We start from the raw sequence: 115,343 nt of genomic DNA, 5'->3' as shown, positions 1-115,343 counted from the left end.
ACGGCAAAGGCGAGCGCGGCGACCAGCTGCCATTCAGGGCTTTTTATGCCGGAGAAGAGGACGTGCATGCCCAGGAAATATAGCGCTATCGAAATGGCGATCATCACGAAAAGCGAGGTAATGCCGTTGCCAAGCGTGCGGGCCTCCTTCGGAAGGGCGGGCACGAGTGACGGTTTGAAGATAGAGATCGCAAAGATATATGCGCAATAGGCCGCCACGATCATAAGCGCGGGGTAAAGCGCGCCGACATACATATCGCCGACGGAGCGGCCGAGCTGGTCCGCCATGACGATCAGAACCAGAGAGGGCGGAACGATCTGCGCAAGAGTGCCCGAAGCGGCAATGGTGCCTGCGACGAGGGGGCGATTATAACCATAACGCATCATGATCGGCAGCGAAATGAGGCCCATGGCCATGACGGAAGCCGCTACGACGCCGGTGGTGGCGCCCAGCAGAGCGCCGACAAGAATGACCGCATAAGCGAGACCGCCACGAATAGGGCCGAAAAGCTGACCGATCGTATCGAGGAGATCTTCGGCCATGCGGGAGCGCTCGAGAATGATGCCCATGAATGTGAAGAACGGGATGGACAGCAGGGTGTCGTTGTACATGATCCCGTAGATGCGTTCGGGATGGGATTGCAATAGCGGCCAGAACAGTCGGATTTCCGGGGAAATCCACGATAGTTCCACGCCCAGTACGAAATAGATGAGGCCGCCGGCGGCGAGCGTAAAGGCGACGGGATAGCCCAGCAAGAGCATCAGCATCACGCTGCTGAACATGACCAGCGGCAGGTTATGCGCAATCAGATCTATCATGTCAGTTTCCTGCCGTTCCGTTGGTTTCTGCTTCGGATTCCGACAGTACCGTCTCACGGGGATCGGCAATATATCCAGCAATCACCGCATAACGCTTGATTATTTCCGAGAATGCCTGGACGAGAAGCAGGGCAAAGCCCAAAAGGACGACAAACTTGGCGGGCCAGATGATAAGGCCGCCGGCATTGGACGACATTTCTCCAGAATTGAAGGAATTCCAGAACCATGGCCAGGCGAGATAGGTCATCAGACCGGCGAAAGGAACGAGGAAAATGATATGGAGGACAAAGTCGACGATATCGCGCGTGCGCTTCGACCACGTGGACGACAGTATGTCGATCCTCACATGCTCGTTCTTGAGGAGCGCGTAAGCTGCCGCCAGCATGAAAACGGTGCCGTAAAGATACCATTGAACTTCGAGCCAAGCATTCGACGACATGTCGAACATCTTGCGCACCACCGCATTGGTGGCGCTGATCAGCACTGCGGCCAGCAATAACCAGGACACAGATTGGCCGATAACCGTGGTGACCGTGTCGACGGCCCGGCTTATTCCCAATAAAAACTTCACTTTCCCCTCCTCAGGACCAGATCCAAGGTCCGGACCGCGGCTTTTTTATCGGCGTTTTATTTGCCATTTCGACCGGCAAGTCCGATTTTTTCTTGTTTGCGGGTGCTTATTGAACAGCTTTTCGAAAAGCAACTCCGAACGGTCATTCTTCCTCCAAGAATTCTGTACGGCATGCACCCTGTAACGATTTATCGTGCACTGATTTTATCTGGCGCGCTACAGGATGCGCCCAATTTGCAGTGCATTAATTTTACTTTTCCAACGTTACGGAAGGCAATCGGGTGGCTGACGATCCATTGCGCTTCTGCATGACTTCATGTTACCTCTGCGGATGGAGAATCCGGCATAAGCCCGCCATTGTTTGCAGGATGATGGTCTTGCGCGGCGGGGCTGCGGATGGAGCATAAGGGGAAGCGAAATGAGCGAACACCATACGGGTCCGGTCGAAGTTGGCGCCGAGATGAATTACGGCGAGCACGAAAAGACCTATAACGCTTTTCTGGCCATGACGAAGTATGGCACGATGCTGGTATGCGTGCTGATGCTGGCCATGGTCGCGGGTTTCTTTACCTCAGCCGGTTTCCTTGGCGGCTTGATCGTCTTTGTCTTCCTTTCGGCCGCAGGCTTCGTGCTGCTGCGCTGAACCACCCCACATAGTGGAGCGGTGCCGGCCAACCCGAAAGGGAAAGCCATGAGACGCCTGTTATCCTGTCTGCTCTTGCTGGCGGCGATGTCGCATCATGCCTGGGCTCGCGATCTTCTGCCGTCCGAGCAGGACAAGCTCAAGACGCAGATCGAACGGTTCAGCGCGGCGCTGAATACGCAGGATTTCGAGACCGTCGGCAGGACTGTGCCGCCGAAAATCTTCGAGTTCATTGCAGGCGACGCGGGTATTTCCGTCGACCAATTGCGCAGCGCCTTGACGGCGCAGATGCAGATGGCGCTTGCGGCGGTGAAGATAACCGAATTCACCATGGATACACGGGCGATCAGCGTCGGGGAAACGCCCGACGGAACGCCTTATGCGCTCATTCCGACAAAAACGGTGATGGAAACCGGTGGCCAGACGATCGAGGCGAAATCCCACACGCTGGCGCTGATCGATGACGCAGACTGGTATTTGCTGCGTGTCAGCGACCAGCAGCAGGTGACTATCCTGCGCAAGGTCTATCCGGCCTTCGCTGACGTGAAGTTCCCTGAAGATTCAATGCAGCCTGTCAAATAAAGCAGTGTTTCCGTTTAAACCGGAAACACTCGAGCTGGCATTAGCCGGGATCCCCCACGCTCAGGAAAAACGCCCCGGACGGAAGGGATCAACCGAGATCGCGGTCTCTTCGCCACTTGCGAGTTGCGTCACGAGGCGGGCGGTGGCTGCCGATTGCGTCAGTCCCAGATGGCCGTGGCCGAAGGCGTAGATGACGGAGGGCGTGGCGCGCGCCGTACCTATGACGGGAAGACAGTCCGGCATTGACGGGCGAAAGCCCATCCATTGCCGGCCGCCTTCCACCTTGAGGCCCGGCAGGAAACGTCCCGCCTTCTTGAGCATGGCTTCGGAGCGTTTGAAATTCGGTTTCAACTCCAGCCCGCCAAGTTCGACAGCGCCGCCGACGCGGATGCCGGAGGAGAGCGGCGTCACGACGAAACCATGGTCGTTGAAATAAAGCTGCCGCGTAACGTTGAAGGCGTCGGCAGGCAGGGTGGTGTTATAACCGCGCTCGGTTTCCAGCGTCACGATGTTGCCAAGCGTGGCGGCAAGTTTCTTCGACCATGCGCCGCAGGCGATCACCACCTTGTCAGCGTCGATCTTGTCGCCGTTTTCCAGCGTCACGATCGTGCTTTCACCAACGGCATCGATGCGTTCGGCCTCGCCCTTGCGAAGGCTTGCCCCACGGGCGATCACCAGATCGAAAATGGCACGGGTGAAATCGTAAGGGTCGGAGACCTGCAGACCGTCCGGCGAGAACATGGCATGACGGAACTGCGGCGCAAGACCCGGCTGCAGCGTCTCGATTTCGGCGCGGCCGACGCGCTCAAAGGAGAAACCGGCCTGTTCCTTCTCATTCCAGTCCTTGAGGGCGGCATTAAAGCTTGTTTCGCTATCGTAGAGATCGAGCGTGCCGGTCTTCGACACGAAGGGCGAAAGCTCCGGCATGGCGGTGACATGGGCCATTTCCGTGGCCGCCAGCCGGTTGATGTCGCTGAGCGCCTTCAGGCCGTAGCGGAAATTTCGCTCGGCGCTGGCGCGCCAGAAACGCCACAGCCAAGGCGCGATCTTCGCCGCATAGGCAGGCGGCACGCTGAGAGGACCGAGCGGGTCGAACAGCCAGCGCGGCGCCTTTTTCATGATGCCGGGAGCGGGAATGGGAATGATTGCCGGAAAGGCCAGGATGCCGGCATTGCCGGAACTCGCACCGCGGGCGATTTCGCCGCGCTCCAGAAGAACGACCTCGCGCCCGGCATTTTGCAGGTAAAGCGCCGCCATGGAACCGATAATGCCGCTGCCGATCACCAGCACGTCGCATTTCAGGGTTTTGGTCATCGGCGCTCCTGCAACACAAATCTTTCAGGCCCGCCATAACAACGAATGCTGTCTGGATGAAAGGCCGCATTGTGCCGCGACTGCAGAAATATCAGCACTGTGGCAAATAAGCGGTGCCCATCCGGGAAAGATTCACAGGTAAAGGGCGCGTGTCTGAAGAATTTTTCGCTGGCAGATTCAGTCGTCGGATCAATAGTTATGGATCATTATTAATCGCTATTTAACGGTGTCGCGCTAGGTTGCGCGTGCAGGCAGACCGATCCGTTTTTTCATCTCTCCAGCATCGAGGGGAGAGGTCCGCATACTGGTCATTGTTGGGGGTTCAAAGGCATGTCTCAATTTTTCAAACTCGGTACGGATGCATCCGCGGTGCTTGATGCACTCAGCCGCTCTCAGGCCATCATCGAGTTCGATCTGACCGGCAAAATTTTGAAAGCAAATGACAATTTCTGCAAGGCGATCGGCTATCAGGAGGCTGAAATCGTCGGACGGAGCCACAGCATGTTCCTGTCTCCCGATGACGCCGCCTCAGCAGAATACAAGACCTTCTGGGCAAAGCTGTCGCGCGGAGAATATGATCAGGGCCAGTACCGGCGCCGCGCAAAGAACGGCGACGATATCTGGATCGAGGCCTCCTACAATCCGGTTTTCCGTTTCGGCAAGCCTTACAAGGTCGTCAAGATCGCAACCGACATCACATCGATCAAGCGCAAGAGCGCCGAGGATGATGGCAAGCTGGCGGCACTTTCCCGGGCGCAGGCCATGATCGAATTTACACCCGACGGAAAAATCCTCAGCGCCAATGAGAATTTCCTGGCCGCACTCGGTTACACGGCGGAAGAAATCGTCGGCAAACATCATTCGATGTTCTGCGAGCAGGCCTATGCCCAGTCCCAGGATTATCGCAGCTTCTGGGACGAACTCCGGACTGGCAGATTCTCGTCCGGACAGTTCATGCGGCTTGGCAAGGATGGTAAACGCGTCTTCATCCAGGCTTCCTATAATCCGATCCTCGATGACCGGGGCCATGTCTTCAAGGTCGTAAAATTTGCTTTCGACGTCACCGACCGGATGCACGCGGTTGAAGAACTGGGTGCTGCACTCGAGCGGCTTTCACAGTGCAATATCCGTGTCACGCTGGACAAACCATTCGTGGGCGAATTTGAAAGGCTGCGCCGGGATTTCAACAAATCCATCGCGGAATTCCAGAAGACGCTGGAGAATGTTCTCGGCCAGACCGACGATCTGACCAGAAGCAGCCAGGAAGTCAGCGAAGCCTCCGTCAATCTCGCCGAGCGCTCGCGCGAGCAGGCGGTAGCGCTCGAAGAAACCTCGGCAGCGCTTGAAGAGATCACCGCCACGGTTCGCTCATCGACCGAAAATACCAAAGAGACCCGAAAGCTCGTTCAGAGCGCCCGGACATCCACGGCTGCTTCAACCGAAGTCGTCGAACGGACCGTCAACGCCATGCAGCGCATCGAGACGGCATCGCGTGAAATTAGCCAGATCATTGGCGTAATCGATGAGATTGCCTTCCAGACGAACCTTCTGGCGTTGAATGCCGGCGTGGAAGCGGCGCGTGCGGGCGAAGCCGGCAAGGGCTTTGCCGTGGTGGCGCAGGAAGTGCGCGAACTTGCCCAGCGCTCCGCCAATGCCGCAAAGGAAATCAAGGCGCTCATCAACAATTCCGGCACCGAGGTTCTCGAGGGCGTCAGGCTGGTGGGCGAGACCGGCGAGGCATTGAAGCAGATCGACGCGCTGGTAAGGCATATCGACGGCAACGTCGACATGATTGCCAAGGCAGCCGACGAACAGGCCATCGGCATCGGCGAAATCAACAAGGCGGTTAACCGGCTCGACCGGATGACGCAGGAGAACGCCGCCATGAGCGCCCGTACCACCGTGATCAGCACCACGCTGGCGCAGGGGGCAGATGTGCTCGCACAGCTCGTCAGCCTGTTCAAACTGAACCGCCGCACCGTTCAGCGTGAAGACGGATCATCTATCCGGTCGGATTTTTCGAAGGGCGGCCGGAACGATCAGAGAGCGGATCGCGCTGCCGCATGAAGGGGCGGGCTTTAGCCCGACATAGGCCCTATTGACGATTTTGGTGATGCGGATGCCTTTGATCGGGCATCCGCATTCCGTCATCAGCGCAATGCCGGTCGTTCGATGCCAAGGTGATCGCGCAGCGTCGAACCTTCGTAGTCCCGGCGGAAAAGGCCGCGTTCCTGCAACAGCGGCACCACTTCGCGGTTGAATTCCTCCAGCCCGCCGGGGAAGAAGGGCGGCATGACGTTGAAGCCGTCGGCGGCGCCGTTTTCGAACCATTCCTGCATGCGGTCGGCCACGTCTTTTGCCGTGCCCATGACGATGTGGTGGCCACGACCTGCAGCAACGCGCAGCGCAAGTTCGCGGATCGTCAGCTTTTCGCGGCGCGCCAGCTCGGTCAGAAGTTCGGCGCGGCTGCGCAGCTGGTCGGAGATCGGCAGGTCCGGCAAGGGGCCGTCGAGATCGTATTCGGCAAGGCTGTGGCCGATGCGCTCTTCCAGCAGCGGCATGGCGCTCTTGATGTCGGTCCAGCGGTTCAGTTCCTTCAGCTTTTCGCCGGCCTCTTCGAAGCTCCTGCCGATGATCGGCATGAAACCCGGCATTACCGCGACGCTGGCCGGATCGCGGCCAAACTTCGCGACCCGCGCCTTGAGGCTGGTGTAGAAGGCCTGCGCTTCGGAAATAGCCTGCTGGGCGGTGAAGACGATATCGGCGGTGCGGGCGGCGAGGTCCTGTCCCGGGCCGGAGGAGCCGGCCTGAATGAGAACCGGGTGCCCCTGCGGCGAGCGCGGAATATTGAGCGGTCCCTTGACCGTGAAATATTTGCCTTCGTGGTTGAGAATATGGACCTTTTCCGGATCGACGTAACGACCTGCCTGCTTGTCCTTGACGAAAGCGTCGTCATCCCAGCTGTCCCACAGACCGCGCACCACATTCACATATTCTTCCGCCACCGCATAACGCTCGTCATGCTCGGGGTGGTCCTTGGAAAAGTTTGCCGCCGTGCGGGCATAGGAGGTGGTGACGATGTTCCACGCTGCGCGGCCGTGGCTCAGGTGATCGATGGAAGCGAAGGCGCGGGCGGTGTGGTAGGGCTCGCCATAGGTGGTGGAGGCGGTGGCGGCGAGACCGATCTTGTCGGTCACCATCGCAAGCGCTGCAAGCAGCGTCAGCGGCTCGAAGCGCGCGATCATCGAGGGATGGGCGTCGACGCCGCTGGTCAGGCCATCGGCGAGGAATACCATGTCGAACTTCGCCGCTTCGGCCATTTTCGTAACACGGGTGAGCAGATCGAAATTCTCGCTGCCGGCTTCCGCATCCGGGTGGCGCCAGCCGGAAACGTGGTGTCCGGCGCCCTGCAGGAAAAGGCCGAGATGCATCTGTCTTTTACGGGTCGTGGTGGTCATGGGGATCATGCCTTCATGTCGGTCGAGTTATATCTGTGTTGCCAGAAGCGTATCGAGCTTCCTGAGGTCGGCTGCGGTTTTCATGGACCGCACCAGTGCCGGAATTCCGGCGAATTTTTCACTGCCACCGGTGGCGTCGGCAAATTTTTCCGTCGGGTCATCGATGCCCGGAAGGCCGTCGATACGGCGCGATAGCACCGTGCCATCCTTCTTCGTCACGTCGATGACGACGAAACGGGTGGTCGGATCGGGCGAGAGGCGGCGGGCGGTTTCATCATGCTGGCGCGAGACTTTTGCCGAAAGGGCGAGCAGGTCGGCGCGGGCCGGGCGTTCGTCGAAATGGCCGATGCCGAGTGCGCCATCTGCCAGCGCTGCGGCAAAGACATATTCGGCGCTGAAGCGCGCATCGATGCCGGTGGCGGGCGAGGCTGAACCGACAAGGGCGGCATCGCCGCCGGGCGGAAAGGTTATGACGACGGTTTCGACTTCGTCCGGCGTCAGTTCATGCGCGTTGCGCAGGGCAATTGCGCCGACGGCGACCGGGTGGCTGGCGGTGCAGCAGGGAAAGGCCTTGAGCGTCAATCCGGGAGAGACGATCTGCCATGGTGCGCCCCATCCGGAGAGAACCCGCTTGGGCTGCTCCGCGCCGAAGGCGAAGGCGGAATAAAAGCCGATGGGATTTTCCAGAAAATCCGGTGCGCCCTGAAACCCTGATCGTGCCAGCCGCGCGGCCGTTAGGCCGGCGCGCGTGGCAAGCCCGGCATGCAGGGGCTTCGCATCAAACCCGAATTGCAGGCGCAGCCCGGCCGATTGCGTGGCGGCAAGCCCGAGCGCCACCGCCGTGGTTTGCGGGTCGAATTTCAGAAGATGGGCGATGGCTGCCGCAGCACCGATCGGACCAAGCGTGGCCGTGGCATGGAAGCCATTTTCATAATGTTTGGTGCCGAGTGAGAGGCCAAGCCGCGCCATTGTTTCGAGCCCGACGATATAAGCGGCGATGAAGGCGTCGGCAGTCGAACCTTCCTCGACCGCAACAGTAAGCAGGGCGGGAATGATGGCGACAGTCGGGTGCCCGCGCACGCTGCCATGCACATCGTCATAGTCAAGCACATGCCCGGCATGGCCATTGATGAGGGCTGCGGTAAAGGCATCCGTGCGCAGATCATGGCCGATAACGCCTGCGGTGCCTGATGTGCCCGGTGTAAAAGTGTCGATGAGGATTTTCGTGCTTCTGTCCGAAGCACCGCCCAGCACGCACGCGAAAAAGTCGATCAGCGCGGTGCGGGCGATTGTCACCGCTTCGTCGTCACGCAGCGGATCGGAGGCGGCGATGGCTTCGGCCAGATGAAGGGTGAGTTTTTCGTCGGCTGTCATGGCGTCAGATCCCTTCGCCATCAGTGACACGCGCCACCTGTCCCCCGAGACCCTTGACGAAGGCATTGATACGCGGATTGGTCGACTTGTAGAAGATATGCTCCGGCGTGCCCTGATCGACGATCAGGCCGTTTTCGGTGAAGACGATATTGTCGCTGATTTCCTCGGCAAAGCGCATTTCATGGGTGACGAGAATGCTGGTCATGCCGTCATTGACGAGATCGCGGATGACGGCGAGCACTTCACCCACGGTTTCCGGGTCGAGCGCGGAGGTGACCTCGTCGAACAGCACCAGTTCCGGCCGCATGGCAAGTGCGCGTGCAATCGCCACGCGCTGCTGCTGGCCGCCGGAAAGCTGGCCGGGATAGGCGTCGACCTTTTGGGAAAGACGGACTTTTTCCAGCAGTTCGCGGGCATGGCGTTCGGCTTCCGCCTTCGGCGTGCCGAGGATTTTGATCGGTGCGATGGTGATGTTTTCCATCACCGTCAGATGCGGGAAGAGGTTGAACTGCTGGAAGACGATGCCGATGCGCTTGCGCAGCGCGATACGCTCCGCCTCGGTCTTTAACAGGTCCACCCGGGTGCCGCCAACGGTGATCTTGCCGGATCGCGGGATCAGCAGGCCGTTGATGCAGCGCAGGATCGTGGATTTGCCGGAGCCGGATGGGCCGATGATGGAAACGGCGTCGCCCTTGTTCACCGTCAGATCAATACCCTTCAGGACCTGATTGTCGCCGAAGGACAGGTGTACGCCTTCAAGCTCAACCAGAGCTTTGGCGGCGGTTTGTGGTGCGGATGCGGACATGGCTTGTTCCAATCAGCGGGAAGCGAAGCGCCGCTCGAGGCGCTGCGTGAAACGGGATACGGGATAGCAGAACAGGAAGAATGCCATCAGAACGGTGAGATAGACCACGACGGTGAAATCATTGCGCTGCACGGCGGTGCTGGCGTCCGTCGCGGCATGAAGAAGTTCATGCACGCCGACCAGAGAGGCAAGCGCCGTGCCCATAGTGATCGATGCATAGAGATTCATCCATGGCGGCAGCGAGCGCTTCACGCATTGCGGCAGGATGATCCAGCGCAGTGTCTGGTTACGCGAAAAGCCGAGACCCTGCGCCGCTTCCCATTGCGCCGTCGGGATCGACTGGATGGCGCCGCGGGTGATTTCGGCGATATGGGCGCTAGCCGGAATGGCAAGGCCGACGACGGCCTTGATCCAGTCCGGGAAGGGAATGTAGTTGCCGAAGGCGACAATCTCGAAGGGGAAGATGTAGGTCGCGGCGAAAATCAGCACCAGATGCGGCGCGTTGCGGAAAACCTGCACATAGGTAAGCGCCGGCGCGCGCACCAGACGGTAGGGCGCAAGCTCCATGATGCCGAGCAGGACCCCGATGAAGGTGCCGATGGCGATCGCCAGAATGCTGATCAGCACATTCATCGCGAAACCCTTACCGAGATAGGGCAGCCATTGCAGCAGCACCTGACCGAGTGAAGGATCGAGGACCAGCCACAGCACGACGGCAACGAGCACGCCGCACAGGAGAATGGTGCCGAAGGGCAGCTTTTTTGCCGCCTGCTGCTGGGAAACTACCGCGCTCATTGACCGAACCCCGGAACCGCAAGACGACGCTCGAGCCAAAGGCCCACCCTTGCGACGATGAAATTGATGACGCTGAAGAAGAGGAGGATGACGAGCATCAGCTCGACGACATTGTCACGCTGCGTCCAGATCAGGATCGAGGCATAGGTGATTTCACCGACCGCAATCGCCGAGCCGACGGTGGTGAGCTTCACCAGATTGACGAGATTGTTGATGATGGAAGGGAGTGCTGTGCGGATCGCCAGCGGAAATTCCACGTAACGCAGCACCTCGAAGGAGCTGAAGCCGATCGCGCGCGCCGCCTCGATGGTGGTGGCCGGCACCGCCTCGATGCCGCCGCGCAACGCCTCCGCATGGAAGGCGGCAATATGCAGGCCGGTGATGGCGACGACCCAGAAGAACGGTGTCAGCGGGTTGTTCTGTGCCCCGCCGAGCACATTGGAAATCAGCATGTTGAGCACGAGGAAGCCGCACATCAGCTGCACCAGCGTCGGTGTATTGCGCGTCAGTTCCACATAAGCGCGCACGGGCCCGGCGAGCCAGACCTTGCCGGAGGTGAGCATGGCCGCGAAAATGAAACCGAAGACGAGGCTGAGCGGCAGGGTGACGGCCACGAGGATCAGCGTCATCTTCATGCCGTCGAGCCAGATCTGGACCTCGTAGCCACTGTTCAGAAAATCATAGTTGAGGCCGATATGCGCGGCCAGTTCTATGAAGCGCGCTATAAATGCATCCTGCATCGGAAATCCATGCTGTTATCGCGGTGCCGCCCGGCAGGCGGCGCCAGAATGGCCTGTCTTGCTATAAAGCAGAAAAGAACGGCGGGCGAAACCAGCCGTTCCTGATGGTCATGGGAAGTCACCCCGCCTGTTCGGCATCATCCTCACCCTGCGGTGGAGGAGAGGCAAGGAACGGAGAGACCCTGCGCCGGTCTTATTGCGCGGCCGAAAGCTTCGTCTTCTGCTCTTCCATATAGCCGATGCTCGGCAGGCGGTTGGCCTTGGCGAATTCGATCATCTTGCCGGATGCGTGCAGTTCCTTGACGATCTTGTCGAGGGCAGCCTGCGTGTCGGCCTCGCCCTTGCGCAGCCAGATGACGGAGTCCGAAGGGATAAGGTCGGTGGGGATGAGGATGCCGTAATCTTTCCACTCATCGGCGCGGTCCTGGAGCATCAGGCTCAGCGTGCCGTTGACGTGTACGGAAACATCGCAATTGCCGCCCTTCAGCGCCAGCAGCGATTCCGGCTGGCTCGGCAGCGCCTTTACCTGCGCGCCATATTGCTCGATCAGCGGCTGCGTGTAGTTCGAGCCTTGCGAAACGCAGGCGATCTTGCCCTTCAGATCCGGCCAGTCCTTGATGCCCGAATCCTTGCGGCCGATGGCGGCGCCACCCTGGCGGTCATAGGGTGTCGGCACATAGTCAAGCGTTTTGGCGCGCTCTTCCGTATACTGCATGTTGGCGATCAGAATATCGACCTTGCCCTGCTGCAGGAACTGCACGCGGTTGGGCGGGGTCACGGTTTCGGTCACCAGTTCCACACCGAGACCGGCGGCCAGCGCCTTGGCGACGTCAATGTTGAGGCCCTTCTGCTCCTGCGTCTTCGGATCGATGAAGCCGAAAGGCGCGCCGGAGAGGATGACGCCGACGGTGAGCTTGCCGCGACCCTTGATACGGTCGAGCGTCGCATCCGCGTGAGCGGCGGTGGCCAGCGAAGCGACCACGACGGTTCCGGCGATGAGTTTTGCGGCAAAACTGGAGAAAGAGAAGGCCATGGGTATTTCCTTTTGATTGTAGGAGGAAACTACATGAGGCACCCGCCAAGAGCGAGGATTGGCATTGCGTGAAAAATAGTATGAATAAAATCCGGTTCCAATAAATCTTTCAGGAAGAAAAATTATCCCAATAATTTGAAATCGTAGAATCCTGTTCTTTTCATCCGTTGTTTTACGTTTGGCCGTGAGGGCGGGAGGATAGTCCAGATGGTGTCTGCGGGCCAAACGGTCACAGGAAGGACGAGCGAATGCCGCTTGTTTCTTCTCCCCGGCGGGGAGAAGAAACGTGCCGCAAACGTTGTGCCCCGTCGTCAACGGCCGGCATTATAGGCCGCAATCGCCGCCATGTTGACGATATCGCTGTCCTTGGCACCCATCGAGGTGATCTGTACCGATTTGTCGAGGCCGACGAGGAGTGGGCCGATGACGGTCGCGCCGCCCAGTTCCTGCAGCATCTTGGTGGAGATGGAGGCGGAATGGATGGCGGGCATGACCAGCACATTGGCCGGGCCGGAAAGCCGGGCGAAGGGATACTGGCTCTGCATGCGGTGATGGTTCAGCGCCACATCGGCCGACATTTCGCCGTCGACCTCGAAATTGACGTTGCGCCTGTCGAGAATTTTCACCGCCTCGCGCACCTTGTCGGAACGTTCGCCGGTCGGCTGGCCGAAGGTGGAATAGGCCAGCATGGCAACGCGCGGTTCGTAACCGAAACGGCGGGCGAGGCCGGCTGCCTCTTCGGCGATATCGGCAAGATCTTCCGCGTTCGGCATGTCATGCACGGCGGTATCGGCAACGAAGACGGTGCGGTTGCGCGAGACCACCAGCGATACGCCGATGACGCGATGGCCGGGTTTGGTGTTGATGCAACGGCGGATATCCTCCAGCGCCGTGGAGTAGTTGCGGGTAACGCCGGTGACCACGGCGTCCGCATCGCCCATCGCCACCATGCAGGCGGCGAAGTGGTTACGGTCGTTGTGGACCAGACGCTGTACGTCGCGCAGCAGGAAACCGCCGCGTTGCAGACGCGCATAGAGATAATCGACATAGGCATCGACGCGGCTGGAAAGACGCGCATTGGTGATCTCGATGTTGGCGCGGTCGAGATCGATGCCGGCGCGTTCCGCATTGGCCTTGATGATATCGTCACGGCCGAGCAGGATGGCGGTGCCGAGGCCCTGCGCAGTGAAGGAAATCGCCGCACGCATGACCTGTTCTTCTTCGGCTTCCGCAAAGACAACCCGCTTCGGCGAGCGGCGCACGCGCTCGTAAAGGCGCTGCGTGGTGGAGGCCATGGGGTCACGGCGGGCGGAAAGTTCGCGGGCGTAAGCGTCGAGGTCTGGCAGTTCACGGCGGGCGACACCGGTTTCGATGGCGGCCTTGGCGACAGCCACCGGAATGGCCGAGATCAGACGCGGATCGAAGGGAACCGGGATGATGTATTGTGATCCGAAGCGCGGGCGATTGCCCTGATAGGCGGCTGCCACGTCATCCGGCACGTCTTCGCGGGCGAGATCGGCCAGCGCCTGCGCTGCGGCGATCTTCATCGCATCGTTGATCTGGCTGGCGCGAACATCGAGCGCGCCACGGAAGATATAGGGAAAGCCGAGGACGTTGTTGACCTGGTTCGGATAATCCGAGCGCCCGGTCGCCATGATGGCGTCGTCGCGGATGCGCGAGACTTCTTCAGGTGTGATTTCCGGATCGGGGTTCGCCATGGCGAAGATGATCGGCTTCGGCGCCATGGAGCGGATCATCTCTTCGGTGAAAGCGCCCTTCTGTGAGAGGCCGAATACGACATCCGCACCCTTCATGGCTTCAGTCAGCGTGCGGTTGTCCGTCTTCACCGCGTGCGCGGATTTCCATTGGTTCATGCCTTCGGTGCGGCCCTGATAGATCACGCCCTTGGTGTCGCAAAGCGTGATGTTTTCGGGGTTGAAACCCATGGCCTTGATGAGGTCCATGCAGGCGATTGCCGCGGCACCGGCGCCATTGCAGACGAGTTTCGTCGTCTTGAAGTCGCGGCCGGTCAGTTCGATGGCGTTGATAAGGCCGGCGGCGGCGATGATGGCGGTGCCGTGCTGGTCGTCATGGAAAACGGGAATGTCCATCAGCTCGCGCAGGCGGCTTTCGATGATGAAACATTCCGGCGCCTTGATGTCTTCCAGATTGATGCCGCCGAAGGAGGGGCCAAGGTAACGCACGCAATTGATGAATTCATCGGCGTCTTCGGTATCGACTTCAAGGTCGATGGAATCGACGTCGGCAAAGCGCTTGAACAGAACCGACTTGCCCTCCATGACGGGCTTGGAGGCGAGCGCGCCAAGATTGCCGAGACCTAGGATCGCCGTGCCGTTGGAGATGACCGCAACCATGTTGCCGCGCGTCGTATAGTCGTAAGCGGTTGCCGGATTTTCGGCGATCGCTTTCACCGGCACGGCCACGCCAGGCGAATAGGCGAGCGACAGATCCCGCTGCGTTGCCATCGGCTTGGTCGGGGTGATTTCCAGTTTCCCCGGTCTGCCCTGGGCGTGGAAATCCAGTGCTTCCTGATCCGTAACCGATGTTCTGGTGCTGGCGGGCTTTGTCGTGTCGGACATGGGCTGAGCGTGCTTTCCTGTCGATATTAATGTAAAAATATCCGCCGTTGTTATTGTATTTTTCGCGCCCCTGCCAAGCCTTGAATGTTGTTCAGTGCAGCAAATTTAGCCGTGATGAAATTTGCGGCCGATTCAATCGATTAAGTCCATGGGGTTGGTGTTAGAGAATGGATCGGTAAGCCTGTCGCGCCATATTTACGAAGGCTTCGACATGGAGCGCAAGCGCGCCGCGCCGGACAACCAGCACGCAATCGGACCAGGCGTCGGCGCTTTCCAGCGGGACGCCGGTGATGCCCCGTGTGGAGCGTACCGTGCTTTCCGGCAGGATGGAAATTCCCGCACCCGCTTCCACAAGCGCAAGGATGGTATTGACGTTGGCGATGCGCATGCCGATTTGCGGCTCGCAGCCCGCATCTTCAAAAAGCGAAAGTGCACTGCTGCTGAGGCCAAGGCCGATCTCGTCAACCGGCAGCAGCAGTTTTTCCTGTGCGATATCGCCAATCGAAACGCTCGCTCGGGTGCCGAGCGGATGCCGTTCCGGCAGGGCCACACACAGTTTTGACCTGTCGAAGGGCATGACCCGCAAGGTCTGTGGCAGCTGGGGGAGGGGCGCGCGGACGAAGGCGACGTCGGTCTTGCGCGTCGCCACCTGATCGATCAGCTGTTCCATCGTCATGCCGGGCAGAAGTTCCAGCGTAACCTCCCTGTGATCGCTGCCATAACGGGTAATCAGTGCCGGCAGTTTGCGTTCGGCCATCACGCTGGTGCCGTAACCGATGCGCAGCGTACCAAGCTGGCCGCGCCTTATCTGGTGCGCCTTCTCCAGCGCGCCACGGGTGCGTGCAAGGATTTCTTCCGCCTCTATCAGCATGGATTGCCCAGCCGGGGTGAGCTCCACGCCACGATTGATGCGGTGAAAGAGTTTGAACCCAAGATTTTCCTCCAGTTGCCGGATGCGCTGTGTCACGGCAGGCTGGGCAATGCCGAGCTGCAGGGCGGCGGCCCGGAAATTTCTGGCTCTTGCGGCTTCCACGAAGATCGTGAGTTGGCGAATATCCATCGGCGGACAGGTCTTTGTGTTGTCGGTTTGATATGGTATAAGCATAGCTTATCAAAATTGCCTGTCTTGCGCATTGTCATCTTGTCGCAGGCGACGTTATACCGCGCCCAAGGTTTTGATCGCCGCCCGTCCGCAAGCGGGCTTTGCGATCCGGGCCGGGGAGGATTTGTTCTGGCACCTTGTCCGCCGCCCATCGGGCCGGCGGTACCTGCAGTGAATGGGTCAAAAATGACAGTCACGACGGAAGTCTTCCCCACCATTGTTCCCCGTTCAGCCGCGCCGCCCTCATCGTATCCGCGCTCAGCCGCGCATGCGGCGGACTGTCCCGGCCTTTCCGGGCGCTGAACGATCATCGGGCGTCAGCCTTCAAGGCGGCTCTCCTAACCGGACATTCATTCCATGAGTAAACCAGCAACTTCAACGTCGCTTCCAGCCAGAGTATGGCTGTTTGTGCTCGGCGCGGTCATCGTCGCTGCGGGTCTGTTCTTCGCCATTCTCGGCAGCAAGCTCGCGGCACTTGGCGGCAGCCTCTACTTTATCACGGCGGGTATCGCGCTGATCGTTTCCGGCTTGCTGATCGTCTTGCGCAAACCGGTCGGCGCGCTTCTATTCGGTCTCGTCGTCATCTTCACCGGCGCCTGGTCGATCTGGGAAGCAGGATTGCACTTCTGGCCGCTCATCTCTCGCCTGCTGGCACTGGGCGTGGGGGCCACGGTCGTTGCCCTTTCTTATCCGCTGCTGCGTCGTGCAGCCGGCAAGACACCCGCTTATGGTGCTTCTTTTGCACTTGCTGCGGTTCTCGCCATCGCGTCCGGCGCGGGCATTGCCGGCATGTTCGTGCCGCATCCGACCGTTGCGTTTAATGGTGAAGTCGCTGCGCTGAAACCGGTGACGCCGGAAACGGAGCAGAAGAACTGGGAACATTATGGAAATACGGCGGGCGGCAGCCGCTTTGTCGCGCTTGACGAAATTACCCGTGACAATGTCCAGAACCTGAAGGTCGCATGGACTTATCGTACCGGCGACACCCCGATCAGCCCCGGCGCAAACGGCGCGGAAGATCAGGAAACGCCGCTGCAGGTTGGCGACACCGTATTCCTGTGCACGCCGCACAACAATGTCATCGCTCTCGATGCCGATACCGGCGCTGAAAAGTGGAAGACGGAAATCAATGCGAAATCGACCGTCTGGATGCGTTGCCGCGGCCTTGCCTATTTCGATGCCAAGGCGCCGCTGAAGCAGCCTACGGCGCCGGGCTCAACACCTGTCACACCGGCAATCGTTGCCGACGGCGCACTTTGCCAGCGCCGCATTCTGATGAACACCATCAATGCCGAACTGATCGCACTGGATGCCGACACTGGCGCGTTCTGCCCGGATTTCGGCACCAATGGCCGCGTCGATCTGAAGATCGGCCTCGGTGACGCGCCGGATCCGCAATATGTGCTGACATCGGCACCGACGCTCGCGGGCACCACCGTTGTCGTCGGCGGACGCATTGCCGACAATGTGCAGGTGGACATGCCTGGCGGCGTGATGCGCGGTTTCGACGTGGTGACGGGTGCGCTTCGCTGGGCTTTCGATCCCGGTAATCCCGAAATCACCGGATTGCCGCCTGCGGGCCAGACCTATACCCGCTCCACACCGAATGTCTGGGCGTCCATGTCCTATGATCCGGAGCTGAATACGGTCTTTATGCCCGTCGGCAGCCCCTCGGTCGATCTCTATGGCGCGACGCGCACGCCGCTCGACCATAAATACGGTGCTTCCATGCTGGCGCTCGATGCCACGACGGGACGCGAAAAGTGGGTGTACCAGACCGTTCATAACGACCTCTGGGATTTCGACGTGCCGATGCAGCCAAGCTTCATCGATTTCCCAAAGGCTGATGGTACGACCGTTCCGGCTCTGGTCTTCGGCACCAAGGCCGCCCAGATCTACGTGCTGGACCGGGCAACGGGCCAGCCGCTGACGAAGGTGGAGGAGGTGCCGGTCAAGGCGGCCAATATTCCGAACGAACCTTATTCGCCCACCCAGCCGCGTTCGGTCGGCATGCCCCAGATCGGTGCGCAGACGCTGACCGAGGCCGATATGTGGGGGGCGACGCCTTTCGACCAGCTTCTGTGCCGCGTCGCCTTCAAGGGCATGCGTTATGAAGGCCTCTACACCGCTCCCGGCACGGATGTGTCGCTGAGCTTTCCGGGTTCGCTCGGTGGCATGAATTGGGGCGGTCTTTCAACCGACCCGACCACCAACACCATCTTCGTCAACGACATGCGCCTCGGCCTGTGGATCCAGATGAAGGAGGCCGCTCCGACCAAGGCGACGGCGAGCGGTGGCGAAAGCGTCAATACGGGCATGGGTCTAGTACCAATGAAGGGCACACCCTATGCCGTCGACAAGAACCGCTTCCTCTCGGCTCTCGGCATTCCCTGCCAGGCTCCGCCCTATGGCACGATGACGGCGATCGACATGAAGACCCAGAAGATCAAGTGGCAGGTGCCGGTCGGCACTGTCGAGGATACGGGTCCGCTCGGCATCAAGATGGGCCTGCCGATCCCGATCGGCATGCCTACTCTCGGCGGCACGCTTGCAACCCAGGGCGGCCTGGTCTTCATCGCCGGCACGCAGGATTATTATCTGCGCGCCTTCGATACGGCGACCGGCAAGGAAGTCTGGAAGGCCCGCCTTCCGGTCGGCAGCCAGGGCGGCCCGATGAGCTACAAGTCTCCGAAGACCGGCAAGCAATATATCGTCATCTCGGCCGGCGGCGCCCGCCAGTCGCCCGACCGTGGCGACTATGTGATCGCTTATGCCCTGCCGAACTGATACTCACGGCTCATCATTATGAAAACGCAACCCCGGGCCGCTGGTCCGGGGTTTTTCTTTGCCGCGAGTGGATGTGACCGATCCCGGCAGGGAACCTCACCTTCTGCCTTGCGTTAGCAAAACGGTCCGTCGGCAAACACGGTCCGCTGTTCACCAAGCTTTCACAAGGCGGATTTATGAGCTTGCGCTTATCCGCCCGCGAACCGATGATGGCGGTATTGGCAAATATGTATATTGTCCGGCGCGCCGGGAATTTTTTAGTTGGAAAGGTTTTGTTGTGAACGCACATTCTCGAAAGATCACGCCGGTTCTTCTTGCAGGCGGGGCGGGATCGCGGCTTTGGCCGGTATCGCGCGATCAGTTGCCCAAGCAGTTCCAGCCGCTGGTCGGCAATCTTTCGACCTATCAGCAGACACTGACGCGGGTGGGTGACAAGACGCTTTATTCCGAGCCGCTGGTGATCACCAACGAGGATTTCCGCTTCTTCGCCCGCCGTCAGGCGGAAGAGATCGACCTGCCGGCAACGGTGGTTCTAGAACCCGCCCGTCGCGACAGCGCCGCCGCCATGGCCGCCGCCGCCGTGCTGGCTGAACGTCGTGAGCCCGGATGTCTGGTGCTGGCGCTTGCCGCCGACCATGTGGTTCTCGATGCCGACAAGTTCTCCGAGGCCGTGAAGCTTGGCGCGAAAGCCGCCGATCAGGGCAACATCGTCGTCTTCGGTCTGGTGCCGACCGAGCCGCGCACCTCCTACGGCTATATCAAGCCGGGTGAGGCGATCGATGGCGAAGAAGATTTGAGCACCGTCGATGCCTTCGTGGAAAAGCCGGATGTGAAGACGGCGATTTCCTATCTGGAAAAAGGTTATCTCTGGAACTCCGGCAACTTCCTGTTCCGCTCCGACGTGATGATCGCCGAACTCAAGGCCTTCGCGCCGGAGATTCTTGCGGCGGTGACCCAAGCCGTTGAGCAATATGAAAGCGACCTTGGCTTCGTGCGCCTGCATCAGGCAAGTTTCGAGGCCTCGCCGAAAAACTCCATCGACTATGCGGTGATCGAAAAGACCAAACGCATGGCAGTGGTGCACGGCCATTTCCGCTGGTCGGATATTGGCAGCTGGGATGCCATCTGGGAAATCGCCGAAAAGCACGACAATGACAATGCGCTCGAAGGCGATGGCGTCTTCATCGATTCCGAGGGTTGCCTGATCCATTCCACGCAATTGCTGACGACGGTGGTGGGCGCAAAGGATCTGGTGGTGGTGGCCACCAAGGATGCGGTTCTGGTGGTGCCGAAAAACCGGGTGCAGGATGTGAAAGGCCTGGTGGAGAGGCTGAAGGATGGCGAACATGCGCCGCGCACGCAATCTCACAAGCGGGTCTATCGTCCATGGGGTTACATCGAACACATGTATGTCGACGAGCGCTACCGCGTGGGCCACATCACGGTCGATCCTGGCCACCGCATCTCGTTCCAGAAACATTACCACCGCTCGGAACACTGGATCATCGTCAAGGGCACCGCGACGGTGACGATCGGCGAGGAAACCCGGCTGCTGACGGAAAACCAGTCGGTCTATATCCCCATTGGCCAGCCGCACCGGCTTGCCAATGAGGGGCAGATTCCGCTGGAACTGGTGGAAATCCAGACCGGCGCCTATATCGGCGAGGATGATGTCATCCGCATCGAGGATGATTATAAGAGACAGTAGGATCGTGCGTGCCGACGCCGCATCCTAGAGCCGAGACGGGCCGCAGCCCGTCTCGCCATTTCACCTGCTCAGGTGGCCAGCGCATTCACGCAATGGGCGAAGGCATGGGAGAGCATCGCCGCCTCCAGTCCCCGACGCCAGAAAAGCCACCCGAACAACACGCCCGGGATAAAATTGGCGATCAGGATTGCGACGATCAGCGAAGGTTGCGGATCGGTTGTAATGGCAAACAATAAGGGCAGGTGGCCCGTCGCGAAAAGGGCTGCCGCAACCAGGATGGCGGCCCACAGCATAGCAGGACGTAGCTGGCCCCTTCCCGCCATGCGCCAGAGCGCCCATGCGAAAAATGACATCAAGCCCCATCGGGTCAGAAGCTCTTCCGTTATTCCACCGTAGAGAATTCGCGTCGCCAGCGGAACGGGAAAAGCGGTCATCATCGCCTTGGTCGTAGCATCCGTAACTGCAGACAGAATTACTGTCGAATAGGCAATCATCAGCAGGCCGACGGCAAGACCCGCCGACAATGCGGGCAACGCCTGTCTCCGCAACACTGCGCGCAAGCTGCCTCCTTGCACCAAAGCATCAATCAGCGGCGTGCCAAGCCCGACTCTTCCCGCCAAGGCCTGACCGATCGCCACTGCCGCAATGGTCAGGATTGCCGGCTGGATGAGCATCAGCAGCCTTATCTGAAAGGATAGCTGCTGTCCCGGTGCAAGCTGCTCAAACGTTGCAAGCAAAAGCGATGCGACACCCGTCAATCCGGTGATCAAAAGAATGTGCCAACGTTTCATTGTCGCTTTCACCTGTTTGTCCCATGGGGTTGGCGGTTAAGGCCGGAGCCTGGTTCCGAAACCTTGTAAAACGCCTGCATTACCTGTGGGTTACGCTGTTGAATCCCGCCCGTTGCCCGGCCATTCGGTGTGGTCCGCGGTTGGTCTAAACACCTCCGAGAGCGCTTTTGAGATTCGTATCTAAGGCGGTTGCCTAATCAAAAATCTTCGCATACGTTCCAACTGCAACGTTTCAGTGAGGGAGGAGACTCATGCGAATGCGTGTTATTTCTGCGGCCTTTTTGGCCAGTGTAATGATTCCGGCGGGCATGGCGGGGGCCACGGATCTTGAGGTGACCCACTGGTGGACATCGGGCGGCGAAGCTGCCGCCGTCGCCGAACTTGCCAAGGCCTTCGATGCTACCGGCAATAAATGGGTGGATGGCGCCATCGCCGGTTCTGGCGGCACAGCCCGCCCGATCATGATCAGCCGCATCACCGGCGGCGACCCGATGGGCGCCACCCAGTTCAACCACGGCCGGCAGGCGGAAGAGCTGGTGCAGGCCGGCCTGATGCGCGACCTGAGCGACGTTGCCGAAAAGGGCAAGTGGAAAGACGTCATCAAGCCCGCAAGCCTGCTCGACAGCTGCACCATCGACGGCAAGATCTATTGCGCCCCGGTCAACATTCATTCCTGGCAATGGCTGTGGCTTTCCAACGAGGCCTTCAAGAAGGCGGGCGTCGAGGTTCCGAAGAACTGGACGGAGTTCGTTGCAGCCGCGCCGGCGCTGAAAAAAGCCGGTATCCAGCCGCTCGCGCTTGGCGGGCAGGCATGGCAGGCCAACGGCCTGTTCGACACGCTGACGCTCTCGATCGGCGGCAAGGACCTCTATCAGAAGGTCTATGGCGACAAGGATGCCGAAGCGGCGGCCGGTCCTGATATGGCGAAGATCTTCGCAGCGGCTGTCGAAGCACGCGAGATGGCCAAGGGGACCAATGTTCAGGACTGGAACCAGGCCACCAACATGGTCATAACGGGCAAGGCCGGCGGCCAGATCATGGGCGACTGGGCGCAGGGTGAATTCCAGCTTGCCAACCAGAAGGCCGGCACGGATTACACCTGCCTGCCGGGTCTCGGCCTCAGCGACTATATCACCACCGGCGGCGACGCCTTTTATTTCCCGTTGCTGAAAGACGAGGCGAAATCCAAGGCACAGGACGTTTTGGCTGAAACCATCGTCGATCCGAAAACCCAGGTCGCCTTCAACCTCAAGAAAGGTTCGCTGCCGATCCGCGGCGACGTCGACCTCAATGCCGCCAACGACTGCATGAAGAAGGGTCTGGAAATTCTGGCCAAGGGCAATGCTCTGACCAGCACCGACCAGCTGATTTCCGCCGATACGCAGAAACAGAAGGAAGACCTGATGGCGGAATTCTTCGCGGGCTCAATGTCGGCGGAAGATGGGCAGAAGCGCTTCGCAGGCATTATCGGTTCGGCTGACTGACCGTGATCTCCGGACGGGGAGCGGTTCGCCGTTCCCCGATCAATAACGACAGTACAGTACGCCGGTACAAGCGATCTTGATGTTCTGTACTGATCAACTGCAACGTTACAGGAGGGTCATGCATGGCGGGTAAAGCGCGCTCCGGCCGCCCCAACCAGCTTTTCCGCAATCTCAATTCGAAGATTGCCTCCATTCCGATGATATTGACCGCCGTGGTGATCTTTCTCGGCGGAACCGTCTGGACGGTGATCTATTCCTTCACCAATTCCAAGCTACTGCCGCGTGCGACCTTCATCGGTTTCGACCAGTATGAACGGCTCTGGGCAGCACCACGCTGGATCGTTTCCATCCAGAATCTGGCGATCTACGGCATTCTGTCGCTGATCTTCAGCCTCGTCATCGGCTTCGTGCTGGCGGCGCTGATGGATCAGAAAATCCGCTTTGAAAACACCTTCCGCACGATCTTCCTTTATCCCTTCGCACTGTCTTTCATTGTCACCGGCCTTGTCTGGCAATGGCTGCTCAACCCGGAATTCGGCATCCAGTCCGTGGTTCGTTCGCTCGGTTGGGAAAGCTTCACTTTCGATCCGCTCTATAATTCGCAGATCGTCATTTACGGCATCCTGATCGCCGCACTCTGGCAGGGCACAGGGCTCGTCATGTGCCTGATGCTGGCCGGTCTTCGTGGCATCGACGAGGACATCTGGAAGGCGACGCGTGTTGACGGCATTCCCATGTGGAGGACGTATATTCTCATCATCATTCCCATGATGCGGCCGGTCTTCATCACCACGCTGGTCATCATCGCGAGCGGCATCGTCAAGGTCTACGATCTGGTGGTGGCGCAGACGAGCGGCGGCCCGGGCATCGCATCCGAAGTACCGGCGAAATATGTCTATGACTACATGTTCCAGGCACAGAACCTGGGGCAGGGTTTCGCCGCCTCGACCATGATGCTTCTGACCGTCGCCATCATCGTCATTCCATGGGCCTACCTCGAATTCGGAGGCAAGAAGCGTGGCTAATATCAGCACATTGAACACAGTCGCCGCCGCCACCGATGCGGTCGCAAGCGACCTTTCCGGCCCGCGCGGCAGGAAGCCGAGAAAAACCTTTTCCCGCCGCAACATCATTCTTTACGGGACGCTGTTCGTGGCCGCCGCCTATTACCTGTTGCCGCTTTACGTCATGGTCGTCACCTCGCTAAAGGGCATGCCGGAAATCCGTCTCGGCAACATCTTCGCACCGCCGGTGGAAATCACCTTCGAGCCGTGGGTGAAGGCTTGGGCCAATGCCTGCACGGGCTTGAACTGCGACGGGCTTTCACGCGGCTTCTGGAATTCGGTGCGCATCCTCGTGCCTTCGGTGGTGATCTCAATCGTCGTCGCTTCCGTCAGCGGCTACGCCATGGCCAACTGGAAGTTCAAGGGATCGGAGCTGTTCTTCTCCATCCTCATCATCGGCGCTTTCATTCCCTATCAGGTGATGATCTACCCGATCGTCATCGTGCTGCGCGAAATGGGCGTTTATGGCACGCTGACCGGCCTCGTCATTGTTCACACCATCTTCGGCATGCCGATCCTGACGCTGCTGTTCCGGAATTATTTCGCCTCGCTGCCGGAGGAGCTGTTCAAGGCGGCGCGCATCGACGGCGCCAATTTCTGGCAGATTTATTTCCGCATCATGCTGCCCATGTCGTTGCCGATCTTCGTCGTGGCGATGATCCTGCAGGTTACCGGCATCTGGAACGACTTCCTGTTCGGCGTGGTGTTCACGCGGCCGGAATATTACCCGATGACGGTGCAGCTCAATAACATCGTCAACTCCGTGCAGGGGGTGAAGGAATACAACGTCAACATGGCCGCCACGCTTCTGACGGGTGCCGTGCCGCTGATCGTTTATTTCGTCTCCGGCAGGCTTTTCGTCCGCGGCATTGCTGCCGGCGCAGTAAAAGGTTGAGCTATATGAATAAAAGCGTTTCCATCCGCGATCTTTCCCTGTCCTTCGGTGCCGTTACCGTCCTGAAAGACCTCAATCTCGATATTTACGACGGTGAATTCCTCGTGTTGCTCGGCTCTTCCGGCTGTGGCAAGTCGACCCTTCTCAATTGCATCGCCGGCCTTCTGGAGCCGACCGATGGGCAAATCTTCATCAAGGACCGCAACGTTACCTGGGAAGAGCCGAAGGATCGCGGCATCGGCATGGTGTTTCAATCCTATGCGCTCTATCCGCAGATGACTGTCGAAAAGAACCTGTCCTTCGGCCTTCAGGTCGCCAAGGTACCGAAAGAGGAGATTGACCGCCGCGTCAAAAGGGCGGCCGGCATACTCCAGATCGAGCCGCTGCTGAAGCGCAAGCCTGCCGAGCTCTCCGGCGGCCAGCGCCAGCGCGTGGCGATCGGCCGGGCGCTGGTGCGCGACGTGGATGTGTTCCTGTTCGATGAGCCGCTCTCCAACCTCGACGCCAAGCTGCGCTCCGAACTGCGCGTCGAAATCAAGCGGCTTCACCAGGCGCTGAAGAACACCATGATCTATGTGACGCATGACCAGATCGAGGCGCTGACGCTGGCGGATCGTATCGCCATCATGAAAAGCGGTGTCATCCAGCAGCTGGCCGATCCCGTCACCATCTACAATAAGCCGAGAAACCTCTTCGTCGCCGGCTTTATCGGTTCGCCCTCGATGAATTTCCTGCGTGGCGAATTGATCGAGAAAGACGGCAAGGTGGTCTTCACCACCAACGGCGTCACCTTTTCGCTGGACGGTTATCAGCCGGAGACGCCGCTTGCCGCCGGCCGCGCGGTGGTTCTGGGCGTTCGCCCCGAACATGTGCGCGTCGATGCCGATATCGTCAGCGGCGAGGTGCATGAGGCAGTGGTCGATATCGAGGAACCGATGGGCGCCGACAATCTGATCTGGCTGAAACATGCCGGGCATACCATGTCCGTGCGCGTCGGCGGCCACAGGCGGTTTTCGCCGGGCACCAAGGTCCGCCTCGGCCTCGACCTGACGATGGCCTCGCTGTTCGACGCTGAGAGCGAGGAGCGGCTTTAGCGCTGCAACTTACCCCCCACACACTTTCCCAAGACCCAGCATCTCTATGGAGGAGACAATGACAGAACTCGGTTTTCAGCTTTACAGCGCCCGCAATTTCCAGCCTTTTTCCGGGATTTTGAAGAAACTTTCGGCCGCCGGTTACAAACAGGTTGAAGGTTATGGCGCCATGTACGCCGCACTGGATGATGCCGGGCTGAAGAGCCTGCGCGCCGAACTCGACGCCAACGGCCTTGCCATGCCGACAGGCCATTTCGGCCTCGACCTTCTTGAGGGCGATCCGAAAAAGGCCCTGAATATCGCCAAGGTTCTGGGCGTGGAGGCGATCTATTGCCCTTACCTGATGCCTGACCAGCGCCCTGCCGATGCGGCCGGATGGTTCGCCTTCGGCAAGCGCCTGCAGGAGGCGGGCAAGCCTTTCGTCGATGCCGGGCTGACCTTCGGCTGGCACAACCACGATTTCGAGTTCAAGGCGCTTGGCGACGGCTCCACCCCGCAGGAGCAGATCCTTGCCGGCGGGCCGGACCTGAAATGGGAGGCGGATATCGCCTGGATTATCAGAGGCAATGCAGATCCGCTCGCCTGGATCGAAAGCTACGGCAAGCGCATCACCGCCGTGCATGTGAAGGACATCGCGCCATCGGGCGAAAACACGGATGAGGATGGCTGGGCTGATCTCGGTCATGGTACAGTGGACTGGAAGGGTATTGTCGCCGTGCTCAAGGCAAAATCGGCCACGAAACATTTTGTGCTGGAGCACGACAATCCGAAGGATATCGACCGGCTGATCACCCGCTCGATCGCTTCCTTCAAAGCCTATTGAGTTTCAATTTTTCGGAGTTTCCATCATGGCCAGAGATCTTGGCGTCGGCATCATCGGATGCGGCAATATCTCGTCTGCTTATTTCTCGCTGGCACCGCTCTTCAAGGGCATCAAGGTGCTTGCCTGCGCCGACCTCAACCGCAATGCGGCGGAGCTGAGGGCGGAAGAATTCGGTGTTGTCGCGCAGTCCATCGAGGAACTGCTCGCCAACAAGGATATCGATGTGGTGGTGAACCTCACCATTCCCGCCGCGCATTTTCCGGTGTCGAAAGCCGCCCTTGAGGCGGGCAAGCACGTCTATTCGGAAAAGCCGCTGGTGCTTTCGCTGGAAGAAGGCGAGGAATTGCGGCGCATCGCCCGCGAGAAGAAGCTTTCCGTCGGCTGCGCGCCGGATACTTTCCTTGGCGGTGCGCATCAGCTTGCCCGGCAATATATCGATGAGGGCAAGGTCGGACGCATCACCTCCGGCACCTGCCATGTGATGAGCCCCGGCATGGAGATGTGGCACCCGAACCCGGGCTTCTTCTTCCTGAAGGGCGGTGGGCCGATCCTCGATCTCGGTCCTTATTATGTCGCCAATCTCATCAACCTCATCGGTCCGGTGAAGCGCGTCGGTGCGCTGACCAGTATGGCCAATCCCACCCGCACGGTGACCAGCCAGCCGCTGAACGGCGAGATTATTCCGGTCGAAACGCCGACCAACATCCATGCCCTGCTGGAATTCGTGAACGGCGCGACGATCACGCTTTCGGCCAGCTGGGACGTGTGGTCGCATCGTCACGCCAATATGGAGCTCTACGGCACGGAAGGCTCGATCTACGTGCCGGACCCCAACTTCTTCGGCGGTGTGGTGGAAGCGAGCGGGCGCGACAAGGATATCCAGCCGCTGGAAGACTGGGCGCATCCCTTCGGCATCGCCAATCAGGAAAGCCCGAACGGCCCGCGCGCCAATTATCGCACGGCCGGCCTTGCCGATATGGCAATCGCCATTCTGGAAGGCCGCGATGCCCGCTGCTCGCTGGATCGCTCCCTGCACGGCATCGATGTGATGACATCGATCCTGAAGTCCGGGGAGGAGGGCCGTTTCATCGAAATGAGAACGACCTGCACCCAGCCGGCAGCGCTTGGCATCGAGGAGGCGCAGGCGCTGCTGCGCTGAAGCGTTTGCTACTGAGACGCGGTTCGGGAGATATTGTTTGGAAGCGTTGATCAGCGGAGAGGCATCCCTGTCTGAACGGCTTGGCCAACATAACGCTACCAGACCGCCTCTTTTGTCGAATATGGTGCTGAAGTTTGTTGATTTATTTCGTAGTTATGCAGTATGTTTGCCAATAATACTTAATTTTAAGCGTAATATGCCTTTTATATTGTGAGTTGTTAAAATGAACAAAGACGAAAAAGATAATGTTCAATCTTATGAAATTTATCCAAGTGGCTCGTTGCCGCCGAAGCTAACGGGGAGACACATTGTCATCAGTGTTTTATTTTCCATCTTCTTACCCATCTGGGCTGTATTTTGCATCGTGAAGAAAGAAGTGAGCTTTAATTTTCGGGGAGACTACTATGAATTCAATCTGGCTGAAAACCCAACAGAGTTTTGGTTGGTAATTGCTGCGATGTTGTTCGCATCCGTCTTTTTCAGCGTAGGATTATGGAACTATCTTAGGAAGCGAGCGATGCTGGATGCTTCTCTCTAGCGATTGATATAATATCGCTACTGTAGGAATGTTGTTGAGGAAAATACATCAAATTCGAACTTCCGTCATACAAAGGTCATCGTTGACTTTAAGCGAGGTTGAGAGACCTGATCCCAATAAAGTTAATATTGAGATTTGTTGAGTTTTTTTTATCAACGATGCGGCGAACCCGACATAATCGCTTTGTTGTTTCAAGCAGCTTTCACAAAAATATCCCGCATGCGCGATTATTTCGTCTTGATCTGCGATCGCCAAAAAGTCCTTCACAACACCTTCGCTTTGCTTTAAAGGCGCCCCCTGTAATCCGGTCGCAGCCCACCCGGTCAAAACAAGGGATCCCAACTTATGAAAACCATCGTCATCTGCTCCGGCGGATTGGACTCCGTTTCGCTTGCGCATAAAATCGCGGCGGAACATGAACTTCTCGCTCTCGTCTCCTTCGATTATGGCCAGCGCCACAGGAAGGAACTGGATTTTGCCGCCGATTGCGCAAGGCGTCTTGGCGTGCCGCATCATGTCATCGATATCCGCCCCATCGGTGCGCATCTCACCGGTTCGGCGCTGACCGACGACATTGCGGTGCCGGACGGGCATTATGCGGAGGAGACCATGCGCTCCACCGTGGTGCCGAACCGTAACGCCATCATGCTCACCATCGCCTTCGGACTTGCCGCAGCACAACAGGCGGATGCCGTGGCGATCGCTGTGCATGGCGGCGATCACTTCATCTACCCCGATTGCCGGCCGGGCTTCATCGACAGCTTCAATGCCATGCAGGCGCATGCGCTGGAAGGTTATGCCAACGTCAAGCTTTTCGCGCCCTATGTCACCGTTTCCAAGGCGGCGATCGTCACCGATGGCGTGAAATACGGCACGCCCTTTGGCGAAACATGGTCCTGTTACAAGGGCGGTTCGCGCCATTGCGGCCGCTGCGGCACCTGTGTGGAACGGCGTGAGGCCTTTCATCTGGCCGGCGTCACCGATCCGACCGACTATGAAGACCCCGATTTCTGGGTGGCGGCCACCCATGCCTATGCGGCGCAGGAGGTGCGCTGATGTTCCGCATCACCAAGGAATTTCACTTTTCCGCCTCGCACCAGCTGAAAAGCCTGCCGTCGGATCATCAGTGTAATCGCCTGCACGGGCATAATTACATCGTCGAGGTCGAACTATCGGGTGAAGAGCTGAACGAGCACGGTTTCGTGCGCGATTATCACGAGCTTGCGCCGCTGAAGCGCTATATCGATGATCATTTCGACCATCGCCATCTGAACGACGTTCTCGGCCATGACCGGGTGACGGCGGAATGCCTGGCGAAGCATTTTTATGACTGGTGCAAGGATCGTCTGCCGGAAACCAGCGCCGTACGGGTCAGCGAAACCACCAAGACCTGGGCGGAATACCGGCCATGACGACGGCTGCACAGCAGGTTGTTGCGAAGGAAAGCACGATCCGCATCAGCGAAATCTTCGGCCCGACCATTCAGGGCGAGGGGTTGCTGATCGGCCTGCCCACCGTTTTCGTGCGCACCGGCGGCTGCGATTACCGCTGCTCCTGGTGCGATACGCTGCATGCGGTCGACAGCGATTACCGCGACACATGGAAGCCGATGCCGGTCGAGGCGATCTGGCAGGAGGTGCGGCGGCTTTCCGGCGGCGTGCCGCTGACGGTCTCCTTGTCAGGCGGCAATCCGGCCATCCAGCCACTCGGGGCCTTGATCGCGAAGGGGCAAAACGAGGGTTATCGTTTCGCGCTGGAAACGCAGGGCAGCATCGCGAAAGACTGGTTCGCCGATCTCGACCATCTGGTGCTGAGCCCCAAACCGCCATCGAGCGGTATGGAAACGGACTGGCAGGCATTCGAAAACTGTCTTGCCGCAGCCGGCGAGAGACCGCAGGTGGCGCTGAAGATCGTGGTTTTCGATGATGCGGATTATGCCTATGCCAGGGCGGCATCCGCACGTTTTCCGCATCTGCCCGTCTATCTCCAGCCCGGCAACCACACTCCGCCGCCGCCGGATGATGACGATGCGCGTGTGGATATCGAAGGGGTGATGGACCGGATGTTGTGGCTGGTGGAGAAGGTTAGCGAAGATCGCTGGTTTTCAGCCCGGGTGCTGCCGCAGCTGCACGTGCTGTTGTGGGGGAATAAGCGCGGGGTTTGAGGGAATTGTAAGTTCCCTCCGTCATGCCGGACTTGATCCGGCATCCAGCCACGGCGCGTCTGCGCCGTGAAAAGAGTCTTTTACGATCAAAGACTTGATCGCGCTGGACCCCGGATCAAGTCCGGGGTGACGGAGAGCGAGGAGCGCCCTTTGCAGCAATCCATGCGGCGGCTTGCGCCGCCGCACTTTCGCAAATCAAGCCGACACCGCCAGCTCGCGCCTCTCCCGATCCGCGATGATCGAAAGATCAAGCACCTTCTGCAGATTGGCGGCGTGGCGGAAGTCGGGGTCGGCCGGGCCGCCATCCATCACTGCCTTGGCGAATTTTTCGTAGTTCGTCGCCACCGGCTCAACATCGATGGTTTTCCAGACAGCCTTCTCCACGTCTTCGCCGATGCAGGCCCGCAGGCTGGAATAATCCGGCGTGTGGATGACTTCGAGCGCGCCCTTGTCGCCATGGATGCGCAGGCGGAGTTCGTTCAGATGACCCGTCGCCCAGCGGCTGGCGTGGATGACGCCCATGGCGCCGTTTTCCAGCTCGGCAGTCATGGTGAAGCTGTCATTGGCGTCGAGATCGTAGACGCCGATTTTGTTGCCCTCATATTTGTCGAAGGTCTTCAGCCGCGTGAAGATGCGCTCCACATCGCTGCCCGCGCCATAGGAAGCGAAGTCGAGAATGTGGATGCCGACATCGCCGAGAACACCGTTCGAGCCGTGCTTGGTGGAGAGCCGCCACAGCCACTTGCTCTCCGTCATCCAGTCGCCCCAGGCCTTGGAAACGAGCCAGCTCTGGAGATAGGAAGCTTCGAGATGGCGTACCTTGCCGATCTTGCCCGCCAGCACCATTTCGCGTGCCGCCTGCAAGGGGGCGACATTGCGATAGGTGAGGTTGACCATGGCGACGAGGCCGGCCTTTTCGGCCGCATCGGCCATTTCGGCTGCCTTGGCGTAGTTTTCCGCCAGCGGCTTTTCGCAGAAGACGTGTTTACCCGCCGCCAGCAGCTTCAGGCTGGTCGGATGGTGGATGGCATCCGGCGTGACGTTCGCCGCCGCGTCGAATTCACCCCAGGCAATTGCGTCATCCAGCGAGGTGAAGGAGAGCGGAATGTTGTGACGGAGCGCGAAGCCCCGCACCACCACATCGTCCACATCCACCGCAGCCACCAGTTCGACACCGGGGATTTGAGAGAAATAGGTGGCATGGTTGTTGGCCATGCCGCCGGTTCCGAGAATGAGAAGTCTCATGGCTTTTTACCTGTAACCTGCTTCGCCTGCCTTGTGCAGCTTGGGGCCGCGTTCCTCGATCGGCTCCAGCGCCTTGTCGACGGGAACATTGGGGGCAGCGTGGATGCTCGTCAGTGCGCCGGCCGGATTATAGGCCCATTTCACCGAATTGCTGATGACCTTTTGCACATTGGCGTCGTGATAGGTCGGATAGGTCTCGTGACCCGGGCGGAAATAGAAAATATTGCCCGCGCCGCGACGCCAGGTGAGGCCGGAACGGAAGACTTCACCGCCCTGGAACCAGGAGATGAAGACGGTTTCCAGCGGCTCCGGAACGGAGAACTGCTCGCCATACATTTCTTCGTTTTCCAGCTCGAAATGCTCGGGCAGGCCGGCTGCGATCGGGTGGCGCGGATTGATCGTCCACAGACGCTCGCGTTCACCGGCCTCGCGCCATTTCAGTGCGCAGGGCGTGCCCATCAGCCGCTTGAATGGCTTGGAGAAGTGGCCGGAATGCAGGACGATGAGGCCCATGCCTTCCCAGACGCGCTTGGCGACACGCTCGACGATCTCGTCCTGAACCGCGCCGTGGTCCTTGTGGCCCCACCAGACGAGAACGTCGGTCTTGTCCAGACGCTCCTGCGAAAGGCCGTGTTCCGGCTCCTGCAGCGTGGCGGTGGTGGCGTTGATCTCCGGGTTCTGGTTCAGCGCGTCGGCGATGGTGTTGTGCATGCCGTTTGGATAGATCGAACGCACCGTCTCATTGATGTGTTCGTGGATATTTTCGCCCCATACAACGGTGTTGATGGTCATTTTCATGCTCCTCGGTGAAAGCCGGTATCTTGGGTGATCCCCGGCGAAAAGTTGAATGTTCAGGCCGCACCCCGGGCGGGATTGCGGGCGAGTGCCTGGCCTTCGGCATCGAAACGGTGGATCTGTGCCGCATCCGGCACGATGGCGACGCGCTCGCCCGGCTTGCGGCCGGTCACGCCCTCCTCGCGAACGACGATGGGCTCGCCGGCACCAATCTCGACATAGATGTAGCTGTCAGATCCGAGCATTTCCGAATGCACGATCTCTCCGCCCCACCCGTTCTCGCCGGTGGTGATGGTGATGTGTTCGGGGCGGATGCCGATGGTTTTGGCACCTTCCGTCTCGGCATACTTGCCGGCAAGGAAGTTCATCTTCGGCGAGCCGATGAAGCCGGCAACGAAGGTGTTGACCGGGCTTTCGTAAAGCTCCAGCGGTGTGCCGATCTGTTCGACGCGGCCGTCGCGCAACACGCAGATGCGGTCGGCGAGCGTCATGGCCTCCACCTGGTCGTGGGTGACGTAGATCATCGTCGTATCATGCATCTCGCGGTGCAGCTTGGCGATCTCCAGCCGGGTTGCGACACGCAGCGCCGCATCGAGGTTGGAGAGCGGTTCGTCGAACAGGAACACCTTCGGGTCGCGCACGATGGCGCGGCCGATGGCGACACGCTGGCGCTGGCCGCCGGAAAGCTGCTTCGGCAGGCGTTCCAGATAGGGCGTGAGCTGCAGCATCTCGGCCGCCGCTTCCACGCGCTTGCGGCGCTGTTCCTTGTCGGCACCTGACAGCTTCATGCCGAAGGCCATGTTCTCGAACACGGTCATATGCGGATAAAGCGCATAGGACTGGAAGACCATGGCGACGCCGCGCTTGGCGGGCGGCAGGCGGTTGACCGTCTCGCTGTCGAAGGAAAGCGTGCCGCTGGAGATTTCCTCCAGCCCGCAGATGAGGCGCAGAAGCGTGGACTTGCCGCAACCGGAAGGACCGACGAAAACCATGAATTCGCCGGAGCGGATATCCATGTCGATGCCCCTGATGACATCGAAAGCGCCGAAGGATTTGCGAAGATCGCGCAGTTGAATGGTGGTCATTTGGTTTTCTCCTAGCCTTTGACGCCGCCGGCGGTGAGGCCGGAGATGATGCGTCGCTGGAAGATCAGAACGAGGACGACGAGGGGTGCGGTGACGATGACGGACGCTGCCATGATCGTTCCCCAGGGGATTTCGAACTGCGAGCCGCCCGACAGGAGCGCGATGGCGACCGGCACCGTGCGCTGCTCGTTCGATGATGTGAAGGTGAGCGCGAAGAGGAACTCGTTCCATGCCGCAATGAAGGCGAGAAGCCCTGTCGTGACGAGCGCCGGCCACATCAGCGGCATGAAGACCTGGGTTATTATGACCCATGGCGTCGCGCCATCGACGATCGCCGCTTCCTCGATCTCGATCGGCAGGTCTCGCATGAAGGTTGTCAGCACCCACACCGTGAAGGGCAGGGTGAAGATCATGTAAGAGAAAATCAGCGCCAGCGGGGTATTGAAGATTCCCGCCCAGCGGATCAGTTCGAACAGGCCGGCGAGAACCGCGATCTGCGGGAACATGGAAACCGACAGGATGGTGAGCAGAAGCAGCGAGCGGCCACGGAAGCGAACCCGAGCCAAGGCATATGACGCCGTCACCGCAAGGAACAGCGACAGTACGACGACTGAAGATGCAACGAACAGCGAATTCCCGAGATTGCGCAGGAACGTGCCGTTGCCGATGACGAAGTTGTAGTTGGTCAACGAGAATTCACGCGGCCAATAATTGACCTGGAACAGCGCCGAGCCGGATTTAAGACTCGTCAGGATCGCGTAATAGAACGGGAATACCGAAATCACCATGATGATGGCGACCAGCGCATAAAAGGCGGTGGTTTTCAGGATGCTTGGCAGGGTCATCGCGAAGCTCCATCGGTGTTGACGCGCCCGAGCCACATATAAATCACTGTGATCGAGGCGATGATGAGAAACAGCATGGTGGAGGCGGCGGCGCCATAAGCGAACTTGTCGAAATCAAACAGGTTCTCGCGCGCCAGCACCGACATGGTGCGGGTCTGGGCGTTATTCGGCGTCAGGATGTAGATGAGGTCGAAGACGCGCATCGCATCCAGCATGCGGAAGATGACCGCGACCATGAGCGCCGGGCGGATCATTGGCAAAGTGACACGGAAGAACACTTTTACGGGATGGATGCCATCCACCTTGGCCGCCTCATACATGTCCTTCGGCACCATCTGCAGGCCGGCGAGGATGAGCAGCGCCATGAATGGCGTCGTCTTCCAGATATCGACGATCAGGACGGCGACCATTGCGGTATCCGGATTGGCGGTCCATGCGATTTTGTGGGAGATCAGCCCGAGGCTGAGGAAGAGGTCGTTCAATATGCCGAACTGGTCATTCAGCATCCACGCCCACATCTGCGCCGAGACGATGGTGGGAATGGCCCATGGCACGAGGATGGCGGCGCGGACGAGGCCGCGCCCCTTGAACTCGGCATTCAGCACCAGCGCGACGATGAGGCCGAGCACCGTTTCGAGACTGACGGAAACGACGGTGAATTTCAGCGTGTTGAGAACCGCACCCCACCAAGCGGGATCGGCAAGCAGGCCGCGATAGATGGTGCGGCCGCTGCTGAGCGTGATCCAGGTGAGATAGTTCTTGAGGCCGACAAATTGCGCGCCCTCGAGATTGGTGAGCGACGCGTCGGTGAGGCTGAACCAGACGGTGCGCACAAGCGGCCAGCCGGCCACCATCGCAAGCACCAGAAATGTCGGGGCAAGAAACAGCCAGGCGGATTTCAGTCTTTCCGACTGCAGATCGGAGCCGGTGGCAGATGCCACGACCGGTCTTTGAAGGGCGGTGTCGTTCATGGGTATATCTCGCGGTTGGGGCGCGGGAAACGATCATGAATGACCATGTCCCGCGCGAGCCGGATTACCAGCCGTTGCCTTTGAGATCGGTCAGTTCAACCTCGAGAAGTTCGAGATTTTCCGCCGCCGTGCCGTTGCCGGAGAGCGTGTTGTGAACAGCGCCCCAGAACTTGGCGGAAACCTCGTTATATTTCACCTTGGCCGAGGCGGACGGGCGAGGAACGGCGGTCTCGAAGATCGGCTTCCATGTCGGCATGAAGGGCTGTGCCTCCGCAACATCCTTGTCGTCGTAAAGCGAAGCGATCGTCGGCATGTTGGAAAGCTGGATCGCACGCATTTTCTGGGTGTCTTTCGACGCCAGGAATTTCACGAGCTGGATGGCAGCTTCCTTGTCGTCGGAATATTTCGAAACGGCAAGGTTCCAGCCGCCGAGCGTCGAGGCGGGGGCCGCACCCTCTTCGCCGGCCGGCAGCGGGGTGACGCCGAACTTGCCCTTGATGGCGCTGTCGGCGCCATTTCCAAGTGCGTAGGCATAGGGCCAATTGCGCATGAAGACGGAATTGCCGGTTTGCCAGACGCCGCGCGCTTCCTCTTCCTTGTAGGCAAGCACGCCCTGCGGCGCGATGGTGCCGACCCAGCCCTTGGCCGCTTCAATCGCGGCTGCGGCTTTCTCGTTGTTGATGGAGATATCGCCATTGGTCTCGACGATATGGCCGCCGCCGGCGGATGCGATCCATTCCAGCGCGTTGCAGGTCAGGCCTTCATAGGCGCTGCCCTGGAAGACGAAGCCCCAGAGGTCCTTCTGTCCACCCTCGCGCTCCTTGTCCTGAATTTCCTTGGCGGTTTCGCTCAGTTCTTTCCAGGTTTTCGGCGGCTGCTTGCCATATTTTTCCAGAAGGTCCTTGCGGTAGAAGAGGGCGGGTGCGTCGGTAAACATCGGCATGGCGACGAGCTTGCCGTCCACGGTCTGCGATGCCACGATGGAAGGGAAATGATCGCCGATGACATCCTTTGTCGCTTCGGTCAGATCCACGAATTGCTCGGCCAGCTGCGGCGCCCAGATCACGTCTGTCTGGTAGACGTCAACATCCTTGTTGCCGGCCGCAAGCCACAGCCGGTACTGGCTGAATTGCTCGCTGGACGACGAAGGCATCGTGACGAGATTGACCTTGTGGCCGGTCTCTTTCTCAAAGGCGGCGATCCGCTCGCGGAAGAACGCGACGTTCTTGCCTGTGGAATTGGCGGCGATGGAAAGTTCGGCGGCTTGAGCGGAAACGGCTGCAGAAAGTACACTGCCGCACAGGAACAAAGTCTTCATGGAAATATTCATTGTCAAACTCCTCCGTTGACGCTTCCGATCATCCTCAAAATTGAAAGCGCTTTTGACTGACGCGAGGCTCGCAAAAGCCAGGCAGTCTGTCAATACTCTTTCTAATGGTGGGGAAATCGGGTGTTTTGGCGTGGGATTTTTAGGGGTTTGCCTTTCAGAATAGTGACCTGTAAGGTTTCAGGTAAAGAAAAATTGAAATCGTTTTCAATTTTTGTCGGCTTGAAAAATCCGCGGCGGCAACGCATGCAGTGGCAAATTGGCAAAAAACATGAAGCTCAAGGAATTCGCAGAAAAGGTCGGGCTGTCGCCCACCACCGTCAGCCGTGCGCTGGGCGGCTATCCCGAGGTGCGCGAGGAAACGCGCCGGCGGGTGATGGAGGCTGCGCTGAAGTATGGCTACCGGCCAAATGCCAATGCTGTCAGGCTGGCAACCGGCAGGGCGGGCGCCATCGGCGTCGTCATGGGCCGTTCGGGCGGCGGGCATTTCTTTTCGGAATTCATGGGCGGCATGGCGACCCGGCTCGAAGGCGAAGAGACCGATATTCTCGTCAGCGTGACCGTTGATAATAATATCGACGAAGAGCTGGCGATTTTCAGCAGGCTTGCCTCGAGCGGGCGTGTGGATGGCATCATTGTGCATTCACCGCGCCCGGAAGACGAACGTATTGAACTGCTCCACAGGCTTGGCATACCTTTCATCGTGCATGGCCGCTCGAAGACGCCTTTCGAGCATGCCTGGCTCGATATCGACAATCATGATGTGACCTATCGCCCGACGATCCATTTTCTGGAGCGCGGCCACCGTCGCATCGCACTGATCAACGGTCCGACCGGCCGTACTTTTGTGCAGGACCGCGAACAGGGTTTTCGTGATGCGCTGGCGACCCATGGCATCACGCCGGACCCGCGCTTGATGATGAGCGAGCATTTCAGTGAGGAAGCCGCTTTCCGCTTCGCCCGCTCGTTGCTGGAGCAGACGCCACGCCCGACCGCCTTTGTCGCGGGCGCGATGATGACGGCGCAGGGGGTCTATCGCGCCGCAAGCCAGCTGGGTCTGACGATCGGCAAGGACGTCTCCGTCATCGCCCATGACGACGTTTTTCCCTATCTGACGCCACAGAGCATGATGCCGCCGCTTTCCACCACGCGGTCGCCGATGCGCATGGCCGGTATGCGCGTGACGGACCTGCTTTTGCAGATCGTTGGCGGCCGCCCGGTCCGCGAGGTTCAGGAATTGTGGCCTGTCGAACTGATCTTGCGGGAGTCAGTCGGCCCAGCCTGAACTTCTCGCCATAGCTCACTGATTCCACTCCATTTTGTGAACGTCAGTTGATAGCGTTCGCCTTTCGTCATCTATACGCCGACGCCATCTCATGTATAATCGGGACTGTCATGTTCGTTATGGAACAGGACTTGGGCCGGCGCGTTGAGGGACGTGTCGAAGGAGGACGATGGATGTTTGAATTTCTAAAACCGCAACAGCAGCCTGTGATCGATGATGTGGAAGCAACCGGCACCTATGCCGATGCGCTTCTCAACGTTCCAAGCCCGGAACTTACCCGTTCAACGGCCCGTGAACATGGCCATGAGGCCCATTCTCGCGACTATTGCGAAAACCGCGATATTTCCCGCAGCGCGCTCGGTTTTGCCTGAGCCACTGTCAAAAGCTCTCCAAAAAAACGGAACGGACCGGCTTTCCCCGCGTTCTCCTTTCACGACCCACCGGGCGGCGCAACCGAACCGAAGGGACCTGACCGGCATTTGACCGATGGGCGAATTGGGTGTTGCGCCGCCTGAAATCGACGGCGCAATGCGTTGTCCCTAAAACGCAGTCCCGATCCATTCAGGACTAAGAGCGTTGACGCAAGGAGGCCGCAATGCCCGCCGTTCCAGTCGAGCCCTATCCCGAACCGCCGATGCCGGTGCCGCCGCAGCCCGATATTCCACCGGTGCAGGAACCGGAACCCGACCGGTTGCCAGATGAAGCGCCGACACCGAACCCCGACGAAAACGACCAGCCGCCAAAGGTGCTATAGTCGTCTAGTCCCGTTCGAACTTCTTGCTGACGAACGACGAACCTTCAAGCCCGAAGCGCCATGGATAGTCCTGCGCGCGGCTGATGCCGATGCGTCTGCCGCTTTTCACTGAGGCCGCTTCTTTCGGCAGGCGGATAAAAAATGGCGGTGCGTCCAGCGGAGCGCCGTCCATGTCTCCGGTAATGGCCAGGGCCTGACACAGCCTGCCGGGACCGGAACAGAGAAGTTTCAGCTTGTCAGTTCCCCGCCGCAGTTTCATCATGTCTATGCCGGTGAGGGGCTCGATGGCGCGCAGAAGCACGGCGGAGCCCGGCGCGCAGACGAAGTTGGCGCACCAGTGAATGCCATAGGACCGGTAGACATAAAGATGACCAGCCGGGCCGAACATCGCCCTGTTGCGTGGGGTTTGACCGTTGAAGCTGTGAGATGCCGGATCGTCCGGGTGATAGGCTTCGGTTTCCACGATGATGCCGCCGGTATTGCCAATGCGAAACTCCGTACCGATGAGGGCGCGGGCCACGTCCACCGCATCGCGCAGGAAGAACCTCTCCTGCAATTCCGGGCCAAAGGCCTGATCCATCTGGAACCCCTTCTGCTCTGCCATCGTTGTGAATTCAGGTTTCAGTGTGTTGTTGCATCGGATTACGCCGATGTTTTTTCAAACCGGAGGGCATGTCATGCAACTTTCTACGACCTATGTAAAACGGGATAACGGGGTGATCTCCGTGGAATTTGTCGGCAGCGACGGCGATCAGGTCTCGGTTCGCCTTGCCGACGGTCTGGAGGGTATCGGCGATGCGGAGGCCATCAAACGCGCAAGCGCGGTCATGGTTCAGCTGACAGCATTCGGAACGCGCCAGGGCGCGGATGCATCTTCGCAATTCTCCGCCCTCGGCACGGCGCAGGATGAAGCACCGCGTGGGCAGGCGAGTGCCCGCACATCGAAGGATCGCGACATTCTGGAGGAGGAGCTGGAAGAGGGGCTGGAAGACAGCTTTCCGGCGAGCGACCCCGTCTCGGCAACGGTCACCTCGATCGCGTCGAGAAAAGGAGGGCTGTGACATTGGCCAATGGTAAAGTCGCGCTCGTCACCGGTGCCGGCTCCGGCATCGGTCGGGCCGCTGCCCTTCATCTGGCTGCGGAAGGTTTTTCCGTCGGCCTTCTTGGACGTACCGAATCCGAATTGCAGGCAGTGGAAAATGAGATTTCCGCTGCAACGGGCGCATCGAAGGTCCTTGTCGCCGATGTGGCGGACGAAATGGCCATGCGACATGCAGTCGCAACGCTTGTGCAAGATTTTGGCCGTCTGGATGTCGTGGTGGCCAATGCCGGCGTCAACGGCGTCTGGGCGCCTATTGACGACCTGAAGCCTTCGGAGTGGGACGATACGATCCGCATCAACCTGCGCGGCACCTATCTCACCATCCATGCCAGCGTGCCGCATCTGAAGGCCGCAGGCGGCGGCTCCATCGTCATCGTTTCTTCCATCAATGGCACCCGTACTTTCACCTCGCCGGGCGCCACTGCCTATTCGGTGACGAAGGCCGGGCAGCTTGCCATGGCCCAGCAATTGGCGCTTGAGCTTGGGCGTCATCGCATCCGTGTCAACGCGGTGTGTCCGGGCGAAATTGAAACGGCAATTGACGAAAATACCGACATACGCGGGCGCGACAAGACCGAGGTGCCGGTGCGTTTTCCGGAGGGCGACATTCCGGTCACAGGCGGGGTTGCAGGGACGAGCGAGGATGTCGCTGCGCTGATCGGTTTTCTGGCATCCGACCGGTCTCGCCACATCACCGGCACGCCGATATGGATCGATGGCGGGCAGGGGCTCCTTCGGTAACAACAGTTCCATCACAGGCTTGTGTGCGTATGATTAACGAATGGGTAACGTCTGTTCACGAGACTTTGTCCATATGCGAGGTTGCCGCGTTGTGGCCACCTTCGCTAGTTAAGCGTCTGCCGGAAAGGCGGGCAAATCAGGCGGGTAGAACGATCCATGGGCATGAAGGCATTGCTGGATTTCGCGGTTGCGGGGTTGCGGCACAGGGCAAAGGCGGGTGTGAGAATGGCTGCGATCGTTGCGATCGGCGGCAGCCTTGCCGCATGCACTTCCATGGGTCTCGATAGTGTCAAGAAGGACCCGCCGAAGCTGTCGTCCAAGATGATGGCGCAGATGTCCGCCAAGAGCATGCGCCCGGAAAGCCCGGTCCTCGTTCGCATCTTCAAGCAGGAAAGCGAACTCGAGGTCTGGAAGATCGATAAGACCGGAAATTATGCACTGCTGAAGACTTATCCCATGTGCCGTTGGTCCGGGAAGCTCGGGCCCAAGATGAAAACCGGCGACAGGCAGGCGCCCGAAGGTTTTTATCATGTCTCGGCGGGCATGCTGAACCCGAATTCGCAATATTTCGTCTCCTTCAACCTCGGTTATCCCAACCGGCTGGAATCGGCGCTCGGTTACACCGGTGAAGCGCTGATGGTGCACGGCGCCTGTTCCTCTTCGGGCTGTTATGCCATGACCGATCAGCAGGTTGGCGAGATTTATGCGGTCGTCGCGCGCGCATTGCAGGGCGGTCAGGACCGTTTTCAGGTGCAGGCCTATCCGTTCCGCATGAGCGCCCGCAACATGGTGGCGCATCGGGATGATCCCAACATGCCCTTCTGGAAGACGCTGAAGGAAGGCTACGACTATTTCGAGGTGACGCGCCGGCAGCCAAAGGTATCCGTCTGCGGCAGGCGATATGTCTTCAATAGTGAATTTGCCGAAGGCGAACCTGCCGATCCGCTGGCCGCCTGCCCGCCTGCCACCAACCAGCAGGACCCGCTGGTCGCTTCGAAACTGGTCGAAGAACAACAAAAATTTGCCGCCGCTATGAACGAGGGAACCACAGCTCCCCTCAGTGCGTATGTAGACGGCGGCATGCATCCGAGCTTCCGTGCCATCCTGAAATCCAGTGGCGCCAAGGCCATGGCATCGCAGGTTTCCGGCACGAAGTACCCTATCAGCCGTCCCGAGGCGGCGCTGGCAGATCCCTTTGCCAGTGTGAGATGACGTAAATGAGGTTTTTCAATTGAACGACACGACAACGACCCGGCGGGGTTTCCTGCTTGGAGCAGGTGGACTGGCGCTTGCCGGCCTTGCGGGCTGTAACACCACGGCGCGCGAGGCCAGCCGGCCCGCCGCTCCGGCCGACGACCCGATGTATGCCCTGATGTACGGCCCCAAGCCGGACGAGCAATTTCCGCTGCCGGAAATTCCCTACAAGAGGATCCCGCGCCAGTTCCTGCGGCAGATGGTGGAAAATCCGACCGGTGAGCGCCCCGGCATCATCGTGGTCGATACCGCCAACCATTTCCTCTATCTCACCTATGAAAATAATCAGGCCATGCGTTACGGCGTCGGTCTTGGCCGCGCGGGCTTCGAATGGTCCGGCCGTGGCGTGATCCAGTACAAGCGGCAATGGCCACGCTGGACGCCGCCCGATGAGATGGTGGCCCGCCAGCCGGAACTCGAGCCCTATAGCAGCCGCAATGGCGGCATGGAGCCGGGGCTCAAGAACCCGCTCGGTGCGCGTGCGCTCTATATCTTCAAGGACGGCAAGGACACGATCTATCGTCTGCACGGCTCGCCCGAGTGGTGGACGATCGGCAAGTCCGTCTCCTCGGGCTGCGTTCGCCTACTGAACCAGGACATCGTCGATCTCTACAACCGTGTGCCGGATGGTACGCCGATTGTGGTTACGGCGCTTGGACCGGCACAGCAGGGCGTGCCGATCGGTCAGGCAGGCGTACCGGTCGCGCAATATGGCGGCGGCGTGGTTGGTGACGGCCTTTCGCAGCCGATGCAGACCTATTGATAAATGAAGGTTTCCAGCCGCCTGCGATGGCGGCTGGAAATGACGGATGATAAAGATGCATTCGATGCGCTTCTATCCCGATTTTGCCGGCTCGATCTGCGGCAGCAATCTCAGGCCACGCGACGGGTAACATCGTGACCACCGATGCTTTCCATCTCAAGACGGAAACGGGATACCAGCGCGCGCAACTTGGCCGTTTCGGCGGCGAGCATTGCCGAGGCGGCGGTTGATTGTTCCACCATGGCCGCATTTTGCTGGGTGGCCTGATCCATCGAATTCACCGCCGCGTTGATCTCGGCAAGACCGGTCGCCTGTTCGGCCGCCGATGTGGCGATGGCGTTCATGTGGCGATCGATGCCGGCGATGCGCTCGCCGATATCTTTGAGCGTCGTGCCGGTATCGAGCACCAGTTTGACGCCGCTCTCCACTTCGGTCGATGATTGCCGGATATGGCCGCGGATTTCGCTTGCGGCCTTTGCCGAGCGCTGCGCAAGATCACGCACTTCCTGCGCCACCACGGCAAAGCCTTTGCCGGCTTCGCCGGCACGGGCAGCCTCCACCCCGGCATTCAGCGCCAGAAGGTTGGTCTGGAAGGCGATTTCGTCGATGACGCCGATGATGCCGGTGATCTGCCGCGACGAGGCCTCGATGCGGCGCATGGCCTCTTCGGCATGGCCGACGACTTCGGCGGATTTCACTGCGCTTTGGTTGGCATCGGTGGCAGCAAGGCGGGCTTCGGCGGCACGCTTGTTGGCATTGGCGACATTGACGGTGATTTCTTCAAGGGCTGCGGCTGTCTCTTCGAGGGATGCGGCCTGATGTTCGGTGCGGCGAGAAAGATCGTCCGCGCCCGCCGCGATTTCGCGGGTGCTGCCATCGATGGTGGCGACGCCGTCGGAGATCGCGAGAAGCGTTTCAGCGAGCTGCTTGACCGAACTGTTGAAATCACGGCGCAGGGTTTCGAATTCCGGAGCAAAGGCGACATCGAGCTGGAAGGCGAGATCACCGGCTGCAAGCCGCTTCAACCCTGCGGCAAGCCCGGATGTCGCGATGCGCAGCCGTTCCGATGCATCCTCTTCCGCCTGGTGTCGTGCCGCCTGCTGATCAAGTTCAGCCTTTTCACGCGCAGCGGCGGCTTCCTGTTCCAATGCCCGATTGGCGATCGCTGCTTGCCGGAATATTTCGACTGCGCCGGACATGGAACCGATCTCGTCCTTGCGGTCGACACCCGAGGGCGGCTGAGACGTATCGCCACTCGCAAGGATTTCCATCGTCTCCGACAGGCGCAGGATAGGACCCGTTACCGTTTTGCGGGTAAGGATGAAGAGGCTGACGCAGAAGAGTGTCGCCAGAGCCAGCAGCCCTTTCAAAAGAAAGTCGATGACGGCCTTGGTCTCCTGGCTTTTTGCGACGGTGGCCTGCGACAGCGTGTCGATCTGCTCGCCGGCTTTCTCCATCGCCGTTTCAAGCGTGGTGAACTGCCGCATGAAATCCGGGATCATTTTTGTCGCTGCACCCGGATCGGACCCCACAAGGCCGACCACTGTCTTGGCTATTTCCAGATAGGAGTGAAGCGGTTTTTCCACGCTGCCGATAACGGCTTTGGCTTCGGTGCCTTCGGACAAAGCCGCGTTTTCCTTTATGGCCTCGAGGAATGTCGCTTCGTGTTCGGCAAGGTCGGCCTTTACCGCGTCGAAAGACAAACCCATCGTGTCATTGGTGGAAAGAATGGCTGCGAGCACATCCGAGCGCAACGCATCGTGCATCATGTCGGCGCGCATATGATTGTGAAGTATTTCGGCAGAGCGTGATACTTCCGCGCTATTGCGGTTGAGCGTCTCCGTCGCCCAAATGCCGATGCCAACGGCGCTTCCGGTGAGAGAGAATATTGCGATGCTTGCTAATATTATCTTTTTTTGAATCGACGCCATGGGGTCGTTCCCGCTCCGTTGGTTATACTGCGGGAAAATAATAGAACGTGCTTAAGAAATGATCTATTTTTATGATGGATTTGATAAAAAGCAAAAAAGGCCGCAATTTGTATTGCAGCCTTTTCTATATTAGAGATTTATACTTTTAATTCGCTCTTTTCAGCGCGTCGCCGAGGATCGAGACGATGTCGTCGAAATGGGATTTCTCCGCGATCAGCGGCGGCGAAAGGGCGATAATGTCACCGGTGACGCGGATGAGCAGCCCGCGCTCAAAGCAATCCGTGAAGACCTCATAGGCGCGCGCGCCGATGGCGCCGTCGCGCGGCTGCAACTCGATGCCGGCGATGAAGCCGATGGTGCGGATGTCGATGACGTTCGGCAGGCCCTTCAGGGAATGGATGGCGTCGTGCCACACGTCCTGCATTTCGGCTGCACGGGTGAAGAGCCCTTCGTCGCGATAGATGTCGAGTGTGGCAATGCCGGCGGCGCAGGCGACAGGATGGCCGGAATAGGTGTAGCCGTGGAAAAGCTCGATCTGGCTTTCCGGCCCGTGCATCAGCGCATCGTGAACCTTGCGGCTGGTGAAGACCGCGCCCATCGGGATTGCGCCATTGGTGAGGCCCTTTGCGGTGGTGACGATGTCAGGGGTCACACCGAAGTAATTGCTCGCAAAGGACGAACCCATGCGGCCGAAGCCGGTGATGACTTCATCGAAGATCAGCAGAATGCCGTGCTTGTCGCAAATCGCGCGCAGGCGTTCCAGGTAACCCTTCGGCGGCACCAGCACGCCGGTGGAGCCGGCGACTGGCTCAACGATGCAGGCGGCGATGGTTTCCGCGCCATGCAGGGCAACCAGCCGTTCCAGATCGTCGGCAAGCTCGGCACCATGCTCGGGCTGGCCCTTGACGAAGCTGTTCTTCGAAAGATCGTGGGTGTGACGCAGATGGTCTGCGGGGATTTGCGGGAAAACGCGGCGGTTGTTAACGAGGCCGCCGACGGAGATGCCGCCGAAACCGACACCGTGATAACCGCGCTCGCGGCCGATAAGTCGGCTGCGGGTGCCCTGGCCGATGGCGCGCTGGTAGGCAATGGCGATCTTCAGGGCCGTATCGACCGATTCCGAGCCGGAGCCGGTGTAAAATACGCGATCAAGTTTTGCACCTTCCGGACCCGGCGCAATTTCCGCCAGCCGCTCTGCAAATTCAAAGGCGACGGGGTGGCCCATCTGGAAGGAGGGCGCATAATCCATGGTGGAAAGCTGGTGTTTCACGGCGGATGCGATCTGCTGGCGGCCGTGGCCGACATTGACGCACCATAGCCCAGCCGTGCCGTCGAGAACCTGGCGGCCGTCATTGCTGGTGTAATACATGCCCTCTGCGCTCGTCAGCAGGCGTGGATTGGCCTTGAACTGCCGGTTGGCGGTAAATGGCATCCAATAGCTGTCGAGTGAGGTGGAATTGGATCTGCTGGGGTTATCCATAGTGGCTCTCCTGTTCGGTGCCGATGATTGAAAGCTATTTTCCGGACTGAACAAGCCCTTTTCTCGCTGTGGCCAAGCCATTGAAAATGTTATAGGCGGAGAGGAGAGTTTTCGATATTTCGAACAAGGGCAACGGGGGCTCCTGCATGTCGGTGGATATAGGCGGGCGTTTGCGCCATTTGCGGCTGCGTCACAATATTTCCCAGCGTGAATTGGCAAGGCGCGCCGGTGTCACCAATTCGACGATTTCCCTGATTGAATCCAATACCTCCAATCCGTCCGTCGGCGCGCTGAAGCGTATTCTCGACGGCATACCGATCGGTCTTGCCGAGTTCTTCGCCTTCGAGCCGGAGACGAGCCGCAAGGCATTTTACCGCGCGGACGAACTGGTCGAAATCGGTAAGGGGCCGATATCCTTCCGGCAGGTTGGCGATAATGTTTTCGGCCGCAGCCTGCAGATCCTCAAGGAATGTTACCAGCCGGGCGCCGATACCGGCAAGGTGCCGCTGGTGCATGATGGTGAGGAAGGGGGGATAATCCTCTCCGGGCGTCTGGAAGTGACGGTGGACGAGGAGAGGCGGGTGCTTGGGCCGGGCGACGCTTATTATTTTGAAAGCCGCAGGCCGCATCGCTTCCGTTGCGTCGGACCCGTGCCCTGCGAGGTCATCAGCGCCTGCACGCCACCCACCTTCTGATTCCCGGGTCTTTTACCCGATATGGCACCAGGCGGACGTCCGGCCTATCTTGGTAGAGACAGAATCTCTGCCGAAGCCGGAAGATTTTCGACGATTGGTCGGGGCTTTGACAGGAATTTTTGCCATTGTTTCGCCACTTTTGCGCCGCTCTTGCAATTTTTCCATCGCTTTTTCTTGGCAAACACAAAATGCCAGACAGAAAAATCCCGGCTAATATGTCAAATTTTATATGCATTGCCGCAATCTTGCTGCGCCGCAAAAAAATTTATTAGTCTGTTACACGCATGGCTGTTCTTGGCGTTCCTGTCTCATCTCACCAAGTCATAAGAAACATATAAGAAAAGACTATCCGGGGTCGAAAACCCTATACATGCGGGATGGACACCCATGCTCTGGGAACATGGCCATCTGCACATTTGTTTCTTTTTTATGCAACCGTTAATATTGCCCGGACGTTGATCGGGCGCTCACGCAAGAAATCGCATAGACGGTCATAGGCAATGTGCCTTACAAAAAATCCATTAGCATCAAATTCAGAACACAGACTTGTTATCTCCTTTAGACGGAAAGACGCGCCTCCGGGCACCGACCAATCGCAAAACATAAATGGAGTTCTCTCTATGAAGTCCGCGACCCAATCGGCTGAACAGACACTCAGCAGCTCCGAAGACTTCGATGTCAGTTTTCCTATCGGGGGCATCGCAAAACGTAGCTTCGATATGACATCGGCTGCACTTGCGCTGCTCATATTCAGCCCGCTTTTCCTGTTGATCGCCGCGCTGGTGAAATTTTCCGACCCTGGCCCGATCTTCTACGGCCACCGGCGTGTGGGACATAATGGCCGCTATTTCCATTGCCTGAAATTCAGGACGATGGCGATGAATGGCGACGAGATGTTGCGCCAATATCTTGCCGCCAATCCGGAAGCCGCCGAGGAATGGCGTGCTACCCGCAAGCTCAAGAACGATCCGCGTGTTACGGCCGTTGGCGCCGTGCTGCGCAAGCTCTCCCTTGATGAACTGCCGCAGCTCCTCAATATCATCCGCGGCGAAATGAGCGTGGTTGGCCCGCGCCCGGTCGTCGATGAAGAGCTGAGCTACTACGAAAGCGCTGCCGCTTATTATCTCAGCACCCGTCCGGGCCTGACCGGCCTGTGGCAGATCAGCGGCCGTAACGACGTCTCCTACAAGACCCGCGTGGCCTTCGACACGCAATATGTGCAGAACTGGTCGATGCGACAGGATGTCTTCATCATCGTCAAGACCATTCCAGCCGTGTGCCTGTCACGCGGAAGCTACTGACCAAAATTGAGTTCGGTTTTATCGACCTTCATTTCGACACGCACCCTGACCGGGATCCCAAGTCCGGTCTTCGGGTGCGTCATTGGTGCTAATCATACTGGCCGCTTTTGCGGCGCTGCGCAACCGGCACCGTCCGGTTGCTCTATCGCCTGATCGCCCGCGTGGCGATCCGCAAACAGGGAGTTTCCCGATGAACGGCCTTTTCGCCGCCTCCAATCGTCCGCTTGCCAAAAAGACGGCCGGACAGACCCTCACCGCACTTTTGCTTGCCGCAACCGTCGCTTTCGGCGCGCCGCTTTCCGCAATGGCTGCTGACGGTGGCCAGTACAAGCTCGGCACAGCCGACAAGCTGCGCATTCGCGTCGCCGAATGGCAACCGGCCGATGGCAGCATCCGCAACTGGGATGTCATCAATGGCGACTATTCCGTCGGTCCCTCGGGCTCCTTGTCTCTGCCCTTCATCGGCCAGCTGGAGGTGGCGGGGAAAACACCATCTGAAGTCAGCGAGGCGATCGGCGCCCAGCTTCAGAGCAAGTTTGCCCTTCGCAACCTGCCATCGGCCTCCGTCGAAATCGCCCAGTTCCGGCCGATCTTTTTGAGCGGCGACGTGCAGACGCCGGGCGAATATCCATACGCCGCCAATCTGACAGTGCTGAAGGCCGTCAGCCTCGCCGGCGGCTTAAGGCGCTCTGATGCAGGCCAGCGTTTCGCCCGTGACTTCATCAATGCGCGCGGCGATGCCGCGGTCTATGACAACCAGCGGGCAAGGCTGCTCGCCCGTCAGGCGCGTCTCGTTGCCGAGGTCAAGGGTGATACGACCATTGCCAAGACGCCGGAAATGGAAAAGATTACCGAGATCGATACGCTTCTCGCGAGCGAAAGCGCGCTGATGAAGTCCCGGACCGAGCGATATACGCTTCAGCTCAAGGCGTTGACGGATCTGCATGCGCTGTTGCAGAGCGAAGTCGAATCCCTGAACAAGAAATCGGAAACACAGAACCGCCAGCTCCAGCTTGCCAATGAGGACCGCGACCGCGTCAACCGGCTGAACGAGCAGGGGCTTGCCCTGTCGCAGCGGCGTATTTCTGCGGAAGAACGGGCGGCGGAGGTGGAATCCACCCTGCTCGATATCGATACGCAGTCGCTGCGCGCTAAGCAGGACATCAACAAGGCGACGCAGGACGAGATCAACCTGCGCAACGACTGGGTGGCGCAGCGCTCCAAGGAATTGCAGGATACGGAAGCGGAACTCGACAAGCTCAATCTGCAGCTGACCACCAGCCGCGAATTGATGTCGGAGGCGCTGGCGCAATCTGCCGAGGCGATCCGTTTCGACCCATCGGGAAAATCCGCGACCATCAGCTACGTCGTGGTGCGTGAGGAAAACGGCAAGCCGAAGGAAGTGAAGGTGGATGAAAATGCCATGCTTCAGCCAGGCGACGTCATCAAGGTCTCGTCCGAAATCCTGATGCAGTGAGGTTTCCATGCGGATCGCCAAATCGGCGCTGATCGATCCCGAACGCAATGAAGTCTACGGAATGGCGGCAATCACGCTGTCATTCTTCGTTTTCGCCTATTCGTCGCGTTTCGGGCAAATATCGGTTCTCGCCTATTATGGCATGTGGTTGCCGCTGGTGGTGGTCAACTACCGGCAGGTGCTCGGCAATTATCCGCGTTATCTGTGGATCTTCGCCTTCGGCATACTGACCGTGCTGTCCAGCTTCTGGTCTGAAGCGGCATCGGTGACCATGCGCGCCTCCATCCAGTACATGACGCATATCGTCTGCGCGCTCATTGCCATGCGGGTGATTTCCATCCGCACACTGACGCGTGGCGCGTTGATCGGCATCGCCGTGGTGCTGCTGTATTCGCTGCTGTTCGGCATCTATCTCTTCGATGCGCTTGATGGCACCTATAGTTTCGTCGGCGCGTTCTCATCGAAGAACCAGCTTGGCTTTTATGCCTCGCTCGGCGTCATTTTTGCTGCCTCTTCCGTCCTGGTCCTCAAACAAAGGGGCATCTGGCTGCCGATTGCGGGTGTCACCGGGCTTTTATCGGCCTATAGCCTCATCGCGTCGCAATCGGCCACATCCGCCATCACAACGGCCGCCGTGGTCGCCCTCATCATCGGCTTCATCCCAATCGGCATGCTTTCACCCGCCAACCGCAAGATGACCTTTTTCGCGCTTGGCGGTCTTGGCGCATTGCTGGTTGTTGCCTCCCTGCAATTCGGCCTACTCGATGCCATTCTCGGCATTTTCGGCAAGGATTCGACGCTGACCGGCCGTACCTATCTGTGGCAGCAGGGCATAGAAGCGGCGAAACAGACGCCCATTCTCGGTGTCGGCTATCAGGGTTTCTGGGTGGTGGGTTTTGCCGATGCCGAACGTTTGTGGAACGACTTCTTCATCACGGGCCGCAGCGGCTTCCACTTCCACAACACCTATATCGAAACGGTGGTGGAGAACGGCATCGTCGGCATGGTCCTGCTCGGCATGGTGCTTTATGGCACGCTGCTTGGCCATCTGCGCTCGGTCCTGATGCGAAAGAGCGATCCGCAGGGCGTCATTCTCTTCGCCATTTGCGCGCTCTTTGTCGTTCGCTCCTTCGTGGAGATCGATATCATTTTCCCGTATCAGATCGGCTCGTTCCTGCTCTATTTCGCGGCCGGAAAACTGTGCCTTCCGGCGAAAGCTGCGCGGGGCAGCGTGCACCTGACGGGCGTTCTTGGCGGTTTCTCTCATCGTCATTCCCGCCTTGAGGCTGAATCCAGCCAGCCCAAGTCGTCGGGCTGAAACAACTCGTCTTCGCCGCGCGGACGCGCGTCGGCTACATCCCGGCCCAAGGGCGCAATGACGGAGAAGAGGTGGTTCTAAAGATAGTCCGCCGAGACATGCGGGCTGGCGTGGATGAAGCTCCACATATCCTTGCTGACCTCGACAATATCCGCGATCGACTTTTCGAGGTGCTCGATTTCCTTCTCGTCCATGCGTTCGACCTTGCCGTAACGAACCTTGCTGTCGTCCTCCACCAGCCGCATCAGCTGGGTGCTGGCGATTTCGCCCTTTTCGTCGAAGGAATAGATGCAATGATTGTATTTGTTGCGCGTCTTCGCTTCTTTTTTCAGCCGCGCCATGATGGAGAGAATGGTCTTGCGGTCCTTCGCGTCCGTGGACGGAAGCTTCGCCAGGCGCTCAATGAGATCCATGCGCGCCCGCGTGGTGTTGAGCGTCAGAAACACCACGATGGCCGCTTCCTTCTCCACTTTCAGGAGATGGACGATCAGATAGATCATCAGGCTTTCGGTGTTGGTCCACACGTAATTCAGCCTGCCGACCAGCAGCAATACATCCGACATTGCCGCCATGCTGCTTCTCCCGCCCCAACGAAATACATTGAGCCATCATATGCTGATTGCTGCGGAAAAGACAGTCTAGGTTACTGATATTTATTCATCTTTCCTTGAAGGCGCGGGACATGCTGTCAGAGATCGGCTTGGTCAGATATTCGAAGAAGGTGCGTTCCGACGTCTGGATCAGAACGTCGGCCGGCATGCCGGGCACGGGGTGGAAATTATGAACCTTGGCGATCTCTTCGTCGGGAACCTGCACGCGCACGATATAGACGTCCTTCACCTGCAGGCCGGCATTTTCTTCGATACTGTCGGCGGAGACGTAGAAGACCTTGCCGTTCAGAACCGGTGTCGTGCGGCGGTTCAGCGCCGAGAGACGGATCGCGGCGGTCTGGCCTTCATGCAGCTGGTCGATCGAGGTTCTGAGAACCTGTGCCTCAAGGATCAGGGGAACATGAGCGGGCAGGATTTCCATGATCGGCTTGCCGGTGGTGATGACGCCGCCTGGCGTGTGATAATAGGCGCGCACAACGGTGCCGTTGACGGGGAGCGGATGACGGTGCGTTCCAGCACTTCGGCGGCACCGCGAACCTGCTCGCGCACGCTGTCGAGATCGGACTCAGCCGTTTCGAGCGCGTCGAGCGCGGCCTGCTTGTTGGCGTTGACGGCGATGACAGCTTCCTGCTTGAACTTGGCGATTTCCGCCTCGCTCTGGTTCATTTCGCCAGTCAGGCGGGCGATATCACCCATGGCATCGGCAATGGCGCGCTCCAGCGCCAGCATGTCGGTCTTGCGGATAACGCCGTCCTTGGCGAGCTTTTCCTTGGAGTCACGCTCTTGTGTCAGAAGCGCCAGCTGCCGGTCGAAGGACTGTTTTTGTCCATCATAGCCGGTATAGCGGAATTCCAGCGACCGGATGTTCTTGTCGATCAGGTTCAGCTGTTCCTCAAGTTTTATGAGCTTGCTGTGGAACACGATGTTCTGGCTCTGGATGATTGAGTTGATATCCGGATCGCCGGCTTCCTTCATGACGATGTCAGGCACCTTGAAGCTTTTTTCGCCCTGTGCCTCGGCGCGCAGGCGCACCACGATGGTTTCCAGGCGAAGCCGCCGCAGCTGCAACATGCGCTCATTGGCAAGTGCCGTTGTCTTGTCGAGCGTCAGGAGAACGTCACCTTCCTTGACGGTATCGCCCTCGCTCACCATCATTTCCTTGATGATGCCGCCTTCCAGATGCTGGACGACCTTGTTGTTACCGGTGGCGACGAAGCTGCCCTGGGCGATAATGGCGGAAGAGAGCGGGGCGGTGCCGGCCCAGAATCCGAAGCCGCCGAAGGAGGCGAGCAACACCGCAAGACCGATGGAACTATGCAGGCGGATGGAGCGTGGCACCTCGCTGTACCATTCAAGCTGGCCCTGGGGTTTGACTTCGACGATGGCGTTTTTCTTCTTGAACATGACGATCCTCAACCCTCGATCTGCGGGGACTGGCTGCTCGGGCGGCCATTGCCGGACAACGCTTTCAGCACATCCATTCTTTCGCCGAACATGGCGACCGATCCGTCTTTCAGCACCATGATCTTGTCGACGCATTGCAAAAGCGCCGGACGCTGGGTGATGGTGACGGTGGTGATGCCCTGTTTCTTTGCGTGCAGCAGCGCCTTGGCCAGTGCCTGTTCGCCCTGCGTGTCGAGATTTGAGTTGGGTTCGTCCAGCACCACGAATTTGGGATCACCGAAGAAGGCGCGGGCAAGTGCGATGCGCTGTTTCTGCCCACCGGAAAGCGGTGCGCCATCGGCGGCGACCACGGTTTCATAACCCTGTGGAAAGCCCGCGATCAGCTCGTGCACATCGGCCAGCACCGCTGCCTCATAGATCTGCCGGTCCTCGATATCGTCGCGCATGCGGCAGATATTGGCCTTGATGGTGCCCGGGAAAAGCTGCACGTCCTGTGGCAGATAACCGATGCTTTCACCGAATTGCCGCTGGTCCCAGTTGCGCAGGTCCATGAGGTCGAGGCGGACATTGCCTGACGTGGGGAGGATGGAGCCGACCAGCATCTTGCCAAGCGTCGTCTTGCCTGAGCCGGAATTACCGATGATGGCGAGCGATTCCCCCTTTTTCAGCGAAAAGGAAATGCCGTTCAGGATCACCTTCTTCTGCGGCGGCGGCACGAAGAGGATACGCTCCACATCCAGGCGTCCTTCCGGGTTGGGCAGGCGCAGGCGTGGGAAGTTTAGCGGCGAGCTGATGAGAAGCTGCTTGATGCGGCCATAGGAGGCTGCGGATTTGTTGAACTGGTGCCAGCCTTCGATCGCCCCTTCGATGGGCGCAAGGGCACGGCCGGAAATGATGGATGCTGCGATCACCATGCCGCCGGTCAGTTCGCCGGACAGCGACAGATGGGCACCCCAGCCCAGAAGCGCGACCTGGGTGATCATGCGGGCGGCCTTGGAGACGCCGGAGAACATGATGTTGCGATCCTGCGCCGCCACATGCGACTTCAGCGATCCGGCCGTTTCGCGGCCCCACATCTTCACCGCTTCGGGGATCATTGCCAGCGCATTGATGATCTGCGAGTTGCGCGACATGGAATCGAGATGGAAATTGGCGCGGCTCAGATAGCCGGAAGCTTCGGCAAATTGTCTCGCGGTAAAGCGCTGGTTCAGCCAGGCAATGATGAACAGCACCGCGCAGCAGACCATGATGATGATGCCGAGATGCGGATGGACGAGATAAACCACCACGATGAAGAGCGGCATCAGCGGCGCGTCGAGGAAGGCGATCAAGGTGCCGGAGGTGAGGAAGGAGCGCAGTTGCTGCAAATCCTGCAGGATCTGGTAGTCCTTGCCGCTGCCATGCAGGGAGGCGCGGGCGGCGGCCGAAAGGATGGGCGCACCAAGCTGGACTTCAAGCTCGACGGCGGTGCGCATCAGGATGAAGCGGCGAATGGCGTCCATGAAAGCCTGCAGCAGAACCGCGCCGAGCACGGCGACGGTCAGCATTATCAGCGTATCCATCGAGCGGCTGGTCAGCACCCGGTCCGATATCTGGAAAAGATAAAGCGGAATGGCGAGCAGCAGGATGTTGATGGCGATGGTAAACAGCATCACCACCACCATGTTGCGGCGTACGGCGGCAATACCCTTGGCGAGACTTGCGGCGAAATTGATCGGCTCGCTGCGCTTGTGGAACCCGCTCTGGCTTCCGCCGCCGCCGCCACCGCCGCCGCCATTATCCGTCGGCTCCTTGCCGTTGCCGCCACCACCCGTCACCGGCCGGCGCTCGTTTTCCCGGATAGGCCCGTCATTATTGTCGATGGTCTTGACGAAGGGCAGGTCGGTATTGTCGACTTTCGCTTGGGGTTCGAGCGGGGAGGCGGGCTGCGGATCCTGTTGCGGAGCCGGTCTTTCCGGCGGAACGTCGCGCAATTGCGCCGGTTGTTCCGTTCTCGCCAGCGGTTGGGAAAGAGTTCGTGGGGGAGCAGCCTCCTGGGAGGAGGGAGTGTTTTTCGCCTGTTCTGCGCCGGATAATTGGCGAAGGTTCTCAACGGCTTCGTTGATGGCCGAAATGCAGGCATCGGTTAGCTTGCTGTCTTCCGCATCCTGATCCAGCGGCAAATCCAGCGAGCGCCCGTCGGCAATGGTTTTTCTTGAAATATGATCCATTTTTTATCGGTCCCCTGGTGATCTTGCGGTAACTGCGGTTTCGGCGGGACGTGGGTTTCCCGTCCCGCTTGCCAAAACCTAGGCAGTGACCCCCTGCATGACGTCGGCCGAATGCGCGTTCGACCATGACAGGTCGTGACCGGCATTGATGACGCCATCGGATTCGTTCTGGATGGTGGCGGGATCATCGTGAAGAAAGGCGATGACCTCGTTCGCCAGTTGGCCGGGCTGAGCCGGATGCGACGTATCGTTTTCGATAATGCCGCCCTGAATGAGGATGGCATCGGAATAAAGGCCGCCGGCAACATAGGTGGTGGAGCCGAAGCTGTCGTAGTCGACGATCTGGGCGAGATTGACGACAGCGTTGCTGCCGGTGTCGATATGGACGGTCGCATCCTGGTTGTTTTCCAGAACCTTGGCCGCGGCCTGGGTCACATCGTCGGAATCACCCAGCACGCTCACCTGTTTGATGATGCTGACGTCGTAAAGATTGCCGGTGATGTAGAGAACATTCAGCCCCTGATAGCCGGCAAAGTTGGCGTCGTGGGCGAGCGCTTCCGGCATGTTCGGGTCACGCTGGTTGATCGCGTTCACCGTCTGGTTCATGTAGTCGGGCATGGCTTCGAAACGATCATTGCTGCCGACATTGTGGATGGAAGCATCGTTCCACAGAAGGTTATTGCCGGATTGGATCGTCGCGCCATCAGGCGCATCGGGATTGGCGCGGGCCCAGTCATTGTCGTAAAGCACGGCGATCTGGCTGATCAGGTTCATGTCCAGCACATTGCCGCCGACGATGATCAGATCATATTGCATGCCGATGCCGAGGAAATTGGCGATGTTCAGGGCAGCGTTGCCGCCTGTCAGCAGGCTGACGCTGGAGCCCGCCGTGGTGATTGTCATCGTGTCGTTGTCACTGATGAACTGATATTGCTCGATCCAGTGCACGAAGGATACGTCCCCCTCCAGCACGCTGACGCGCCAGGCGGTGGGGAATATCGGCGTTTCACCCGTATCATGGCTGTCGGCCGCGTTCTCTGCGCCGGGATAGACGGTGCGCTCGAAGCTGGCGATGTTGTACGCAGCCGTTGCCGCCTGATCTTCGGAATGGGTGAAGACGGACGAAATCTCGTCCCGATCGCTATAGATATAGGCCTGGGTGATCGCGTCGATCTGGTGATAGTCACCCATGACGGCGGTGACGGAGGTCATGACGCCGGTATTGACCAGCGTGGCGACATTGGCGACGATGTTGGCGCCTGCGGCCACATCGATGCTGTTGCCGGCGGGGCTGTCCTCATGCAGCGAAACGTTGCTCTTTTCCGGCTCTTCCGCTGGCTTGGCAATGCCGCGATCCGGCATGAAGTCGTCGAGCATCGGCTTGTCGTAGGAAACCGCGCCATTGATATAAAGGCCATTGATATCGTTGCCAGCCAGGACGAAATCCTGATCCGCCCCGGTGCCGAGCGAGGTGACGTCGTTTTCGCGGGCATGGTCGATGTAATCATGTGCGGATTTGGCGAGCGCCTGCAATGCATCGTAGCTGTCAGTGCGCTGGAAAGTGGAAAAGGGCGTGAAGACGGCCGCTTCATTGTAGAACTCGACGGTGCGCTCGGTCACGAAGGTCGTGTCGCGCGCCACATTGGGGCCGTCCGTCATGTTCACATAGTCATCGTCCTGAAGAATATTGACCTGCGTGACATGAGCGGCAACAGAGCCGGGGCCGGTGTGAACCACCAGTTCGCGTTCTCCCTCGAAGGAAACACGGCCGGGAAAGCGGAAATGCGCGCCGGAAATATCGACCGGTATGGCATTTGCAAGCTGCTGCATGTCGTATTCGACAGCGCGCGCGAAATGCGGCCGCATGTAATCGAAATCATAATGGCCGGAACGATATTTGACGCCGGGATCGTAATCTTCAAGCGGAACGTCGTAATTCTTGTCGAGCAGCCGTGCCGCTTCATCGTCGGGCAAGTGGTCCGGATTGGACTGGGCCGGGCCTTCGCTATAATTGGTTCTCAGACGCGCATCCTCGACCTCGGTATCGAACAGGCCGATGAAATGCGCAATCATGTCGGAAATCTTGTCGATATGCATTGGAGGTCCCTCCCTGATCATCGCGGCAGGGCCTGAGCGTTGCGGACGGCACCCGTCTCACAGGCGGTGCTTCGTTTTCGCGCAAACCGGTCCTTTAACCGCGAACTGCACCGGCGGATGCCGGTGCAGCTCTTTTCGTCAAGAGGTGGTTATCAGGAGTGATCCTCACCGACATCCGATACATGCGAGTTGCCGCCTGTGATCGTGACGTCAACGGCATTGGAGAGCATGTTGGCGCCCTGCACCAGTTCCAGATGGAAGCCGGAATTTGCAAGGATTGCCGATGCATCTGCAGTGCTGGTACCTGCGGCGTCGTCGCCGGCCTTGAGGTCCCATCCCTTGCCGTCCATGCCTTCGGCGCCGTAAGCGTCACCGGCATTGGCGTTCAGGTGGTTCTGGGCGCCACCGTTGTCCATCTTGATATCCCAGGCCTGATCCTGATCCGCCAGGTGGTTGGCCTGCACAAGGCTGAAGCCCGTGTCGTTACCGTCGCCGTTAAGCGAGCTGTTGAGGATATTGTCGACGTCGAGTGTGAAGGAGAAGTCGTCACCCAGGTTGAAGGTGAGGTCTCCGCCGGCGATGCCGAGATTGCCGACATCCTTGACGCCGGAGATGTTACCGAAGTCGTCATCCGACTTGTAGTAGCTGTCTGCGGAGTTGAAGCTGTCGGAGGTCGTCGTGGTCTTGGTGGAGGTGTCGTTGTCGGAATAGGAGAATGTTTTGGTGTCCGTATCCGTGACCGTCTTCACATTGGTATCATTGTCGCTGTACGACTTGCTTTCATAGCTCCAGTCGTAGTCGACCTTGATATCGGTGTTGGTTTCGGTGCTCGTCTTGGTGGTCGTGTCGTTGTCGCTATACGACTTGCTGTCGTAGCTCCAGTCATAGTCGTTGTCGCGATTGTCACCGTTGTTGGCGGCTACATCAATCTTGGCGTCAACATCCACATTGGTGCTGTGATCGCTGTTGTCGTTGTTGCGGTTTTCACCATTTGCGGTGCCGACGTTGCTGTCTTCCACCTTGGCGTCATTGGTCGAGGTGTTGGCGAAACCATCGGAAAGCGCGCCGATCTTGGTGATGTCGTCGTCGCTACCGCCGGATGACTTTGGATCATAACCCATTTTTATTTCCTCCGAAAAAGCTCGGAGCAGCTTTCGAAATCCCTCTCATCTTAAATGGGATTTTTTCGCGCTTGCTCCGTGTTGCACAAAGATTGATGTTTTGCAGATGTACTCGTTACGCATCACCTGCGGTTTGGCATTGGCCCGTGACCGGGCTCTTTTCGTTCAGCCCCTGTGCGCTACTCGGTAAAAAGGCGCACAAATCCGTTCCTCGCTCCAATGGGGAGCGCGGTGGCTTTCGTCTTTTCGTTTTCATGTTTCTTGAAAAGGAACCGGCGTCTGCAAACACACGTCAAAGGCCGGGGTTGTCTTTCCATCGATCGCCGTTTCAGCGACGGTCAGACTGTGCAGCAGAAAAATTGCCGTTCCTAGATATCAATTCGGGTTAAACATATCGGCGCTTTCACCCCGATTATATATGTCAGAGGGTGGGCAACGGGGTGCATTTCGCCGGCTTGGCCGGAAATAATGCGGCTTTGACAGCCGGCAGCGGCTTTTTCGAAAAACATGGTTTATTTCGGTGAGAAAAGTCCTGCATCCCGAAATGGCACATTCTCCAGCGTCGCTTGGCGGGGAGGTATGTAAAGGGATTTCAACTAAAAGTTATATTTTCCCGGATTGCAAAACCGCAGCGAAAGCTTTTTCGATGTGTTTGTTTTTCCAGCGTTTCCGGGATCAGTGATTCTGTCATTGCGTAACCTATTTTGTACGTCAATTGTAAAAAATAACCCGTTTGGGCCATTTATTTACACAGCTTTTCGTATTAGCCTCCTTAATTAACGGGTAATTAATGATAGTTGACATGGCTTGAGGCGGGGATTGCCCCATAAGTTTTCAGGGGCCGCTTCAGCAAACAGCAGACGACACAACCAAAAGACCGTAATGCGTAAGCGCTTTAGGGAGGCGTCAATGTTCATGGGAACTTCAGATTATGCGGCAAAACCAAGTGGTGCCGTTGCTCCTATAAATGGAACTTTATTAATCATAGCGGATCCGGACCTGTTTTCCGAGTGCCTCGTAGAGGCGTTGGGCAAAAAGTTCCCCACATTCGCCGTGGTGAGCGTCACGTCGTCGGCAACGATTGACGATGATTACGGCGCGAATGTCCGGTTGGTCCTGCCATACCGCATATCGTCGGAGCGGCTTCATGGCGTTCTTTCAGCCGTCCGCGAAAAACATCCGGACGCGCCGATCGCACTCGTCGTTGAAACCATCGAGAAGTTCGAAGAGTCGCTGAAGCAGCTGGTGGGGACGCGCATTATAGATGGCGTGCTGCCGCTCAATCTGCGGCTCGACGTCTTCATGGCGGCCGTTGACCTGCTCATGAAGGGCGGAGAGCATTTTCCGGCAGCTCTTCTCGGCAAGCTCACACCTTATTCCCAGGCCGTTCATGGCAAAAGCGTTCAAAGCAGCGCCGTGATCGCCAATCGTGCCGACGCCCTCTCTGCCAGCAGAAGCGAGATATCCGCGCTGACGACGCGCGAGGTTCAAATTCTCGACCTGCTGTGCAAGGGAACGCAAAACAAAATCATCGCGGACCGGCTTCATCTGTCGGAAAACACTGTGAAAGTACACGTCCGCAACATCTACAAGAAGATGCACGTCCGTAACCGCACGGAGGCGGCGTCACGGTTCTTTAATAAGGACGAAGACGCGGCCTTTTCCGGCTGGAGAAACTGAACGTCAGGCAGCGAAGGTTACCGGGCGCCAGTTTCAATCAGGTTTTCTTGCCGAGGCTCAGGGCCTCAGGAAACAACGGGACTTCTGACCAAATCCGCTCGGTGAGCAGATATAGGGAGAGGAACCGGAATAGGACGGCCGCGATATGGAGGGCGTCCCGGACGACGCGTCGGCAACAAGCGTCACTGCTGCATTGCCTGTCTTGTCGTAACCGTAGGAGGTCCTGGCCGGAGCAACCCGCGTCTTCATCGTGGCCGTATTCGCAGATGCGGTCTTGATGAGAACGGCGTCTTCGACCACGGAGCATGAAGCAGTGGCGAAGGTGAAAGCCGCAAGTGCTGTGGCAACAAGTGCGAAGTGACGGCGGCGAGCTGCTTTGCCGCTATGGGAATAAGGCATTTCATTCATCGTGTATGTCCCCTGAAACCGACTGTCTGTCGCATCTCGCCGGGCGGTTTTGTCCCGGTGGACCGAGCCTTACAAAACCAGGATAGTCCCGACTGGTTGAGCGAAGCTTGCGCTAATGCTCAATAAGAAAGGCATAATGGAGGCATAGTTAAAAAGTATTAAATCAAGGGCTGATTTGAGTAGTGAAGGGTAATCAATTGTAATATTTCGACAAAATGAAGTTGACCTGTTTTTCGCCGCGCCTATCATAAAAGTTGAAATCTATCGAATCGAAATATTAAACCTCCAGAAGAAATAAAAACCGGAGGCTGATATTCAAGATACCGAACAATCGGGAGTTTGATCCAGTTCAAGTTGAATCAGCCGGGCTGATTCCTCATGGGGAGGAGTGTGTAATGCGTAATTTCGTTCCCAACGAGCATGACAACGGCGTCACAATCTATGACGAGTGGAGGCCAGGCCAGCGCGTTCTCGTTAATGGCGGTGCCGGTTTCCTTGGCTCCCACCTTTGCGAGCGTCTGCTGGGCTGCGGCCACGAAGTGGTCTGCCTCGACGATCTTTCGACCGGACGAACCGCAAATATCGAACATTTGCGCGACAATAAGCGCTTTCTGCTGGTTGAGCACGATGTGCGCAAACCCTATGACATCGATGTCTCGCTGATCTTCAACTTCGCCTCTCCGGCCTCGCCGCCGGATTATCAGCGCGATCCCGTCGGCACCCTGCTCACCAATGTGCTTGGCGCGGTCAACGTGCTGGAAGTTGCCCGCAGATGCGGTGCAACCGTGGTGCAATCTTCGACATCGGAAGTCTATGGCGACCCGCTCGTCAATCCGCAGCCGGAAACCTATTTCGGTAATGTAAATACAATCGGGCCGCGAGCTTGCTACGATGAAGGGAAACGCAGCGCTGAGACGCTGTTTTTCGATTATCACCGCTGCCACGGTGTCGATATCAAGGTGGGACGCATCTTCAACACCTATGGGCCGCGCATGCGCCCGGATGACGGACGCGTTGTTTCCAACTTCATCGTGCAGGCACTGAAGGGTGCCGACATCACCATTTATGGCGATGGCAGCCAGACGCGCTCCTTCTGCTATGTCGACGATCTCATTGACGGTTTCCTGCGATTTTCGGCCAAGCCGAAGGACTGCATCGGGCCGATCAATCTCGGCAATCCGAGTGAAATTCCGGTGCGGCAGCTCGCCGATATCGTCATCCGCATGACGAATTCCCGCTCGCGCATTGTCCATCTGCCTGCAGCGATCGACGATCCGCAGCAGCGCCGCCCCGATATTTCGCGGGCCAAGGAGCAGCTCCGGTGGCAACCCCGTGTACCGCTCGAAATGGGACTTGAAAGAACCATCGTCTATTTCGATGCGCTCCTCGCAGGCAGGAAAATGGCGGAGGCCGTATGAGATGCCCCGCACAATCCTCGTCACGGGCGGGGCCGGATTCATAGGCAGCCACATCTGCAAGGCGCTGGCTCAATCCGGCTTCAAGCCGATCGCATACGACAATCTCTCAACGGGTCACGCGGATTCGGTTCGCTGGGGACCCTTCATCGAGGGTGACATTCTCGACCGCAGTCTGCTGAAGGCTACGCTCAAGGAGTTTGCGCCGGCCTTCGTCATCCATTGTGCGGCCAACGCCTATGTTGGCGAATCGGTCGAAGATCCGCGTAAATATTACCGCAACAATGTCGGCGGCAGCCTGGCGCTTCTGGATGCCTGTCTCGATCAGAATATTGGCGGGCTGGTGTTTTCCTCCAGCTGCGCCACCTATGGCGTGCCGCCGCACTTGCCGATCCGCGAGGAAACGGCGCAGATGCCCGTCAATCCTTACGGGCGCACGAAGCTGATCTTCGAAATGGCGCTCGATGATTACGCCGCCGCCTACGGTATGCGTTTCGTCGCATTGCGCTATTTCAACGCGGCAGGTGCCGACCCGGATGGTGAGCTCTGTGAACGCCACGAGCCCGAAACCCATCTGATCCCGCGGGCGCTGATGGCCGCCGCTGCGCGACTGCCGCAGCTCGATGTCTTCGGCGCGGATTACGATACCAGCGACGGCACCTGCATTCGCGACTATATCCATGTCAGCGATCTGGCTGATGCGCATGTCGCCGCCGTCAACTATCTGGCGGATGGCGGTGAGACGCTGCGCGTCAATCTCGGCTCCGGCCATGGCACGTCGGTTGGCGATATCATAAGGGCGATCCACCGGGTGACGGGCCAGGAAGTGCCGGTGCATTTCGGTGCAAGGCGCGCCGGCGATCCGCCAGCTCTCTTCGCGGATATAAAGCGGGCGGAAGAAACGCTCGGCTTTACCCCGAAACGCTCGGATATCGACACCATCATCCGCACGGCCGGTCCGGGCTTCGGGCTGGAGGTGCTGACATGAAGACGCGCTCCACTCCTTCTGTCACATCGTCGCGCGTCGCCACAGGCGAATTGCGGATGCTGCCGGTCTTTACCGGATGGAACCGCACAGCCTATCTTCTCGGTATCGGCGGTTGGCTGGTCACACTTGCCTATTTCTGGATCTGGTGGCTGGACCGGGACCGGGTCATCGACTGGCCCTATTACACCATCGTCACGATGACATTGGCGTGGATCACGCTGTTGCCGTCCTATTTCATCTTCATCTTCCTGAATGCAAGAGTCGTCGATCGGCGCTCTCCTCTGCCCAGGGGCCGAGTGGCGATGGTCGTCACCAAGGCGCCATCGGAACCTTTCGCCGTGGTGCGCAAGACGCTGCTGGCCATGCTGGAGCAGAAGGGGCTGGAATTCGACGTGTGGCTTGCGGATGAGGATCCGGATGCGCAAACGCTGAAATGGTGCGGCGCGCATGGTGTTTTCGTTTCGACCCGCAAAGGCATCGCCGACTATCATCGCAAGACCTGGCCACGTCGCACCCGTTGCAAGGAAGGCAATCTCGCTTATTTCTATGATCATTACGGTTACGAACGTTATGATTTCGTCGCCCAGTTCGATGCCGACCACGTGCCGGAGCCGGCTTATCTGAGCGAGATCATCCGTCCCTTCGCCGATCCGGCGGTGGGATATGTCTCCGCGCCGAGCATCTGCGATGCCAATGCCGGTGAGAGCTGGGCCGCGCGCGGCAGGCTTTATGCGGAGGCGAGCCTGCACGGCGCGCTGCAGCTGGGTTACAACAACAGCTGGGCGCCGCTTTGCATCGGTTCGCATTATGCCGTGCGCACCAAAGCGCTGCGCGAGGTGGGCGGTCTGGGCCCCGAGCTTGCGGAGGACCATTCCACCACGCTTCTGATGAATGCCGGTGGCTGGCGCGGGGTCCACGCCGTCAACGCCATTGCGCATGGCGACGGGCCTTCGACCTTTGCCGACCTCATTGTGCAGGAATTCCAGTGGTCGCGCAGCCTGATGACCATCCTGCTGCAATATTCACGGCATTACGTGCCGAAACTGCCCCTGCGGCTGAAGTTCCAGTTCCTGTTTTCGCAGCTTTGGTATCCGCTGTTTTCCGGCTTCATGGCGCTGATGTTCGTGCTTCCGGCCGTCGCGCTCCTGAGCGGGCATGTCCTCGTCAATGCATCCTATCCGGTGTTTCTGGCACATTTTATGCCGATTTCGCTCATCATGATCGTGTTCGCGTTTTTCTGGCGGGCCACAGGGGCTTTCCGCCCGCATGATGCAAAACTCTTCAGCTGGGAAGCCATGGTGTTTCTGTTCCTGCGCTGGCCCTGGTCTTTGATGGGTGTGCTGGCAGCGATCCGGGATACGATCCGTGGCGACTTCGTCGACTTCCGCATCACGCCGAAGGGCACGCAGGCAAAACCCCCGCTGCCGCTCCGGGTAATCGTGCCTTACATGGCTCTGGCCGCGTTGAGCCTTTTGGCGATGGTTTTGGCGCCGCGCGAAAGCGGAGCGGAAGGCTTCTTCGTCTTCGCCGCGATCAATGTGGCGATCTATGCGGGCCTCTCGGTGTTTCTGCTTATCCGCCACGCGATGGAAAACGGTTTGCCGAGGCTGCCGGCATTGCGCGGTGCGGCGACTGCCGCTGCCTGTTCGTTAATGCTTGTGGGCGGCAGTGCCGCGGAACTCAGCTCCCATGCAATTGGCGGGCTGGAAGCCCTGTCGCACGGGCAACCCTATGTCAGCTTCACAGAAACGCGGTTCACCGTGGCCGGCGCTGGCGTGGAAGGAGCAAGATCGGTGCGTCTGAAATTGCGCATCGTACTGCCGGGAATGCCAGGAAATAGAAACATGCAGGCGGAACCCATGATGCCGCCACCGGCGATGACAACCGGAGAAATCATGCTGGCCGACAATAGGGTCGGACAATAGAAGGAGGAGGCTGTGATGAGAACAACAATAAGCAACTGCGGATTCTCCGCTTTCGTACTCTGCCTTGCGGTGATCGCACCAAGTGCCGTCCACGCCGCAGGCGGCACGAAGACGCCGAAACCGCTCCGGACCAGCGAAGTCGTTGACATGTATTACGACAAGACCTGGAAATGGGATACGGGCGGCGGGCGCTTCATCGCCGATGGACGCAAGTTCGTTGCCGCCACGGAAGAGAAAGGCGTCAAGTCGGTCGGCGATGGCCGTTGGACGGTGGATGCCAATGGCACGCTGTGCATGCGCGCCACCTGGAAAAGTATGGCGGGAAGCGGCAAGGCCGATACCTGCTTCGACCATGGCCGCATCGGCAAGGTGCTCTACCAGCGCAAGCAGGGCGGCCCTTGGTACGTCTTCCGGCATAACCCGCCACGGCCCGGAGATGAATTCCTGAAACTTGTCCGCAAGGACGATGTCACCCCGCAAGTCGCCGCCTATGGCAAGGCGACGATGGCGACGAGGTAGGAGGAAGTGTCATGCAAATAACAAGAAGAAAACTGCTTTTCGCCAGTGGGGCGGCTGTCGCTGCGTCAGCCAGCATGTACCCCATGTTCAAACTGGACGCCCAGGGGGTCGCGCCCATGGGCTCCACCGGCATGAAGACACTTGCCGACAAACGCCCGACATTGCATGCGGACGGTATCCGCTTCGGCGCTTACGATCCGCACGGCGATTTCACCGGCCAGACCGGGGTGGCAACGGAACATCTGTTCCTGCCCTGGGAGGACGTGGATCTCGACAGTCTGGCGCTTGCGGACGCCTATGCCATGGAGCGCAAGCGCAATGTTCTGATCACGGTCGAGCCCTGGTCTTGGGACGTCAACTGGCGTCTCACCTCCGACGAGTTGCGCCGCAGGGTGCTGGGAGGCGACTACGACAAGAACATGCAGGCGATCGCCGCTCGCATGTCGGCAATGAAAAGCCCGCTCATCCTTCGCTGGGGCAGGAAATGGAAGACACGTCCGGCCGCTTCTCATGGTCGGGATGGAACCCGCAGGACTATATCACGGCCTATAAGCGTATGGTGGACATGACCCGCAAGGCGGTCCCCGGCGTCAAGGTGATATGGTCACCGAAGGGGCTCGATGGTCTTCGCGCCTATTATCCCGGTGACAGCTACGCCGATCTGGTCGGGCTATCGGTCTTCGGTCTCGAGGACTACGACAAGATCGAATATGGCGGACCGCGGAAGTTCTCCGATCTGCTGCGCAAAGGCTATAGGCTTGTCGAAACCTTCAACAAGCCGGTCTGGGTCGCCGAACTCGGCTATGAAGGCGGCGATTCCTACGTCCGTCCATGGATGAACGACGTGACATTGAAACAGGCGGATTTTCCGAGGCTGGAAGAGGTCGTCTATTTCAATGACAAGGACGTGCATCCCTGGCCGCACAATCTCGGTAAGCCCGACTGGCGCGTCGTGCGCCCGGCCAAGGCTTGAACGAGGCCGGAGCGAGCTGAGCGGACGCCCGGCCCGCTCGCTCGCCCGGATATTTATTTGCTGGCTGCCAGCACCGCCTCGGCCTCATAGATGGCGCAGACGATGTGATAGAACGTGCTCGCCGGTGCCGGCTCGTCGAGCATCGGCTTGTCGGCCGGCCATTTGTCGAACCACAGCCCTTTGACCGGCGTGTCGAGGAAGGGCTGCAGCGCGCCGATGGCTCTGAGGCCAGAGGCGAGGTAACGCTGCCTCTCCTCGCCGGACGTGACACTGGCAAGACGCACCGCCGCCTTCAACCATTCCGTCTGCGGCCATAGCCGCGCCAGCCCGTCATGCACCGAAAAATCATCATAGAGGCTCATGACCGCCACCTTGCGGCGCGGGCAGATGCCGTGCTCCTCGCCGATCTCGAACAGGCGCCTGGCCTTGGTGATCGCCGCCTCATTGTTGCGCAGGCTGCCCCAGCGCACCAGAAGCCATGCCCATTCGAACTGATGGCCCGGCTCCATGATGCGGCCTTTGTCGCCCTCATAGGGTGCCCAGTCATGGCCGAAGAATTCCCGCAGGCCTCCATTGCCGCTATCGATGAAGCGGTTCAGCGCAAGATCGGCGATCTCATCGGCCAGAGCCGACCAGGGACCTTCCGGGTCCTGTACTTCCCAGGCAAGCATCGCCTCGAAAAGATGCATGTGCGGATTGGAGCAGAGCGGCGTGCGCGGTGGGTTTTCCTCCTCGAAGCCGGCGACGGGATGTTTGTAGTCGCGCTTGAGGATAGCGAGAATATCGAGCGCCCGGCCGCGCATCTCGTCCTTGCGATCGGGAAGGGCGGCCGCCGTCTGTGCGGCGGCGAACAGCGCAAAAGCCTGATTGTAGAGATCGAAGGAGGGGTCGATCAGCCTGCCGGTCTGGTCGGCGAGGTTGCCGTAAAGACCATTGTCGAGGCGATAGACCTTTTCGAACCAGCTCAAACCATGCAGCAGCGCGTCTTTCCAGGGTCCCTGCCAGCCGTGCTGGCCGGCTGCGGCGAAACAATAGGCCTGGCGCGGCTGGACACGGGCGCGGCGGTCATCGGAAAAAATCGGTTTCGCATCCTGGCCGAGGCGCTCGTAAAAACCGCCGTCCGGCCGGGCTGAACCCGCCTCCCACCACAAGGGCAGGGCGTCCTCATCCAGCCATTTCCGTAATGTTCCGATTTCTTCGGCAAGCGCCTGCGCGATACTCGGAAATTGCACAGTCATGCGTCAACTCTCTGTTTTTACAGTTGAATGAAAAATTAGACCAATAAGAATACGTAATTATAGAGGCAAGTAGACCATGGGACATATTGCGCTGCAACCGTAAAAATTATCGACCTAACGGTGAGCCAACCCGCGCGGGCGCGATTTGTTCCGCGCTCCTTTGTGGCAGATCACGGATCAGAAGTGATTCGAAACTCATAAAGTCTCAGAAATTACAACGTAAATTTGAGATTGCTTATTCGTAGTCCTCACGTATTTCGTAACAATGGTCTGGTCACGTTTGATTCGGTCTCTTTTTAACCTGGGTGGGATGGGGGACATAAAGGGGCACAAGGCAGTGAAATTTTCTGCCTATTCTTCATTGCTGTTCTCTGTTGCGGTTCTTGCGGGCTGCAATACTCCTTCGGGCGTTCGGTCGTTCGGGGGCGCGCAGATGCTGTCTCCGTCCGAGGCGCTGGTTTTCCCGCCGCCCGGTGGCCCGGAAATCGTGACCGTCATCAACCGTACCTATTCGAACGCCGTGGCGCAGCAGGTCATATTGCGCTCCGATGCCGCAACGCCCGGCCAGAACTATATCAAGGCGGAGTTTTTCGGTCCGCAGCAGGCTGGCGACACCGATCGTGACGCTTTGACGTTTACCGGTTTCAGGGCCGCATCGGTCGCACGCGAAATCCGTTCGGAGTTTCCGGCTGAAAACGTCACCATGTCGGCCAATTACCTGCAAAACGGCTACGGCGCCTTTTCCTATGCGGCCGGCAGCGGCAGGGGTGGCGACACCTGCCTTTATGGCTGGCAGGATATTCGCTCGCCGGAAAGCATGCGGCAGGATTTCCGCAACCTTGGACGCATCAAGGTCAGGTTGCGGCTTTGCCAGTCGGGGGCGAGCGTCGAGCGGCTTCTGGCGGTCATGTATAATTACACCATCACCGGCACCTATGCTTCGCAAAGCTGGAACCCCTATGGCACGCCGCAGGCGGTGGATCAAAATCTCGGCCGGCCCGGCCATCCCGTCTATCCTGTCAGGTCGGATGACGTGCCGATGCGGCCGGGTGGCGAAGTGACTGCGAGCGTGCCGAGGCAGCCTGCGCGCCGTGCCGCCGCAGCCATTACGCCTGTTCAGCCGGAGGCGCAGCCGCTGCCACCGGTGGCGGCAGTCAGCATTCCGTCGCCCGTCTCGGCCAGTGCGCCCGCCCAGCCCGCAAGGGCCGCTGTGGCCGGCACTCGCGCGGAGAACGTCGGGGTGGGGAGCCAGCTGCCGTCGCAGGTGCCGCAGGTATCCATTCCCTCGCCAGCATGCGTGTCCGGTTCGGGGCGGCTCAAGGATGCAGATGATCGCGGGACGAAGAGCGGAAGAGGGCGTTGCAGAAAATCCCGGTGAGACGTCCGGGTGGGGAAGAGAACGGAAAGTTTCTGGATGAACAAGGCCATCACGATCATTGTCTGGTTGCTTGTCTCGCTTTGCGTTCTGGCCATCATTACGATGCCGGTCAGCCTGCAGACGCATCTGGTCGCCACGGCGATTTCGCTCGTCCTCCTTGCAACGATCAAGAGTTTCAACGGGCAGGGGGCCTGGCGTCTGGTGGCGCTTGGTTTCGGCACGGCCATCGTGTTGCGTTATGTCTACTGGCGCACCACCAGCACATTGCCGCCCGTCAATCAGCTTGAGAACTTCATTCCGGGCTTTCTGCTCTACCTTGCGGAAATGTACAGCGTCGTGATGCTGGGACTCAGCCTCGTCATCGTCTCGATGCCGCTGCCTTCGCGCAAGACCCGGCCCGGTTCGCCCGATTACCGGCCGACGGTCGATGTCTTCGTGCCGAGCTACAACGAGGATGCGGAGCTTCTCGCCAATACGCTGGCGGCCGCCAAGAACATGGATTATCCGGCCGACAGGTTCACTGTCTGGCTGCTGGACGATGGCGGTTCGGTGCAGAAGCGTAATGCCAGCAATATTGTCGAGGCACAGGCGGCGCAGCGCCGCCACGAGGAGCTGAAGAAGCTCTGCGAGGATCTTGACGTGCGTTATCTGACGCGCGAGCGCAACGTCCATGCCAAGGCCGGAAATCTCAATAACGGCCTTGCCCATTCGACCGGCGAACTGGTCACGGTGTTCGACGCCGACCATGCACCCGCCCGCGACTTCCTTCTGGAAACGGTGGGTTATTTCGAGGAAGATCCCCGGCTCTTCCTGGTGCAGACGCCGCATTTCTTCGTCAATCCCGATCCCATCGAGCGCAATCTGCGCACCTTCGAGACGATGCCCAGCGAAAACGAGATGTTCTACGGCATCATCCAGCGCGGCCTCGACAAATGGAACGGCGCGTTCTTCTGCGGCTCCGCCGCCGTGCTGCGGCGCGAGGCGCTGCAGGATACGGAAGGGTTCAGCGGCGTCAGCATCACCGAGGATTGCGAAACGGCGCTGGCGCTGCATTCGCGCGGCTGGAACAGCATCTATGTCGACAAGCCGTTGATCGCCGGGTTGCAGCCGGCCACCTTCGCCAGCTTCATCGGCCAGCGCAGCCGCTGGGCGCAGGGCATGATGCAGATCCTGATCTTCCGCCAGCCCCTGTTCCGGCGCGGCCTCTCCTTCACGCAGCGTCTTTGCTACATGTCATCGACGCTGTTCTGGCTGTTCCCGTTTCCGCGCACGATCTTCCTGTTTGCGCCGCTGTTCTATCTGTTCTTCGATCTTCAGATTTTCGTTGCCTCGGGTGGCGAGTTCCTGGCCTATACCGCGGCCTATATGCTCGTGAATCTGATGATGCAGAACTATCTCTATGGCAGCTTCCGCTGGCCATGGATTTCGGAACTCTACGAATATGTGCAGACGGTTCACCTTCTGCCCGCCGTCGTTTCGGTGATCTTCAATCCGGGCAAGCCGACCTTCAAGGTGACGGCAAAGGACGAATCCATCGCCGAGGCGCGGCTTTCGGAAATCAGCCGGCCTTTCTTCGTCATTTTTGCGCTTCTGGTCGTAGCCATGGCCTTTGCCATCTGGCGCATCTACAGCGAGCCCTACAAGGCCGATGTCACGCTCGTCGTCGGCGGCTGGAACCTGCTCAACCTCATCTTTGCGGGCTGCGCGCTCGGCGTCGTCTCAGAGCGCGGCGACAAATCGGCATCGCGCCGCATCACCGTCAAACGACGGTGCGAGGTCAAGCTTGAGGGCAGCGATGCATGGGTGCCGGCCTCCATCGAGAACGTCTCGGTGCATGGCCTGCTGATCAATCTGTTCGACAACGCCACGGCGATCGAGAAGAACACGACGGCGATCGTGAAGGTCAAACCCCATAGCGAGGGCGTGCCGGAAACCATGCCCATCAACGTCGTCCGCACGGTTCGCGGCGAAGGGTTTGTGTCCATCGGCTGCACGTTCTCGCCGCAGCGTGCCATCGATCATCGTCTGATCGCCGACCTCATCTTCGCCAATTCCGAACAATGGAGCGAATTCCAGCGCGTGCGCCGCAAGAACCCCGGCCTCATTCGTGGTACGGCGATCTTCCTGGCGATTTCGCTGTTCCAGACGCAGCGTGGCCTCTTTTATCTGGTCAAGGCGCTCCGTCCTGCCGCCAAAACCGTCAAACCTGCCGGAGCCGTGAAATGACCGGCCGCAAAACGATCAGAAGTTCACTGACAGTTTTGATGTGGGGTGCCGTTGCAACCGGTGCGATGGCGCAGTCCTCGCCCTTCGACATGTCGCCTGAAAGGCCGGCGCAGACGGCACCGGCACCCGTGCCGCCACCTGCCATTCCTCCTGCAGCGCCTCGCCAGCAGCCTCCGGCTCAAAGCCCAACCCAGCCGCCGCAGGTTCAGCCGCCCTTTGCGGTCCAGCCTTCACCCGCGCCGCAACCGCCACAGCGTCCTGCTGCCGTTCCGCCTTTACCATTGCCGCCCGTCGCCGTTCCGCCGCGGCAGGAGGGCGCACGGCCAGCATCTGCCCAGACACAGTCACTCGCCGCCGACAGCCGCCGCCGTTATATATTGCCCTATGAAAAGCTCAGCCTTTCCGGCGAGATAGACAGGCGGCAATGGAGCATCTACCTGACGCCTGAGCAGGTGAATGCCGCCGTCGCGCTGAATATCGGTTATCAGAACGCCATTGTCGTCGCGCCGGAAAGCTCGAACTTCCAGGTCAGCCTGAACAATGTTCCTCTCGATGCGGCGCGTATCGAAGCGCCGGATAGCGAAGGCAATATTTCGCTGAAAATTCCGCCTGGTGTCTTGCAGGTGGGGGCGAATGTCGTGACGCTTGGTGTGCAGCAGCGCCACAGAACCGATTGCACGATCCAGTCCACCTATGATCTTTGGACCGAGATTGACCCGGCAAGCACCTATATCGCCTTCAACGCCGATGTTGCCGGCAACTTCGCCAATATAGACGACATTCAGGCAACCGGGCCGGATGGCAAAGCGGCGACGTCGATCGAGATCGTCGCGCCCGGGCTCGGCAATCCGGCATTCGCGGATTCGCTCCTGCGGCTTTCGCAGGCTCTGGCGCTCAGAACCCAGATGCCGAACCAGACGATCCGTTTCGTTTCCACCCCGTCTGCCGAACCCAGGGCCGGAACGCTGGTGGTTCTCGTCGGCACCGCGCGTGAGATTGCGGGCCTTTCCGCTGCACTGCCGCCCGAAGCATCGGCGGGCGCCTTTGCCGGTTTCGGCAATGCCGCGCCGGGCGGTCTTTCTCCGCTCTTCGTCAGCGGCCCCACCACGCAGGCGGTGCAGGCGGCGATAGAAACGCTGTTTTCGTCGATTTCGCGCACCCCCGGCGCGCAGAGAACGACCTTTTCGACCCGCAGCTGGCATGCGCCGGATGTACCGCTCATCATGTCGGACCGTCGCATCGCGCTTTCCGAGCTGGGCATTGAAAGCGCCGAATTTGGCGGGCGGCGTTTCCGCAACGAATTTTATATCGGCATGCCCGCCGATTTTTACGCATCGGCCTATGGCGAAGCGTCCCTCCTGCTTGATGCCGCCTATTCGTCGCAGGTGTTGCCCGGCAGCCATATCGACATCTACGTCAATGACGAGATCGCTTCGACCGTACCGATTTCCAACAATGGCGGCGGCATTTTCCGACATTTGCCCATCAAGGTGACGATGCGGCATTTCAAGCCGGGTCCGAACAAGGTGACGATCGAGGCCGTATTGATGACGGCGCAGGATCAGGCCTGTGCCCCCGGAGCACCGGCCAGCGCGACCCCGCGTTTTGCGCTGTTTGACACCTCGGAAATCCAGGTGCCGGACTTTGCGCGGATCGGCCGCAAGCCGGATCTGGCGGCGATGGCGGGCGCCGGGCAGCCCTACAGGGCCGCTGGAAGCCCGGTTGCGCTTTCGCTTGACCGTTTCGACACTGATACGATGTCGGCGGCTGCGACGCTCGTCAGCCGGCTGGCGAGTGTGTCTGGCCATCCGATCAATGTCGAGACCGTGGCCTCGCCGCTGGTGATCGGCGATCGAGACGCCCTTTTCGTCGGAACGATTTCGCAAATCCCGCAGGCGCTGATCAGCCAGTTCAATCTCGTGCCCTCAAGTCAGATATCCTGGAAGATCGGGACCGGCGTTCAGCCTCCCGCGCAAAACAGCGATACCCTCTTCAACGACTGGCGGGAGCGGGTGGATGGCGGCATCTGGGAGGGGCAGGTCTCCTCCCTTGAGGAATGGATGAAGCGGAATTTCGACCTCAGCTCGGACACGCTGCGCTTCCTGCCGGCACCCGAGCAGCCCTATGCGCCGACCGGAAATGTCTCCTTCATGATGGCGCAGGGTCTCAGCCCTTCCGGAGAAGGCGTCTGGACACTGGCCACTGCACCGACTTCGGCGGAGCTTCGTGACGGCATGACGGCAATGGTGCGCGAAAACCATTGGCGCGACGTCACGGGACGGGTCGCCGCTTATGATGCGGCAGCCGAAAAAATCGAGACAGTGGAAGTGGAGAGGCCCTATTTTTATACGACACGGGATTTTTCCCTCTCGAACTGGAGGCTGATTGCGGCCAACTGGCTGTCTTCCAACGTGCTCTCCTATTCGCTGGCATTCATCGGGTTTGTATCGCTTCTGGGCCTCGCCACCTTTGTGATGCTGCGTTTGATGGGGCGACATCGATGAAGTTTGGGATCTCTCGACTTGTCGGCATTTTTTGTCTTTCGCTGATGGCATTGATTGCCAACATCCCGGCAAGCCGCGCCGCATCGGTTTCGCCGGAGGCATGGGCGGCCTATAAAAGCGCATTCCTCGATCCCGGCGGTCGCATCATCGATACCGGCAACGGCAATATCAGCCACAGTGAAGGGCAGGGCTATGGCATGTGGCTTGCCGTTCTTTCCGACAATCTTGCCGATTTCGAACTGATCTGGAGCTTCACGCGCACCGAACTGCTCGTGCGCGATGACGGCCTTTCCGCCTGGAAATGGGATCCGCGCACCAGACCGCATGTGACTGACATCAACAACGCCACGGACGGCGATATTCTGATCGCTTACGCGCTGGCGCTCGCAGCCGGGCAATGGAACCGGCAGGACTATGCCGAGGCCTCGGCAGCCATAGCATCGGCCATCCTCAAGAAGACCGTCGTGCAGCGCAGCGGGCGAACGCTGCTTTTGCCGGCCGCCAGCGGGTTTGGTGAAAATGACCGGGACGACGGGCCTGTGGTCAATCCCTCCTATCTGATCTTCGAGGCCTTTCCGGTCCTCAATCTCGTCGCGCCATCACCGCTCTGGAAAGCCCTTTCCGATGATGGGGCGGCGCAGATCGGCGCATTCGCCTTCAGCGACAAGAAATTGCCCGCCGACTGGGTGTCGGTGAAGACGAAGCCGCAGCCGGCGTCGGGTTTTCCGGCAGAGTTCGGCTATAATGCGGTGCGGATACCGCTTTATCTTTCGCGGGCGAAAATGGGCTCTCCGCAACTGCTTGCCCGGCTGAAAGACGGCATGACGCTGGAAAGCGGTGCGGCGGGTACGTTCGATCTGAAGAGCGGGGCGGTCAAGGATGTGCTGTCAGACCCTGGCTACCGCGTCATTCCGGCGCTGGCGGCCTGCGCGGCCGGCGGCCCGGCCGTTTCCGCTGAACTTCAGAGCTTTCAGCCAACACTTTATTATCCCTCTACATTGCATCTTCTGGCATTGTCGTTTCTGACAGGGAATAACGGGGAATGCCGATGAACAAGCCTCTGTCGACCTCGGCTCTCATCCTGGTCCTGATTGCGCTTGCCGCCTTCCACTGGCGTGACAGCATTCTCGGGCGGGTGTCGGACGTGCATACTTCAGCGGTCGGTGACAATCGTGGAGTGCCGCGCATTTCGCCGGTTGCGGCCAATCCTGCGCAGATCAATGCGTTCCTCAAGAACCGTGAAGTGGCGCAGGTAACGCAGCCTGCGACGCCACCGGTCACCGTGCCGGCTACAGACCCGCAGCCGGTGACGCAGACACAGGCTGGCGGACAGACATCGCAGGCGCCCGCACCCCGAGCGACCCAGCCTGCAGCTCCCGATATGCCCGAAGTTGATCTCAGTGCGCTGCGCTATTTCGCGGCGAGGGGCGATACCCAGCGCCTTCAGGCCGAAATCGCCCGGCTGCGCACGCTTTATCCGAACTGGACACCACCTGCCGACCCGCTCGCCATTCCAGAGAATGGTGATCCGCAGCTTGACGCCATGTGGCAGCTTTATACCGACGGCCGTTATGCCGAGGTAAGGAAAGCGATCGCCGACCGGCAGCAGGCGGAGACCGGCTGGCAGCCGCCAGACAATCTGACAGGCATGCTTTCGCTTGCCGAAGCCCGCCAGCGGCTCGTCAACGCGTCCGATCTCAAGCAATATGCGACCGTGGTGGACGCAGCCGCCAACAATCCCGGATTGTTGACCTGCAGCGAGGTGGATGTGCTGTGGCGGGTTGCCGATGCCTTCGCCAATACTGACCGGATGGGACGGGCGAGGGACGCCTATCTCTACATCCTCAACAATTGCACGGTGCCAAGCGACCGGCTCGCCACGGTGCAGAAGGCATCAGCACTTCTGCCGGCGGAGATGATGGATGAGTTGCTGGCCAAGGAAAAACCCGGCGCGGACGGTCAGCTGGAATTCGAGCCGGTCAAGAATGATCTCGCGCGCCAGTTCGTGGCAAAGGCAGGGGAGAAAGAGGGTATTTCCGTTCCCTCCGCTTATCTGATGCGGCTTGAACGGCTTGCGGAGACAGATAAGCTTGCAAGCGATGCCCTGCTGCTCGGCTGGTACAATATTCGCCAGAAGAACATGACCGAAGCGGAAAAGTGGTTCCGCAAGGCGCGCGAAGACGATGATAGCGCCTCTGCCTCGCAAGGGCTGGCACTGGCGCTGATTGACCGCAACGAGCCGCGCGAGGCCGAAGACGTCATGTATAAATGGCGCAACGCGTCTGATGATGCGCTTGCGACCTATCTGGCCGCGACCGCCAATCTTCTGGCACTCGAGCCGCCTGTCGTGCTGCCGCCAGACGTGCTGCAGCGCATTGCGGCGGAAACGATGGCCCGCAAGGATGCTGCAACCGCGCAGCAATTCGGCTGGTATTCGCTTGCCTTCCGGCAGACGCCGCTCGCCTTGCAATGGTTCGGCACGGCGCTTGGCTGGAAAGCGGATGATGAGCCTTCGGCCTATGGCATGGCGGTCAGCTATCACGATCTGCGCAATCTCGCCGGGCTGCGCGGCATCCAGCAGCAATGGGCAAGCCGGTCGCAGCGCATCGCCGATGTCGGAACGGCACGCATGGTGGACCAGTCGAGACAGGCGATGACGCCCGTTGCCGCGCCGCCTCCCGCCTCAGCTTCTCAGTCAACAGCACCTGCGCCCTATGCGCCGCAGACCGCAGAGACGGCGGTGGCTTACAGCCAGCCGGTCGTGCAGCAGCCCGCTCCCGAACCCTCGCGCAAGCAGGCGCGCCTGCCTTCGCAGACGCAGAGGTCGAGCAGCGCCGCGTCACGTCCACGCTCCTGCGCCGTCTATCCTGATCCGCAGCGTCTGCCGGCGCAGCAGGCGCTCGATCTCGGCTGGTGCCTGATGGAAACGAACCGGCCGGCGGAAGCCCTGAAGGCCTTCGAATCCGCCATTGCCAGCGGTCAGTCCACGGTGAAAAGCGATGCGGCCTATGGCCAGAGCCTTGCCTATCTGCGCATGGGACTGACTGACCATGCTGCCGTTTCGGCAACGAAATCCCAGATGGAGCGTCCACGGGCGACGGAATTGCAGGTCTCGATCCTGGCTGACAGGGCGGTCTCAGCCTTCCAGTCGAAACGTTATGCGGAAACGCTTCTCCTGCTCGATCAGCGGGCACGGCTTGCCGATGAGCGCACCGATCTTATGGTGCTGCGCGGTTATTCCTATCTTGCCATGCGCCGCTACGCCGATGCAGCGCAGATTTTCGAAAGCCTGACGTCCATTGGCGATAAGGAGGGCATCAAGGGCTGGCTGCGGTTCGCGCCGCCCGGCCAAGCAATGGGCCGCAGGGCGGCGGCTGATGGCGGTGGCCAAAGAGTGGTCGCCGCTTATGTCGCGTCTGTAAGGTTGCGGATGATGCGCATGAAGATGCGTGCGCCGATGTCGATCAGCCCGTCCGGAAAGTCATAGTCGGGATTGTGCAGGTTGGGGTAATCCCTGCCTGCGCCCAAAAAGAACATGGCCGATGATGAGACGGCTCGGAAGCGGCCGAAATCCTCGGAGGCCCGCATGGGCAGACCTTCCGAGCTGCTTGAAACTTTCTCTTCCACCAGCGCCTGCAGGATATGGGCGACGGCTTCCGGTGCATTCTCGCAATGGAGGAAAATATCGTCATAGCTGATGTCGAGGCTCAGATTCCGTTCGTGCGCGAGCTTTTTCGCCAGCAATTCCGCATCCGCGCAGAGCTTCTCCATCCGGTCGTCGGTCAGTGTCCTGAGCGTTGCCCAGATTTCCGCATCCGCCGGGGAAATGCCGAAGGCGGCTTCACCCATCGTGGCATGGGTGATCGTCACCATGGAAAAATCGGGCTGCGGCGGAAAGCCGGAGCCGAGATCGGTCAGTGCAGGCATCAGTTCTGATATTGCCCGCATGGGGGAGACGCCGTGCTCCGGGGAAGAAGCATGCGCGGTCTTGCCGGACAGGCGGATTTTAATGCCGCGCGAGGCGCAGTTGACCGGCCCTTCCACCACGCTGACATGGCCGAATGGCAGGCCGGGAAGATTGTGCAGCGAGAAGGAATAGTCCGGCTTAATCTCCTCGAAGCGGGGATCGGCGATGACGGCGGCCGCACCTGCACCGGTTTCTTCCGCCGGCTGGTAGAGAAGGATGACGCTGCCGGTCTGCGGACGCTGTCTTGAAAGGCCAAGCGCCAGCGCCGTCAGAATGGTCGAATGGCCGTCATGGCCGCAAAGATGTCCCTTGCCATCGACGCTTGAGCGATATTCGGCCTCGCTTTTTTCCTGGATGGGCAGAGCGTCGAGTTCCGAGCGGATCAGGATCGCCGGACCGCTTTTTCCGCTGTCATAGACCGCTGCGACGCCGTGGCCGCCGAGATCGGCAACAATCCGGTCCGGTTTTGCCTGCTCAAGGAAATTGCGGATGCGCCGCGCGGTTTCCTTCTCTTCGCCGGAAATTTCCGGATGACGGTGCAGATCGTGACGCAGCTCAATGAGGTCGAGCATATCCCTGTTGGTCAGAAACATATAAAATCCTTGCAAGTCGTCCGGCCGGGGTTTCCTGCCGCAACTTACAGATCATTGTCTTCAATGCAAAACCTTTGGCGGGTGCCAGCGTTTGCCCGTTGTTTTCGGCTTGGCTACCAGCGTGATGACATCGGCCGGAACCGGGACCTTCGCCTTCGGCAGGTCCAGCCGGGCAAGTGCTGTGCGCGCCTTTTCGGCATATTCCAGATGGGCGGCGTCGTCCGAATGATAATGCTGCAGCCTGTCGAGGATTTCCGCACCTTCCACCGTTCTTTCGGCGGCAATGAGGGCGACGGCGCATTTATAGAGCGCCTCGCGGTGGAAGGGAGCGCGATTGGTCACCTGACGGAAGGCCTCAGAGGCTTCATTATATTGTTGCTGCGCCAGCCGGGCCTCGCCGATGCGCAGCCACAGGAGAACCGGGTCCTGACCGCTGCCGAGAAGCCCGAGGAAGGCGATTTCCGCTTCCCGAAATTCGCCCCGGTCGAATGTCAGATTGGCCAGCCCGAATTGCGCGCCGAGATGGTCGGGTGCTGCCGCCAGCACCTGGGAAAAAGCGATGTTGGCGGCCGCCTTCTTGCCCATCTTGTAAAGCTTTAGGCCCTCCTGATAGACGAAGCGTATGCTGCGCGGGTGGAGCGTGCCGCCGAGATTGTCGCCGGAGCGGGTGCGGAACAGCGTGCAGCTGAGCTTGTGCTCCTCCGGTCCGAAGAAATATTTATATGGCTCGTTGCCGCGCAGGAAATCATAGGTCTTGAAACCCTGCTCGATCGCCCTGCGAATGCAGTGCCCGTGCAGCACGAGGCCGGGTGAAGGGGTCTTCCAGTTCTCGTCGCGGCCGGTGATGTAGAACAGCACCGACATTTTCTGCCGGTCGATGATGTTGGCGAGCGCCCCGAGCGGCTGGTCTCCGAACCAGAGGACCGGTACTTCCAGATCGCCGCGAATATAGACATCCATCAGCATTTGCCGCGTCGCGCCGATCAGGAGTTCCGTGCGCTCCTTGCCCTTGTGGGGCGCCCAGCGGATGCGCCAGAAATCGAACAGGATATCCATGTCCCGCTTGATCGTTTCGCGCGTCGCGAAAGTGATGCGATATTCGTCACCGCCTTCCACCTTCCTCATGAAACGCCGCAGCTTCTGACGTGTCTGGCTGCTCATATGGCTGTCGAGATAGCCGTCGAAGGTATCCGGCAGGGCCACGACCGGGCAGATGCAATTGTTGATGTTGTAGGGGTTGGTCGGCATGTTGTCGCGGAACATGACGAGTGGCCCCTGAAGTGCGCGGATCATCGCATCGCGCCGTTCCGGCGGGCCGGAGAGATAGTCGAGCTTGAGTTCGGTCCAGTTCTGCTGCCGAATAAACGAACAGAAACCGGCAACCGCGTGATTTTCATATTCCGGCAGGGTGATGAAGCCGGTGTAGTCCGCCGCTGCATTGCCGGCCATGACGATGCTGTCGTGGAAGCGGCCGGTTTTCTTGTCCGGTTCAGTGACGATGCGCAGCGGAAAAAACGCCACATAGGGCGAGCCTTCGGGGCGTTCCCTGAGCGCCAGGATGAACCAGCGCTTGCGGCGCGGCATGTAATCCCGCAGCCAGCCCCAGGACAGGAAATGCCGGGAATGGGGATCGGCCATGAACACCGCTTCCCAGTTTGACCGGATCGCCTCGAAGCCGGCGTCGGTGTCGATGATGTCGATACGCATTCTTGCCCCCTCCCAATACAGATCACAGATTCGGGAGGTTTCATTTTATGGGCAAATGGCCGGCTTCAAATATTCCCTTCGGGTGAAAGGCCTGCATCAAATGGGATTAGCCCGTGGCCTTTTCCGCCATCACCCGGCCGCGACAAAAAAGCCCTTGTCAGCCGGTGGCAGCACTCTAACATGCGGGTCGAATGTGCGATCGGCTCAACGGTGCACATGGCACGGGAGTTCTCATATGGCTGTTCCTTATATGCTTCTGACCGGTGCCAGCCGCGGAATAGGGCATGCCACGGTCAAGCTGTTTCAGGAGAAGGGCTGGAGAATTCTCACCGTATCGCGGCAGCCCTTTTCGGAGGAATGCCGCTGGCCTTCGGCACGGGAGAGCCACATCCAGGCCGATCTCGAGGACCTGTCCCGCATTGATGACCTCGCCGACGAAGTGCGCTCGCGCCTGCCGGAAGGAAAGCTTGCCGCTCTCGTTAACAATGCCGGTATCTCGCCGAAGGGTGAAGGCGGCAGCCGTCTCGGCGTTGCAGATACCACGGCCGAGATGTGGACACGGGTGCTCAACGTCAATCTCGTCTCCACGGCGCTGCTTGCCCGCGCACTTTTGCCGGAACTCGAAGCGGCCAAAGGCTGTATCGTCAACGTCACATCCATTGTCGGTTCACGGGTGCACCCTTTTGCAGGGGTCGCCTATGCGACATCGAAGGCAGCGCTTGCGGCGCTGACGCGGGAGCTGGCGCATGAATTCGGCCCGCGCGGCGTGCGCGCCAACGCCATTGCGCCCGGCGAAATCAACACCGCCATCCTTTCCCCCGGAACCGCCGAACTGGTGGAGGCGCAGGTGCCGCTCGGGCGGCTCGGCACCACGGCGGAGGTGGCGCAGACCATCTATTTCCTGTGCTCGGAGCAGTCGAGCTACATCAACGGCGCGGAAATTCTCATCAATGGCGGCCAGCACGTCTGACGCTTCAGCCCATCCAACCGAAACGGAGCCTTTATCCATGACCATCCTGCCAAATTCCGTCGAGGCACGCGATATCGCCTACCAGATGCATCCGAACGTCAACCTGCGCAAATTCGAGAAGACCGGCGGTCTGGTGATCGAAAGCGGCGACGGTATCTATGTGACCGATAGCAGCGGCAAGCGCTATATCGAGGCAATGGCGGGGCTATGGTCGGTGGCGCTTGGCTTCGGCGAACAGCGGCTGGTGGACGCGGCGACAAAGCAGATGCAGAAGCTGCCCTATTACCATACCTTTTCCTACAAGACGCACGGCCCATCCGTCGATCTTGCCGAGTTGCTGATCGAGCTTTCGCCGGTGCCGATGTCGAAGGTGCACTTCACGTCTTCGGGGTCCGAGGCGAATGATCTCGTCGCCAAGATGGTGTGGTATCGCTCCAATGCGCTTGGCAAAAAGGAGAAGAAGAAGATCATTGGCCGCATCAAGGGCTATCATGGCGTGACGATTGCATCCGCCTCGATCACCGGCCTGCCGCGCAACCATGAAAGCTTCGACCTGCCGCTGGACCGCATGCTGCATACGGCCTGCCCTTCCTATGTGCATTTCGGCAGGGACGGCGAAAGCGAGGCGGATTTTACCGCGCGTATCCTGAAGGAACTCGAAGATCTGATCCTCAGAGAAGGACCCGAAACCGTCGCAGCCTTCTGGGGTGAGCCGGTGATGGGTGCCGGTGGCGTTCTTCTGCCACCCGAAGGTTATTGGGAAGGCGTACAGGCAATCCTGAAGAAATACGACATTCTGCTTGTCGTGGACGAGGTGATCTGTGGTTTCGGCCGCACCGGAAAGATGTTCGCCTGCGAGACCTATGGGATCAAGCCTGATGTGCTTGTCGTTTCCAAGCAGATATCCTCATCCTACATGCCGCTTTCGGCGATCATCATGAATGACAGTTTCTACCAGCCGATTGCCGATGAGTCCGATCGGATTGGTTCCTTCGGCCATGGTTACACCGCCTCCGGCCACCCGGTTGCGACGGCCGTAGGCCTGGAGAACCTGAAGATCATTCAGGAGCGCGATCTGGTCGGCAATGTCGCGAGGCTGGAAGGCAAGTTCCTCGATCATCTGAAGGCGCTTGCCGGTCACTCGCTGGTGCACTCCTCGCGCGGCGTCGGCCTTCTCGGCGCGCTGGAGATAAAGCCATGGGAGGGCACGAAGCCTGGCGATGCGACGCTTGCCATCGCGGCTGCCATTGAGGACGAGGGCGTTATCACCCGTCCGATCGGCGAATCCATCTGCTTCTGCCCGCCGCTTATCATCACGGCCGAGCAGCTTGACGACCTGTTTGCCGGTGTGAAGCGTGGTCTGGACAAGGTTGCGGCGGCGCGCGCCTGATGACTTTGCGAATCTCCCGGCCGGTTCGTCCGGCCGGGACATTCGCTGCTAGCTCACCTTATCCCCGGTATGCCACAAGCACCGCGCCGCACGCGATCAGCACCACGCCCAGCCAGTTAGGCAGCGACAGCTTTTCCCCCAGAAACAGAACCGCGAAGACGGCGACGAAGACGACGCTGAGCTTGTCTATGGGGGCGACGCGGGCGGCGTCGCCGATTTTCAACGCCCGGAAGTAACATATCCACGAGGCGCCGGTCGCCAGACCGGAAAGTACGAGAAAGATCCAGGTCCGTGCCGAAATGGTGGAGGGATGCTGCCAGTTGCCTGTGACATAAACCATCAGGCCGGCAGCGGCGAGGATGACGATGGTGCGGACGAAGGTGGCGAAATCGGAATTGACGTTTTCTATGCCGATCTTCGCGAAAATCGCGGTCAATGCAGCGAAAGCCGCCGATAGCAGTGCCCAGAATTGCCAGGCCAGAAACAGGTTCTTCATGCGGGCCTACTCCGTTCTTCGCATTCGTTCTTCCTATTCGGCTCTACAACATCGTAAAGCTTATAAAAACCGTTTTCGGTACGCAGGTGGTTTTGAACGATGAAAGGCCGGAACATCGATCCCGATGCGCCGGCCTTCATGCGAGAGCCTGCCCGGACAAACCGGGACAGGCCGGACCTTGGGAGGTCGTATTATTCGGCGGGCTGAACCGAAGCCGGAAGCTGATCCACATCGGCGATGCCGGTGAATTCTTCCTTGCCGCTCAGGACGCGGGCAAGCTGGTCCTGATCCAGTTCGCCTTCCCAACGGGCAACGACGATGGTGGCGACCGCATTGCCGACGAAGTTGGTGAGGGCGCGGCATTCCGACATGAAGCGGTCGATGCCGAGGATCAGCGCCATGCCGGCGACCGGAACGGAAGGCACGACGGAGAGCGTTGCGGCGAGCGTGATGAAGCCCGCGCCGGTGATGCCGGCAGCACCCTTGGAGGAGAGCATGGCCACCAGCAGCAGCAGGATCTGTTCGCCGAAGGAGAGGTGGATGCCGGTCGCCTGCGCGATGAAGAGGGCCGCCAGCGTCATGTAGATGTTGGTGCCGTCAAGGTTGAAGGAATAACCGGTGGGAATGACGAGGCCGACGACGGAGCGCTTGCAGCCGGCCTTTTCCATTTTGCTCATCAGGCCCGGCAGGGCGGCTTCGGAAGACGAGGTGCCGAGAACCAGAAGCAGTTCTTCCTTGATGTAGCGGATAAGCGCGACGATGGAGAAGCCGTTATAACGGCAGACCGCGCCGAGCACCACGAACACGAACAGGAAGGACGTGACGTAGAAGGTGCCGATCAGCATGGCGAGGTTGGTGACGGACGAGATGCCGTATTTGCCGATGGTAAACGCCATGGCGCCGAAAGCGCCGATGGGGGCGGCCTTCATCAGGATGGCGACCAGCTTGAAGATCGGATACATCAGGGCATGCATGAAATCGGTGACGGGCTTGCCCTTTTCACCAACGATGCCGAGCGCGATACCGAACAGAACCGAGAAGAACAGCACCTGCAGAATGTCACCGCTCGCGAATGCACCGACGATGGTGGTCGGGATGATGTTCATCAGGAAGCCGGTGATGGTCTGCTCATGGGCCTTGTCGGCATAGGTCGCGACGGCCTTGGCGTCCAGCGTGGAAGGATCGATGTTCATGCCGGCGCCCGGCTGCACGGTGTTGGCGACGATGAGGCCGACAATGAGCGCGAGGGTGGAGAATACCAGGAAGTAGATCATGGCCTTGCCGGCCACGCGTCCGACCTTCTTCATGTCGTTCATGCCGGCAATGCCGGTTGCGACGGTGAGGAAGATGACGGGAGCGATAATCATCTTGACGAGACGGATGAAACCGTCGCCGAGCGGCTTCAGCTCTTCGCCGAAGGCGGGATAAAAATGGCCAAGCGCGATACCGGCGATAATGGCCACCAGAACCTGGAAATACAGGTGCTTGTAAAATGGCAGTTTGGCGTGGCCTGCGGCCACGGCTGTCGTATCGATCATGTTTTTTCCTCCTCGGCCTCACCCTGCCTTTATTGGCCTCCCGGGATCGCCGTGACGTTGACGGCTTCGCGCCGATTGAGGAGTCATCTGCAATACGCATGCCAGACTTGCTTATTTGGCGTAACTGACTGATTTGAAAAGTACTTTTTATTGATGCTTCCCCGACTCACAGCCATTTGTGCGGAATTCCGGACAAAATCCCTTGCGGTCTGTGTGTAAATCCGCACAATTAATGCATGAGCTATCAAGATCTGGCACCTCATTCCCAAGCGAAACGGCGAGCGCAATGGCTGGCGCTGGCCGGCCTGTGGCTGCTCGTCAGTCTGGGTATTTTGCTGGTGGCCGATGAGTTTGCGCGAAACCAGGCAATGCGCACCGCCGCGTCCGAGGCTTCCACCGATGCGGAACTGAAGATTGCGCTTCTGAATGTCGCGCTGGAGCGGCCGCGCGCCATTCCGCTGGTTCTGTCGGGTGATCCCGATCTTGCAACCGCATTGGACGGCGGTGGCCCTGCCGCCCTCGACCGGTTGAACCGCAAGCTGGAAGGGCTGATCGAGGGCACGCAATCCTCGGTAATCTATGTGACCGGACCGACCGGCTTGACCATTGCCTCCAGCAACTGGCGGCAGGCCGATAGTTTCGTGGGCTCCAATTATGCATTCCGGGAATATTTTCAGGCGGCGATGAAGACCGGCATGTCCGAACATTATGCGCTTGGCAATGTCAGCCGCCGGCCGGGTCTTTACATCTCCCGCCGCATCGATGCCGCCGATGGGCGGCCGCTCGGTGTCGTTATCGCCAAGGTGGAGTTCAATCGGCTGGAAGCGGATTGGAATATCGGCGGAAAGCCGGTCTATGTGGTCGACAGGAACGGCGTGGTGCTGATGACGAGCGTGCCGGAATGGCGCTTCAAGACCGTCACACCCATTGACGAGGCGCAGCGGAAAACCATTTCCGAGAGCCTGCAATTTGGCAATGAGGCGCTTTCATTATTACCATTCCGGGCGGGACGGTCGCCGCAGGATGGAACACCACTCATCCACGTTGACGAACCCGGCCGCGAGCGCGGCGATTATCTGCGGCTGGAAACACCGGTGCCGACGACGTCCTGGACCCTGCATTATCTGCAGCCGGTAGCGCCGGCGCTGAACGCCGCCATTCGCGAGGGCAGGGTGGTGGCGCTGGCGACGCTGATGCCGCTTTCGGCTCTCTGGCTGTGGCGCAGGCATAAGGCGCTAAAGGAAAAGGAAGAGGAGCAGCGCGCCCGCACCGAGCTGGAAATGAAGGTGCAGGAGCGGACCCGCGACCTGACGAAGACCCGCGACCATCTGCAGGCCGAAATCGCCCTGCACGAAAAGACCACGGGTGAGTTGCGCAATGTGCAGCACGAGTTGGTGCAGGCCAACCGCCTCTCCATTCTGGGGCAGGTGGCGGCGGGCGTGGCGCATGAGATCAACCAACCGGTCGCGACCATCCGCGCCTTTGCCGACAATGCCCGCACCCTGCTCAAACGTGACCGCATGTCGGAAGCCACCGAAAACCTCGAAAACATCGCGGCGCTGACCGATCGTATTGGCACGATTACCGGTGACCTGAAGATATTGGCCCGCAAGGGGCGCACCGCTGCTGAGCCTGTCAGTGTCAGACTGGTCATAGAGGGCGCGGTCATGCTGTTGCGCAGCCGTTTTTCCGGCCAGATGGATGCACTGAATATCGTGCTGCCGGATCAGGAGCTGAAGGTGCTCGGCAGCCGTATCCGGCTCGAGCAAATCCTCATCAATCTTCTGCAAAACGCGCTGGAAGCCACTGAAGCGATTGAGGCGGCCCGTGTCGAAGTGCGTGTGCGCGACGAAGGTGACATGGTCGTGCTTTCGGTCAGCGACAATGGCACGGGTATTCCCGAAGCAATCCGTGCCCAGCTTTTTTCGCCCTTCAACACCTCCAAGGAAAGCGGCCTTGGCCTTGGCCTCGTCATCTCCAACGATATCGCTTCCGACTATGGCGGGCATATCGAGGTGGAGAGCGGCACGGCGGGCACGTGTTTTTCCGTATATCTGAAGCGAGCATGACATGACGGTGGATGGAACCATATTCCTGGTCGACGACGACTCCCAGCTGCGCAAGGCGATGGTGCAGACGCTGGAACTCGACGGATTGCCGGTCACTTCCTTTTCCCGTGCCGAGCAGGCGCTGGCGGCCCTGAACGAGGATTTCGATGGCGTCGTCATAACCGATGTGCGCATGCCCGGCATGACCGGGCTTGAGTTCTTCGACCATGTCCGCAAGATCGATGCCGATCTGCCGGTCATTCTCATCACCGGCCACGGCGATGTGCCGATGGCGGTCGATGCGCTTCACAATGGCGCCTATGATTTCATCGCAAAGCCTTTTCCCGCCGAACGCATGGTGGAGAGCGCCCGCCGGGCGTTGGAAAAGCGCCGTCTCGTGCTGGAAAATCGTGCGCTTCGCCGGGCGGCGGGGCAGGCGGAAGACGACCTGCCGCTGATCGGCCAGACGCCGGCCATGGAGCGCCTGCGTACCACGTTGCGGCACATTGCCGATACGGATGTGGATGTGCTGGTGGCAGGAGAGACGGGCAGCGGCAAGGAAGTGGTGGCAACAGCGCTTCACCGTTGGAGCAAGAAACGCTCAAAGGGCAATTTCGTGGCGCTGAATTGCGGTGCGCTGCCGGAAACGGTGATCGAAAGCGAGCTTTTCGGCCATGAGCCGGGGCTTTCACCGGCGCCCAGAAAAAACGCGTCGGGCGCATCGAACATTCAAGCGGCGGCACGCTGTTTCTGGACGAGATCGAAAGCATGCCGCTTGCCGTGCAGGTGAAGATGCTGCGCGTTCTGGAAATGCGCGAGGTCTCCCCGCTTGGTTCCAACGAGGAGCGGCCGGTCGATATTCGTGTGGTGGCGGCGGCCAAGGTCGATCTGGGTGATCCGGCCGAGCGCGGCACGTTTCGCGAGGACCTCTATTACCGGCTGAACGTGGTGACGCTGTCGATACCGCCGCTGCGCGAACGCAAGGCGGATATTCCGCTTTTGTTTTCGCACTTCGTCACCAAGGCCGCCAACCGTTTCAACATGCCGGTGCCGCAAATCAGTGCCGGCGTTTCCCGCCGCCTCAACGACCACGACTGGCCGGGCAATGTGCGTGAACTCGGGCATTTCGCTGAAAGGGTGGTGCTGGGTCTGGAGACGGAAGCGGCCGCCACGCCTGTTTCGCAATCGACCACTCTGGCTTCCGGCACTCTCCCGGAGCGGATGGACGAGATCGAGGCGCAGATCATTCGCGAAACTCTGGTTCAGTCGAACGGCGATGTAGCGGAAACCATCGCAACGCTCGGCATTGCCCGCAAGACCTTTTACGACAAGCTGCAACGCCACGGCATCAACCGGGCGGATTATGTGAAGAACGGTGGGGCGTGAAAAGAGCCGTGACGCTTTGAGCTGCGCTTCCCCAAACCGGGCGTCATCCTCGCTCTTGAGGCGAGGATCCATCGGCGCTCGGAAGTGTGGATCTTCGCCTCAGGGGCGAGGATGACGGAGAAGAAATTCTAGCGCGTCGCCAGCATTTGCGCTGAAGGCTTTCGGCTGTTGCTTCTGCCGGCACCCGCTTTCCCGATCAGCCCGCTACGCAGAAATGACGCTGACCGTCATAATCCGTGTAAGTGCCGGTGCGGGTGTTGAAGCTTCTGTAACGCTGCGAGCAATAGTCGTACCAGGCGTTGGTCCACGGCTCGATGGTGCGATAGGTCTGGCGCTGGTTATAGACCGGGCGGCTGTCGTAGACCGGTTGGGCGCGGTAAACGGGTGCCGGGCGGTAAACCGGCTGCGGCGCTGCCCGGTAATAACGGTAGTCCGGCTCTTCGTAGACATAGCTTGGCTCATAGGCCTGATAACGGCGCGGCGGCTCATCTATGTAGACGCGCTCGTCGTCCACCGGTGCCGGGCGGGAGAGGGCGGAACCGACGGCGACACCGGCGGCAAGGCCAAGCACGCCACCCAGAATGGCGGCATCGCGACGGTCGCGGCGGCCCCAGTCATCGGCGGATGCGCTGTTGAAGGGCACGATGGTGGCGGCGGCGACGGCGATAGCCAGAACGGTTTTAGCTGCAAAGGACGACATGGTCTTCTTCCATCCGGATGGCAGGGCGCTGCCAGTTGCAAATTCGATGGTTAAAGAAATATAGCCGCCCTGCTGAACGGGCGCTGAATGAATTGTGGCGGGCTGGCGGCAGCTCGCAATTCCTGTTTGCGCAGGCCGCGCTTCGCGCTAGAACTCAAGTTCAAACAGGACACGTCCATGAGCCTTGCCCATATAACCGTCAATTCCGATTCATCCCACGAAGATCGTGCCCAGGCTATTCGAGATACGTTGCGCGATGCGATTGTCGACAGACGGCTTGCACCGGGAACGAAACTGTCGGAATCGGAAGTGGGAACGCTGTTCGATGTCAGCCGCACGGTGGTGCGGGCGGCTCTTCAGATGCTGGCTTACGAAGGGCTGGTCAAGGCCGAGCGCAACCGCGGCGCTTTTGTCTCCAATCCCACACCGGACGAAGCGCGGCAGGTTTTTGCTTCGCGCCGGCTGATCGAGCCCGGCGTTCTGGACGCCGCAATCGACAAGATCACGCCTGCGGCGGTGAAGCAGCTGAGAGAGCATCTTGTTCAGGAGAGCCGCCACCAGCATGAGCGCGGCCCGAACGCCAGACGCGCGGAAATCAAGGCATCAGGCGATTTTCACCTGATGCTGGCCTCGCTTGCCGGCAATGCCATTCTCGAGAAATTCATGGACGAGCTGGTTGCCCGCTCGTCGCTGGTTATTGCGCTCTACGGGCGCTCGGGCGTTTCAAGCTGTGGCCACAACGATCATGCCGACCTGCTCGATGCATTGGAGGCGAAGGATGCGGCAAAGGCCCGGGCGCTGATGCTGCAGCACCTCGATCACATCGAAGCCGATCTCGACCTTCGCATGAAGGAAGGTCTGGCGCTGAAGGATGCACTGGCGCTTTAGGATAATTGAGCGACCCGCCCAGTCTGGTGGACCCTCGCCTCAAGGGCGAGGGTGACGGAAATTTGTCCTTCGGACTAAGCCGCGTAACGGCTAAGAGCCAGATCGTGCGTGTCGATCTCCGGCTTGTTCCCGCTGATGAGATCTGCAAGCACACGGGCCGAGCCGCAGGACATGGTCCAGCCAAGCGTGCCGTGGCCGGTGTTGAGATAAAGATTGCTGTAGCGGGTGGCGCCGATCACAGGCGTGCCATCCGGCGTCATGGGACGCAGACCGCACCAGAATTTCGCCTGGGTCTGGTCACCCGCGCCGCCGAACAGGTCTTCGACCGAATGGGCCAGCGTTTCCTGGCGAGCGGCCGGCAAATCCTTGCTGAAACCAGCGATCTCGGCCATGCCGCCGGCGCGAATGCGTGAGCCGAGCCGGGTGATCGCAACCTTGAACGTCTCGTCCATGACCGTGGAAACGGGTGCGCGCTCCTCTTTCACGATCGGAACTGTGATGGAGTAACCCTTGACCGGGTAAACCGGCAGGGTAAGGCCAAGCTGGCGCACGAACTGCGGCGAATAGCTGCCCAGTGCCGCCACGAAAATATCGGCCTCCACCAGCCCACGGGTGGTCTCCACCGCCTTGACGCGTCCTGCCTCGACGACGGGGCGCATGATGCCGGTATCGTAAAGGAAGGTAACGCCCGCCTCTTCGGCCATACGCGCAAGTTCGGTGGTGAACATGAAGCAGTCGCCGGTCTCGTCGCCGGGCAGGCGCAGGCCGCCGACAATCTTTTCCTTCGAAGGGGAAAGGCCGGGTTCGATGGCGGCGCAGCCGTCGCGGTCGAGAATTTCAAAGGGCACGCCGCCCGCCGTCAGCACGTCCACGTCCTTGCCGATGGCATCGAACTGCTTCTGTGTGCGGAATACCTCCAGAGTGCCCTGCATGCGCTGGTCGTATTCTATGCCGGTCTCTTCGCGCAGCGCCATCAGGCAATCGCGACTATACTCGGCCACACGCACCATGCGGCTCTTGTTGATGGCATAACGCGCCGATGTGCAGTTACGCAGCATCTGGCTCATCCAGCGCCACGCCGCCGGATCGGCCGTTGGGCGAATAATCAGCGGCGCATGTTTCATGAACAGCCATTTCATCGCCTTCATCGGGATGCCTGGTGCGGCCCACGGTGAGGAATAGCCGGGGGAAACTTCGCCCGCATTGGCAAAGCTGGTTTCCAGTGCTGCAGCCGGCTGGCGGTCGATCACCGTGACCTTGTGTCCGGCTTTGGCCAGATACCAGGCGGATGTCACGCCGACGACGCCGGCTCCGAGGATAGTGACGTTCATGATCGTCTCACTTATGGCTGACAGATGTTGAAGCGACTGCCGGGGTTTCGCCCGGCTGAATATAGGTGCGGCGGTAACGGCGTCCGAGCCCGGTCAGGATTTCATAGGCGATCGTGCCCGCATCGTCGGCAATGTCTTCCAGCGTCTGCTCGGACCCGATCATCTGCACGAGACTGCCCTGGGTCAATGTTCCCTCGGGCAGGGCGGATATGTCGAGAATGATGCTGTCCATCGAAACGCGTCCCGCAATCGGCAGGCGTACGCCGTTATACCACGCCGCGCCGCGATTGCTGAGCGAACGCGGCAGCCCGTCAGCGTAACCGGCGGCGATCGCCGCAAGGCGCGTCGGGCCGGCTGTTTCGAAGGAACCGCCGTAACCGACCAGCGAACCTGCGGGAACCGTGCGGGTCTGGACGACGGCGAGATCCAGACGGACGACCGGCTTCATCGGGTTGGGACGGGCAATGGAGGGCGCGCCGCCATAAAGCGCGATTCCGGGGCGCAGCAGGTGGTTGTGGTAATCATTGCCGAGAAAGATGCCGCCGGAATTGGAAAAGCAGACAGGGGCATCAGGAAAGGCGACAGCGGCTTTTCGCATCACGGAAAGCTGCGCAGCATTGGAGAGGTGATCCGGCTCATCAGCGCAGGCGAGGTGGCTCATCACAAAGGCAATGTCGATACCCTCCAGCAGCTGCGGCCCGGAGGCGAGGACTCCAAGCTCTTCGGGAGAGAGGCCGAGACGGCACATGCCAGTATCGATCTGCACCGCGGCGGGCAGTGGCTTGCCGAGCTTTTTGGCATGGGCCGCCCATTGTGCGATCTGTTCCAGTGAATTCAGAACCGGAGTGACGGCCATGGCGGCGCAGGAGGTCTCGTTGCCGGGCTGAAGCCCGTTGAGGACGAAAATCCGCGCTTCTGCTGAAAGACGCAGCCGGAGCGCCAGCGCTTCATCAATGTGTGCAACGAAGAAATTGCGGCAACCTGCATCGAACAGGGTCTGTGAGACGATATCGGCACCGAGGCCGTATGCGTCGGCCTTGACGACCGCTGCCGTCTGAGCCGTGGGGGCCATGGCCGCAAGGGTCAGGTAATTGTCGCGCAATGCGCCGAGATCGATAGTCAGATGGCCGCTTGCACCACCGGCTGCCTGCTGGCGGCTGATCTGCATGTCCATGGTCGTTCACCCTCATTTTTATCATATGAGAGTATTGCAACGATTATCGAATTTCTTGGCTATTGTTCGAATAACATGCGATAAAATTCCACTCTACGCAACTTTCCTTGCCGTATTGGAATTTTCTATGTCGTCACTCGATGCGACCGACCGCCATATTATCCGCCTGCTCAGGCTCAATGCCCGCATCAGCAATGCGAAACTCGCCGCAGAGGTCGGCCTTTCGGCCTCCGCCTGCCTTCGCCGGGTCGATATTCTGGAGCGGGAAGGTATCATCAGGGGTTATACGGCGCTCACCAGCGGCCTTGCGGGCGGCGAGGTGATCTCGGTCATCGTGCAGATCACGCTCGATCGCCAGACGGAGGATTTTCTCAACCGTTTTGAAAACGCGGTGCGGCGTTATCCGGAAATCCGCGAATGTTACCTGATGACAGGCGGATCGGATTATTTCCTGCGTTGTGAAGCGGAAAGTGCGGGGGATTTCGAGCGTATTCACAAGGAGATTTTATCGAAGCTGCCGGGTGTTTCGCGGATTCATTCGAGTTTTGCGATCCGGAATGTGCTGGCGACGCCGAAGGCGCGGTAGCGTGGAGTGTGGGGCTTACCCCCCTCTGTCCTGCCGGACATCTCCCCTCAAGGGGGGGAGATCGACAAGTGGCCCGCTCCGCGCATTTCAGTCAGCGGACGAGACCCTAACACCGACGATAAAAGGGACCGAGCGACTGCCCCATCCGATCTCCCCCTTGAGGGGGAGATGTCCGGCAGGACAGAGGGGGTAAGCCCCACACTCCGTGTCTCGATGTCACCCCCACCACTTATAAAAATGATGCACCGGCCCTCGCCCCTGACCAACGGCAAGCCCACGGCCAGCGTCAAGCGCACCATTCAGGTAGTCCTTCGCCAGCCCCACCGCTTCCGCCAACTCATAGCCCATGGAGAGATAGGCGGTAATCGCCGCCGCCAGCGTGCAGCCGGTGCCGTGGTCGTTTTTCGTGTCCACCCGTGGCGCGGAAAGCGCCTGCATCGTGCCGCCTGCGAACAGATAATCCGTACTCTCAGGCCCATCGCCATGGCCGCCCTTGATGAGCACGGCTTTCGCGCCCGCCGTCAGGATCTTTTCTGCCTGACGGGTGATTTCGCTCTGCGTGGTTGCCAGCGGCGTGCCTGTCAGCAACGCTGCCTCTGGCAGGTTCGGCGTGACGATGGCGGCGAGCGGCAGGAGGTCGCGACGCAACGTCTCGATGGCGTCCTCATGCAGCAGCCGGTCGCCTGATGTTGCCACCATGACCGGATCGAGCACCACCGGTTGGGTCTGCTGCCGAAGCCGCGCCGCGATGGCGGCGATGGTTTCGATCCGCGATACCATGCCGATCTTCACTGCATTGACGGCAAGATCGGAAAAAACCGCATCCATCTGCGCGACGATGCTTGCGACGGAAATATCCTCCACCGCCGTCACGCCCCTGGTGTTCTGGGCGGTGATGGCGGTGATGACGCTGGCGGCATAGGCGCCGAGCGCCGAGAAGGTCTTGATGTCGGCCTGGATACCCGCGCCGCCACCGCTGTCGGAACCGGCAATGGTCAATGCAATGGCTGTCATGGCTGTCTCGCTTTCAGCGCCGTGTCGACTGCCGCGCGGAAGTCCTTGGTTGCGCTGGCAATATCGCCGGCGCGGAAGATGGCGGAAATGACCGCGACGCCATCCGCACCGGCGGTGACGACGGGTGGCACACGGGCAAGATCGATGCCGGCAATGGCGCCCACCGGCATTTCCGGCCGCCACTCACGCAAAAGGCCGCGCAGCAGCGTGAAACCATCGATACCGACCGGCTTGTCCGGATTGACCTTGGAAACCGTCTCGAACACGCCACCGATGCAGGCGTAGTCCGCGGGCATGGAGGCAGCCCGTTCGGCATCTGCCCGGTTCTTGACGGTAAGGCCGATGATTGCCTTTTCGCCGAGAATACGTCTGGCGGTTTCGGCGTCCATGTCGTCTGCGCCAAGATGCACCCCGTCCGCACCGGACGCGAGCGCCACATCCACCCGGTCGTTGATGACGAGCGGCACGCCGGTGCCGGCGATAGCCTCGTGGATGGCCCGCGCGTTCTCGATCATTTCACGAGTCGAGCCATGCTTGTCACGATATTGCAGGATGGTTGCGCCGTTGAGCGCGGCCGCCAGAGCAAGCTCGGCCAGGGGCGCGACATCGCCGAGGCTCGCATCGACCAGCGCATTCAGGCGGTAATCAACCTTGTTCATGCTCGATCCTTGCATGTCTTGTTATCTCCTCACTGGAAACTTCGGAAAGCGCATCCAGAAACGCCGGTTCGAATGTGCCGGGACCCTTTGCGTTGACGGCGGCGATTTCGGCGGAAACGCCGGTGACGGCGAGTGCAGCGGCCGCGGCTGTCAGCGCGTCCTTTTCCACCGCCATGAAGGCAGCGATGACGCCGCCAGAGAGGCAACCGGTGCCCGTCACCTTCGCCATCCACGGGTGGCCGTTGACGATGCTGACGCTCCGGGTGGCATCGCGCAGATGATCGACCGGCCCGGTCTCGATCCGCACCGCATCCGGTACGTCGCCAATCAGGCTCATCTCCGCGCGGTTGCCGCGCACGATGGTGGGTGAAAGCGCGATCAGTTCGCGTGCGAATTCCAGCCGCGACGGCGAATAGTCGCAATGCACGGGGTCGACGATCCAGGGTTTTGCCGATGCATTGGCGATCTCGATCGCAAGCCGGATAACCCTGCGCCGTTCCGCATCCAGCGTGCCGAGATTGACGGTAAGCGCATCCGCCTTGGCGACGAAACTCTCGATTTCCTCAAGCGAAGTGGTCATCGATGGAATGCCGCCGACGACGGTGATGCCGTCGGCGGTGAATTTCTGCACGACGGTGTTCATCAGGCAATGCACGCGCGGGCGCGCTTGCCTCACCCTTCCGAGGATCTCGGCGGCCTTTGCCGCTGTCGGAAAACTGTCTGCCATGGTCACTGCAGCTCCACGGCGATGTCGTCCGCCGCCGGCGCCTGCTTGATCAGCTGCATGTCCCGCATGAATTCGCCGAAGCGGGTGTAGCGGGTGCGATCGAGTGCGGCGGGACGCTTGGCGAAACGGGGCAACGTGTCGAAAAACGCCTGCTTGTTCAGCGCATCGTCAAGGTTCGGATAGGCCTTGATGAAAAGCTGCCAGGATTCCTGCGGATGGTTGGTGATGAAGATCGCGGCCTGTTCCACGGCGGAGAGGAAACGCGGCAGGCGGGTGTCCTTCGCAAGATCGCGATGGGTGACAAAGATCAGCTCGTCATAGGCAGGCACGCCATGTTCCTCTGGGAAGAAGGAGCGGCCCTCGTGCCCCTCAAGCTTCATCTGCGTCAGTTCGAAATTGCGGAAGCCGCCAAGCGTGGCGTCCACCTTGCCGGCGATCAGGGAAGGCGAGAGCGAAAAATTGACGTTGACGAGTTCCACATCGTCTTTCGTCAGGCCGTCCTTCTCCAGCATGCGCTTCAGCATGGCATCTTCAAAACCGGAAACGGAAAAGCCGATTTTCTTTCCCTTCAGGTCCTTCAGGCTTTTGATCGGCCCATCGGCCAGAACGGTGACGGTGTTGAGCGGCGTTTCCACCAGCGTACCGAAACGGACGAGCGGCAGCCCGGCATCGTGGTCGAGATAGAGATTAGGCTGGTAGTGGACGCCGATATCGGCCTGTTTTGCCGAGACCAGACGCGGCACGGCGGATGGGTCTGCCGGCGGAACCAGTTCGACCTCCAGCCCCGCATCGGCAAAGAGCCCGCGTTCCTTGGCGATCACCATCGGCGCGTGGTCCGGGTTCACGAACCATTCCAGCAACACGGTCAGCTTGTCGGCCGCCTGCGATTGCATGGGGGAAAGCACGCTTGCTGCCGCGACGACGAGGGAAAGAAGAGTTCGCTTCATGGTGCTGAAAGTCTCCGCAAATATTTGAAAGGAATGAGGTGTTCTGTCTCTTTGGCCCAAGGGGCCAGATTGGCTGTCGCCCGGTCGACGGCAAGCCGCAGCAGCACCGCCATGACGGCGAGAATGGCCATGGCGGCGAACATGGTGTCGGTCTGCATGCGGGCATTGGACTGGATCATGACGAAACCGAGCCCGGCCGAGGCGCCCACCCATTCGCCGATGACGGCGCCAAGCGGGGCGAGCGGTGCTGCGACCCTCAGACCGGAAATGAGCGAGGGGAGTGCCAGCGGCACACGCAGCCGGGTGAGGATCTGCCAGTGGCTCGCCTCCGTCAGCGAGGCGGCGTCGAGGATCGCACGGTCGGTGCGGTTGAGACCATCGGTGAAAGAGGAGGCGACGGGAAAGAAAATGATGATCCCTGTCATGACCACTTTCGAGGCCATGCCGAAGCCGAACCAGAGGACGAGGATTGGGGCCAGCACGAAAACCGGAAAAGCCTGCAACACCAGAACCATGGGCCAGACGAGGCGGCCAAGACGCGGGATGGCGGCAATCGTGAAGGCAACGAGAATGCCGGCCGTGACACCGGCGAAAAGCCCGACGGCCATTTCGCCAAACGTCACCATGGCCTGTCCGAACAGAAAACCCGGCTGGCGCAGGAAAGCGGCGGCGACATCGGCAGGCGAGGGCAGGATATAGCGCGGCGGCGCAAACAGCCATGTCCCTGTCTGCCACAGAATGAGCAGAAGCAGGACGCCGTTCAGCGCATGGGAGGGACGCATGGGCCGGACCTCAGACGCAACCGCACCATGTGCGAAGGACGGGAGGTTTCAGCATCATCATTCGGTCTCCAGATGTGACAATCACGGAGATCCGGGAAAAGCGGAGAAGAGAAAGGGCAGCACCTTGAAAGCGCGACAGTTTCCGTTCCTACGCCGGCATGACCCGGATCAGGTTCAAGGGTCCGGCTCATCGCCGTCTCAGCACCGTTCGGTGCTCCCCTCGGAATGGGTCGGAAACTGTCGCTTTTTTAGCTGGCTGTCAACGGCTCAGATGCTGCGAAGCTGTTCAAATAGCTGACGATGGCTGCTATCGGCGCGATAGAAGACAGCCGGTTGGCCAAGCGGCGCTTCGACGGTCGCCTCGCGTCCGCCGGGATGATGCTCGCCGCTCCACAAATGCACCCATTCCCCGTTGCCGGGAAGATAGAGCGTGCGCTGCTCTTCTCCGGCTTTCCAGACGGGTGCGACCAGCATATCGGCTCCGTAGAGATAGCAGTCCTGGAGGGTGTAGGTCTGCCGGTCATCTTCGTAATGCAGGAAAAGCGGGCGCTGCACAGGCAGTCCGGTCGTGGCCGCTTCGGCGGAAAGCGATTTCAGGTAGGGGCGAGTGCGGTGTAGAGGGTCGTCATGCGGGCGAAATGGGAAAGAACCGCGTCGTCCTGGTCGATCTGGAGGTTGTCGCGCGGGCGGTTGCCCTCATGGGTGCGCATGACGGGGGTGAAGGCGGCCATTTCCGCCCAGCGCATGATGAGTTCCGCTGTTCTGACATTGCCGAACAGGCTGGTATATCCGCCAATGTCGGAATGGTGATAGGCGTTGCCCATGAGGCCGGAAGAGAGCGCGCCGCAGATGACGGTGACGAGGCCGTCGTGACGGGAGAAATCGACCGACTGGTCGCCACCCCAGATGAGCGGGCAATGAGCCTGCACGCCGGTGAAGCCTGCCCGCATGAAGAACAGCGCCTCGCCAGTCTTGCCGCGGCTTTCGACGCCCTTCGCATTGACCTCGGCCCAGAGTGTGGGCCAGGCATTGTGCATCAGCTTGGCGTCGACGCCGTTCGACAGCGTGATGTCGATCGGCAGATATTCGCCGAAATCGGCCATCCAGCCGGAAAGGCCGAAATCCAGCATGTTCCGGCCGATGATCTCCTCGGCAAACCATTCGGCTGCGGCTGGATTGGTAAAATCGACCACGCCGCAATCGAATTCGCCGAAATCCACCAGCGCCGTCTTGCCGTCCGCGCCGGTGGCGAAATAACCGGCCGCTTCGGCCACGGGGAAAAGCGGTCCGTCGACGCAGAGATAGGGGTTCACGTAACCCAGAAAGCGGACGTCCTGATCGGCAAGCTCGGCTATCTTCTGGCGAAGATGCGGATAGCGGGTGTCATTGGCCTGCCAGTCCCAGAAGAGACGCGCGCCGAAGGATGTCTGGCGAAGCCCCACCCAGTCCTCGCACCACAGGCCTGAGACCTTCGTTCCGGCGGCGCGGATTTTTTCCAGCCGGGCAAAGGAGTTGACGCCGTCCTTTAACCCGATGATCGCGCCATTATAGACCCATTCCGGCAGTTCCGGCTGGCGACCGAACCGCAGCGAGAGGGCGGAAACGATATCGGTGAAATGATCGCCCGCGAAGAATTCGATACGCTCCGGGATCGTCCAGATCTCGATTTCGTGGAAATCGGCATTGCGGAAATCGAAGACCGAATAGGCCGTTGTTTCCACATGCAGCGCATATTTGCGCGAGGAGAGATAGGTCGGCTGCGGGTAGTTGGTGTTGTAATAGTCACCACCCGCCTTGCCGCTGACATCCGACTTGAAGGTGATTTCCGTTGTCTTGTCGCGGCCGACGCCGGGCTCCGACGTCCAGAGCGGGAAACGCCGGCCGCGCATGTCGAAATAGGACATTTGTTCGCCGCCGCCCCAGACATGCTCATCCGTTTCCGCGACGACCCGCAGCCACAGGCGGTTTATGGTCTCATCCAGCGCCGTGAACTGAATGGCATTGCCGTTCAGTGTAAGGCGAAGGCGTGGGGCCTGTCCGGGTGCGGAGGAAAACGTGACGCTATCGCCGCTGACTTCGGCATGGCGCAGCGCGGTTCGTTCGATGACATAGTCTTCGATATCGAAATTGCCGCGATACATCTCCATCCGCTCCTTGCCGAAGCCGGCAAAGATGGCCGGGTTCTCAGGCGAATGGGAAAGGATGATGCGGCCGCCGATTGCAAGCGTGAAGCCGTTGCTGGTCTTTTCGAATGACATGATTATACCTGTTTAGCCCTTGAGACCGCCGGCGGTGAGGCCGGAGACAACGCGTTCCTGAAAGATGACGATCAGGATGGCGACCGGCACGATGCCGACCACCAGTGCTGCCGAGATGACGGGCCAGGGGAAAGCGAACTCGCCCTGATAAAGCTGAATGCCGACAGGCAGCGTGCGCAGTGCTGGATTGGAATTGAAGGAAAGCGCCAGCAGGAATTCGTCCCAGGCGTTCACGAAGGCAAGAATGCCGGCGGTGAAGACGCCCGGTGCGCAGAGCGGCACCACCACCTTGAACAGCGCGCCGATGCGGGTGCAGCCATCGATCATGGCGGCGTTTTCCAGATCGCGCGGGATGCTTTCGAAGAATGACACCAGCATCAGCGTGCAGACCGGCAGGGAGAGCACGGTGTAAGGGAGGATCAGCGCCGTCCAGCTATTGAGCAGGTTGAGCGCGCGCATGATTTCGAACAGCGGCACCAGCAGCGTCACCAGCGGGAATGTGGAAACGGCGATGATGAGCGAGAGGATCAGCGCCCGGTATTTGAGGTCAAGCCGCGCCAGCGCGTAAGCCGCCAGCACCGAAATCAGGATGGTGAGTGCGGTTGAAAGAAGCGCCACCATGAAGCTGTTGAAGAGAAACAGATGCAGCGGCTGGTCGGAAAAAGCCTGCATGTAATTGGCAAGCGTCGGTGCATGCGGAAACCATGTGATCGGTTTGACCGTCAGTTCCGCTTCGGTTTTCAGCGAGGTGAACAGAATCCAGATTGCCGGAAACAGCCCATTGACCAGCAATATGGAGGCCGCAATGAAGCGCAGCGGCTTGCCGGAAAAGAAGGAGGACAGGCCGGAGGAGGTCGCAACGGTGCTCATGGGATCAGTCCTTCGTCCGGATAATGCGGAGATAAACGGCGGTGACGCACATGGAGAGCGCAAACATCATGACCGCCAGCGCCGAACCGTAACCGAGATCGAGGAAGGAAACGGTGTTCTGGTGAATATACATGGCAAGCGTCGTGGTGGATGTGCCGGGGCCGCCGCCGGTCATCATGTACGGAATATCAAAGGTCTGCAGCGCCGTGATCGTGCGGAAGATGAGGGCAACGACGATCGAGGGCTTGAGCAGCGGCAGCGTGATCTCGAAGAATTGCCTGAGCTTGCCGGCGCCATCCACATCCGCGGCCTCATAAAGCGAGCGTGGAATGGTCTGGAGGCCGGCAAGGATCATCAGCGCCATGAAGGAGGAGGTCTTCCAGATGATGGTCAGGCAGATGGCTGCAAAGGCCCAGTTCGGCGAGTTGAACCAGATGATGCCTTCAAAACCCAGCCGGTTCAGCACGTCGTTGACCACGCCATATTCGTAGTGGAAGAACCATGCGAAGATGAGGCCGGCAAAGGACAGCGGCAGCGCCCAGGGAATGAGCAGCGACAGGCGCATCGGCCATTGCATGGAAAAGGGCAGGTTGGCGAGCAGTGCCAGCCCGAGCCCCATGAACAGCGCGCCCGGCACGGTGATCAGCGTTATCAGCACCGTGTTCCAGGTCGTTTCCCAGAAAATCGGGTCATCGAGCATTGCCGTGTAGTTTTCAAAGCCGATGAATTCCGCCGGCAGGCCGGAGGTCAGTGAAAGGCTGAAAAACGAGGTATAAACGAGCCGCGCTACCGGATAGACGATGATGAGCGAGAGAAGAATGGCCGCAGGCGCCAGCAAAAGCACGGCAAGCGACCGGTCGCCGAGATCGAGCCACCGCGTCCAGCGCGGCAGCTTCTTCTCGTCCACCCTGACCATCGTTCTTTCCGGCATTGCCACGTCTGCCACTCCCGCAACTGGATTCACGTCATCGTCTCCCGATCGGACCGGTTAAGACCCGGCCCGTTTATCGCACCGCTTGCGCGGTTTTCACTGGTTCGATCAAAGCGGCCGGAAAGGGCATGGCAGGCATGCCGCTCCCCGGCCCTGAAGCTTAGCGCAGCACGCGCCGCAGACGGCTTTCCATCTGCTTTGCGCCGTCCTCCGGCGTCATCACACCCGCAAGCACGCCGTTGACGGTGGTGCGGATGGTTTCGCTGACCTCGTTGTAACGCGGCGTGACGGGGCGGGCCTTTGCCGTTTCAACGACGGGAAGGGCATCCGCAAACCACGGGATCGCCTTGGTGACATCGGCATCCTTGTAGAGCGAGGCATAGGTGGGCAGCAGCGTGGCGTTGATGGCCATGAATTTCGACACATCCTGACTGGAGAGATATTCCACCAGCTTCTTTGCTTCATCCTGCTGCTTGGAATAGGCGGACACGCCGAATTCCCAGCCGCCGAGGCAGGTCGTCTGCTCACCGCCCTTGACGGCCGGCAGGCGGGCGACGCCGACCTTGTCGTTGACCTGCGATTCCTTGCCCTGGAAATGGGTCCAAGCGTAAGACCAGTTGACGGCGAAGAGAACCTTGCCCGCCTGGAATTCCTTGCGGGTGTCGTCGGTCGCGACTTCGGAAATATTCTTCTTGGAAATGCCTTCGTCGACGAAGCTCTTCCAGAGCTTCAGCGAATCCACGGCCGCCTGATTGTCGAAGTTCAGCTTGCCATTTTCGACCAGCGACTTGCCTTCGCTCCAGTAGGGTAGCAGGAAGGTGCAGACGGCGCCTTCGATTGCCTTGCCCTGGAAGGAGAGACCTTGAAGTTCAGGGTTCTTTTCGCCTTCCATCACTTTCTTGGAGGCTTCCTTCAGCTCGTCCCAGGTGGTCGGCGGCTGGATGCCGTATTTGTCCAGCAGATCCTTGCGGTAATAAAGGAACATGGAATCGGCGAAGGCCGGCAATGCCACGATCTTGCCGTCCACGGTGTTGGCTTCGGCATAGGTCGGCAGATAGGCCGACATGTCCTTGCCGGAGAAGTCGCTGGTCCAGCCGGCAGTGGCGAATTGCGCCGGGCGGATGACGTCGAGCATCAGCACGTCGAGGCTGGAATCCTTGGCCGACATCACGGTGTTGAGATATTGCGCCTGCATTTCGGACGTATTGCCGCCGGTCTCGATCACCACTTTCACGCCGGGCGTCTTCGCCTCATATTGATCGAGCGCCTTGCGCCAGACATCGGGCTGGTGCTGGCTGGAAACGAAGACTTTGAGTTCGGCGTCGGCGAAGGCCTGTCCCGAAAAGGTGAGCATGGTCGCGCAGAGCGCTGCTCCCGTGATGGCTTTAAATTTCATGTTTTCCTCCCGTTATATAAATCTTTGGCCGGGCCGGTTGCGGCCCTGGCCGGTCAGTGAATGGAGCGCTCCGTCGCAGCGTCGAAAAGATGGACCTTGGACGGATCGACGCCGATCTTCAGCTCCTCGTTCGGTGCGGGTCGGAGCTGCGGCGGCATTCTTGCGGTGAGCGCCGCATCGCCAAGGCTGAAATGCACCAGCGTATCGGAGCCGAGCGGCTCCACCACCTGCACCTTGACGGCAAGCTGCGTATCGAAGCCCTCGGCCGGGCCAAAATGTTCCGGGCGAATGCCGACGATGACCTCCCGTCCATCGAGCGCCGCTTCGCGGGAAGGCCGGATGGCCGCCATCGGCAGGGAATTGCCGTCGGCAAAGGCAAGCCGGTCGCCGGTGACCCTGGCGCGGGCGAAATTCATGGCGGGAGCGCCGACGAAACCGCCGACGAACACGCTTTCCGGTCGGTTATAAACCTCATCAGGCGTGCCGACCTGCTCGATGTCGCCGCCGCGCAGGATGACGATGCGGTCAGCCAGCGTCATGGCCTCCACCTGATCGTGGGTGACGTAGATGATCGTGGTGCCGAGCTGCTGGTGCAGGCGCTTGATTTCCGTGCGCACCTGGCCGCGCAGCTTGGCGTCGAGGTTGGAAAGAGGTTCGTCGAACAGGAACACCTGCGGGCGGCGCACGATGGCGCGGCCCATGGCCACGCGCTGGCGCTGGCCGCCGGAAAGCTGGCCGGGGCGGCGGTCCAGAAGATGCTCGATACCGAGCATCCTTGCCGCCTCGTCGATGCTGGCATTGGCCTGCGATGCGCTGACGCCGCGCACCTTCAGGCTGAAGCCCATGTTCTCGCGCACCGTCTTGTGCGGATAAAGTGCATAGTCCTGAAACACCATGGCGATGTCGCGTTCGCGCGGCGGCAGCTTGTTGACGACGCGGTCGCCGATCATGACCTCGCCGCCGCTGATGCTTTCAAGCCCTGCGACCATGCGCAGCGTCGTGGATTTGCCGCAGCCGGAAGGGCCGACGAAAACCACGAATTCACCATCGTTGATTTCAAGGTCGATGCCCTTGACGATGCGCAGGGCACCGTAACTCTTGTCCAGCTTGCGCAGGCTGACCGAAGCCATATTTTCCTCCTCACGACCGGCGCGTCCAAAATCCGGATGGACGCAAAAGCCGGCATCAACCTTCAAGTTCCACGCACCGCATATTTGAAAAATCTGTCTCGATTGTCCGGCGATACCGTGGGATGGCTCAACGCCTGTCTCCCTAATTCCGTGATATTACCTTTCATAAAAAGGAAATCAATAGTGTATCAATTTTATTTCTGACAGAAATCAAAAACTATTAAGTCTTTGATTTAAAGAAATATATCCGCAAAATCCGGTGCGCGACAGGCTGCTGCTTCCTTGTCTGCCGTCAAATTTCCCCATCGGCGTGGATCACGCGTATTTCTCGCAAACTCAACGTATGCGAGAAACGTATCTTGCGACCGTGTGGTCAAGCCATGTCCATGAGACTTCGGCAACGGCGCCATCCTGCGCCTGGCTCAACCGCAGCACGCGGGGTACGGGCGTGCCCGGTTTCTGGCCAAAGGGCGCAGGCGCCCATTCGGGGACTTCGCCCAGATCGATCCGGTCCTCTGCCTTGGAGATCCAGAGGTTGAGGCGTGTGCGATAGTAAAGATAGAGAGATTCCGACATGTTCTCGATGGCGATCGTGTCGACATAGGAGCCGTCCAGCCAGATTTCCTCGATAGCCGCCGGCTTTCCGGCAATGCGCCGGAGGCGGCGGATGCGATGTCCTTCCGCCGATGTGCCGAAGGCGGGCAGGGTGGATGGCTTGGCAAGGCGCGCGACATCCAGAACCTCCGCCGTCGGCAGGCCGCCGCCCTCGATCATCTCGAGGCGAAAGAAGGCATAGACGCTTTGCGGGTCGCTGACGGCGCGAATGTAATTGCCTGATCCCTGCACGCGCTCAAGGAGGCCGCGCTCCTGCAACTCCGCGAGCGATTTGCGAAGCGTGCCGACGGCAATGCCGAGATCGGCTGCCATATCGCGCTCGGGCGCGAGTTTCTCGCCGTCTATCAGTCGACCCGCCGCCACGTCGCGCACCAGCATTTCGGCGATCTGCAGATACATGGGCAGGCTGCCGCCAGTGTGTTTCATGATGCCGTTTCCTCCCCGAAACAAAAATTGATACATCATTGATTTACATATTTCTTGATGTTATGCAAGAAAAACGAGAGCGGCTTTGAGGAGGAATTGAATGACCGTCGTACCCGTAACATCCGCTGATCTCGATGCTGCCGAGGTCTCCTGGTTTTCCGCTTTGTGTTCCGATGATTACGCCTATCTCGGCGTGCCTGACGGTAGCCTGCGCTCCAGTTTCGACCATTGCTCCGACATCGTCAAAAAGGCTGAAGAACTCGGTTTCCGCAATATCCTCTGCCCCTCTTCCTACCAGGTCGGGCAGGATACGCTGAGTTTCGTCGCCGGCTGCGCGCCGATCAGCGACCGCATCAATTTCCTTGCCGCGATCCGCTGCGGCGAGATGCAGCCGATCATGCTGGCGCGCACGGTCGCCACGCTCGATCACATGCTGAAGGGTCGCCTGACGCTCAACGTCATCAGTTCCGATTTTCCCGGAGAAGTGGCCGACAGCGCGTTTCGCTACAAGCGCAGCCATGAGGTCGTGGAGATCCTGCGCCAGGCCTGGACGCGCGACACCATCGACCATGACGGTGAAATCTACCAGTTCAAGGGTGTTTCGACCGAGCCGGCGCGGCCTTATCAGCAGAATGGCGGTCCGCTGCTTTATTTCGGCGGCTATTCGCCGGATGCGCTGGAGCTTTGCGGCGCGCAATGCGACGTCTATCTGATGTGGCCCGAAACGAAGGACCAGCTGGCAGACCGCATGCGCGCCGCCAATGAGCGTGCAGCCGCCCATGGCCGCACGCTGGATTACGGTCTGCGTGTCCATATGGTGGTGCGCGATACCGAACAGGAAGCACGGGAATATGCCGAGCATCTTGTCTCGAAGCTCGATGACGAATATGGGCAACTCATCCGCAACCGCGCGCATGACAGCGGTTCGCTCGGTGTGTCGCATCAGGCGCGTGCCCGCGAACTGGCCGACAAGTTCGGTTATGTCGAACCCAACCTGTGGACCGGCATCGGCCGGGCACGGTCGGGCTGTGGCGCGGCGCTGGTCGGTTCGACCGACAAGGTCCTGTCGGCGCTGGAGGAGTACCAGAAGATGGGCATTCGTGCCTTCATTCTTTCCGGTTATCCGCATCTCGATGAGGCGGAGCACTTCGGCACCAAGGTTCTGCCGCAGATGAAAACCTGCTCCCTGCCGCATGCTTACGGCCGGGTGCCTTCTGAAACACCTGCCACGCCGCTCGGCAACGGGGAACGCCACTGATGGAACGTATCGCTCTTTCTGAAAACCTGGAACTCAGCCGCATCGTTTACGGCATGTGGCGCATCGGCGACGATGCGGACACCTCGCCCGCCCATGTGCAGGCAAAGATCGAAGCCTGCCTGGCGCAGGGCATCACCACCATGGATCAGGCCGATATCTACGGCGGATACACGGCGGAAGCCATTCTCGGCGCGGGCCTGAAGGCTGCGCCCGGACTGCGCGACAAGATCGAAATCGTCACCAAATGCGGCATCGTGGCGCCGGCTGGACGTCACGCCGCCGCCCGCGTCAAGCATTACGATACGACGGCTGGCCATATCAATGCTTCGGTCGAAGCATCCCTGCGTGACATGGGCACGGATCATGTCGATCTGCTGCTCATTCACCGGCCCGATCCGCTGATCGACGCGGAAGAAACCGGCAAGGCGCTCGATGCGCTGGTGGCGTCGGGCAAGGTCAAGGCCGTGGGCGTTTCCAATTTTCGCCCGTGGGATTTCTCGCTGCTGCAATCGGCCATGAGCAGCAGGCTCGTGACGAACCAGATCGAAATGAGCCTTCTTGCCACCGATAGCTTCACCAATGGTGATCTGGCCTTTCTGCAGGAAAAGCGCGTTTCGCCAATGGCATGGTCCCCGCTTGGCGGCGGCGCGCTATTCTCCGGTGCGCATGGTGGAACGATGGCTGCCCTGCAGCGCATTGGCAAGGAGCAGGGCGTCGATGCCACCGCCGTCGCCATCGCCTGGCTGCTGCGGCATCCCGCAAAGATCGTGCCGGTGCTCGGCACGAATAACATTCAGCGCATTAAAACGGCGGCTGATGCTCTCAGCGTCACGATCGACCGCCAGACCTGGTTTGAGCTCTACACACTTGCAACCGGAAGCGAGGTGCCGTGATGACAGTCGCAGAAGCGATCAAAATGCCCAATGAGAATGTATTTGTTCCCGGCGGCGAAAACAGCCGCAGCTTTCGCAATGCGCTCGGCGCTTTCACCACCGGCGTCACCGTGGTGACGGCAACGACGCCCGAAGGGCCGATCGGCATGACGGTCAACAGCTTCGCGTCGGTGTCGCTCGATCCGCCGCTGGTGCTGTGGTCGCCAGCAAAAAGTTCGTCCCGCTATTCGGCCTTCAGCGGTGCCACTCATTTCGCCATCCATGTGCTGAGCGCCGATCAGGACGTGCTGAGCGCCCGCTTCACCCGCAACGGCCGCGCCTTTGACGATCTGGACTGGGAAATGAATGACGAAGGCGTTCCGGTCATTCCCGGCACGCTCGCCCGTTTCGAATGCCGGCAGGCGGCCGCCCATGATGCGGGTGACCATACCATCATCGTCGGCGAAGTGCTGCGCGCAGCCCATCGCGATGGCGAACCCCTGTGTTTTTCAGGCGGTACCTTCGGCCGGTTTTCCAGGCAGTAGCAGAATATGGCCGGATTTCCCCTCCGGCCATCGATGAAAATCCTGCTATTCGAACAATCTTTTCATTTATCTCGCAGAGCGCGCCTGTCGCGCTCTGTTTTATATTTATGCGTCCGGTTAATGTGCTTTTTATGCTGTTTATACTTACAATAATCTTCCAGAGTGAGCTAATTGAATTGTCTTGAAGCGTGATTCGCCGGATCAGGACGGGGCGGAACAATGCCGGTAGAGGAGCTTGAATGTCCGGTTGGTTCTGTCGTGTTTCTGAAGGGAAAAATCCGCACAAGTCCGGCGTGAAGGCAATGGCCGTTTCCCTGAGCTCTTCAGCCGGCTCGACGAGCCTCTTTGCTCTCATATTTTCCGCCGCGCTAACGTCGTCCGCCGCAGCGGAAACCATCCTCTGGCTCGGGTCTCCAACGGGCGACTGGTTCTCCGCCTCCAATTGGTATGGATATTTACGTGTCCCCGGAACAAACGATACAGCCAACATTAATTCTGTGGGTCCGACAATTGCAGCTGGAACAAGCACCGACATCTATGGCCTTTCCCTCGGGATCAACTCTGAGGGAACGATGTCCGTCAATGGTTATTTGTCGACAGTCTACGGCAGCTTCGGCGAAGCTGTTGGCGCGACCGGGAAGCTGAATTTTTCCGGGGGAACATGGACGAATACCAGCCATATATCCGTAGGTGGAAGTGGCATCGGTGAACTCTATCTCAGTGGAAGCTCGGCCACCTCATCCGGACATATTTATGTAGGCAAGGATGGCACGGGATACGGCACGGTCAAGCTGGACAACTCGTCCCGTTTTGAGAATTCAGGCACTTTTTTTGTCGGAAATTACGGTTTCGGGTCGCTGGAGGTGTTGGGCGCGAGTGTTTTTGAAACCGGCGGGCTGGTCGTCGGTAACGGAGCCGGCTCGATCGGTACCGTGGCCGTGGAGGGAGCACGCAGCAGCCTGACGGCGTCTCAAGACATGGTCGTTGGCGGGGCCGGTATTGGCACCCTTACAATCACCGCCGGTGGAGCGGTCACGAGCAAGGCCAACACCGTCATCGGCAATCTGTCGTCGGGCGGGCTTAGCATAGATGGCGCCGGTTCGCGGCTGGAAACCCAGGGCACCCTCATCGTCGGCAATGAGGGTGGTGCAACCATGTCCGTCGGTACGGCGGCGATCGTAACCAGCGGCACCGTGATCATTGGCCGCCATTCGTCAGGGATGGTCGAGGTGACCGGTGGTGACACACGATGGACCACCGGCAACTTGCAGATTGGTGGCGATGCTGCGGCGAATACCGCGGGAGGCATCTGCCGCGGTACGCTGAATGTCACGACGGGCGGCAAGATGGAAAGTGTGTCAGCACGTCTCGGCAATTCTGCGGGTGCGACGGGCGATGTCACCGTGGATGGTGCTGGCTCTGTATGGACGGTTGGAAGCGGAAATCTCGACGTGGGCGTTGACGGGACCGGCTCGGTGACGGTGACCGGCGGCGGGCTCGTAGGATCGACCGATACGGTTCTTGGCGTGAATGCCGGCGGCTCCGGCTCCATCAGCATTTCCGGTTCCGGAAGCGCCTTGCGCAATTCAGGAGATCTCTATGTCGGTAGTGCCGGTCAAGCTTCGTTGCAGATCGCTGCCAGTGGCTCGGTCAGCAGCAATACCGGATATGTCGCGACGCTTTCCGGTTCGCGATCTTCCGTGACCGTTGCCGGTGGCGGGTCGAAGTGGACGATCGCCAATGCACTTGTGATCGGGTATCAGAACGACGCTCAAGGAGAGGTCGCGGTCGACGCCGGTGGAGGCATTCAGGCAAAGCAGGTGACCTTGGGTGAGCTTGCCGGCTCCTCCGGCAAATTGGCGATCGATGGGACCGGCTCGAATGTTGCGGTCGAAGTCGAGAATAGTCTTGCCTCTTCAGGTTCCATGACCATCGGCCGCTATGGCTCCGGCTACGTGACAGTGCAGGGTGGGGCCTCCCTGGAGGCCAATCGGCTTTTCCTCGGGACGGAGGCAGGTTCTGACGGCACCTTGCAGGTCAGTGGGGCGGGCTCAAAAGTGGAAGTCGCCACCACCCTCGTCATTGGCGGCAGCGGCGCCGGCGTTGTGGAGGTTACAGGCGGCGCTTCTCTTGCCGCGGCAACCATTTTCATAGCATCGTCCGGCGGCTCTACCGGTGTGCTGAATATCGGCGCCGCCACGGGGCAGATGGCGCGTTCGGCTGGAGAGTTGGAGGCTGAGGCGATTGCCTTTGGTTCCGGCAATGGCAGCATCGTTCTGAACCATTCGGAAAGCAATTACGAGCTTTCCGCGAATATCTCGGGCGCCGGGCGCATTGACGCGGAAAACGGCATCACCACACTCAGCGGCAATAACAGCTATTCCGGCGGCACAACGATTTCAGCCGGCACGCTGAAGGGAACTGCCACCAGTTTCGGCTCGGGCGGGATCGCCAACAATGCATCGCTGGTGGTGGATGGCGCGGGTACGCTTTCGAATGCCATCAGCGGTTCCGGCTCGCTGGAAAAAACCGGCAACGGTAATCTGATTTTGACGGGCGACAGCAGCTATACCGGAACGACCGAGGTTTCCTCCGGCAAGCTCAGTGTCAACGGCTCGCTTGCAAGTGTGATTTCCGTGGCTGACGGCGCGACGCTCGGCGGGTCCGGCACAATTGGCGGCGCGACAGTTCGTTCGGGCGGCACGTTCGCGCCTGGCAATTCTATCGGCACGCTGACCTCCATGGGCAATGTCACATTTGCGGATGCTTCGACCTATGCGGTTGAAATTGACAGCTTCGGCAATTCGGACAGGCTCGCGGTGACCGGAACGGTGACCATTGCCAATGACGTCAATCTTGTCATTACCCCTTCAACAGGAAGCCTGAATTTTGCTTTCGGTGCGAAATATCTGATCTTGACGGCAACAGGCGGTGTAACCGGGGCATTTTCCGACGTGGTCGGAAATCTTGACTATCTGAAGACCGCTGTCACGAAAAGCACCGACAACAATACAGTCTATCTCCTGATGAAGCGTCAATCTTTTGGGCCGGGATCCTTCGCCGCATCAACGTCGACGGTAAATGCGCGTTCCGCTGCCAATGCGGTCGAGGCTGCGGGTGAGGGATCGGCGCTTTACGACGCGGCCTTCTATCTCCAGCTTGACGAGACGCAATCGGCATTTTCGCAGCTTGCTGGTGAACTGCATCCGTCGCTGGCCATGGCCTTGATAAACCGCAGCCAGTTGACCCGCGATGTCATTCTCGGCAGGCTGCGCAGCGCCTTCGGCGGTGTTGATGGGCGTCCTATCCTGCCCGACGCGGGCGTGGCAGCTGCATCCGACCCGCTGAATATCGATGAAGGCCTCACCTTCTGGTCCAATGGCTTCGGGTCTCGTGGTCGCATCGATCGCGACGGCAACGGCGCGTCGGCGGACATGAAGGGCGGGGGCGTTCTTTTCGGCCTTGATGGCGACTGGGGTGAGGGCTGGCGCGCCGGTGTCGCTGCGGGTTACGGCCGCGACGCTATCGAGCAGAAATCCCTGTCGGCTTCGGCGGATATGGACAGCTATTATGTGTCCGCCTATGCGGGAGGGGCCATCGGCCCCGCCTCCCTGCGGCTCGGTGCGATCCACGCGTTCCAGGATGTCGAAACCCGTCGGGCGATTTCCTTTTCGACGCTGAAGGAAAACCTCACCGCCAGCTATGATGCCTCCACCACCCAGGTCTTTGCTGAAGCCGCCTGGCGTTTCGATCTCGATATCACCCGGATCGAGCCCTACGCCAATATCAGCTACGTGAACACGCGAACGGATGCATTTAGCGAGAAGGGTGGCATCGCCGCGGTTTCTTCCGGATCCGCCAGCCGTGATCAACTCTATACGACGCTTGGCACACGCATCAGCCGCGACATTGCGTTTGAGGGCACGTTTGGGCAGGCAATGTTCGATATAGGCTGGCGCCATGCCTATGGTGATTCAAGCATGGAAAGTGCGTTGTTTTATGTGGGCGGCAGTGCTTTTACAGTCGCAAGCACCGCGACGTCGCGCGACGTCGCATTGCTCAATCTGGGGCTTCGCTACGATCTCAATCCCTCCGCTACCCTGACATTCCGTTATGGCGCAGTCTTTGGAGCGGATTTGCTGGATCAAACGGCCTCTGCCGAATTGGGGGTTCGTTTCTGATGAAGCGTGGTCAAAACAGATTGTGGACAGTGGTTTTCGCCGTTCTCCTGTCCGCGGGTGCGGCGGCAGGTGTCGCGCGGGCGCAAGAGGCGGCGAAGGCTGCCGTATCACTGCACGAGGTTTACGGAAGCTGGCAGATTGCCTGCGCGGCGCCGGCGAAGAAAGAGGGTGGCGACCCGAATACCGCGGCGGCGGAAGGCGCAAAATCGCTTTGCGCCATCGCGCAGGTTCAGCTTGAGGAAAAGACGCGCAAGCTGGTCGTCTCCGCCGAATTCCGGCTTGATGATGTCGCCAGGCAGGACAAGCTCTCAGGCACCTTCGTCATGCCTTTCGGGCTTGCCGTCACAAAGCTGTTTTCGGTGAAATCGGGAAATGTGCGGTTGCAGGAAGTGCAGGTCAGCACCTGCCTGCCGGTGGGCTGCATCGTTACCTTCACGCCCTTTGTCGAGCTTGTTTCGGCGCTGAAGGCCGGCAAGACCCTGACAGTCGAGGCCCCTGATCTGCAAGGCCGCACGGTTTCTTTTCAGCTTCAGGCGGAAGGTTTTTCCGAGGCGCTCAAGCGCCTCGAAAGTCTGCGTTGAAAAAAGCAGGTCCGGTCTAAACGGAATCCCTTTTACGCACTTCTACTGGAATGCGTTACGCGGCAACGGAATCCGGCTCGCTTGCCCCTTCCGGCTTTTGTGGTTCCGCGTGCGTTCCAGCCGTTTTCTTGCGCGAAAATAGCCCGGTGAGGAAGTGACCAAACCGGTCCATTTCCACGAAGATGACCGGGGTGATGAACAGCGTCAGCAATTGCGAGACAATGAGCCCGCCGACCACCGCGACACCGAGCGGCTGGCGCAGTTCGGAGCTTGCGCCTGAGCCGAGCGCGATGGGCAGGGCGCCGAGCAAAGCACAGAACGTCGTCATCATGATCGGCCGGAAACGGCGCACGCAGGCCTCGTGAATGGCGCGGGCGGGCGGCTCCGCCTGTTCGCGGATCAGTTCCACCGCCACGTCGATCATCATGATCGCATTTTTCTTGACGATGCCGATCAGCATCAGCAGGCCGATCAGCGCGATGATCGAGAAATCCATGCCCATGACCTTCAGCGCCACCAGCGCGCCGAAGGCCGCCGCCGGCAGACCGGACAGGATGGTCAGCGGGTGGATGAAGCTTTCGTAGAGTACGCCGAGAACCACATAGATGGTCAGCACCGCCGCCAGAATGAGGATGCCGGTATTGCCCTGGCTCTGCTGGAAGATGGCTGCCGTGCCGCCATAGCTGGTGAACACGTCCTGCGGCAGGCCTATCGTGCTTTTGATCTCGTTGATCCGGTTCGTGGCATCGGAAAGCGCCACGCCATCCGGCAGGTTGAAGGAAATCGTGGTGGAGACGAGCTGACCCGTCTGGTTGATGGTAACAGGCGCCTGTGCGCGGGTGAGCGCAGCGAAGTTGGAAAGCGGAACAAGCACACCGGATTTGGCGGAGAGGATATTGATATCGCTCAGGAAGTTGTCGTCCCACTGTTTGGAGCTGTCGAACTCCACGATCACGTCATAACTGTCGCCGGTCGACTGGATCTGCGCCGCCGTATAACCGCCAAATGACATTTCCAGCGTCTTGCGCAATTGATCGTTGGTGATGCCGAAGGCTGCGGCCTTTTCCGGATCGACCGAGATCGTCGCGGCGATCGCACCATTCTGGGCGTCGGAGGTGACGGCGGTGAATGTCCGGTCGCGCCGCATTGCCTCCATCAGCTTGTTCGACCATTCATTGGTGGTATCGGCATTCAGGCCCTGAACGACGAGCTGATACTGGCTGGCGGAACTGCGCCCGCCGAAACGCAGGCTCTGCTGCGGATTGATATAGGTGCGGATGCCGGCGACTTTCGATGTGGCCTGCCCCAGTTCGCTCAGCACCTGGCTGAGCGGCGCGCGTTCTTCCTTGGGCTTCAGTTCAACGAACATCGAACCGTTGTTCAGCGGATTGCGGGAATTGCCACCGACGATGGAGGTGACATGCACCACGGCCGGGTTCTTGCGGATTTGATCGGCAACCTGCGCCTGGAGATCGCGCATCGCGGTGTAGGAAATATCCTCGCGCGCCTGCGTTGACACGGAAAGGCGGCCAATATCTTCCTGCGGGAAGAAGCTGGAAGGCAGCGTTTCGAACAGATAGAGCGAGGCGGCAATCGAGGCCAGAAACGCGCCCAGAACCACGCGGCGGTGCGTGAGGCACCAGCCGACCGCCTTGCCATAATGGTGAAGCGTGCGCTCGAAACCGGCATCGAACCAGCGGATGATGGCTGGAGGTCTGGAAGACTGGCCGGAAAGGCGCGATGCGAGCATCGGTGTGACTGTCAGCGACACAAGTGCAGACGCCATGATCGCGAGCGTGACGACCATGCCGAATTCGTTGAAGAGCCTGCCGATCACCCCGCCCATCAACAGAATGGGAATGAACACGGCCACCAGCGAGACGGACATGGACAGGATGGTATTGCTGACTTCCGCCGCGCCCTGAAGCGCCGCCTCCCGCATTGTCAGGCCCTTTTCGTGCAGGCGCAGGATATTCTCAAGCATGACGATCGCATCGTCCACCACAAGCCCGACCGACAATGTCAGCCCGAGCAGCGAGATGTTGTCGATACTGTAGCCGAGGACATACATCGCGCCGAAGGCGGTGATCAGCGACAACGGCACGGCAAGGCCCGGAATGATGGTCGCCGTCAGATGTCCGGTGAAAAGATAGATGACCGCAACCACCAGCCCGATGGTGAGGAACAGCGTGAACTGAACGTCGGAGATCGCATCGTTGATCGCTGTCGAGGCGTCGTTCATGACGTTGATATTGACCGAGGGCGGCAATTGCTGGCGAAGCGCCGGCAGTTTTGCCCTGATCGCGTCCACTACATCGACGGTGTTGGCGTCCGGCTGGCGCTGCACGGCGAGCACGATGGCCTGTTCGCCATCGAACCAGCTGCCGGCATCGGTGTTATCGATACTGTCCGTCACATTGGCGATATCGCCGAGATGAATGGGCGCGCCGTTATTCGTGGACACGACCAGCGTCCGGAAGGCCGCCGCATCGGTGCGCTGGGTATCGGCCTCGATCGTCAGGCGCTGATTGTCGTTCTGCAAGGCGCCGACAGGCACCTGGTTATTCGCCTGTGCGATGGCGTTTGTGACGGTATCGACGCCAAGCCCCCTTGCCTGAAGCTGCGCCGGATCGAGGCCGATGCGCACCGCATAGGTCTGTGCGCCGTAGATGCTCACCTGTGCGACGCCGGAGATGGTCGACAGAAGCGGCGAGATGATATTCTCGGCGATTTCATCCACCTTGCTGGTAGGCATTTCCTTGCTGTTGACGGCAAGCAACAGGACCGGCGCATCGGCGGGGTTGGTCTTGCGGTAGCTCGGCGTCGTCGTCATGTTGCTTGGCAATTGCCGCTGCGCACGGGAAATCGCGGCCTGCACATCGGCGGCCGCCGCGTCGATATCGCGGTTGAGATCGAATTGCAGAACGATCGAGCTGTTGCCGAGCGTGTTGGTGGCGCTGATTTCGCTGACGCCCGGAATGGTTTCGAACTGCTTGACCAGCGGCGTGGTGACGGAGGTTGCCATTGTCTGCGGCGATGCGCCCGACAGCGACGACGAGACGCTGATCGTCGGAAAATCGACTTTCGGCAGGGCGGCGACCGGCAGCAGGCTGAAACCGGCAAGCCCGGCCAGCACGAGGCCTATGGCAAGAAGGGTGGTGGCGACGGGCCGGTTGATGCAGAAATTCGCGATCATGGGGTGCCAACCTTTTCCGGCGTAACATTGGCGGCCAGATTGCCGGCCGCGCCGCCCTTGTCGGAGAACTGCTCAACGACCTGCTGACCGTCGGTGAGTTCAGACTGGCCTTCGATGATCACGTGCTCGCCGCCGGTGAGGCCGCTTGCAATGGCGGTGAAATCACCGTTCGAGCGGGCGACTTCCACGGTCGTCATGTGAACACGATGATTGTCATCGACGGTATAAACAAAACTACCCTTCGGCCCTGGCCGAACGGCGACCGTCGGTACAACGATCATCTCCTCGTTCGAGACGAAGTGGGTCGTGACATTGACGGATTGACCCGGCCACAAAAGACCGCGCTCGTTCTCGAATTCCGCCTTCGCCAGGACGGTGCCGGAGGTCTGGTCGACAATGTTGTCGTAAAAACGCAGGACGCCGGATATGGCCTCGCCGCCGGTTGCAGCGGGATCGACGTCGACGGTCGTGTCCTTCTCTACGCCCTCACGCAATTGCGGCAGGTAGCGCTGGGACAGGCGGAAACTGACGAAGATGGGATCGTATTTCGTGATCGTCACGATATTCACGCCAGCGCTGAGATAAGCGCCCGGGCTGACGCTGATATCCCCCAGCCGCCCGTCAAAGGGCGCACGGATTTCCATGTTTTCGAGCGTAACCTGATCGGATGCAAGCGCGGCGCGGTCGGCGTCGGTCTTGGCGCTGGCGGAATCCCGTGCTGCCTTGGCCTGATCCAGCACCTGCTGGGCCTCGGCATTTTGCTTGACCAGATT

At 59.6% G+C, this 115,343-nt stretch carries 90 protein-coding genes, 6 pseudogenes and 1 riboswitch (2 of these 97 running past the window's edge); of the genes and pseudogenes, 48 read left to right on the top strand and 48 right to left on the bottom strand.

From position 1 onward, the window contains the following. Both G3A56_RS18570 and G3A56_RS18565 read right to left on the bottom strand, forming a co-directional pair. Positions 1-818, bottom strand: the 5' portion of a protein-coding gene (locus G3A56_RS18570) for a TRAP transporter large permease subunit (protein ID WP_082185720.1). The gene continues 1,033 nt to the left of window position 1, outside the view; 818 of the gene's 1,851 nt are visible here — the first part of the coding sequence; its start codon is at positions 816-818; the stop codon falls past the left edge of the window. Position 819: 1 nt separating this feature from the next. Then, positions 820-1,389, bottom strand: a complete 570-nt coding sequence (locus G3A56_RS18565; RefSeq protein WP_137038929.1) for a TRAP transporter small permease subunit — start codon at positions 1,387-1,389, stop codon at positions 820-822. Positions 1,390-1,807: 418 nt separating this feature from the next. Here G3A56_RS18565 and G3A56_RS18560 point away from each other — a divergent pair, with 418 nt between their 5' ends. Together G3A56_RS18560 and G3A56_RS18555 are read left to right on the top strand one after the other, a co-directional pair. Then, positions 1,808-2,032: an aa3-type cytochrome c oxidase subunit IV gene (locus G3A56_RS18560; RefSeq protein WP_082185721.1), complete on the top strand. Its 225-nt coding sequence runs from the start codon at positions 1,808-1,810 to the stop codon at positions 2,030-2,032. 48 nt (positions 2,033-2,080) lie between these two features. Beyond that, positions 2,081-2,614, top strand: a complete 534-nt coding sequence (locus tag G3A56_RS18555) for a hypothetical protein (protein WP_164056772.1) — start codon at positions 2,081-2,083, stop codon at positions 2,612-2,614. Positions 2,615-2,674: 60 nt separating this feature from the next. On the opposite strand, the gene G3A56_RS18550 is transcribed toward G3A56_RS18555, so the two are convergent. After that, entirely contained in the window at positions 2,675-3,928 is a 1,254-nt protein-coding gene (locus G3A56_RS18550) for an NAD(P)/FAD-dependent oxidoreductase (RefSeq protein ID WP_164056771.1), read from the bottom strand. 330 nt (positions 3,929-4,258) lie between these two features. Here G3A56_RS18550 and G3A56_RS18545 point away from each other — a divergent pair, with 330 nt between their 5' ends. Beyond that, positions 4,259-5,995, top strand: coding sequence for a methyl-accepting chemotaxis protein (locus tag G3A56_RS18545; RefSeq protein ID WP_003500561.1), 1,737 nt, complete (start codon positions 4,259-4,261; stop codon positions 5,993-5,995). Between the two features lie 83 nt (positions 5,996-6,078). Here the strand turns inward: G3A56_RS18545 and G3A56_RS18540 are convergent, their stop codons facing one another. From G3A56_RS18540 to G3A56_RS18505, 8 genes are all read right to left on the bottom strand, one after another. Continuing rightward, the gene (locus tag G3A56_RS18540; protein ID WP_164056770.1) at positions 6,079-7,395 is read right to left on the bottom strand and encodes an LLM class flavin-dependent oxidoreductase; all 1,317 of its coding nucleotides are present in this window, start codon (positions 7,393-7,395) and stop codon (positions 6,079-6,081) included. A gap of 18 nt (positions 7,396-7,413) precedes the next feature. Further along, positions 7,414-8,760, bottom strand: a complete 1,347-nt coding sequence (locus tag G3A56_RS18535) for an MmgE/PrpD family protein (protein ID WP_082185724.1) — start codon at positions 8,758-8,760, stop codon at positions 7,414-7,416. A gap of 4 nt (positions 8,761-8,764) precedes the next feature. Continuing rightward, positions 8,765-9,565, bottom strand: a complete 801-nt coding sequence (locus G3A56_RS18530; RefSeq protein ID WP_082185725.1) for an amino acid ABC transporter ATP-binding protein — start codon at positions 9,563-9,565, stop codon at positions 8,765-8,767. A 12-nt stretch (positions 9,566-9,577) separates the two neighbouring features. Then, positions 9,578-10,360, bottom strand: a complete 783-nt coding sequence (locus tag G3A56_RS18525) for an amino acid ABC transporter permease (protein ID WP_082185726.1) — start codon at positions 10,358-10,360, stop codon at positions 9,578-9,580. Continuing rightward, positions 10,357-11,100: an amino acid ABC transporter permease gene (locus G3A56_RS18520; RefSeq protein WP_003500570.1), complete on the bottom strand. Its 744-nt coding sequence runs from the start codon at positions 11,098-11,100 to the stop codon at positions 10,357-10,359. Before G3A56_RS18520 ends, G3A56_RS18525 begins: the two co-directional genes overlap by 4 nt. Positions 11,101-11,293: 193 nt before the next feature. After that, positions 11,294-12,133 (bottom strand): transporter substrate-binding domain-containing protein, encoded by an 840-nt coding sequence (locus G3A56_RS18515; RefSeq protein WP_082185727.1) that lies wholly within the window; start codon positions 12,131-12,133, stop codon positions 11,294-11,296. A 311-nt stretch (positions 12,134-12,444) separates the two neighbouring features. Further along, on the bottom strand, positions 12,445-14,733 hold the full coding sequence (locus tag G3A56_RS18510) for an NADP-dependent malic enzyme (RefSeq protein ID WP_003500574.1): 2,289 nt from the start codon (positions 14,731-14,733) through the stop codon (positions 12,445-12,447). A 160-nt stretch (positions 14,734-14,893) separates the two neighbouring features. Beyond that, positions 14,894-15,793 carry a LysR family transcriptional regulator gene (locus G3A56_RS18505; protein WP_082186069.1) on the bottom strand — a complete coding sequence of 300 codons (900 nt, stop codon included), beginning with the start codon at positions 15,791-15,793 and terminating at the stop codon, positions 14,894-14,896. A gap of 399 nt (positions 15,794-16,192) precedes the next feature. Between G3A56_RS18505 and G3A56_RS18500 the strand changes: the two genes are divergently transcribed. Further along, positions 16,193-18,622 carry a glucose/quinate/shikimate family membrane-bound PQQ-dependent dehydrogenase gene (locus G3A56_RS18500; protein WP_082185728.1) on the top strand — a complete coding sequence of 810 codons (2,430 nt, stop codon included), beginning with the start codon at positions 16,193-16,195 and terminating at the stop codon, positions 18,620-18,622. 277 nt (positions 18,623-18,899) lie between these two features. Continuing rightward, positions 18,900-20,330 (top strand): mannose-1-phosphate guanylyltransferase/mannose-6-phosphate isomerase, encoded by a 1,431-nt coding sequence (locus G3A56_RS18495; protein ID WP_082185729.1) that lies wholly within the window; start codon positions 18,900-18,902, stop codon positions 20,328-20,330. Positions 20,331-20,398: 68 nt separating this feature from the next. Here the strand turns inward: G3A56_RS18495 and G3A56_RS18490 are convergent, their stop codons facing one another. After that, the gene (locus tag G3A56_RS18490) at positions 20,399-21,121 is read right to left on the bottom strand and encodes a CPBP family intramembrane glutamic endopeptidase (RefSeq protein WP_082185730.1); all 723 of its coding nucleotides are present in this window, start codon (positions 21,119-21,121) and stop codon (positions 20,399-20,401) included. A 251-nt stretch (positions 21,122-21,372) separates the two neighbouring features. Here G3A56_RS18490 and G3A56_RS18485 point away from each other — a divergent pair, with 251 nt between their 5' ends. The 10 genes from G3A56_RS18485 to queE all read left to right on the top strand — a co-directional run bounded on the left by G3A56_RS18485 (position 21,373) and on the right by queE (position 30,342). Further along, a complete protein-coding gene (locus tag G3A56_RS18485; RefSeq protein ID WP_082185731.1) occupies positions 21,373-22,605 on the top strand; it encodes an ABC transporter substrate-binding protein in 1,233 nt (410 codons plus the stop codon). Between the two features lie 122 nt (positions 22,606-22,727). Further along, a complete protein-coding gene (locus tag G3A56_RS18480) occupies positions 22,728-23,630 on the top strand; it encodes a carbohydrate ABC transporter permease (RefSeq protein WP_082185732.1) in 903 nt (300 codons plus the stop codon). Beyond that, the gene (locus G3A56_RS18475) at positions 23,623-24,564 is read left to right on the top strand and encodes a carbohydrate ABC transporter permease (RefSeq protein ID WP_082185733.1); all 942 of its coding nucleotides are present in this window, start codon (positions 23,623-23,625) and stop codon (positions 24,562-24,564) included. Before G3A56_RS18480 ends, G3A56_RS18475 begins: the two co-directional genes overlap by 8 nt. A 5-nt stretch (positions 24,565-24,569) precedes the next feature. Then, complete coding sequence (locus tag G3A56_RS18470) at positions 24,570-25,658, top strand: ABC transporter ATP-binding protein (protein WP_082186070.1); 1,089 nt, start codon at positions 24,570-24,572, stop codon at positions 25,656-25,658. 58 nt (positions 25,659-25,716) lie between these two features. Further along, complete coding sequence (locus G3A56_RS18465; RefSeq protein WP_082185734.1) at positions 25,717-26,481, top strand: sugar phosphate isomerase/epimerase family protein; 765 nt, start codon at positions 25,717-25,719, stop codon at positions 26,479-26,481. 25 nt (positions 26,482-26,506) lie between these two features. After that, a complete protein-coding gene (locus G3A56_RS18460) occupies positions 26,507-27,640 on the top strand; it encodes a Gfo/Idh/MocA family protein (protein WP_082185735.1) in 1,134 nt (377 codons plus the stop codon). Positions 27,641-27,863: 223 nt separating this feature from the next. Beyond that, positions 27,864-28,178, top strand: coding sequence for a hypothetical protein (locus G3A56_RS18455; protein WP_082185736.1), 315 nt, complete (start codon positions 27,864-27,866; stop codon positions 28,176-28,178). A gap of 345 nt (positions 28,179-28,523) precedes the next feature. Beyond that, positions 28,524-29,234 (top strand): 7-cyano-7-deazaguanine synthase QueC, encoded by a 711-nt coding sequence (queC, locus tag G3A56_RS18450; RefSeq protein WP_082185737.1) that lies wholly within the window; start codon positions 28,524-28,526, stop codon positions 29,232-29,234. Beyond that, positions 29,234-29,590, top strand: coding sequence for a 6-carboxytetrahydropterin synthase QueD (queD, locus tag G3A56_RS18445; protein ID WP_082185738.1), 357 nt, complete (start codon positions 29,234-29,236; stop codon positions 29,588-29,590). The genes queC and queD overlap by 1 nt, the downstream gene beginning before the upstream one ends. After that, positions 29,587-30,342 carry a 7-carboxy-7-deazaguanine synthase QueE gene (gene queE, locus G3A56_RS18440; protein WP_082185739.1) on the top strand — a complete coding sequence of 252 codons (756 nt, stop codon included), beginning with the start codon at positions 29,587-29,589 and terminating at the stop codon, positions 30,340-30,342. The genes queD and queE overlap by 4 nt, the downstream gene beginning before the upstream one ends. A gap of 195 nt (positions 30,343-30,537) precedes the next feature. Here the strand turns inward: queE and G3A56_RS18435 are convergent, their stop codons facing one another. The 6 genes from G3A56_RS18435 to G3A56_RS18410 all read right to left on the bottom strand — a co-directional run bounded on the left by G3A56_RS18435 (position 30,538) and on the right by G3A56_RS18410 (position 36,613). Beyond that, positions 30,538-31,587, bottom strand: a complete 1,050-nt coding sequence (locus G3A56_RS18435) for a Gfo/Idh/MocA family protein (RefSeq protein WP_082185740.1) — start codon at positions 31,585-31,587, stop codon at positions 30,538-30,540. A 6-nt stretch (positions 31,588-31,593) separates the two neighbouring features. Continuing rightward, positions 31,594-32,379, bottom strand: a complete 786-nt coding sequence (locus G3A56_RS18430; RefSeq protein ID WP_026363971.1) for a ThuA domain-containing protein — start codon at positions 32,377-32,379, stop codon at positions 31,594-31,596. Between the two features lie 59 nt (positions 32,380-32,438). Next, on the bottom strand, positions 32,439-33,467 hold the full coding sequence (locus G3A56_RS18425) for an ABC transporter ATP-binding protein (RefSeq protein WP_082185741.1): 1,029 nt from the start codon (positions 33,465-33,467) through the stop codon (positions 32,439-32,441). A gap of 11 nt (positions 33,468-33,478) precedes the next feature. Continuing rightward, positions 33,479-34,312 (bottom strand): carbohydrate ABC transporter permease, encoded by an 834-nt coding sequence (locus tag G3A56_RS18420; RefSeq protein WP_020011894.1) that lies wholly within the window; start codon positions 34,310-34,312, stop codon positions 33,479-33,481. Further along, positions 34,309-35,283, bottom strand: coding sequence for a carbohydrate ABC transporter permease (locus G3A56_RS18415; protein ID WP_082185742.1), 975 nt, complete (start codon positions 35,281-35,283; stop codon positions 34,309-34,311). Before G3A56_RS18415 ends, G3A56_RS18420 begins: the two co-directional genes overlap by 4 nt. Positions 35,284-35,347: 64 nt before the next feature. Then, entirely contained in the window at positions 35,348-36,613 is a 1,266-nt protein-coding gene (locus G3A56_RS18410) for an ABC transporter substrate-binding protein (protein ID WP_003500633.1), read from the bottom strand. 268 nt (positions 36,614-36,881) lie between these two features. Here G3A56_RS18410 and G3A56_RS18405 point away from each other — a divergent pair, with 268 nt between their 5' ends. From G3A56_RS18405 to G3A56_RS28465, 3 genes are all read left to right on the top strand, one after another. After that, positions 36,882-37,895 (top strand): substrate-binding domain-containing protein, encoded by a 1,014-nt coding sequence (locus tag G3A56_RS18405; protein ID WP_082185743.1) that lies wholly within the window; start codon positions 36,882-36,884, stop codon positions 37,893-37,895. 173 nt (positions 37,896-38,068) lie between these two features. Beyond that, positions 38,069-38,266 (top strand): hypothetical protein, encoded by a 198-nt coding sequence (locus G3A56_RS18400; protein ID WP_035243556.1) that lies wholly within the window; start codon positions 38,069-38,071, stop codon positions 38,264-38,266. A 224-nt stretch (positions 38,267-38,490) separates the two neighbouring features. Next, positions 38,491-38,649 carry a hypothetical protein gene (locus tag G3A56_RS28465; RefSeq protein WP_082185744.1) on the top strand — a complete coding sequence of 53 codons (159 nt, stop codon included), beginning with the start codon at positions 38,491-38,493 and terminating at the stop codon, positions 38,647-38,649. A 4-nt stretch (positions 38,650-38,653) separates the two neighbouring features. On the opposite strand, the gene G3A56_RS18395 is transcribed toward G3A56_RS28465, so the two are convergent. Continuing rightward, positions 38,654-39,229: a DNA-3-methyladenine glycosylase gene (locus G3A56_RS18395; RefSeq protein WP_082186071.1), complete on the bottom strand. Its 576-nt coding sequence runs from the start codon at positions 39,227-39,229 to the stop codon at positions 38,654-38,656. A gap of 97 nt (positions 39,230-39,326) precedes the next feature. Between G3A56_RS18395 and G3A56_RS18390 the strand changes: the two genes are divergently transcribed. The 4 genes from G3A56_RS18390 to G3A56_RS18375 all read left to right on the top strand — a co-directional run bounded on the left by G3A56_RS18390 (position 39,327) and on the right by G3A56_RS18375 (position 42,509). Beyond that, complete coding sequence (locus tag G3A56_RS18390; protein ID WP_164056769.1) at positions 39,327-39,710, top strand: hypothetical protein; 384 nt, start codon at positions 39,327-39,329, stop codon at positions 39,708-39,710. Then, a complete protein-coding gene (locus tag G3A56_RS18385) occupies positions 39,707-40,492 on the top strand; it encodes an SDR family oxidoreductase (protein WP_082185745.1) in 786 nt (261 codons plus the stop codon). Before G3A56_RS18390 ends, G3A56_RS18385 begins: the two co-directional genes overlap by 4 nt. Positions 40,493-40,648: 156 nt before the next feature. Next, positions 40,649-41,704 carry a L,D-transpeptidase family protein gene (locus G3A56_RS18380; RefSeq protein ID WP_164056768.1) on the top strand — a complete coding sequence of 352 codons (1,056 nt, stop codon included), beginning with the start codon at positions 40,649-40,651 and terminating at the stop codon, positions 41,702-41,704. A 19-nt stretch (positions 41,705-41,723) separates the two neighbouring features. Next, a complete protein-coding gene (locus tag G3A56_RS18375; RefSeq protein WP_082185746.1) occupies positions 41,724-42,509 on the top strand; it encodes a L,D-transpeptidase in 786 nt (261 codons plus the stop codon). A gap of 110 nt (positions 42,510-42,619) precedes the next feature. Here G3A56_RS18375 and G3A56_RS18370 read toward each other — a convergent pair whose 3' ends face one another. Together G3A56_RS18370 and aptA are read right to left on the bottom strand one after the other, a co-directional pair. Continuing rightward, on the bottom strand, positions 42,620-44,440 hold the full coding sequence (locus tag G3A56_RS18370) for a methyl-accepting chemotaxis protein (protein WP_082185747.1): 1,821 nt from the start codon (positions 44,438-44,440) through the stop codon (positions 42,620-42,622). Between the two features lie 145 nt (positions 44,441-44,585). Continuing rightward, positions 44,586-45,920 (bottom strand): omega-aminotransferase AptA, encoded by a 1,335-nt coding sequence (aptA, locus tag G3A56_RS18365; protein ID WP_003500656.1) that lies wholly within the window; start codon positions 45,918-45,920, stop codon positions 44,586-44,588. A gap of 146 nt (positions 45,921-46,066) precedes the next feature. Between aptA and G3A56_RS18360 the strand changes: the two genes are divergently transcribed. The 4 genes from G3A56_RS18360 (at position 46,067) to G3A56_RS18345 (ending at position 50,711) form a co-directional block, all read left to right on the top strand. Continuing rightward, entirely contained in the window at positions 46,067-46,615 is a 549-nt protein-coding gene (locus tag G3A56_RS18360) for a cupin domain-containing protein (protein WP_003500658.1), read from the top strand. A 620-nt stretch (positions 46,616-47,235) separates the two neighbouring features. Further along, entirely contained in the window at positions 47,236-47,916 is a 681-nt protein-coding gene (locus G3A56_RS18355; protein ID WP_003500662.1) for a sugar transferase, read from the top strand. A gap of 190 nt (positions 47,917-48,106) precedes the next feature. Then, positions 48,107-49,393 (top strand): polysaccharide biosynthesis/export family protein, encoded by a 1,287-nt coding sequence (locus G3A56_RS18350; RefSeq protein WP_082185748.1) that lies wholly within the window; start codon positions 48,107-48,109, stop codon positions 49,391-49,393. Between the two features lie 7 nt (positions 49,394-49,400). After that, positions 49,401-50,711, top strand: coding sequence for an O-antigen ligase family protein (locus G3A56_RS18345; protein ID WP_082185749.1), 1,311 nt, complete (start codon positions 49,401-49,403; stop codon positions 50,709-50,711). Positions 50,712-50,788: 77 nt separating this feature from the next. Here the strand turns inward: G3A56_RS18345 and G3A56_RS18340 are convergent, their stop codons facing one another. From G3A56_RS18340 to G3A56_RS18320, 5 genes and pseudogenes are all read right to left on the bottom strand, one after another. Further along, positions 50,789-51,283, bottom strand: a complete 495-nt coding sequence (locus G3A56_RS18340) for a hypothetical protein (protein WP_003500669.1) — start codon at positions 51,281-51,283, stop codon at positions 50,789-50,791. A gap of 85 nt (positions 51,284-51,368) precedes the next feature. Further along, positions 51,369-52,726: pseudogene (locus G3A56_RS18335) on the bottom strand (HlyD family type I secretion periplasmic adaptor subunit). A gap of 8 nt (positions 52,727-52,734) precedes the next feature. Further along, positions 52,735-54,936 carry a type I secretion system permease/ATPase gene (locus tag G3A56_RS18330; protein ID WP_082185750.1) on the bottom strand — a complete coding sequence of 734 codons (2,202 nt, stop codon included), beginning with the start codon at positions 54,934-54,936 and terminating at the stop codon, positions 52,735-52,737. 78 nt (positions 54,937-55,014) lie between these two features. After that, positions 55,015-57,033, bottom strand: coding sequence for a hypothetical protein (locus tag G3A56_RS18325; RefSeq protein ID WP_082185751.1), 2,019 nt, complete (start codon positions 57,031-57,033; stop codon positions 55,015-55,017). A 152-nt stretch (positions 57,034-57,185) separates the two neighbouring features. Further along, on the bottom strand, positions 57,186-58,154 hold the full coding sequence (locus tag G3A56_RS18320) for a hypothetical protein (RefSeq protein ID WP_003500675.1): 969 nt from the start codon (positions 58,152-58,154) through the stop codon (positions 57,186-57,188). Positions 58,155-59,063: 909 nt separating this feature from the next. Between G3A56_RS18320 and G3A56_RS18315 the strand changes: the two genes are divergently transcribed. Then, positions 59,064-59,834, top strand: a complete 771-nt coding sequence (locus G3A56_RS18315) for a helix-turn-helix domain-containing protein (RefSeq protein ID WP_035243558.1) — start codon at positions 59,064-59,066, stop codon at positions 59,832-59,834. 57 nt (positions 59,835-59,891) lie between these two features. On the opposite strand, the gene G3A56_RS18310 is transcribed toward G3A56_RS18315, so the two are convergent. Further along, positions 59,892-60,242: a hypothetical protein gene (locus G3A56_RS18310; RefSeq protein ID WP_003500681.1), complete on the bottom strand. Its 351-nt coding sequence runs from the start codon at positions 60,240-60,242 to the stop codon at positions 59,892-59,894. 395 nt (positions 60,243-60,637) lie between these two features. Between G3A56_RS18310 and G3A56_RS18305 the strand changes: the two genes are divergently transcribed. From G3A56_RS18305 to G3A56_RS18285, 5 genes and pseudogenes are all read left to right on the top strand, one after another. Further along, the gene (locus G3A56_RS18305; protein WP_003500682.1) at positions 60,638-61,660 is read left to right on the top strand and encodes a UDP-glucuronic acid decarboxylase family protein; all 1,023 of its coding nucleotides are present in this window, start codon (positions 60,638-60,640) and stop codon (positions 61,658-61,660) included. A gap of 1 nt (position 61,661) precedes the next feature. Continuing rightward, positions 61,662-62,645, top strand: a complete 984-nt coding sequence (gene galE / locus G3A56_RS18300) for a UDP-glucose 4-epimerase GalE (protein WP_082185752.1) — start codon at positions 61,662-61,664, stop codon at positions 62,643-62,645. Then, a complete protein-coding gene (locus tag G3A56_RS18295) occupies positions 62,642-64,570 on the top strand; it encodes a glycosyltransferase family 2 protein (protein WP_082185753.1) in 1,929 nt (642 codons plus the stop codon). The genes galE and G3A56_RS18295 overlap by 4 nt, the downstream gene beginning before the upstream one ends. Before the next feature lie 15 nt (positions 64,571-64,585). Continuing rightward, entirely contained in the window at positions 64,586-65,089 is a 504-nt protein-coding gene (locus G3A56_RS18290) for a DUF995 domain-containing protein (RefSeq protein ID WP_035243559.1), read from the top strand. Positions 65,090-65,100: 11 nt separating this feature from the next. Next, positions 65,101-66,062: pseudogene (locus G3A56_RS18285) on the top strand (glycoside hydrolase family 26 protein). 53 nt (positions 66,063-66,115) lie between these two features. On the opposite strand, the gene G3A56_RS18280 reads toward G3A56_RS18285, so the two are convergent. Further along, complete coding sequence (locus G3A56_RS18280; RefSeq protein ID WP_082185755.1) at positions 66,116-67,300, bottom strand: AGE family epimerase/isomerase; 1,185 nt, start codon at positions 67,298-67,300, stop codon at positions 66,116-66,118. A 433-nt stretch (positions 67,301-67,733) separates the two neighbouring features. Here G3A56_RS18280 and bcsN point away from each other — a divergent pair. The 5 genes and pseudogenes from bcsN (at position 67,734) to G3A56_RS18255 (ending at position 76,786) form a co-directional block, all read left to right on the top strand. Further along, positions 67,734-68,632, top strand: a pseudogene (gene bcsN, locus G3A56_RS18275) (cellulose biosynthesis protein BcsN). Positions 68,633-68,714: 82 nt separating this feature from the next. Further along, a complete protein-coding gene (bcsA, locus tag G3A56_RS18270) occupies positions 68,715-70,904 on the top strand; it encodes a UDP-forming cellulose synthase catalytic subunit (protein ID WP_082185756.1) in 2,190 nt (729 codons plus the stop codon). After that, complete coding sequence (locus G3A56_RS18265; protein ID WP_082185757.1) at positions 70,901-73,408, top strand: cellulose biosynthesis cyclic di-GMP-binding regulatory protein BcsB; 2,508 nt, start codon at positions 70,901-70,903, stop codon at positions 73,406-73,408. Before bcsA ends, G3A56_RS18265 begins: the two co-directional genes overlap by 4 nt. Next, positions 73,405-74,460 carry a family 8 glycosyl hydrolase gene (locus G3A56_RS18260; RefSeq protein ID WP_082185758.1) on the top strand — a complete coding sequence of 352 codons (1,056 nt, stop codon included), beginning with the start codon at positions 73,405-73,407 and terminating at the stop codon, positions 74,458-74,460. Before G3A56_RS18265 ends, G3A56_RS18260 begins: the two co-directional genes overlap by 4 nt. After that, positions 74,451-76,786 (top strand): annotated as a pseudogene (locus G3A56_RS18255) (cellulose synthase). The gene G3A56_RS18260 and the pseudogene G3A56_RS18255 overlap by 10 nt, the downstream one beginning before the upstream one ends. Before the next feature lie 27 nt (positions 76,787-76,813). Here the strand turns inward: G3A56_RS18255 and G3A56_RS18250 are convergent. After that, a complete protein-coding gene (locus tag G3A56_RS18250) occupies positions 76,814-77,968 on the bottom strand; it encodes an amidohydrolase (RefSeq protein ID WP_082185759.1) in 1,155 nt (384 codons plus the stop codon). A gap of 60 nt (positions 77,969-78,028) precedes the next feature. Next, on the bottom strand, positions 78,029-79,675 hold the full coding sequence (locus tag G3A56_RS18245; protein WP_082185760.1) for a GNAT family N-acetyltransferase: 1,647 nt from the start codon (positions 79,673-79,675) through the stop codon (positions 78,029-78,031). Positions 79,676-79,910: 235 nt separating this feature from the next. On the opposite strand from G3A56_RS18245, the gene G3A56_RS18240 reads away from it, so the two are divergent. Together G3A56_RS18240 and G3A56_RS18235 are read left to right on the top strand one after the other, a co-directional pair. Further along, entirely contained in the window at positions 79,911-80,645 is a 735-nt protein-coding gene (locus G3A56_RS18240) for an SDR family NAD(P)-dependent oxidoreductase (protein ID WP_164056767.1), read from the top strand. A 37-nt stretch (positions 80,646-80,682) separates the two neighbouring features. Then, the gene (locus tag G3A56_RS18235) at positions 80,683-82,035 is read left to right on the top strand and encodes an aspartate aminotransferase family protein (RefSeq protein WP_082186077.1); all 1,353 of its coding nucleotides are present in this window, start codon (positions 80,683-80,685) and stop codon (positions 82,033-82,035) included. A gap of 58 nt (positions 82,036-82,093) precedes the next feature. On the opposite strand, the gene G3A56_RS18230 is transcribed toward G3A56_RS18235, so the two are convergent. After that, positions 82,094-82,531, bottom strand: coding sequence for an EamA family transporter (locus G3A56_RS18230; protein WP_082185761.1), 438 nt, complete (start codon positions 82,529-82,531; stop codon positions 82,094-82,096). 191 nt (positions 82,532-82,722) lie between these two features. After that, positions 82,723-84,069, bottom strand: a complete 1,347-nt coding sequence (locus G3A56_RS18225) for a dicarboxylate/amino acid:cation symporter (protein ID WP_035220882.1) — start codon at positions 84,067-84,069, stop codon at positions 82,723-82,725. A gap of 236 nt (positions 84,070-84,305) precedes the next feature. Here G3A56_RS18225 and G3A56_RS18220 point away from each other — a divergent pair, with 236 nt between their 5' ends. Beyond that, on the top strand, positions 84,306-86,138 hold the full coding sequence (locus G3A56_RS18220) for a sensor histidine kinase (RefSeq protein WP_164056766.1): 1,833 nt from the start codon (positions 84,306-84,308) through the stop codon (positions 86,136-86,138). A gap of 1 nt (position 86,139) precedes the next feature. Further along, positions 86,140-87,503 (top strand): annotated as a pseudogene (locus G3A56_RS18215) (sigma-54-dependent transcriptional regulator). A gap of 196 nt (positions 87,504-87,699) precedes the next feature. On the opposite strand, the gene G3A56_RS18210 reads toward G3A56_RS18215, so the two are convergent. Then, positions 87,700-88,203 (bottom strand): BA14K family protein, encoded by a 504-nt coding sequence (locus G3A56_RS18210; protein ID WP_082185763.1) that lies wholly within the window; start codon positions 88,201-88,203, stop codon positions 87,700-87,702. Between the two features lie 177 nt (positions 88,204-88,380). On the opposite strand from G3A56_RS18210, the gene G3A56_RS18205 reads away from it, so the two are divergent. Further along, positions 88,381-89,091, top strand: coding sequence for a GntR family transcriptional regulator (locus tag G3A56_RS18205; RefSeq protein WP_082186079.1), 711 nt, complete (start codon positions 88,381-88,383; stop codon positions 89,089-89,091). Between the two features lie 74 nt (positions 89,092-89,165). Here the strand turns inward: G3A56_RS18205 and G3A56_RS18200 are convergent, their stop codons facing one another. Then, the gene (locus G3A56_RS18200) at positions 89,166-90,422 is read right to left on the bottom strand and encodes a D-amino acid dehydrogenase (RefSeq protein ID WP_082185764.1); all 1,257 of its coding nucleotides are present in this window, start codon (positions 90,420-90,422) and stop codon (positions 89,166-89,168) included. Positions 90,423-90,429: 7 nt separating this feature from the next. Then, positions 90,430-91,596, bottom strand: a complete 1,167-nt coding sequence (alr, locus tag G3A56_RS18195; RefSeq protein WP_082185765.1) for an alanine racemase — start codon at positions 91,594-91,596, stop codon at positions 90,430-90,432. 127 nt (positions 91,597-91,723) lie between these two features. Here alr and G3A56_RS18190 point away from each other — a divergent pair, with 127 nt between their 5' ends. Then, entirely contained in the window at positions 91,724-92,182 is a 459-nt protein-coding gene (locus tag G3A56_RS18190) for an Lrp/AsnC family transcriptional regulator (protein ID WP_003500727.1), read from the top strand. Positions 92,183-92,398: 216 nt separating this feature from the next. Here G3A56_RS18190 and thiD read toward each other — a convergent pair whose 3' ends face one another. From thiD to G3A56_RS18135, 11 genes and pseudogenes are all read right to left on the bottom strand, one after another. Next, entirely contained in the window at positions 92,399-93,196 is a 798-nt protein-coding gene (gene thiD, locus G3A56_RS18185; RefSeq protein ID WP_082185766.1) for a bifunctional hydroxymethylpyrimidine kinase/phosphomethylpyrimidine kinase, read from the bottom strand. Continuing rightward, the gene (thiE, locus tag G3A56_RS18180) at positions 93,193-93,855 is read right to left on the bottom strand and encodes a thiamine phosphate synthase (RefSeq protein WP_003500729.1); all 663 of its coding nucleotides are present in this window, start codon (positions 93,853-93,855) and stop codon (positions 93,193-93,195) included. Before thiE ends, thiD begins: the two co-directional genes overlap by 4 nt. Continuing rightward, positions 93,842-94,582 carry a hydroxyethylthiazole kinase gene (locus tag G3A56_RS18175; protein WP_082185767.1) on the bottom strand — a complete coding sequence of 247 codons (741 nt, stop codon included), beginning with the start codon at positions 94,580-94,582 and terminating at the stop codon, positions 93,842-93,844. Before G3A56_RS18175 ends, thiE begins: the two co-directional genes overlap by 14 nt. 2 nt (positions 94,583-94,584) lie before the next feature. Continuing rightward, positions 94,585-95,529 carry an ABC transporter substrate-binding protein gene (locus G3A56_RS18170; protein ID WP_164056765.1) on the bottom strand — a complete coding sequence of 315 codons (945 nt, stop codon included), beginning with the start codon at positions 95,527-95,529 and terminating at the stop codon, positions 94,585-94,587. Beyond that, on the bottom strand, positions 95,526-96,311 hold the full coding sequence (locus tag G3A56_RS18165; protein WP_082185768.1) for an ABC transporter permease: 786 nt from the start codon (positions 96,309-96,311) through the stop codon (positions 95,526-95,528). Before G3A56_RS18165 ends, G3A56_RS18170 begins: the two co-directional genes overlap by 4 nt. A 128-nt stretch (positions 96,312-96,439) precedes the next feature. Then, positions 96,440-96,542: riboswitch (TPP riboswitch) on the bottom strand. Between the two features lie 36 nt (positions 96,543-96,578). After that, positions 96,579-98,569, bottom strand: a pseudogene (locus tag G3A56_RS18160) (alpha-glucosidase). 12 nt (positions 98,570-98,581) lie between these two features. After that, on the bottom strand, positions 98,582-99,439 hold the full coding sequence (locus G3A56_RS18155; RefSeq protein ID WP_003500737.1) for a carbohydrate ABC transporter permease: 858 nt from the start codon (positions 99,437-99,439) through the stop codon (positions 98,582-98,584). A gap of 4 nt (positions 99,440-99,443) precedes the next feature. Beyond that, complete coding sequence (locus G3A56_RS18150) at positions 99,444-100,355, bottom strand: carbohydrate ABC transporter permease (protein ID WP_035243565.1); 912 nt, start codon at positions 100,353-100,355, stop codon at positions 99,444-99,446. Positions 100,356-100,530: 175 nt separating this feature from the next. Then, positions 100,531-101,766: an ABC transporter substrate-binding protein gene (locus G3A56_RS18145; RefSeq protein WP_003500742.1), complete on the bottom strand. Its 1,236-nt coding sequence runs from the start codon at positions 101,764-101,766 to the stop codon at positions 100,531-100,533. Positions 101,767-101,819: 53 nt separating this feature from the next. Further along, entirely contained in the window at positions 101,820-102,896 is a 1,077-nt protein-coding gene (locus tag G3A56_RS18140; protein WP_035243610.1) for an ABC transporter ATP-binding protein, read from the bottom strand. A 336-nt stretch (positions 102,897-103,232) separates the two neighbouring features. Continuing rightward, positions 103,233-103,937, bottom strand: coding sequence for a GntR family transcriptional regulator (locus G3A56_RS18135; protein WP_082185770.1), 705 nt, complete (start codon positions 103,935-103,937; stop codon positions 103,233-103,235). A gap of 100 nt (positions 103,938-104,037) precedes the next feature. On the opposite strand from G3A56_RS18135, the gene G3A56_RS18130 reads away from it, so the two are divergent. From G3A56_RS18130 to G3A56_RS18110, 5 genes are all read left to right on the top strand, one after another. Continuing rightward, positions 104,038-105,195 (top strand): LLM class flavin-dependent oxidoreductase, encoded by a 1,158-nt coding sequence (locus G3A56_RS18130; protein ID WP_003500750.1) that lies wholly within the window; start codon positions 104,038-104,040, stop codon positions 105,193-105,195. After that, complete coding sequence (locus G3A56_RS18125; RefSeq protein WP_003500752.1) at positions 105,195-106,088, top strand: aldo/keto reductase; 894 nt, start codon at positions 105,195-105,197, stop codon at positions 106,086-106,088. The genes G3A56_RS18130 and G3A56_RS18125 overlap by 1 nt, the downstream gene beginning before the upstream one ends. After that, positions 106,088-106,612: an NADH-dependent FMN reductase SmoA gene (gene smoA, locus G3A56_RS18120; RefSeq protein ID WP_082185771.1), complete on the top strand. Its 525-nt coding sequence runs from the start codon at positions 106,088-106,090 to the stop codon at positions 106,610-106,612. Before G3A56_RS18125 ends, smoA begins: the two co-directional genes overlap by 1 nt. Before the next feature lie 239 nt (positions 106,613-106,851). Further along, positions 106,852-110,793 carry an autotransporter domain-containing protein gene (locus tag G3A56_RS18115; RefSeq protein ID WP_082185772.1) on the top strand — a complete coding sequence of 1,314 codons (3,942 nt, stop codon included), beginning with the start codon at positions 106,852-106,854 and terminating at the stop codon, positions 110,791-110,793. Beyond that, on the top strand, positions 110,793-111,374 hold the full coding sequence (locus G3A56_RS18110) for an invasion associated locus B family protein (protein WP_082185773.1): 582 nt from the start codon (positions 110,793-110,795) through the stop codon (positions 111,372-111,374). The genes G3A56_RS18115 and G3A56_RS18110 overlap by 1 nt, the downstream gene beginning before the upstream one ends. 55 nt (positions 111,375-111,429) lie before the next feature. On the opposite strand, the gene G3A56_RS18105 is transcribed toward G3A56_RS18110, so the two are convergent. Both G3A56_RS18105 and G3A56_RS18100 read right to left on the bottom strand, forming a co-directional pair. Then, the gene (locus tag G3A56_RS18105; protein WP_082185774.1) at positions 111,430-114,570 is read right to left on the bottom strand and encodes an efflux RND transporter permease subunit; all 3,141 of its coding nucleotides are present in this window, start codon (positions 114,568-114,570) and stop codon (positions 111,430-111,432) included. After that, a protein-coding gene (locus G3A56_RS18100) for an efflux RND transporter periplasmic adaptor subunit (protein WP_082185775.1) crosses the window boundary here: on the bottom strand, positions 114,567-115,343 show its 3' portion. The gene runs 522 nt beyond the window's last position; 777 of the gene's 1,299 nt are visible here — the last part of the coding sequence; its start codon lies beyond the right edge, outside the window — the gene reads right to left on this strand; its stop codon occupies positions 114,567-114,569. The genes G3A56_RS18105 and G3A56_RS18100 overlap by 4 nt, the downstream gene beginning before the upstream one ends.

This window comes from Rhizobium oryzihabitans (assembly GCF_010669145.1).
Classification (GTDB): Bacteria; Pseudomonadota; Alphaproteobacteria; order Rhizobiales; family Rhizobiaceae; genus Agrobacterium; species Agrobacterium oryzihabitans.
The sequence above is the reverse complement of the archived record's forward strand: the minus strand, read 5'-3'. Positions and strand labels throughout refer to the sequence as shown.

Bases quoted from the DNA above. Each gene is read 5' to 3' on its own strand.
- queC (WP_082185737.1), top strand. From the start codon at position 28,524: ATGAAAACCATCGTCATCTGCTCCGGCGGATTGGACTCCGTTTCGCTT.
- G3A56_RS18485 (WP_082185731.1), top strand. From the start codon at position 21,373: ATGCGAATGCGTGTTATTTCTGCGGCCTTTTTGGCCAGTGTAATGATT.
- G3A56_RS18170 (WP_164056765.1), bottom strand. From the start codon at position 95,529: ATGAAGCGAACTCTTCTTTCCCTCGTCGTCGCGGCAGCAAGCGTGCTT.
- G3A56_RS18265 (WP_082185757.1), top strand. From the start codon at position 70,901: ATGACCGGCCGCAAAACGATCAGAAGTTCACTGACAGTTTTGATGTGG.
- G3A56_RS18350 (WP_082185748.1), top strand. From the start codon at position 48,107: ATGAACGGCCTTTTCGCCGCCTCCAATCGTCCGCTTGCCAAAAAGACG.
- G3A56_RS18540 (WP_164056770.1), bottom strand. From the start codon at position 7,395: ATGATCCCCATGACCACCACGACCCGTAAAAGACAGATGCATCTCGGC.
- alr (WP_082185765.1), bottom strand. From the start codon at position 91,596: ATGGACATGCAGATCAGCCGCCAGCAGGCAGCCGGTGGTGCAAGCGGC.
- G3A56_RS18460 (WP_082185735.1), top strand. From the start codon at position 26,507: ATGGCCAGAGATCTTGGCGTCGGCATCATCGGATGCGGCAATATCTCG.
- G3A56_RS18370 (WP_082185747.1), bottom strand. From the start codon at position 44,440: ATGGCGTCGATTCAAAAAAAGATAATATTAGCAAGCATCGCAATATTC.
- G3A56_RS18305 (WP_003500682.1), top strand. From the start codon at position 60,638: ATGCGTAATTTCGTTCCCAACGAGCATGACAACGGCGTCACAATCTAT.
- G3A56_RS18400 (WP_035243556.1), top strand. From the start codon at position 38,069: ATGTTTGAATTTCTAAAACCGCAACAGCAGCCTGTGATCGATGATGTG.
- G3A56_RS18320 (WP_003500675.1), bottom strand. From the start codon at position 58,154: ATGGGTTATGATCCAAAGTCATCCGGCGGTAGCGACGACGACATCACC.
- G3A56_RS18240 (WP_164056767.1), top strand. From the start codon at position 79,911: ATGGCTGTTCCTTATATGCTTCTGACCGGTGCCAGCCGCGGAATAGGG.
- G3A56_RS18435 (WP_082185740.1), bottom strand. From the start codon at position 31,587: ATGAGACTTCTCATTCTCGGAACCGGCGGCATGGCCAACAACCATGCC.
- G3A56_RS18530 (WP_082185725.1), bottom strand. From the start codon at position 9,565: ATGTCCGCATCCGCACCACAAACCGCCGCCAAAGCTCTGGTTGAGCTT.
- G3A56_RS18290 (WP_035243559.1), top strand. From the start codon at position 64,586: ATGAGAACAACAATAAGCAACTGCGGATTCTCCGCTTTCGTACTCTGC.
- G3A56_RS18525 (WP_082185726.1), bottom strand. From the start codon at position 10,360: ATGAGCGCGGTAGTTTCCCAGCAGCAGGCGGCAAAAAAGCTGCCCTTC.
- galE (WP_082185752.1), top strand. From the start codon at position 61,662: ATGCCCCGCACAATCCTCGTCACGGGCGGGGCCGGATTCATAGGCAGC.
- G3A56_RS18560 (WP_082185721.1), top strand. From the start codon at position 1,808: ATGAGCGAACACCATACGGGTCCGGTCGAAGTTGGCGCCGAGATGAAT.
- G3A56_RS18500 (WP_082185728.1), top strand. From the start codon at position 16,193: ATGAGTAAACCAGCAACTTCAACGTCGCTTCCAGCCAGAGTATGGCTG.
- G3A56_RS18470 (WP_082186070.1), top strand. From the start codon at position 24,570: ATGAATAAAAGCGTTTCCATCCGCGATCTTTCCCTGTCCTTCGGTGCC.
- G3A56_RS18245 (WP_082185760.1), bottom strand. From the start codon at position 79,675: ATGCGTATCGACATCATCGACACCGACGCCGGCTTCGAGGCGATCCGG.
- thiD (WP_082185766.1), bottom strand. From the start codon at position 93,196: ATGACAGCCATTGCATTGACCATTGCCGGTTCCGACAGCGGTGGCGGC.
- G3A56_RS28465 (WP_082185744.1), top strand. From the start codon at position 38,491: ATGCCCGCCGTTCCAGTCGAGCCCTATCCCGAACCGCCGATGCCGGTG.
- G3A56_RS18510 (WP_003500574.1), bottom strand. From the start codon at position 14,733: ATGTCCGACACGACAAAGCCCGCCAGCACCAGAACATCGGTTACGGAT.
- G3A56_RS18405 (WP_082185743.1), top strand. From the start codon at position 36,882: ATGAAGCTCAAGGAATTCGCAGAAAAGGTCGGGCTGTCGCCCACCACC.
- G3A56_RS18295 (WP_082185753.1), top strand. From the start codon at position 62,642: ATGAAGACGCGCTCCACTCCTTCTGTCACATCGTCGCGCGTCGCCACA.
- G3A56_RS18110 (WP_082185773.1), top strand. From the start codon at position 110,793: ATGAAGCGTGGTCAAAACAGATTGTGGACAGTGGTTTTCGCCGTTCTC.
- G3A56_RS18360 (WP_003500658.1), top strand. From the start codon at position 46,067: ATGTCGGTGGATATAGGCGGGCGTTTGCGCCATTTGCGGCTGCGTCAC.
- G3A56_RS18380 (WP_164056768.1), top strand. From the start codon at position 40,649: ATGGGCATGAAGGCATTGCTGGATTTCGCGGTTGCGGGGTTGCGGCAC.
- G3A56_RS18345 (WP_082185749.1), top strand. From the start codon at position 49,401: ATGCGGATCGCCAAATCGGCGCTGATCGATCCCGAACGCAATGAAGTC.
- G3A56_RS18230 (WP_082185761.1), bottom strand. From the start codon at position 82,531: ATGAAGAACCTGTTTCTGGCCTGGCAATTCTGGGCACTGCTATCGGCG.
- G3A56_RS18480 (WP_082185732.1), top strand. From the start codon at position 22,728: ATGGCGGGTAAAGCGCGCTCCGGCCGCCCCAACCAGCTTTTCCGCAAT.
- smoA (WP_082185771.1), top strand. From the start codon at position 106,088: ATGACAGTCGCAGAAGCGATCAAAATGCCCAATGAGAATGTATTTGTT.
- G3A56_RS18155 (WP_003500737.1), bottom strand. From the start codon at position 99,439: ATGAGCACCGTTGCGACCTCCTCCGGCCTGTCCTCCTTCTTTTCCGGC.
- bcsA (WP_082185756.1), top strand. From the start codon at position 68,715: ATGAACAAGGCCATCACGATCATTGTCTGGTTGCTTGTCTCGCTTTGC.
- G3A56_RS18175 (WP_082185767.1), bottom strand. From the start codon at position 94,582: ATGGCAGACAGTTTTCCGACAGCGGCAAAGGCCGCCGAGATCCTCGGA.
- G3A56_RS18550 (WP_164056771.1), bottom strand. From the start codon at position 3,928: ATGACCAAAACCCTGAAATGCGACGTGCTGGTGATCGGCAGCGGCATT.
- G3A56_RS18135 (WP_082185770.1), bottom strand. From the start codon at position 103,937: ATGAAACACACTGGCGGCAGCCTGCCCATGTATCTGCAGATCGCCGAA.
- G3A56_RS18250 (WP_082185759.1), bottom strand. From the start codon at position 77,968: ATGTTTCTGACCAACAGGGATATGCTCGACCTCATTGAGCTGCGTCAC.
- G3A56_RS18310 (WP_003500681.1), bottom strand. From the start codon at position 60,242: ATGAATGAAATGCCTTATTCCCATAGCGGCAAAGCAGCTCGCCGCCGT.
- G3A56_RS18220 (WP_164056766.1), top strand. From the start codon at position 84,306: ATGAGCTATCAAGATCTGGCACCTCATTCCCAAGCGAAACGGCGAGCG.
- G3A56_RS18425 (WP_082185741.1), bottom strand. From the start codon at position 33,467: ATGACCACCATTCAACTGCGCGATCTTCGCAAATCCTTCGGCGCTTTC.
- G3A56_RS18105 (WP_082185774.1), bottom strand. From the start codon at position 114,570: ATGATCGCGAATTTCTGCATCAACCGGCCCGTCGCCACCACCCTTCTT.
- G3A56_RS18455 (WP_082185736.1), top strand. From the start codon at position 27,864: ATGAACAAAGACGAAAAAGATAATGTTCAATCTTATGAAATTTATCCA.
- G3A56_RS18420 (WP_020011894.1), bottom strand. From the start codon at position 34,312: ATGACCCTGCCAAGCATCCTGAAAACCACCGCCTTTTATGCGCTGGTC.
- G3A56_RS18340 (WP_003500669.1), bottom strand. From the start codon at position 51,283: ATGGCGGCAATGTCGGATGTATTGCTGCTGGTCGGCAGGCTGAATTAC.
- G3A56_RS18225 (WP_035220882.1), bottom strand. From the start codon at position 84,069: ATGATCGATACGACAGCCGTGGCCGCAGGCCACGCCAAACTGCCATTT.
- G3A56_RS18430 (WP_026363971.1), bottom strand. From the start codon at position 32,379: ATGACCATCAACACCGTTGTATGGGGCGAAAATATCCACGAACACATC.
- queE (WP_082185739.1), top strand. From the start codon at position 29,587: ATGACGACGGCTGCACAGCAGGTTGTTGCGAAGGAAAGCACGATCCGC.
- G3A56_RS18465 (WP_082185734.1), top strand. From the start codon at position 25,717: ATGACAGAACTCGGTTTTCAGCTTTACAGCGCCCGCAATTTCCAGCCT.
- G3A56_RS18515 (WP_082185727.1), bottom strand. From the start codon at position 12,133: ATGGCCTTCTCTTTCTCCAGTTTTGCCGCAAAACTCATCGCCGGAACC.
- G3A56_RS18520 (WP_003500570.1), bottom strand. From the start codon at position 11,100: ATGCAGGATGCATTTATAGCGCGCTTCATAGAACTGGCCGCGCATATC.
- G3A56_RS18330 (WP_082185750.1), bottom strand. From the start codon at position 54,936: ATGGATCATATTTCAAGAAAAACCATTGCCGACGGGCGCTCGCTGGAT.
- G3A56_RS18165 (WP_082185768.1), bottom strand. From the start codon at position 96,311: ATGCGTCCCTCCCATGCGCTGAACGGCGTCCTGCTTCTGCTCATTCTG.
- G3A56_RS18355 (WP_003500662.1), top strand. From the start codon at position 47,236: ATGAAGTCCGCGACCCAATCGGCTGAACAGACACTCAGCAGCTCCGAA.
- G3A56_RS18260 (WP_082185758.1), top strand. From the start codon at position 73,405: ATGAAGTTTGGGATCTCTCGACTTGTCGGCATTTTTTGTCTTTCGCTG.
- G3A56_RS18390 (WP_164056769.1), top strand. From the start codon at position 39,327: ATGCAACTTTCTACGACCTATGTAAAACGGGATAACGGGGTGATCTCC.
- G3A56_RS18490 (WP_082185730.1), bottom strand. From the start codon at position 21,121: ATGAAACGTTGGCACATTCTTTTGATCACCGGATTGACGGGTGTCGCA.
- G3A56_RS18325 (WP_082185751.1), bottom strand. From the start codon at position 57,033: ATGCATATCGACAAGATTTCCGACATGATTGCGCATTTCATCGGCCTG.
- queD (WP_082185738.1), top strand. From the start codon at position 29,234: ATGTTCCGCATCACCAAGGAATTTCACTTTTCCGCCTCGCACCAGCTG.
- G3A56_RS18145 (WP_003500742.1), bottom strand. From the start codon at position 101,766: ATGAAATTTAAAGCCATCACGGGAGCAGCGCTCTGCGCGACCATGCTC.
- thiE (WP_003500729.1), bottom strand. From the start codon at position 93,855: ATGAACAAGGTTGATTACCGCCTGAATGCGCTGGTCGATGCGAGCCTC.
- G3A56_RS18205 (WP_082186079.1), top strand. From the start codon at position 88,381: ATGAGCCTTGCCCATATAACCGTCAATTCCGATTCATCCCACGAAGAT.
- G3A56_RS18395 (WP_082186071.1), bottom strand. From the start codon at position 39,229: ATGGATCAGGCCTTTGGCCCGGAATTGCAGGAGAGGTTCTTCCTGCGC.
- G3A56_RS18130 (WP_003500750.1), top strand. From the start codon at position 104,038: ATGACCGTCGTACCCGTAACATCCGCTGATCTCGATGCTGCCGAGGTC.
- G3A56_RS18415 (WP_082185742.1), bottom strand. From the start codon at position 35,283: ATGAACGACACCGCCCTTCAAAGACCGGTCGTGGCATCTGCCACCGGC.
- G3A56_RS18210 (WP_082185763.1), bottom strand. From the start codon at position 88,203: ATGTCGTCCTTTGCAGCTAAAACCGTTCTGGCTATCGCCGTCGCCGCC.
- G3A56_RS18545 (WP_003500561.1), top strand. From the start codon at position 4,259: ATGTCTCAATTTTTCAAACTCGGTACGGATGCATCCGCGGTGCTTGAT.
- G3A56_RS18190 (WP_003500727.1), top strand. From the start codon at position 91,724: ATGTCGTCACTCGATGCGACCGACCGCCATATTATCCGCCTGCTCAGG.
- G3A56_RS18315 (WP_035243558.1), top strand. From the start codon at position 59,064: ATGTTCATGGGAACTTCAGATTATGCGGCAAAACCAAGTGGTGCCGTT.
- G3A56_RS18555 (WP_164056772.1), top strand. From the start codon at position 2,081: ATGAGACGCCTGTTATCCTGTCTGCTCTTGCTGGCGGCGATGTCGCAT.
- G3A56_RS18140 (WP_035243610.1), bottom strand. From the start codon at position 102,896: ATGGCTTCGGTCAGCCTGCGCAAGCTGGACAAGAGTTACGGTGCCCTG.
- G3A56_RS18200 (WP_082185764.1), bottom strand. From the start codon at position 90,422: ATGAACGTCACTATCCTCGGAGCCGGCGTCGTCGGCGTGACATCCGCC.
- G3A56_RS18280 (WP_082185755.1), bottom strand. From the start codon at position 67,300: ATGACTGTGCAATTTCCGAGTATCGCGCAGGCGCTTGCCGAAGAAATC.
- G3A56_RS18410 (WP_003500633.1), bottom strand. From the start codon at position 36,613: ATGAATATTTCCATGAAGACTTTGTTCCTGTGCGGCAGTGTACTTTCT.
- G3A56_RS18115 (WP_082185772.1), top strand. From the start codon at position 106,852: ATGTCCGGTTGGTTCTGTCGTGTTTCTGAAGGGAAAAATCCGCACAAG.
- G3A56_RS18125 (WP_003500752.1), top strand. From the start codon at position 105,195: ATGGAACGTATCGCTCTTTCTGAAAACCTGGAACTCAGCCGCATCGTT.
- G3A56_RS18535 (WP_082185724.1), bottom strand. From the start codon at position 8,760: ATGACAGCCGACGAAAAACTCACCCTTCATCTGGCCGAAGCCATCGCC.
- G3A56_RS18150 (WP_035243565.1), bottom strand. From the start codon at position 100,355: ATGGTCAGGGTGGACGAGAAGAAGCTGCCGCGCTGGACGCGGTGGCTC.
- G3A56_RS18505 (WP_082186069.1), bottom strand. From the start codon at position 15,793: ATGGATATTCGCCAACTCACGATCTTCGTGGAAGCCGCAAGAGCCAGA.
- aptA (WP_003500656.1), bottom strand. From the start codon at position 45,920: ATGGATAACCCCAGCAGATCCAATTCCACCTCACTCGACAGCTATTGG.
- G3A56_RS18235 (WP_082186077.1), top strand. From the start codon at position 80,683: ATGACCATCCTGCCAAATTCCGTCGAGGCACGCGATATCGCCTACCAG.